This window comes from Marinobacter sp. S0848L, from assembly GCF_023016065.1.
Taxonomy (GTDB): Bacteria; Pseudomonadota; Gammaproteobacteria; order Pseudomonadales; family Oleiphilaceae; genus Marinobacter.
In genome coordinates this window covers 1-102,595 of record NZ_JALKAQ010000013.1, presented here as the reverse complement: position 1 = coordinate 102,595, position 102,595 = coordinate 1, and the positions used below count along the sequence as shown (strand labels likewise).

Genomic DNA, 102,595 nt, shown 5'->3' with positions numbered 1-102,595 from the left:
TTCTTTTATATGGTAGCGGGGGCTGGATTCGAACCAACGACCTTCGGGTTATGAGCCCGACGAGCTACCAGACTGCTCCACCCCGCATCAAACTGTTTGTCTTATTTCGGGGCTGACCCCAATCAACGTGGCGCGAATATTACAGAGGATATCTTGTCACGTCAACCCATATCTTCAAACAAATCGCTCGGATAGCTTAGATCTTCGTTTTCTACCTCTTCTGATGAATACAGGCCGACCGTTTCGATGGCATGTTGCACCGGGCGGAAAGAACGACGGTGTTCAGGGGTCGCGCCCAAACGCATCAACGCTTCCACGTGAACAGGAGTCGGATAACCTTTATGCTTGGCAAACCCGAAGCCCGGATATTTTTCCTCAAGCTCATCCATCTCGCGATCCCGGGTCACCTTCGCGATGATGGATGCAGCGCTGATAGCCTCAACCCGACCATCCCCTTTGACGACAGGCTCGGATGGCCACTTCCATTTAGGACACCGGTTCCCATCCACCAGAACGTATTCTGGCGCGATAGCCAAATCATCGACCGCACGCTGCATCGCTAGCATGGTGGCTTGATAGATATTCAGGCGATCAATCTCTTCGGGCTCGCAACGGCCAAGACTCCACGCCGCCGACTTTTCGATAATTTCGTCAAACAGCTTTGCCCGTTTCTTCTCGGTCAGTTTCTTCGAATCGGCTAGCCCGGCGATCGGCCGCTCCGGGTCGAGAATAACCGCGGCTGTCACGACTGCACCTACCAGCGGGCCTCGCCCTACTTCGTCTACACCAGCTAACAGCCTTCCCTGATAACGGCACTCGAACGGAGGCAATTCTTTCGCAGCCATCAGCGCTTGCTCTCGATTAGCTGAGAAACTGCTGCAGCAGCGCGCTCATCGGCATTTTGCTTCAACGCAATGTGCAGCTCGGTAAAAGCTTCTTTCAAGCGTGCCCGCCCTGCTTCATCTTCAAGACGCTCTAATACTGCCGCACCAAGCGCCTCAGGGGTGGCATCATCCTGCAACAACTCAGGCACCAACTCTTTCTTGGCGAGAAGGTTTGGCAGAGCGACCCAGGGCACCTTCACCAGACGCGACAGCAACGCGAAACTGAAATTACTCAGCCGATATCCCACCACCATTGGCTTTTTCAGCAGCATGGCTTCCAACGTGGCCGTTCCGGACGCCAGCATCACTACGTCACTGGCTGCCATTACCTCACGAGAACGACCGCGAACCAAGGTCACTGACAGCTTAACCTCGAGCGACTCCACCAATTCCTGAATCTGACGCTCGCGGTCACGGTTTACGCATGGAATAACCAACTGGAGATCCGGCCTACGGCCTTGCAGCCAACGAGATGCTTCCAGAAACAAGGTGCCCAACCGTTCGACTTCGCCACCGCGGCTACCGGGCAAGACAGCCAATACCGGCCGGTCTGCATCAAGGCCTAACGATTCACGGGCGGCCAAGGTATCGGGCTCCAACGGCACGCGATCAGCGAGCGGATGACCTACAAACGCCACGGGTACGTTGTGCTCTTCGTAGAATCGGGCCTCGAACGGTAGCAGCGTAAGCATCAAGTCAATCGATTTGGCTATCTTGAAGATGCGCTTTTGGCGCCAAGCCCACACCGACGGACTGACATAATGCACGGAAGGAATCCCGGCCTCGCGACAACGGCGCTCGATGGTAATCGTGAAATCCGGCGAATCGATACCGATCACAACATCCGGAGGGGTTGTAAAGAAATAATCGAGAAGACGGGCACGGATGCTGAACAGCTCCCGGATACGGCCCAGAACCTCCACAAGCCCCATCACCGAAAGCCTTTCCATAGGGACCAACGAATGGAAGCCTTCGGCAATCATCTCGTCGCCACCAATACCCACAAAGCGAGCGTTAGGGTATCGCAACCTCAGCGACCGAACGAGGCCGGCACCGAGAATATCCCCCGATGCCTCGCCGGCGATAATCGCTATGGTTACTTTGCGAAAGCTGACTGGCTCAATCTGAACATCTGCCACCGGCAGTCTCCTGCCGACCTAGCGTATGATGCCGCGATCCGATTCCCGGAGCGAGGCAATCAGAGGCTTCATCACCGGGCTGTCCGCGTAATTTTTCTCGAGTTCGGCCAACGCCTGTTCACTGGTTAAACCCTGGCGGTAGATAACCTTGTAAGCACGCCGTAACGCCAGCAAATCTTCTTTGCTGAATCCACGGCGCTTTAAACCCTCGACATTCATACCGTGCGGCTGAGCAGATTGCCCACTGGCCATCACATACGCAGGGATATCTTTCAGAACGATACTGCCACCAGCCGCCATGCTGTGAGCCCCAATGTGACAGAACTGGTGCACCATGGTGCCACCGCCAAGAATCGCAAAGTCACCAACGGTGACATGGCCGGCCAAGGTCGCACAGTTCGCCAGAATCGTGCCGTTGCCAACCACACAGTCGTGAGCAACGTGCACATACGCCATTAAGAGATTGTCGCTACCAATACGTGTTTCGCCGCGATCTTGAGTGGTGCCGCGATGGATGGTGCAGTTCTCACGAATGGTATTGTTGTCGCCGATGACAAGTGTTGTAGGCTCGCCCGCGTATTTCTTGTCCTGACATTCTTCTCCGACACTGGAAAACTGAAAAATGCGGTTATTTTTACCAATAACCGTTGGACCTTTTATCACAACGTGGGAAAGAATCTCGGTGTTATCGCCGATTTCCACATTCGGGCCAATATAACTCCAAGGGCCTACCGTTACGTTAGCCCCCAGCTTGGCTGATGGGTCCACAATCGCTTGAGGATGGACACCCGACCAGTCATTTGTCGCCATCAAACTTCTCTCTCAGCGGTTAATATTTCTGCCACACACACAACGTCGCCATCGACCAACGCGCGGCAATTAAACTTCCATAGACCGCGCTTGGCAGAAACAAGCTCGGACTCCATCTCCAGACGATCTCCGGGGCGCACTGGACGCTTAAATCGGGCCTTATCAGAGCCAGCCAAATATTGTATCACGCCATCTGACGGTTTCCGCCCTACCGTCACAAACCCCAAAATGCCAGACAGCTGGGCCATGGCTTCGATGATCAGCACCCCCGGCATAATCGGGTTATCCGGAAAATGACCAGTGAAGAACGGCTCGTTAAACGACACATTCTTATAGCCTTTAATTGATACACTTTTCTCGACTTCGGTTACCCGATCAACCAGCATAAACGGGTATCTATGGGGCAAATATTCCAAAATTTCTTCGATGTTCATCGTCATGACCGGCCTCAGCCCTTAAATTTCTTTTCCAGTTCTTTAATTCGTCGCGCCAAGCCGTCTAACTGCCTGAAACGAACTGCATTTTTTCGCCACTGCCGGTTTTTGTCTGCTGGCAGACCGGACGAATACACACCCGGTTCTAAGATATCGTTAGTGACCATGCTCATCCCTGTCAGGTGAACCTGATCAGCCACTTCCAAATGCCCTGCTATCGCAGAGGCACCACCAATTACACAGTATTTACCAATACTTGTACTGCCTGCGATAGCGGTCAACGCCGCCATCGCGGTATGGTCACCAATCTGGACGTTATGCGCTACCTGGATGAGGTTATCGAGCTTTACCCCGTTACCAATAACCGTCGGCCCCAACGCCCCCCGATCAATCGTCGTATTGGCACCCACTTCAACATCATCGCCCAGAACCACGCCACCCAATTGGGCAATTCGATGCCACTGACCTTTCTCATTGGCAAACCCGAAACCTGGGCTACCGATCACCGCGCCACTCAGAACATTGCATCGCTGACCAAGCTGAACATCGTGAGCCAAGGTCACCCGTGGGCTCAGTACTGTGCCCTCACCAATGCGCGATCGGGCTCCAACAACAGAACCTGCCCCCACAATCACGTGTTCTCCAATATCCACCTCAGCCTCAATCACGGCATTGGGCCCGATACTGGCGGTCGTGGAAACGGTCGCACTGGGGTCAACGACTGCGCTGGGATGGACGCCCGCCGGAGCAGCAGGCGAGCGGTCAAACCAATGGCTCAACCGAGCATAGCCCATGTAAGGGTTATCTAATACAAGGACATTGGTCTGAGCTTGATCCGCCGTGGCCGCAGATACGATAACCGCCCCGGCCTGAGACGTTTTCAGGTACCTAGCGTAAGACGGGTTCGCCAAAAAGCTGATCTGGCTGGGGCCTGCCGCCTGCAGGGTTGCCATGCCAGAAACCCTTGCATCCGGATCCCCCCGAAGGCTGGCCCCCAACGCATCAGCAATTTCCTGAAGACGATAGGATGTTACTGCCATTGTTTTCTCCAAATATCCGGACCGGGGAGGCCCTGTTTTTTAACGGTTCAGCTTTTCAAGCAATTGCGGGGTCAGATTCATTTCAGGCTTCACATACACAACCGCTTCACTCGGCAAAATCAGATCCAGATCGTGTTCATCCAGAAGCTCTTTAACGGCCGCATCCACCTCGGGGCGCGCGCCTTCCAGGAACTGCTGTTTGCGCTGTGCCACCGTTGAATCAAGACGCTGTTTTAGGAAATTAAACTCCTGAACTTTTTCCTGAAACTCGGTCGCCAATTTGGTGCGCTCGCTTTCGTTCATCATCGCGCCATCTTTTTCCACACGATCCTTCAGTTTACGAGCAGCTTCCTGAGCTTCGCGCACTTTGTTTTCATCGGCGGCGAAATCTTTCTGAAGCTTTTCACTGAATGCCTGAGCATCGTTTGACGAAAACAACGCCTGACGCAAATCCACCACGCCCACACGGGTCTCTGCCGCAGCGTGAAAAGAAAAGGCCAACAATAGCGAACCAAGAACCGCTGAAATACGTTTCATCAAAACTCTCCTTTGTTTCATATTTTCGTTTTTATCTTACGCGTCAGAACGTCTGCCCCAGAGAGAACTGGAACACCTGAGTATCGTCACCACTCTTGTCATTCAGTGGCTTGGCGAGACTGAATGCCAAAGGACCAACGGCCGTGATCCATTGGAAACTCACACCCGCCGAAGTACGGACTTCGGTCAACTCCGGATCGAAGTCACGGTCGGTATCAAAGACCTGACCCGCATCCAGGAAGAGCGACGTACGCATGCTTCGGGTATCACCGGCAAACGGTGTCGGGAAAATCAGCTCAAGACCTGCCTCCGTCAGCAAGTTACCGCCGAACGGATCAGGATCGGAGAAATCCCCTGTCTGATTGGTCGCTTTGTTCCCCAGAGAATTCGCTCGATACCCTCGTACAGACCCGTAACCACCCGAATAGAAGTGTTCGAAGAAAGGCATTTGGGAACGGTCACCATAACCGTCCCCAAACCCTACCTCGGTCCGCGCCCGAACAACCCAACGCTGACTGTCTACCAATGGGAAATAAAAGTCCGTGCGGTGGCTCGCTTTGTAGAACGTCAGATCGCTAACCGGTACCGCCACATCCAACGACAGGGAATGACTATAGCCCTTGGTCGGAAGCACGCCGCGGTTCAATGTACTCCGGCGCCAGCTACCAAACAGGAAGTAATTGGTAAAGGAATCCCCTTCGTCTTCAATAAAGGTTCTGACCTCTTCCGCGGAAAAAACGCCTTTTTTGATATCAGAACGGGTAACCCCCACACCAAAGTTCAGCCGGGTGATGGAATCCGTCGGATATCCAAACGTCATCCGGGCGCCGTATTCGTCCAGCAAGTAGGATGAAATATCTTCTTCCTGATAATCGGTTTCCCGTGCGAACAGGCTAAAGCCTCGGCTTACCCCGTCAACCGTGTAATACGGGTCCATGTAGGAAATATTGGCGCTCTTTACGGAATCGCTGAAGTTCACCCCGAACGATACCCGCTTGCCGCTACCAAAGAAGTTGTTCTCGGAAACAGATGCTCCGAGAATCACGCCGGAGTTCTGTGAAAAACCTACCGAGGCAGACAGGCTTCCTGTCGGCTGCTCCACTACGCTGTAATTAACGTCTAGCAGATCGTCTGACCCGGGAACCGGCACCGTTTCGACGTCAACGGTTTTGAAAAAGCCCATGCGCTCGAGTCGGGTTTTGGAGAACTCGATCCGATCAGAAGACGCAACACCACCTTCCATCTGCGTCATTTCCTGACGCAGCACTTCATCTTTGGTAGAAACGTTGCCATTGAAGTTAACGCGACGAACATAGGCACGCTTACCCGGCTCAATATAAAAAGTCACCTTCGCAGTGTGATCGTCGTTGGGCTCGGGAACCGCATTAACACTGGCAAAGGCATAGCCTTCCCGACCAAGACGGAAAGACAAGGCTTCGGAAATCGCCGTCATCTGCGCGCGCGAGAACACGTCACCCTCTTCCACCGGAATAAACTTGCGAAGCTCTTCCTCCTCAAGAATCAGGTTCCCGCGCAGCTGTATGTCGGAGATGGTGTATTGAGGGCCTTCGTTGAGAGCCATCGCGATGAAGACTTGCTGCTTGTCCGGCGAGATTGACACCTGGCTGGACTCCACATTGAAATCCAGATAACCGCGGTCAAGGTAGAACGAGCGCAAGGTTTCGAGGTCGCCACTGAGTTTTTCACGGGCATACTTGTCGCTGTTGGTGAGAGAGTTCCACCAACTGCTGCTGCGCAACTCGAACAGATCCGTCAGCGTCTCATCGTCGAACTCGCGGTTACCGACGATATTGATGTGCTGAATAGCAGCAACCGAGCCTTCGTTGATATCCAACCGGATGGCGACACGATTACGTGGCAGTTCCTCAGCTGAGGCCTTCACCCGCGCGTTGTAGCGTCCCTGCGCGATGTAAGATCGCAGGATTTCAAGCTCAAGACGCTCAAGCGTCGCCCGGCGAAAGACCTGCCCTTCATCAAGGCCCGCACCAGCCAAGGCGTCTTTCAGCATGTCGGTTTCAATGTTTTTGTTGCCCTCGATTTCGATCGACGAAATGGAGGGGCGCTCACGGACCGTCAGTATCAAGACGCCAGCGTCTCTGCTGACCTCTATGTCGGTAAACAAGCCCGTGCGAAACAGGTCTTTAATGGCGGCCGCCAAACGAGCTTCATCAATTTGCTCGCCCATATTGATCGGAAACGCGGAAAATACCGAACCCGCGGATACCCGCTGCAGGCCTTCCACCTCAATGTCCGCAACCGTGAATTCGTCCGCCAACGCTGGCTTCATACCGGTTGCGGTAATCGCGAGGCCAACAGCTACAGCTAGAAGAGAACGTCTCATTCAGTTATATCGCCTGGTTAATGTGCGGTAAGGAGCCCGCAATTCTCACAACCGCATCAGGTCGTTGTAAAGAGCAAACACCATTAAAGTCAGGATCAAAGCCATACCAATTCGTAACCCTAGCTCTTGAGCCCTTTCCGATAAGGGTTTCCGGCGAATAGCTTCAATCGTGTAATACACGATGTGACCGCCGTCCAGCACCGGCACTGGCAGCAAATTCAGTACACCCAGACTTACGCTGAGATACGCCAGAAATCGAACAAAATCCTCAAACCCCGAACTGACACTGGCTTCAGCCACCCGAGCAATGGTAATCGGCCCACTCAGATTCGTCGGTGAGAGAAGCCCTGTCACCATTTTCTTGATGGCGACCAGCGTTAAACGAGTGTCTGCCCACGTCTCGTGAAACGCATTCGGTATCGCCGCCAAAGGCCCGAACTGCACGTTTCGAAGCACTTCGTCAGGCCATGAGATCGCTTCAACACCCGCACCGACAAAACCAATCACCTGGCCATCATCCAGGGTACGCGCGCCCGGCGTAACGGCTACCTCTAACTGAGCGTCATTGCGCTCTATCGACAGCACGATCGGCTGTTCAGGCGCATTACGAATGTGTTCAACCAAGGCAAACCAATTATCAACGGGTTCACCGTTTACGGCTAATACGCGGTCACCGGCCTGAAGTCCGGCCGCCTCGGCGCGACCGCCCTCGACCACCTGCCCCAAGACTGCGGGCACTTCCGGGCGCCAGGGCGTGACTCCAAACTCCGCCAGAGGGTTGGGCGCATCGTCACTCAATGCCCAGCCATTCAACGGCCCGGACACAACGCCCCGAGAACCCTGCTCGGAAATTTCCAAAGACACCTGCCCGTGTTCTCCCGCACGCTCCAGCAGGCGCATATTCACGTCGCGCCAGGACGTAACCCGATGACCGTCCACCGAGTGTATTTCCATGCCCTCTTGCAAGCCCACACGCTCAGCGGTGCTGTCTTCCGCGACACTACCGACGATGGGAGCGACGGTCGTGACACCCACAACGCTGATCAGCCAATAAGCGAGAATCGCAAAAATAAAGTTGGCTATCGGGCCGGCAGCCGCGATGGCAATGCGCTGAGAAGGCGGCTTAGAGGTAAACGCTTGGTCCCGCAACTCTTCAGGAACCGGGCCCTCACGCTCATCCAGCATTTTAACGTAGCCACCCAACGGAATGGCGGCAATGGCGTATTCGGTACCCTGACGGTCATACCAGGAGAACAGCGGTTTACCGAAACCAACCGAGAATCGAAGGACTTTTACGCCGAAGCGGCGGGCCACCCAGAAATGCCCGTACTCGTGCAGGGTAACCAGGATTCCCAGAGTCAGCGCTAATGCCAGTACGCTTTGAATAATCTGCATAGGTCTTCCGGTGTTGGTTCTGGGCTACAGCTTAACGAAACGCCAGTACGATATCAGGCCGGCAATAAGCCAATCTGCTCGTTGGCTTGCGCGCGTGCTTCAGCATCTTTAGCGAATATGGTTTCGAAGCTGTCGGCTTCCACCACCTCGGTGGCTGCCAGCGTTCGCTCTATGATAACGGGGATATCGGTAAAGGACAGCTTACCGTCAAGAAATGCCGCAACTGCGATTTCATTTGCCGCATTGAGAACCGCAGGTGCCGTGCCGCCAGTGGCAAATGCCTCAGCCGCCAGGCGCAAACACGGAAAACGCGTTATGTCCGGACGTTCAAAGTGGAACGTACCGATGGCGAATAAATCCAGCGGCGCAACGCCCGCCGCGATACGCTCCGGCCAAGCCATCCCGTTCGCAATCGGTGTGCGCATGTCAGGGCTTCCCATCTGGGCCAGCACCGAGCCGTCTGCATACTCCACCATCGAATGAATAATGCTCTCCGGGTGCACATGCACCTCGACATGATCCGGGGTGGTATTGAACAGCCAGCAGGCTTCAATAAGCTCCAGACCTTTATTCATCAAGGTAGCCGAATCAACCGAAATCTTTTGGCCCATAGACCAGTTCGGATGTGCGCAGGCTTGCACCGGTGTCACCGATTTCAACGACTCTGCTGACAAAGTGCGGAAAGGCCCACCAGAGGCGGTCAACAAGATACGTGTAATGCCGGCGGCAACGGGGTTACGCACTTTATCGGCAGGCATGCACTGGAAGATGGCGTTGTGTTCGGAATCAATCGGCAATAGCTCCGCACCCGATTCCGCCACGGCGTCCATAAACAGTCTACCGGACATCACCAACGCTTCTTTGTTGGCCAACAACACTCGCTTGCCAGCACGGACCGCTGCCAGTGTCGGCGCAAGCCCTGCCGCACCCACGATGGCAGCCATCACGGTATCGGCTTCTTCGGCTGCAGCAACCTGACACAAGCCTTGCTCGCCACCGAGCACAGTCGTTTCGGGCTGATCTGCGAGCAAACTTTCAAGCTCACGAGCGGCACCAACATCGGCCATGACTGCAAAAGCGGGTTTGAATTCCCGACACAAAGCGGCTAATTCCTGCGCTTTGGTACCGGCCGTCAACGCCCACACCGAAAACCGTGCGGGATGCCGACGAACCACGTCGAGAGTACTCAGGCCTATGGAGCCGGTCGCACCTAAAACGGTAACGCTGCGATGGGTCATACAGACACGCTGGCCACGCTCAGCCAACCAAGCAATGTAACGATCAATGCGAAAATCGGAATCGCGGCGGTCAGGCTATCAATCCGATCCATGATGCCACCGTGCCCCGGTAGCAACTGACTGCTGTCTTTGATGCCCCGAAAACGCTTCAGCATACTTTCAAGCAAGTCGCCCAATACGGACACAAACCCCGTAAACAAGCTGGCAATGAGTAACAAAAGGGTTTCTTGCAGACTGGCGCTGGCAATATAGCTGGCAACCAAGGCCAAAACACCCACAGCGACCAAACCTCCCCAAACACCGGCCCAGGACTTTCCGGGGCTCACACGAGGTGCCAGCTTGGCTTTGCCAAACGCCCGGCCTGCGAAATACGCGCCGATGTCGGCCACCCACACCATGAGGAAGATATAGAGAATGACGAGCAGACTGTTGGTCAAAGCGCCAAACTCGAAAACGCCAGTGCGCAGATGATTCAAACCGACCCATGCGGGCAAAAGTACAAACAATCCCATTAGTGCCCTGACAGCAACCGAACCCCACGTGTCTGAGCCTCGTGGATACCGGCTCACCAGCCCAAAGCAGACGAGCCACCAAACGAACGCCAGTGACAAAACCATCACAGCGGAGACGTTCAGCTGTGATATCAGAGCCATCAACACCGCCACGGCTACCGCGTACGCAACACGACCACCCTGCCCTTCGATACCCGACATGTTTGCCCACTCCCAGGCACCGAGGGCAATAATTGCACCAGTGAAGAGTGAGAAGCCAAACGCCGGTAGGAAGAAAATGCCGCCGATTGCAATCGGGGCCAGGATAAGCGCGGTAATAATTCGAGTTTTAAGCACGGTAATAATCGCTATGTCGTTATTGTTGTGTGGCTTGGGAATCAAGCTGATCGTCGGTTTGCCCAAAACGGCGCTTGCGCTGCCCGTACGCATGCAACGCCTTCAGCATTTCTTCAGCTTTGAAATCAGGCCAGAAAACATTGGAGAAATAAAACTCCGTATAGGCCAAGTGCCACAACAAAAAATTGCTGATGCGCTGCTCACCGGCGGTGCGAATCATCAAATCCGGCATTGGCAGATCACCAATGCTCAAATGCTGCTGAATCAAATCGTCGGTAATATCGGAAGGGGCCAGTTCACCCGCTCGAACTTTCCCTGCAACTGCCTGGGTGGCCTGAGTGATGTCCCAGTGCCCACCATAATTAGCGGCGATCACCAACGTCATCGCCGTATTATTGCGAGTAAGGGCCTCGGCTTTGTCCATATGCTCTTGCAACAAAGGATTGAAGGCCGAGCGGTCGCCGATAATCCGTAACCGGATATTGTTACGGTGAAGCTTTCGAACTTCCCGCTCAAGGGCGATCACAAACAGGCGCATTAATGCCGACACTTCGTCTTTGGGGCGTCGCCAGTTTTCGCTGGAGAAAGCGAACAGTGTCAACACCTCCACGCCCTGCCGCGCGCAGGTTTCAACAACGGCTTTGACCGCATCTACTCCTGCCTTGTGGCCCGCAACTCCTTTCAACCGCCGTGCTTTCGCCCAGCGATTATTGCCATCCATGATAATGGCCACATGCCGGGGACGACTGCTGGCCGTCACCGGAATTTCTGCGGTTATTTGATCCGTCATGAAACCCTCTGCGCAGTAGCATCTTCAACCACTGCTGACTCTGTTTCTGAACAATCTGACGGTTAAACCGCCATCAGATCCTCTTCTTTCGCCTTGAGCATCTTTTCGATCTCGGCGATGTACTTGTCGGTCAGCTTCTGGATCTCGTCTTCGCCACGGCGCAGATCGTCCTCGCTGATTTCCTTCTCTTTCAGAAGGTCTTTGAGCATACCGTTTGCGTCACGGCGCGCATTACGAACAGACACACGGCCCTGCTCTGCATCACCACGGGCCTGCTTGACCATCTCTTTACGGGTCTGCTCGGTCAACATGGGCATAGGAACGCGAATGGCGTCACCGTTGCTGGACGGGTTCAGGCCAAGATCCGACATCATGATGGCTTTTTCAATGGCCGAAATGATGCTCTTTTCCCATGGCGCGACCAACAACGTACGGTTGTCTTCCACGTTTACGCTAGCCACCTGCTTCAGCGGGGTGTCTTGACCGTAGTAGTTCACCACCACGCTATCAAGAATCGCAGGGTGAGCACGACCGGTACGGATTTTGTTGAAAGCCGAGGTAAGCGCCTCAAGGCTTTTCTTCATTTTCGATTCAGCTTCTGTCTTAATATCGTCAATCACGTCGAAACCCTCAATTCGTTACTCAATCAATGTGCCTTCTTTCTCTCCCGTCACGATGCGGGTGAGAACGCCTGGCTGGTTCATATCGAACACCCGCAAAGGCATGCCGTGATCACGAGCCAGACAAATGGCGGTAAGATCCATCACACCAAGCTTGCGATCTAACACTTCATCGTAGGTCAGGCGGTCATATTTTACTGCGGTGGGGTCCAGATTGGGATCCGCGTTATACACACCATCCACTTTGGTGGCCTTCAGAACGGCATCAGCCTCAATCTCAATACCACGAAGGCAAGCGGCTGAATCGGTGGTGAAGAAAGGATTGCCGGTACCCGCACTGAAAATCACTACGTCGCCTTCTTTCAAATCGCGCACTGCGCGACGGCGGTCATAGTGCTCAACAATGCCACTCATGGGGATCGCGGACATAACCCGAGTACGGATATTGGAACGTTCAAGCGCGTCGCGCATTCCCAAGCCATTCATCACAGTTGCCAGCATCCCCATGTGGTCACCAGTCACCCGATCCAGCCCAGCTTCACTCAATGCTGCACCACGGAACAGGTTGCCACCACCAATAACCAGAGCAACCTGCACACCGATACCCACAAGGGCACCGATTTCCAACGCCATGCGGTCAAGTACCTTAGGATCAATACCGAACTCGTGCTCCCCCATCAGGGCCTCACCACTGAGCTTCAGCAGAACACGCTTATATCTGGGTTGATTGGTTGAAGATGTCGGTGTCGGCATGGTGATCCCCTTTTCGTCTTTTGGCTGTGCGGCTTCAAACCTTTGGCAGGCTTGTATCTGACATACCCCTCTGAGGCTGGCGCTTAAAAAGGGGTATCTCAGATACAAGCCCGCCACGAAAGCCGGGCGAACCCGGCTGACGTGGCAGACTTAGGTAGCACGACTGTCTCTGACAGACGTACTCAAAAAATGGATCAGGCCTTGCCTGTGCCAGCGGCCGCAGCCACTTCAGCAGCAAAATCCACTTCTTCTTTTTCGATGCCTTCACCCACTTCCAGGCGAGTAAAGCCAACCAGTTCGCCGCCTGCGGCTTTGATCAGCTCACCCACTTTCTGCTCTGGGTTTTTAACGAAAGGCTGTTCGATCAGGCTGTTTTCAGCCAGGAACTTCTTGATACGGCCGCCCATCATCTTTTCAACGATTTCGGCAGGCTTGCCTTCCATATCAGGCTGAGACTTGATGATGGCTTCTTCTTTAGCCAGCTCGTCTGCAGGCATGTCTTCCGGCTTGCCTACGCGCGGGTTAACCGCAGCTACGTGCATAGCGATGTCGCGAGCCAGCTCTTCAGTACCAGCACTCAGAGCGACAACGGAAGCGATCTTGCTGTTGCTGTGAACGTATCCACCAACAACCGGACCTTCAACTTTAACCAGACGACGAACCGTGATGTTCTCACCGATCTTCTGAACCAGCGCTTCACGCTTGCTTTCCAGATCGCCTTCCATCAGCTTCGCAACGTCAGTTTCGCCTTTTTCAAACGCAACGTTCAGAACGTCGTTCGCGAAGTTCATGAAGTTGTCGTCACGGGCAACGAAGTCAGTCTCAGAGTTAACTTCCAAAATGAAAGCAACGGTCTTGTCGTCAGAAACCTTAACCAGAGAAACACCTTCAGCAGCGGTACGACCGGCTTTCTTGGCAGCTTTCAGGCCAGATGACTTACGAAGCTCTTCGATTGCAGCTTCAACACTGCCTTCAGCTTCAACCAGTGCTTTTTTGCACTCCATCATGCCAAGACCAGTGCGCTCACGCAGCTCTTTGACCATTGCAGCGGTAATTGCAGCCATGTTCAGTCCTCTCAATCAGTTACAAATTCGGTGGGAAGGCATGCCCGATAAAAAGGGACATGCCTTATAACTCAGACCTGACGGTCAAGCATTACTCGGCAGCTGGAGCAGCGCCTTGGGCATCTTCGCTAACTTCTACGAACTCGTCAGCGCCGCCGGCAGTCTGGGAAGACTCCAGGCAAGTATCAGCAACCGCTTTTACGTAGATCTGGATAGCGCGGATTGCGTCGTCGTTACCCGGGATCACGTAGTCAACGCCGTCAGGATCGCTGTTGGTATCAACAACACCAATAACAGGGATGCCCAGCTTGTTCGCTTCTTTAATTGCGATACGCTCGTGGTCTACGTCAACAACGAACAGCGCGTCAGGCAGGCCGCCCATGTCTTTGATACCACCGATAGAACGCTCAAGCTTATCCATTTCGCGGGTACGCTCAAGTGCTTCTTTCTTGGTCAGCTTGTCGAAAGTACCGTCTTTGCTCTGGGCTTCCAGATCGCGGTAGCGACGGATAGACTGACGAATGGTCTTGTAGTTGGTAAGCATGCCACCCAACCAGCGATGGTTAACGTACGGCTGGTTAGAACGCAGTGCTTCTTCCTTGATGATCTTGGCTGCGGCACGCTTGGTACCCACAAACAGGATCTTGTTCTTGCTTTCAGTCAGTTGCTGAATGAAATCCAGCGCCTGGTTCATCGCAGGAACCGTCTGCTCAAGGTTGATGATATGAATCTTGTTACGAGCACCAAAGATGTACTTACCCATCTTCGGGTTCCAGTAACGGGTTTGGTGTCCAAAGTGAGCACCTGCTTTCAGCAGGTCACGCATATTTACCTGAGCCATGATAGTTACCTTTTAGCTTCGGGTTAGGCCTCCACGCATCCAATTGCCCCAACCTGTCTCCTTAAAGCAGGAGCCGGCACCCTGGGACAACGTGCTGACACGTGTGTGAATTTACCGAGTTTTGTTTCGGCGGGCGCGTTTATACCATATTCCGCTCCCGCAACGCCATTACTTTTGGCAAATACCTTCCTTGTACCTATTGCTTCAGCCCCTTAAAATGCTGGCTTGATGCACATAAACAGGAAGACCGATGCAAGTATCTATTAAGACCCCCGAAGAAATTGAAAAGATGCGGGTAGCCGGCCGCCTGGCAGCCGAAGTTCTGGAAATGATCGGCGAGCACGTCAAACCTGGCGTAACCACCGAAGAGCTTGACCGAATCTGCCACGACTACATTGTGAATAAACAGCAGGCCATTCCAGCGCCGCTGAATTACAAAGGTTTCCCGAAGTCTATCTGCACCTCGGTGAACCATGTTGTATGCCACGGCATTCCAACCGACAAAAAAGTTCTGAAAGACGGCGATGTCATCAACATCGACGTAACCGTCATTAAAGATGGCTATCACGGCGATACCAGTAAGATGTGGATTGTCGGCAAGCCTAAGCCCGGCTCAGAGCGTCTGATCCAGATCACCCAGGAATGCCTGTATAAAGGTATTGAACTGGTCAAGCCCGGCGCGCGTCTTGGCGACATTGGTCACGTAATCCAGAAACACGCGGAGAAGCACCGCTATTCCGTGGTCCGGGATTATTGCGGTCATGGCATCGGCGCAGTATTCCATGAAGAACCTCAAGTCATGCATTACGGCACGCCGGGAACGGGCCTTGAGCTGCAAGAAGGCATGACGTTCACCATCGAACCCATGCTGAACCAAGGCAAATACCACACCAAACTTTTGGCTGACGGATGGACTGCCGTCACCAAAGACCACAAATTGTCGGCCCAGTGGGAGCACACCATTCTGGTAACGGCAGACGGCCACGAAGTTCTGACCAAACGATCAGAAGAGTCCTTCTAAGTGGACCGAAGCGAGCTGGAACACCGCATCAGTCACGACCCGTCGCCGGTTGTTGCGGCAAAGGAATTTTTACAGCATCACTATGAAGCCGATGCCGAAGCCTTCCGACAAGGCGCTGACGTAAGAGCACTGGTCCACGCCAGGGCTGCGACAGTAGACACCGTGCTTCGTTTGATCTGGAATCGCTATCCCTTTTCCAGCTCGCCCGATATTACCTTGGTTGCCGTAGGTGGCTACGGCAGGGGTGAGCTCCATCCCCATTCAGACATCGACCTGCTCATCCTGACCCGAAAAGGAACGGAAAGCGCCTGGCAAGACGACCTGAGCGCTTTCATCACCTTGTTATGGGATTTAAAGCTGGATATCGGCCACAGCGTTCGCAGCGTTGACGAGTGCATTAACGCCGCGAAACACGACATTACTATTCTCACCAATCTTCTCGAAACCCGCACGATAGCAGGGCCTGATAGTCTTCGTGAAGACCTGACCGAGCAGGTGTATCTGGACGACGTAATGTCCGACAAAGATTACTTTGTCGCCAAGTGGGAAGAGCAGCAGAACCGCCACACAAAGTACGGTGACACTGAATACAACCTCGAACCTAACGTCAAAGGGTCTCCCGGTGCGCTGCGAGATATCCAAACCATTGGCTGGATCACCAAACGGCATTTCCGGCTCGAAAACACCGCTGAATTAGCCCGGTTCAGCATCATTACCGATGAAGAGCACCGGGTATTGCTGGAAGGCGAAACCTTTCTGTGGCGTTTACGCTTTGGTCTTCAGCTCATCGCGGATCGCAATGAAAACCGAATGCTGTTTGATCACCAGCGGACCCTCGCCTCGATGCTGGGCTATAAGGACGAAGGCAAGCGTCTCGGCGTCGAATTGATGATGCAGTCCTACTACCGCACCGTGCTGGCGCTGACTGAGCTCACTGATGTTATTCTCCAATACTACGACGAAGCGATTCTGGGCAGCGGTAGCGAAGACGAAATCCGGCCACTGAACAAGCGCTTTCAAATGCGCAACTTCTACATCGAAGCCATCAACAATCAGGTGTTTGCTTACGCCCCCTATGCCATCATGGAAATCTTCGTATTGATGGCGCAGCACCCAGAAATCAAGGGCATTCGAGCAACCACCATCCGTTCACTACGAGCGCACCGTCATCTGATTGATGACGTGTTCCGGTCGGATCTGGCGGTAACCAGCCTGTTCATGGAACTCCTGCGCACGCCCCACGCGCTCCACGAAACCCTGTCTGCGATGAAAAAGTACAACGTGCTTGGGCGCTATTTACCCGAGTTTGGCGACATCATTGGGCAGATGCAGCACGACCTGTTCCATATTTATACGGTGGATGCGCACACCATGCGCGTCATCCGCAACATGGTCCGATTAACCACCGAGGAAGCCCGAACCGAATATCCTCTGGCATCGCGCTTGATTCACCGGTTACCGAAGATGGACACCCTGTTTATTGCCGGCCTGTACCATGATGTGGCCAAAGGCCGAGGCGGTGACCACTCGGAACTCGGCGCTATAGATGCCGAAGCCTTCTGTGAGCGGCACCATTTAAGTGAGCGGGACACCCGGCTGATCGCCTGGCTGGTAGAAAACCACTTGCTTATGTCGATGACCGCCCAGCGCAAAGACATTTCAGACCCGGGCATTATCCAGGCCTTTGCGCGGGCCATTCCCAGCCAGGCGCATCTGGACTACCTGTACACGCTAACTGTGTGCGACATCAGCGCCACCAACCCCAAGCTATGGAACACCTGGCGAGCCTCTTTGTTGCGCCAGCTCTACATCGAAGCCAAACGGGCACTGCGCCGTGGCATCGACACACCGGTTAACCGGCAGGCGTGGATTGACGCGACTCGCGAAGAAGCTCGGGAAATCCTCAACGCCCAGAACATGACCAACGAACAAATCGACCAGATTTGGGATACGGTCGATGAAGATTACTTTTTACAGGACTCCACCGTCGACATCGCCTGGCAGACCGCAGCGATCATCCGCCATGGCGACAACCCGGACCCACTGGTGCTGATTCGCGACACCCGCGGTGGGCCGACCGACGGCTATTCACAGATCATTATCTACATGCGGGACCGGGTCGCCCTGTTTGCAGCCACCACCGCCGTGCTGGAACAGCTCAACCTGAACATCGTCGATGCTCGCATTAACTCCAGCGAGGGCCCCCATTCCATCAGCTCCTACATTGTGCTGGACGAGAAAGGACAGCCGCTGGGCATCGACCCGGCCCGAAAAGAGCGCGTGCGCAAACGACTGATCGAAGAACTGGATGACCCGGAAGACTACCCGGACATCATTCATCGGCGCACGCCACGGCAGCTTAAACACTTTGCGTTCCCCACCGAAGTGACTTTTTCCAACGACACCATCAACCAGCGAACGTTGATGGAGGTCATCACACCCGACCGCCCCGGCCTGCTGGCCCGGATTGGTCAGGTGCTACTCGAGCACAGGGTGCGGCTGACCAACGCCAAAATCGCCACCCTGGGCGAGCGGGTAGAAGACGTTTTCTTTATTACCGACGAACACGGCCGGCCACTGAGCGACCCCGCTGAGTGCGAAGCCCTGCAACAGCACCTCTGCAAAATGCTGGACGAGATTCAATGAATTCCAACCTCGAAAGACTGCACCCTTACCCGTTTGAGAAACTGGCGAAGCTGAAAGCCGGCATCACCGTGCCTGAACACCTGGCGCCGATTTCACTGGGCATTGGCGAACCCAAGCACCCGGCCCCGGCTTTCGTTAAGCAGGTGGTGGCCGACAACCTGGACAAGCTGGCCAACTACCCCACCACCAAGGGCATCGACGAACTGCGCGAAACCATTGCTAACTGGGCTATCCGCCGCTTTAGCCTGCGCGAAGGCTCACTCGACCCGGCGCGCAATATCGTTCCAGTCAACGGCACCCGCGAAGCCATTTTTTCGCTGGTACAGGCCGTTGTGGATGCAAGCAAACCCGCAACCGTGGTCAGCCCGAATCCGTTTTATCAGGTGTACGAAGGGGCCGCGTTTCTCGCCGGAGCCGACCCCGTCTACCTGCCTTGCGATGCCAGCAACGGCTTCATTCCGGATTTCGACAAGGTGCCTGAATCCGTCTGGGCCAGCTGCCAGGTCCTGTTTCTATGCTCGCCCGGCAACCCCAGTGGCGCCGTATTTAGCCGTGAAACACTGACCAAAGTGATTGAGCTGGCCGACCGTCACGATTTTATTGTGGCGTCTGACGAGTGCTACTCCGAACTCTACCCGGACGAAGCCAATCCACCCGAAGGCCTGCTGCAAACCTGTGCCGCTCTTGGCCGCCACGATTTTAAACGCTGCGTGGTGTTTCACAGCCTATCGAAGCGCAGCAACCTGCCTGGCCTGCGTTCCGGCTTTGTCGCCGGCGATGCTAACGTGTTGTCGGGCTACCTGAAGTACCGGACCTACCACGGCTGCGCCATGCCCATTCACAATCAATTGGCGAGCATTGCAGCGTGGAACGATGAAGAACACGTTAAAGAAAACCGGTCGGCGTATCGCGCCAAGTTCGAAGCGGTAGTGCCTATCCTGCGCGAAGTGATGAACGTCGACTTCCCGGATGCCGGCTTCTACCTCTGGCCGGAAACACCCTTCGATGACGAAACCTTCGCCCGGGAATTGTCGGCACAGCAAAACGTCCATGTACTGCCTGGCCGCTACCTTTCCCGCACCGTGGACGGCCACAACCCCGGCGAAAACCGGGTTCGCATGGCCTTGGTGGCACCTGTAGAAGAGTGCGTTGAAGCGGCTCACCGCATTGTCGAGTTTGTAAAAGGGTTTAAAGCATGAAGCTCTACGGCATCAAGAACTGCGACACCGTCAAAAAAGCCCGTAAATGGCTGGATGAAAACGGTATCGCTTATGAATTCCACGATTTCAAAAAAGACGGCCTCACCAGCGAAAAGCTGGCCGAGTGGGAGCAGTCGTTGAATTGGGAAACACTGATCAACAAGCGCGGCACCACCTGGCGAAAACTTCCGGATGAGGTTCGTGATACCATGACGGCCCAAACTGCCCACCAAGTTATGCTGGAGAATACCTCCATCATCAAACGCCCGGTTGTTGAACGTGGCGAGACGGTTACCGTGGGCTTTAACGCAGACGAATGGGCTGCGTGGACTAACTAACAGATTAACCGCGGCCCCAGCCTTCCTAATCAAGAAGAGGAAGCTAATGGCAGCGGAAAAGAACTCAGTTTTTCAACTTCAGAAATAGGAGCAACCACCAGATGAGTTTTGCATTCGGCATCGGCATCGGCACCCAGAACAACCAGGGCGAATGGCTGGAAGTGTTCTACCAGCAACCGGTTATGACCCCAGGCAAAGATCTGATCGACGTGGTTGAAACCGCGCTGAACTACAAAGGCGGTAATCAGGCCATCGAAGCGAGCGCCGAGCAACTGGCCCAGTTCGCCACCTCCCTCCGCCAGCTGGGCGAAACCGCTCAGGCAAAACTGGCTGAGCAAGCCGCTGAAAGCAAAAGCCCGGTCGTTGTAACCGTACTGGCGACCGACGACACGGCCTCCAGCACCCCCGAGGTATACCTGAAACTGCACCTGATTTCTCACCGTCTGGCCAAGCCCCACAGCCTGAAGCTGGATGGCATCTTCGGCCTGCTGCCAAACCTGGCCTGGACCAACGAAGGCGCCATTGACCTGAACGAATTGCCAGCTCGGCAGCTGCAGGCTCGCGTTGAAGGCCGCACTCTGGAAGTAAAATCTGTCGATAAGTTCCCGCAGATGACCGATTACGTAGTACCGAAAGGCGTGCGTATTGCCGACACCTCTCGTGTTCGCCTGGGCGCTTACGTGGGCGAAGGCACCACCGTCATGCACGAAGGCTTCATCAATTTCAACGCAGGCACCGAAGGCACCAGCATGATCGAAGGCCGCATTTCTGCAGGCGTGATGATCGGCAAAGGTTCGGATCTGGGCGGCGGCTGCTCCACCATGGGCACCTTGTCTGGCGGCGGCAACATCATCATTTCCGTGGGCGAAAACTGCCTGCTGGGCGCGAACGCGGGCATCGGTATCCCTCTGGGCGACCGTTGCACTGTAGAAGCTGGCTTGTACATCACCGCAGGCACCAAAGTGGCTCTGCTGGATGACAACAACGAGCTGGTTGAAGTGGTTAAGGCTCGCGATCTGGCCAGCAAGAACGACCTGCTGTTCCGCCGCAACAGCCAGACCGGCGCCGTTGAGTGCAAGACCAACAAGTCAGCTATCGAGCTGAACGAAGAACTGCACGCCAACAACTAAGACCCGCACAAGCCCCTCTTCCGCCGCGAAGAGGGGCCATTCCAGAACAAGCAAGAGCCTTCCTATGACCTTATCGCCTACTCTCCAACTCGCCATGGACCTCATTCGCCGCCAGTCGGTCACACCCGACGACGCCGGTTGTCAGGAACTGATGATGTCCCGCCTCGCCCCACTCGGCTTTGCCGGCGAGAACCTGCGATTTGGCGAAACCGACAATCTTTGGGCACGAAAAGGCGCCGACGGCCCAGTACTGGCCTTTGCCGGCCATACCGACGTTGTGCCAACCGGTCCCGCGCGAAACTGGACTCATGCCCCCTTTGAGCCGGTGATTGAGGAAGGCTTCTTGTACGGTCGCGGTGCGGCTGATATGAAGGGCAGCCTTGCGGCGTTTGTCACGGCCTGTGAACGCTTTGTGGCCAAGAACCCGAATCATCGCGGTTCCATCGCCCTGCTCATCACCAGTGATGAAGAAGGCCCGGCCCACGATGGCACGGTTAAAGTGATTGAAACGCTGGAAGCCCGAAACGAGAAAATCGACTGGTGCTTGATTGGCGAGCCGTCCAGCACCCACGAGGTAGGCGACGTGATCAAAAACGGCCGCCGCGGGTCACTGCACGGCTACCTGACCGTACACGGTACTCAGGGCCATGTGGCCTACCCGCATCTGGCCGAAAACCCGGTACACACCGTTGCACCCGCTCTGGATGCCTTAGCGAAAGAATTCTGGGACAACGGCAACGATTTCTTCCCGCCGACCACCTTTCAGATCACCAAAATTGAATCCGGTGTGGGCAGCAACATCATTCCCGGCGAATGTGTGGTGCATTTCAACTTCCGCTACTGCACCGAGAACACCGCCGAGAGTCTGGAAGAACGCGTGGTAGCGATTCTGGATCGCCACGACTTCAAATACGACCTTCAATGGCACCTCAGCGGCCGCCCGTTCCTGACCGACCGGGGCGCGCTGGTATCAGCCAGCCAGGAAGCCATTCGTACCGTCACCGGTCGGGAAACCGAGTTGTCTACCTCGGGTGGCACGTCAGATGGCCGCTTTATCGCCCCCACCGGCGCACAAGTGGTCGAACTCGGCCCCATCAACGCTACCATCCACAAAGTGGATGAGTGTGTAAAAGCGGAAGATCTGAATATTCTGTCCGACATTTACGAACAGATTCTGGTCGAACTACTAGGATAATTAGAAGGAGTTAAAGCCCAACTCCGAAATCAATAATGCGGCGGCGGGGTTTCCTCATCCTCCCGCCGTATGTGGGAGGGCGACACATCCTTAAGCTGCTGATGCATCAGCCGCTTCGCCTCCCACAGCTCCCGAATGTCCATTTCCTGCTTGGTTACTTGTTCGCTCAGGGTGTTAATCACGTCATCCTGGAACGCAAGTCGCATTTCCAGATCTGCAATCCGGTCTTCGAGAGTCTTTTTACTCATGAGATTTGGTCAGCCCTTTCTTTAATCTGGTATCATGGCGCCTTTTACCGCCAACGCCAGATATTCTAAACACAGAATTCAGCGGCGGTGTTCACTGCCGGACATGCCATTTTACCCGATGTACGGCTTTTTATCGTTAGCGTTTAATTATGGAGAATAACCAACCAATGCGTAATCCAGCCAAAGCGATCCTTGTTGCTATCCTGATCGCAATTCCGGCACCGTTTGTACTAGGCCTGCTACTGTCTGCCACCCCGGCACCGCTGAAACTGCTCGCTATGGGCGAAGGCGTTGAAGCTCTGGGTAGTCAAGGTGGTATTGCCGCGTATTTGATGGCGTTTGCTGTTTTCGCCATTGTGGGTTTTATCGCTGTTTTGGTTGCCGGTAAGCAAGCCGCGCCTGCTGCCCCCGCTCGCGCCCAGAACCGCCCGGCTCGTACCAGTCAGCCACAGAACGATTACGACGACGAAGACGACTTTGACGACAGCACTCCGGAAGGAGACGAAGACGGTACCGTTAAGTGGTTCAACGTCAAAAAAGGCTTCGGCTTTATCGTGCGTGAAAGCGGCGACGAAATCTTCGTTCACTTCCGCGCCATTCGTGGCCGTGGTCGCCGCGTTCTGCGGCAGGGCCAACTGGTTCGCTTCAACGTGGTTGATGCCGACAAAGGCCTGCAGGCTGACAACGTATCAATCCTGAGCGATTGATCGTTCCCTGCTAAAACAAAAAGGCAGCCTTGATCGGCTGCCTTTTTACGTTCAGGGCGCTGTTAATTCCAAACGACCTGCTGTTCTCCGCGGTGATCCAATCGCCACCACTTTTCATCATCCAGTGAATCACCTTCCTGCCACTCGCCTAAGCTGCAGCGGATCTCCCCTTCCATCATTCTCCAGGCGCTTCGAGCGCACTCAAGATCGTTGTTCCACGGCAACTCGTCGCCCTCAATCACCAGCGATGTGAACCGTTTCCCGAACGCGCCAGGGTACAAGGTAATACGCAGCGCACTTCCGTTGAACTGCGCACTGCCTTTAGCAACCGAGGTCACATCGGCATCGTCCAGCCGGACATCATCAAGCTGCCCTTCAAGCCACCGGGATACGGCACCCGGTTCAAGGTCACGAATGTATATTTCCAGATCCTGCACCCAAGGTATCTCCATGCTGTTGCTCATACTGCCGCACATAGTGAACCGGCTCTGGCGCGGCTGCAAGCCATCGCTCTAATTCCTGCCGAAGATCGTCCACCGTTAATCGCCGCAACGTGCCCGAACGTTGGCGTTCATGCCAAAGCACTTCGGACGCAGCCCTGGACAATTCCAAGTCTTGCATGTCAGGGTCGTCGTTGCGAAACGACTCTCCCCTTGCTGCAGATACCAACGACTGCCTCCGAGCGACGTCTTGCCTGCCTGCGAGCGCGACGGACTCCAATGGCCCGCGGCTGGCAAACATCTGCAGGCGAGCAGCGGCTCGTCGTACCCATTCAAGCATTCCACCCGGCGAGGCCACACACCGGCTCTGCCGGGTAGCAGCATATTCCACCGCGGCAAGCGCGATTTCCACATTAAATCGTTTCTCAATCAACGGTTGATGAGCCGTGAGAATCGCACGTCGTTGCCCGGTGCTCACCGGCGGCATGGTGACCACTTCCAGCGTTCTACCCAGTAAATGGCTTAACCGCTGCTCACCATCTGTGTCGCTCTCCGCGCAGGGCGCGAGCAACAAAATGGGCCCACACCAGCCAGACACGAGCTCTCGGGCGACGCCGTTTGGCTGCGCCATCAACTCCAGCAATTCAAGCGGCGATACATTATCTAATACCAAAACCGGCCAGCCATAAGCCTCCTCACCTTGAGAGGGCACTGCAGGTTGTTCCTGCGCCATCACTTCGGCCTGTCGGCGCAGGTCAATCTGCACCCAAAAGAGCCCAGGCGTGTCCAAGAGTGACTGCAACCACGCGGTTTTGCCGCTGCCTCGTTCGCCCTGAACCCAAATCAGCCCGGTTTTATTTGAGGAAAGAGAAACGGCCACATCCTCAGCCAAGGCCAGCCAGCCCGGCTCCACGATTGTGAGTGGGGTGTGCCCAAGCGTGTTTGTATTTTGCTCGCGAGAAGCACTTCCGCCTTCATCCGGCCAGGTCGTCACCAATTCCAGCACCGCCACATAAGCTTTATCTTGCAGGCGTTCAGCGCAACTCACCAGACCCCGTAAAAGCTGTGACCAATTCAACCAAGGGCTTTCAATAACCTCGCGTGTGGCTGAGATCCAATAGATAAGCTGGGACGACAAATCGCCGTCCCCGTGGACTTCGGCAACAATCGGCTGTTCGCCCTGAATCGTCCGAACTAGTTCATCAAAATCCACACCCTGCCGCTTTAGAAACGGAGCCACCGCATCAACCTCATCCAGCATCGCCAACAGAAAGTCTTCTGCAGTAATCACAGCCCCACCCCGCTTCACGACCTCGTCTCGGGCCACCAGCAATGCTTGCTGGCATTGCGGCTCCAGGCATCCTTGCCAATCTTCCATGTAGACATTCTCCATTGGGGATAAAACAGCTCAGCACTTTAGCAAACTCTGCCTTTTTTGATGTCGGTGGAGGTCACACGGCGCTTACGCCCGTGAATTAAACTTTTGAAAGCTATCGACAGTAAGGAACCGTTTTTCGACCTCTCACCCGCTTTAGGTTTCAGGTATCCTGACCGTATGAATACAGATTCAGAACTGCTTTTCCTACATCGCTTCAAAACTCCAGCCGTCCGCCATTTGGCCTGGCTGTGTGAAGCGCCTCAATTGGTGGCATCTCCCATCAGTTTTAGGCCCTGCGAGTTTCTTCCCTCGGATTACCTAACCACGCTGAGCCATTGGGACGATCACCCAAAGGAAGCGCCCGTTCGTTTGTCAGCCCCTACAGAAAAACGGCTTGGGCACTACTTCGAGCGGCTTTATGAGGTGATGTTGAACGATCTCATGGGCTGGGAAATTGTTTTGAAAAACCAACAAATACGAACCGAGACCAAGACACTGGGCGAGCTGGACTTCGTACTGAGAAACGCGGTTACCGGCGACCTGGAACACCATGAAATCGCCATCAAATACTATCTGGGCGTACCCGCTGCCGACGGACCAACCTTGTGGTACGGCCCCAATGCCCGGGACCGGCTGGATCTTAAAACCAACCACATGCTGTCTCACCAAAGCCAAATGACCCAGCGGCCTGAAACCCAACGCGTGTTAGCTGAGCTAGGCATTCACGACCCCGTCAAACCACGGATATTCATGCCCGGATATCTGTTCTACCCTAACGGGGATACCGCTAAGCTCCCGGACACGGTTCCCGACGACCACCTGACCGGGAAATGGCGCTATGCTGCGGACTTGGCGACAGAGGACAGCAGCCGCTGGGTTCGCCTCAACAAACCGCACTGGATTGGCCCTTGGAGCCAAATAGATACGCCAGATGCCAAAGCGGCACGCACAACCATTCAATGGGTTGAAGCCGAAGGCATTCCGGCCTTGTTTGCTGAAATGGTTTGGCGACCCGAGCTATCCTGCTGGGTAGAGAAAGAGCGCTGGTTTGTGGTCCCACGCGATTGGCCCCAAAGCAAACGCTAACCCAACATCAACACAGGAGAACACGATGAAATACCTACATACCATGATTCGGGTCAGCAACCTGGACGAGACCCTTCACTTCTTTTGCGACCTGCTTGGAATGGTGGAAATCAGCCGTAAAGACAGCGAAAAGGGCCGCTTTACTCTGGTATTTCTGGCCGCCCCTGAAGACGAAGAACGCGCCCGGCAAGACAAAGCTCCCACCATAGAACTGACCTACAATTGGGACCCCGAGGAATACACCGGCGGCCGCAACTTCGGGCACCTCGCATTTCGGGTAGACGACATCTACGCCTTGTGTGAGAAGCTACAGGCCAACGGTATTACCATCAACCGCCCTCCGAGAGACGGTCACATGGCGTTTATTCGCTCCCCGGACGGGATTTCTATTGAGTTGTTGCAGAAGGGTGAGGCTCTACCGGCTCAGGAGCCATGGGCGAGCATGGAGAATGTGGGGAGTTGGTGAGGGAAGGGCCGATATTAAATCGGCCATGCTGTTTCAGGGCGCAGCTTGCGGTACTCATCCATCGAGATCTTTCCGAGCTGCGGCGTGAGTTTGCACTTACGTTCGCCCCACGGGTATTCCACCTGCCGCTTCAACCACTGAGCGCCCTCCCCTTGCTTCCAAGCTTCCAAATCCAAATCGCGCCAGAAGCGAGGGTTGCGGCCGGTCCGTTCGTCATGCTCCGCGGTGACAGGGTCCAGATGGCGGAAGGGTTCTAGCCTTGGTACGTCAGGCAGCGGTTGCGACACATCCATGTATGTCTGGAGTACGTCCCAGAGCGCCAGAACCTCCGGTTTGCTGGATTCAATAGTACTGAAAGCGGTTTTGTGGAACGATTTTTGAGTGTAGCGGTGCACGAAAATGAGACGGTAGAACACACCGCTCTGCTGAATCACCCGATCCACATACGCATCGAATTCTACAAACGGGGCTTCGAAATAACGCTTGCGACCCAAAGCCATGCGAACCTGCCCGGTGACACGATTAAACTCGCTGCAGCCGTCTTCCAGTGTGTCGTCCAGCGGTGTTTTTCAAGATAGTTGACACTGTTTCTGTGTTTAGGCCGCGTCTTTTTCTACGGTGCATTTTTCCGGTTTCCAAATCGTAGTACTGGCCCTGGAAGCGCAGTGGGTTGTCAATTTCTGCAACCTGCCGCTGAACAACATTTCCATAGGCCCGGTAGGTGACTGACCAGACAAGCTGGCCCTGTTGGTTGGTCAGTTCCTGGGGTGTGCCCAAATGGTCCAGGTGGTAGTAATAGACTTCGGCTTTTTCCGGGCCGTGGCCATCTACCAGCGCCAGGGGTTTGAAGCCGTCTGGCTCATACAGATAGGTGCGGTACTGAACCCCGGTTTCTTCGGCAATGAGTCGGTCGCCCTGCCACAGGAATTCGGTTCGGGTCAGACCGTTGGTTTTGGCGATACGTCGGCCGAAGGCGTCGTATTCGTAGTGGCAGTCGCCGTGCATGGTGAGGCAGTTGCCACGTACATTGGCGGAGTTTCCACTGGCCACGCTCTGGTTTTGTTCCAGCAGGTTGCCGGGGCGTGGTTCGCTATAAGTTAAGCTCTTTTCACCACTTTATTTCCAGACAACCTGACTACATATTCGACCTCACCATTGTCATTAACAGAGTTTACAGTAATCTGCCCCTTTCTCCGCTCTATCACAGTTCCTGTACCAGTTGATACAGAAACCAAATTAAGCTCAGACACCAATTCTTGGCCACTACTTCTTATGACCACCAAGCAGAGGTACTTTTCGTTGGGGCTCCACAGAATCTCCTCAGTAACCGGCGATAAATTCGGATCCAAGGAAAAGCCTTTAGCCACAATAGAAAAATAGGGGGGACCAAAATGAACCTCTCCAGCATAAACCAACTCCAACTGATAGTTTCCAGAAGGAGAAATTAATTTAATATCAGACATTTATCTACTCCGTTGGCAGCTGATTTGTTGACCTAACCTCTTGCTTCAAGATGTCCTCAAAGTTAAGCACTTGGATTTGATGGCCGCCCCCATCCCCTCCCGGAAAATCTTGGGGCCCGGCTATCCCAGCTTGATATCGGGTACCCGGGGCGAGCAAGATCTCGGAGTAGTGGGTTGCATCATTCCAATCAGGGTGCACCGCGAGCTCTTTTCTGACATAACCTTGATGTGGTGGCGGTTCGAGAGTAACCCAACCGCCCGTTGCCCTGCCTTCACCATGAGCTCGGTATACTGTCATTCCCTCGTCGCCAACGACGTCACTCACCAACTGAGTCCCTGGCATCCAAGGATTCTCGCCCTTTGGCGGCGGTAGTAAGCGAGCAGGGTCAGTTATCGGAACACCCGGTTCGACACCACCACTTAGAGTAACTTGATTAGGGGAGTCTTTTCCTACTGACACCAACCCCAACGGATCCACCCACCCCGTCGGATTAGGCACATACTGATAATTATTCAACCCACCCGCAAGCCCGATCGGGTCCGGGGTCATGAATCGCCCGGTGTTGGGGTTGTAGTATCGATGCCGGTTGTAGTGCAGCCCCGTTTCAGGGTCATGGTATTGCCCCTGAAAGCGAATCGGATTATCGATTTCCGCCACCATCTGGCGCACTACATTACCGTAAGCCCGGTAAGTTACAGACCAAACCAGATCACCACGGGTGTTCGTAAGTTCCTGGGGCGTGCCCAAGTGATCCAGATGGTAGTAATAAACGCTGGACTGTTCAGGGCCATAACCTTCCACCAGAGCCAGCGGTTTGAAGGTGTCTGGTTCATAAACATAGGTACGGTATTGGTCGCCAGTTTCTTCAGCAATGAGTCGGTCGCCCTGCCACAAAAACTCGGTGCGAATCAGGCCGTTGGTTTTGGCGATGCGGCGGCCAAAGGCATCGTATTCGTAATTCCAGGTGCTACCATCCGGCGTTGTGACGCTCGTGAGCCGGTGCTCGCAGTCGTAGTTATACCGTGTAACCAGTTTCTGGCCTTTGCCGCGCCGCTCCTCGATCAGGTTGCCGAATTCGTCGTATTCATAATGGCAGTCACCGTGCATGGTGAGCCTATTGCCGCGCACATTGGCGTTTTGACCACTCGGATCGCCCAGACTCTGTTCCAACAGGTTGCCGGCCGGGTCGTGTATGAGTTGTTCGTAGAGGTCCCCACGTACGCCAACCAAACGATCCATGGGATCGTAAACGTATTGCCGGAGGCCTTTTCGGCTGTCCTGAATACTGTTGAGATTTCCATTCGGATTGTACTGGTAGTCGCGCTGGGCGCTGATATCCTTGAGGCGGCCCTGATGAATCCGGTGCTGGGTCAGGCGGCCTTCGTCGTCGTAGACATAGGCGCTCAGAAGATCACCCTGTTGCCGTTCGATTTCCTCGCCGGTGGACGCCATTCGGTGGCGAGTCAGCGATTGGCCATTCAGGTCGATACCTGACAACAACCCCGCTGCGTCCCGATGGTAAGCCAACGCCTGGCCGTCCGGCAGCACCAATTCGTTGAGGCGATCAAATTCATCATAACGGTAACGGAGGCTGGCCCAGCCCTGATGTTCGGTTTTCAACAAACCGAATTCGTCGTACTCGAAAGCCAACGGCCAGTGGCCATCATCAACCCCGATCAGTTTGCCGTCCGCGTTATAGCCGTACTGAATCACGCGGCCATCGGGTAGCGTCTTCTTCAGCAACTGGCCGAGTTCATCCCGCTCATAGGTAGTGGTTTGCAGGACCTCACTGGAAGTGCCGTACTCAGCCTTCTCCGTCAGATGGCCATTCAGGTCATACTGGTAAGCGGTGCGACGGCCATCAAAAGCGGTCTCCTGTTTGACCAACCCGTTCGGGTAATAGTCGATGCGGTAGGCTTCATCCCGCTCATTTTCGATGTGAGTCAGCAGGAACCGGTGGTGATCATAACGGTAACGAAGCTCGCTGCCGTCCGGGTTGATGCGACGGGTGAGCAGGTGAAGGTTGTTGTCATACTCGTAGCGGGTTTCCCGCCCTTGTTCGTCAACGAAACGGGTGACCTTGTTGTACGCATTGTACTGATAATGACGAGACCGGTTGCCTGAGAGGATTTCCTCTGTAACTCGTCCAAGACCATCGTACCGGTATCGGGTAATGGCACCCCGGGCGTCCTTCTTGGCCAGAAGCTGGCCAAACTCATCGTAGCGATATTGGTAGAACGCCCCGGTGGGAGTGGTTTCCTCAATGAGCTGGCCCTGGCTGTTCCAGCCCCACTTGTGAGCGCGACCGTCCGGCAGATCAACCTGCGTGAGCTGGCCCTGAGCGTTGTATGTGTACCGGGTAATTCGTCCTTTTGGATCGGCTTCGCAGGCCAGGTCACCATGCCGGGTGTAATCAAACTTCCAGGTCTGGCCATTGCGATGGATTTCAGCAATGCGCCCCTTTCGATAGGTAAACAAAATGGGCTGGCCGTCCGGGCCGGTTTTGCTCTGGAGCCGCCCACTCTTGTCGTACTGGTATTCTGTCCGGGCCCCCATGGGGTCGATGGTGACTTTTAACCGCCCCTGTTCGTCGTACTCGCTCAGGTGTTTGGCGCCATCCGGGTCAATTTTCTCCTGCAACTGCGCCGCGCCGTCGTAACGCCAGATTTCACGGCTACCGTCCACATAGCTAACCGTGCAGGTATGATTTTCGTCATCCCACTCGAACCGGGTATCAACCTGGGTGCTGTCACCCCATTGATGAACACACCGGCCTTTGGGCGACGCCTCGTCCCAGGCCAGATAGAAGTTATAACCACCGGCAAGCTGACGATGGGTCAACATATGGTTTTCGTAGCCATAGTGCTCAATGCCGCCCACTGCGTCCTCAGCACTGATCAGGTCATGGCTGTCGTCGTAGCTGTAACGACGCTCGGTTCGCAGCGAATGCCACTGGTAGCCAGTGTCTGTCAGCTCTCGGCGCAACAACCGAACAGATACAAGACGCTCATCGTCAAAATCGAAAGCGAGTGCATTACCGGAATCATTGGTAAGGAATTGGAGACGGCCCTGCAGGTCATAATCGATTCGAAGCCTATTGCCGTAACCATCAGAAATCCGCACGAGCTGTCCGGAGCTGCCCTGCTGGACAAAGTGATAACGAAGCGCTTTTTCGCCGGCACAGACAACAACTTCCTCACCCTCTCGCCAGGCGGCCATGCCCGCCTGGGAGTTCATCCCGAAAGGTGTACTGTCGAGCTCAGGCAAACGAGTGTTTTTACCCTCGTGGTCATGCCAGGTAATGCCGCTGTCATCGAACGTGAGGGAATGGTTCAGGCTATGGCGCCAGCCATAACCCATATCCAGACGACGGTCGCTGCTGCCAGAGCGATAAACCCGCTTGAACTCGAACGGCAATAGCCCTACCAAACGGGCATCCGTTAGCTCCAGCACTTCCTCGCCAGTAACCGTGCTGACGGGATCAGCCACACTTTCAGTTGATTCGTTATCCTTTGTGGCGCGGCCCTGATCTGTCTTGGAAGGAGAGGCTTCATCGCGCGGTGGAGCTTCGAGCTGACTGCTAGCCGCATGATCTCGTCCGGAGGCTTGCAGGTTAGCGACCTCATCGCCGTCCGCTATTTCCTGGTAGGCATTATGGCGATTACGGACACCTTGGCCAGGTTGGGTACTGGAAGAATCAAGACGACCAATCCCCGCAAGCTGGATATCTCGGTGATTGGTCCCGATGGTTTCCATGAACTCCTGAAACTCCTTGGCAAATTGACCAAGAAACTCACCGAGAGTGTTTTTACCTTTGCGGGCGCTGTCTGACAGGTTCATGGCGCCGGCAGCCGCCTTGCTACCGATTCGAGCGCCATATTTAGCCGCCAGCCCGACACCGCCCGTAATGATCAGGCCGACCACCACATCGAACAATATCTGGCCAACCAGCTCTCCCGACATCTCGGCCACCTGTGTTGGTGCCAACAAGCGGAAGTACTGTCGTACCGTGTACATCACCAGAAAAAGGAAAATCTCGTCATTGGCCACAAGGCACGCTTTCAGGTAGGCGTCATCAACCTTTTTCAGATTTTCCATTTGCTCACGAAGATCATCGGGAAGGTTGCTGAAATCATGATCCAGCAATCCACAAATCACATCGTATACCCGGCGAATGTCATCCAGCACAGCTGTAAACCCATCCGCTATGCCCTCTTGAAAGCGAGCATACACAGCCAGGGCTTGAGCTCCGGACCCCATGTTCAGGTACCTTTCCCACTCCTGTCTGGCGCTGTTATTCCATGTGTTTTCGAGCAACGAACAACATCGTTCGATGAAGCTTACGTAGGTTTCGTAGAGCGCAGCCATGTCAGCTCGAGAAACATCTGGAGCCAAAACCACCCGATATTCCTTACCAGGTGTCACAGGAACTTCTGCGACACCATTATCATCGGTAGTGCCGCTGTGAACGGTATCCCAGTCATCAAAAATCCATCCAACGATTTTCTCCTGAACCTCAAATCGAGTAGAAGGGATAGGTGTTTTGCTCACGTTCTCATGAAAGTGGGCGATCTTGATTGTCCGTTTTTCCTCGCAAGGGGCTACGGTTGCCGAGACGACCTCATCATCACTTACGCTCTCGCGGCTGGCTTCCCCATTTACTTCAAGAACTTGTTCGTGCCCCATGAAGATCGATGAAAACCAACCGTCCTGCCAATCATCGTAGGTGCTGGAAAGCGATTCCCGCAGTTCGCGAGTGATAGCGTTGATATCAGGCAATCCGTCAGATGCCTGCCGAGACTCCCGAAGAGCCGTCCTTGACTCGGTCATTAATTCATCCTTTATCTGCGAAAGCCCGACGACGCCTCTTGCATCAGGGACTGGTGTATCGATTGAAATTGTAACGGGGCTAGCTCGGTGACCACATCACCGTTGCACAAACGTTTTACATAGCGCTCAACTTTCCTGCGGGCGACGGGTTCCGGGTACTGGGTTAACGGTGATGGCTTTGTCTTCCCCAGGGCTGCAATCGTGTTATCTATCAACACTTCCCAACAAAGGGCCGCAATCTTATTCTGAGCTTCAGCGGATAGTGTGAACCAAGGGAATTCAGGTTCCGGGTTAACCACACTAGGTTTACCGGGGTGACGGATCGTTTCTCCAGATGGCAGAACGATGGCCTCAATAGGGCCCATTAAGCTCGCGCGCTGGGCTTCATCAACGTTGAGAAGCATCTGTCCCAAGAATCGAGCAACCCAATAGCGAAAGAACACCTCCTGACCGCTGGCCAGCTTTATCTTGGTGAGACTCCGAATGTGTCCGAAAACAACATCAAATGGTTCACTACTGACAAAACCCCAGCCCCAATCCTCGCTGCCTGCTATTTCAACCCAATCAAGAAAAGCACTGGACGGGGTAATCTGTACAAGAAATGGCATCACCTCATGCCATCCGGCATAGGGAGTTCCCATATACAACGGCAGCGCGGTAAGCCCATCGGTACGAAAAAAGTTCTGAACGGGCTTAGAGTCACTGGTGCCGCTCAGAACAGCGTACGCTCTCGCGTTTTCGCCGCAGTGTTCCTCCAGTGATTTCAATGCTGAGCGAAAGTTAAGAGGTTCAGACATTGCAAACACCATCTTGGCACGCAACACACTCCTCGCAGAACGGAGCATCAGTGACCATGTTCTGATATTGGATTCTGGTAAGAGGCACTTCGGCTAACTCGACAGGGTCAACGACCTGAGCCGGCTCAGCCCCAAAGGTTTTAGGCGAACCCGGCATCACAGCTCCCTGACCTGAACCATTCCCCGGCGCCCCACCCGAATTAATCTTGATTCCCGGCCCGCTCAGCGTGACCCCGCTGGGGTCCAGTTTGATAAAACTCCCGCCACCGGAAATGGTGAGTTCAGCTCCGGCATCCAGCACTACCTTGGCACCGGCTTTGTGGTGCACTTCGGTGCCGGCTTCCGAGGCCATGGTTCGAGCAGTCTTCTGATGAAACGTACCGCCAACGGTTTGGCTGCAATCAGTGCCAACGGACAACCGGGTTTCGCCATCGGTAGTGCAGTTGTCAGCCGCTTTTACGTGGTTGAATTGGTCGTTCTCCACCGTTAGATGGCTGTCATTTTTGATCACTTCCGTGCGGTTGTTTTCCGTAAGCAGGTCCAGATCTTTCTGGGCGTGCACGTAGATCTGTTCTTCGCCGGCTTCGTCTTCAAAACGCAGTTCGTTGCTGCCGTCGCCCTTATGGGATTTGGTTTTTAATGTGGTGCGGGTTTTGTGTTCCGGCAGCGGGTACGGTGGTGTGTTGGTGGCGTGGTAGGTACGGCCGGTGATGATCGGCTGGTCCGGATCGCCATCGAGGAAGCTGACAATCACTTCATTGCCAATTCGGGGCAAGGCCATAAAGCCATACTGGCCGCCAGCCCAGCCTTGAGATACGCGTAGCCAAGCGCTACTGTGCTCGTCGTTTTTGGAGTAACGATCCCACGGGAATCGCACTTTCACTCGGCCGTATTGGTCGCAGTGGATTTCCTCACCTTCTGGCCCAGTCACGATGGCCATTTGCGGGCCGTCCATCATCGGTTTGTGCTCACAGAGGGCACGCCAGGTTTTATCGGCGGGAATGGCGGTGAATTCGTTGGTGTAGCTGGTCGGTTCGCTACCGCCTTCTTCTTCCAGCGCTTGCGGTTGTTTGCCGGTGTGGGTGATGGCGGTCAGCAGCCATTCCCGGTTCAGGATCTGGCTGTCATGGTCTTGCAGGTCTACTTTGGCACCGGCGGCAAAATCCGGGCGGTTGCTTTTGCCTTTGGCGACGGAGGCGTCGTTTCTCAGTGCGTCTAATCGGGTCTGAGTAAACGGCTGGCCGCTTGCGTCGGCTTTGTAGCGGCCGGGGTATTCGTAGTGCTGGTAGTCATCGCGATGATTCACGCCACCGGCACTCTGTTCGTGCATCAGAGCGTAAGCAGGGTTCTTGAAGGTGTAGTCTTTCATCGCCACCGATGACGCTCGTACCCGCTCTTCGTAGGCGAAGCTAAAGATACAGGCCTGTTGGGTGTTGCCGCCGGCTTTGGTGTTGCACTCTACCGGCTCTAGTTTAGGCGCATCACCGTGATGATCGGCGATGACCAGCGCCGGCTGTTCTTCACCGTCCACGCTGCCATGTTGGTAGCGGTAGTGCCAGCCTTCTTCTGCAGCCAGTCGTTCAACAAATTTCAGGTCGCTTTCCCGGTGCTGGACGCAGTATTCCCGCTCTTCGGGCGCGCGTTTCAGGTCGAACACCGTATCCACAATGCCCCGCTCTTCGAGCAGCGTGCGCACAATGGCATCGGTGGTCTGGGCCTGGAAAATCCGGCTGTTGTGCATTAAGCCCAATCGCCACACGGGAGGCTGAATCACCACTTCGTAATGGGTGCGGCGGTGGCCGGTATTGCCGCGGACGAATTCGTTCACCACACCGGTGAATCGGCGCAGGGGCTGGCCGTCTTGCCACACCACCAGATCCACCGGCTGCTCCAGTACATCTGCTGCCTGCACGTCCGGGTCGGTGCTGGCCAGTTTCAAGCGGCCATGGGAGAGCGTGGACAGACCTTCGGTGAGCACAAAGCTGGCAACCACGAAGTGGTCTGAGGGGAATTCGCCAACACGGGCGGTGAATTGCAATCCGCTTGCCTGGGGCATGACTTCGATCCCTGAAGTTTAAAAGTGAAAACCGACTCATCCTGAGCCTGCGACGATTATAACGGCCCTGTTTTCGAATACAAACCACCGCTACCTGCACCACCTCTCAAACTCCAAACTTTTAATGCCGGTTGCATTTATCCAACCCGCTCTGCACTCTGTGGGGTCAGACCCCCGATACATTTCACCCCATCAAATGCGCGGGGGTCTGACCCCATTGTTTAAGAGTCGAGTTATGAGCACGAATGCTTTTAAGGTGGAACATCGTTATCTGGAGTTGCCAGACAGTTTCTATTCCCGGGTGATGCCCACGCCGCTTTCCGATGCGAAGATGGTGTGTTTTAACCACGCTCTTGCCGAGCAGATGGGTTTTCATGCCCGCGATGAAGATGACTGGACCAACATAGGCGCAGGGGCGGAACTACTGGAAGGTATGGACCCGGTCGCGATGAAGTACACCGGCCATCAGTTCGGCGCCTACAACCCCGAACTAGGTGACGGCCGTGGCGTACTGCTCTGGGAAACAGTTGCCCCCAATGGCACACGCTGGGACTGGCATTTGAAAGGCGCGGGCACCACACCTTACTCCCGCTTTGGGGATGGCCGTGCGGTATTGCGCTCAACCATTCGGGAATACCTATGTTCGGAAGCGATGCACGGCCTGGGCATTCCAACCACCCGCGCGCTGTTTATGGTAAGCGCGAAAGACCCGGTACGTCGGGAATCCATAGAAACCGCCGCCTCCCTTATGCGCGCCGCCCAAAGCCACATTCGCTTCGGCCACTTTGAGTTCGCCGCACACCACGAAGGCCCGGACACGGTGAAAACGCTGTTGGAACACGTCATCAGTCTGCATTTCCCGCACCTAGTTAACCTGCCAGAAGAGCAGCGTTACGCACGCTGGCTGGAAGAAGTCGTGGAACGCACGGCCCGGCTCATCGCCGACTGGCAAGCGGTCGGTTTCTGCCACGGCGTGATGAACAGCGACAACATGTCGATCATCGGCGACACCTTCGATTACGGCCCCTACGCCTTCCTGGACGATTTCGACGCCGGCTACATCTGCAATCACACCGACCAAGGTGGCCGATACGCCTACAACCGCCAGCCGCAAATGGGTTTCACCAACTGTCAGTACCTGGCCAGTGCACTCTTGCCGGTGATGGAAGAAGACACCATTCGCCAATGCCTGGGCCATTACGAAAGCGCCTACAACGAACGCTTCAAACACAACATGTGCAGCAAGCTCGGGTTATCAGAAACCGATGAAGGCGATCTCAGCCTGATCATGGAAACCTTCAGCATGCTGCACGAACACAAAGTGGACTACACCCACTTCTTCCGCGGCCTGTCTAATCTGAATCGCCACGGCCATGGGCCAGTTCGGGACCTGTTTGCAGACCGCAGCATCGCAGACGAATGGCTGGAGCGCTACCAAGAACGCCTGCAAAAGGAAACCCACCCCCACGACGAGCGGGAATACGCCATGCGCCAGGTAAATCCGAAATACATCCTGCGCAACTACCTGGCCCAGCAAGTGATTCTGGAAGCCCAAAACGGCGACTACGCCCCGATGAAAGAACTACTGAAGGTGCTGGAAACCCCGTTCGACGAACACCCCGGTTACGAACACTTTGCCGCCGCACCACCAGATTGGGGCAAACACATGAACATCAGCTGCTCATCCTGAGAATGGGGGCAAACCCCCAATAGTTTTGGACAGCCGAAATGCTCGGGGATCTGACCCCGGTTTAGGATTTGGAGGGGGCCAGGGCATCCAGGCGGGCGGCGTGTTTGAAGAGATAGAGCACCAGAAGAATGGCAGGAACGCCCATGGCAGCGGCCACGGCGAAAAACTCGGCGTAGCCGAAGTTGGCCACTACGATGCCGGAGAAGCCCCCGAGGAATTTGCCCGGCAAGGTCATGAGCGAGCTGAACAGCGCGTATTGAGTTGCGGTGAAGGAAGCGCTGGTCATGCTGGAGAGCCAGGCAATCAGCGCCACGTTGGCAATGCCGCCGCTGAGGTTGTCGGCACTGACCACCACGGCCAAGGTCACAAGATCAGGCGGATTCTGGGCCAGCCACACAAACAGCAAATTGGTCGCGGCCGTCAGCACCGCACCGGCCAGCAATATCCGCCGAACGCCGTAACGCATCACCAACACACCGCCTACTAACGAACCGACAATGGTCATCAGGAAGCCAAACACCTTAGTCACATCGGCCACTTCGGTTTTGCTGAAGCCCATAAAGTTCAGGTAGAACGGATTGGCCATTACGCCCATGGCGATGTCGGAAATCCGGTAAACCGCCACCAGTACCAAAATAGCAATCGCCAATTCCTTGTAGCGGCGGAAGAAGTCCACAAACGGCCCGGCAATGGCGGCATAAAACCAACCCACGAAACGAGCCACCCGCGGTGGCAAATGGGTCCGTTTACTCGCTTCTTCTTCAATCTTGTGGGCAATATCCTGCGCCGCAGCGTAGTGATTTACTTCAGGCTCTCGCGCTAACAGCACCGTTAACGCACCCACACCCACCAGCGCTGCCATCACCAGATACGACACTTCCCAAGACCAGAACGCCGCCAGGTACAGCGCCCCGGCACCAGCGACCAGCAGCGCCAGCCGATAACCAAATATGTACGTCCCCGCCAAAGCAGCCTGCAGCCGTTCTTCCGCGATCTCAATGCGGTAGGCATCAATCGCCACATCCTGCGTAGCCGAGGAAAACGCCACCAGCAAACCGCACAGGGCCATCACTTCCGGTGCTTTAACCGGGTCTACGGTGGCCATCAGGAATAAGCCCAGCGCAATACCCGCCTGCGCCAATAAAATCCAACTTCGCCGTTTGCCAAACAACCTGTCCAGCAGCGGCAATTTCAACCGATCCACCACCGGCGCCCAGATCACTTTGATGGAATAGGTAATGCCCAGCCAGCTGAAAAACCCGATGGTGGCCGTTTCCACCCCCACATCGGCAAGCCGAGCATTCAACGTCGAAAACACCAACAGAAAAGGCAGCCCGGCGGAAAACCCGAGAAACAGCATGACAATCGACTGCCAGCGGGTATAGGTGTAGACAGATTCCCGGAGCAGGGTCAGAAGGGAGCTGAGTTGGATAGGTTAATCTCCTGAGTCACAAATCAAAGGCCGGGAATCACAGACCCGGCCCTGGCACTCATCAATCGCGAAAGTTATTAAACTGCAGCGGAATATCCAGCTCTGCCTCACGCAGCATGGCAATGGCTTCCTGCAAGTCGTCACGTTTCTTGCCGGTTACCCGAACCTTGTCACCCTGGATGCTGGCCTGCACCTTCATTTTCTTATCCTTGATCATCTTCACGATCTTCTTGGCCATATCCGTTTCGATGCCCTGCTTCAGCGCGAAGTGCTGTTTCACCAGCTTGCCGGCTTTGCTTTCGCCGTCTTCCGCCAGCGCACGGCTGTCGATGTTGCGCTTGGCGAACGCCATCCGCATCATTTCCACCAGTTGCTCCAGCTGGAACTCCTGCTCGGCGCTCAGTGTCAGGCGCTTGTCTTCCAGCTCAATCCCGGCTTCCACGTTTTTGAAGTCCCATCGGTTGCCCAAATCGCGCTTGGCTTGGTCCACTGCGTTGGTCACTTCGTGCATTTCAATTTCTGAAACAATATCAAAAGATGGCATAGTCGTTATTCTCCAAAGGCCGCCGAGGGTATACTAGGGCGACATTTTAAATTCCGGATGATAGAAACCGCCAAAGCATACCAAGAGCGGCGACTAATCGCATCTGACAATGGCCTGGTAACAAGTAGATACACAATGCCCAATCTCGACCTACCCATTCTCGTAGTAGATGACGCCAAATTCAGCAGTATGGTGGTCGGCCGCACCTTGCGAAATGCCGGTTACCGCGACATACGCGTAGCCAACAACGCGCCCGCGGCTCTGAAGCTTATGGAAGAACGCCCAGTCAGCGTGCTCATTGCCGACTGGCTAATGCCGGAAATGGACGGCCTGGAACTGGCCGACCGCGTACGCCAGCAAGACGAGCACGACAACCACTACACCTACATTATGCTGCTGACCGCCAAAGAAAGCGTGGAAGCGCTATCAGAAGCTTTTGACCGGGGCGTAGACGACTTCATCTATAAATCGGACATGACCAAGCAGCTGATCCCCCGAATCTTTGCGGCAGACCGCATGGCTGATCGCCAGAACACCCTGCTGCGCGCCAACGCTCTCTTGGTCGAGAACAATCAGGAACTGGAAAGCAACAACATCATTGATCTGGAAACCGGCCTGTGTAACGCGAAATATGCTCGCCAGCGTCTGGAGAAAACCCTGCGCCACGCGGAATCCCGGGGTGGCGCTACTGCTTACGTGATGTGTGGCATTCGTAATTGGCAGGAACTGAAGCGCAAGCACCCGCCCAGCATCATGAGCGAACTTTGCATAGGCATCGCCCGCCGGCTGAACACGCTGATTCGCCCAATCGACGCCCTGTGCCGTGTGGGTGACAATCAGTTTGCCACCGTGTCTTATTTTCACAACAGCGATCACTGCACCACCACTGCCTTCCGCCGGATTTTCGACGGCATCAATCACAAGGCGCTGAAAACCTCGGCCGGGTATATTTCGGTGGAAGCCGGTATGGTGCTGTGCCGCGCGAGCGCAGAAGACGGCACACCGACGGTCCAAGATGTCGAACGGGCTGCGGTACAAGGCTTGGTGGACGCCTACGAAACCCGGCGCTTTACCGAAACCACACCGGAATTACGGGAAAGTGTGTAGCAAATACATTCAGTAACACTGCGACACACATCACAAACAGACCGAAAGCTCGAAAAGCCCTATTCTAAATTTGTGGGATCAAGCAGTACCCACCCATGGCGGAGGAGCCGTGTAGTACCTCCGCCGCCGTATGGGTGCTCTCCCTCAGGATAAACGAATTTTTCAGGCACTTTCGTTCTTTCCGAATATTTTAGCCGGCTCCGATGAGCTGGCTTTCTTTTTATGGGGTCACACCTTTTCGATACTCCCCCGGTGTTTGCCCTGCCGCAGCCTTGAACTTACGATGAAACGACGTGGTTTCGTTATAGCCAAGCCGCAACGCAATGTCCGGTATGCTCATCTCAGTATCGCGCAGGTAATCTTCTGCCATCTGCTGGCGCACCTCGTCCAACAACTTCTGATACGAAGCGCCTTCCTGGCTTAGCTTGCGCTGCAAGGTTCGGCTGGTCATCCCCAAATCTTCAGCAATCAGGTCCTGCCGAGTGATGCCTCGCGCCAGCTGCCGCTGAATACCCTGTTTCACCTTGGTGGTCAGGTCGGTATCGGTGTCCAGTTCGGCCAACTGCGATAGAGCATGGGCTTCCAACGTTTTACGAAGCAACGGGTCTGGCTGCCGCAACCGTTCGGAAAGAAGTGCTTTACTGAGCGACAAGGTATTTTCTTTTGCCCCGAATTCTACCGGGCACCCCCAGCGCTTATGGTATTCGCCTTCCAGCTCCGGCCCCGGCGACTGTCGTTGCAAGGTCACACTATGCGGTGACGCCTCGTTCGTGTCCGCCAGCCAACGGGCGTAATTCACCCAAGACGCAAACACGTTATCCACCACATGGGGCTGAACGATGGGATCGGTGTAATTGCAGCGCCACACCAACGTAACCGTACCCCCCACCATGTGCATACGCGTGGTGCCCATGTCACCCACCAATTTTTCATAGGGGGCAATGCGGGTAACGGCCTCGCCCAAGGTGGCACAACTCATGGTGATATAACCCAGCACACTGTAAGAACCGGGCTGCACGAAATCGCCCGTTTCCAAGCCGAGAATGGGATTATCCGAACGCTCGGCCAGCAAATGCAGGAAAGTTTGAAACTGCTCACCATCGATACGCCCGTCATCACTTTCCAAAACATCCTCTGACAGCCCGGACTGGCGCAGCAAATCGGCCACGGTCATCGAGTTGGCATCGGCGAAACGAACGTATTGACGAAGTGCGGCTACAGAAGCGGTTCCCAACGGAGTCATGGCGCAGGCTTTGGTTGTTAGCGTTTTCAGCAGAGTATAACCAAAAACGCCCGGCAATGTGCCGGGCGTTTTGGATTCAGTAAGGCTGCTCTCAGAGCTTGCGGCCTTTACCGGCTGCAATACGCAACCGGAGCGCGTTCAGCTTGATGAAGCCTTCTGCGTCTTTCTGATCGTAAGCACCGTGATCTTCTTCGAAGGTCGCGATGGTTTCGTCGAACAGAGAGTCGTCAGACTTACGGCCAACAACGTCTACGTTGCCTTTGTACAGCTTCAGGCGAACGGTACCGTTCACGTATTCCTGAGTCTGGTCGATCAGCGCCTGCAGGGCTTCACGCTCAGGCGACCACCAGTAACCGTTGTAGATCACTTCGGCGTAACGCGGCATCAGGCTGTCTTTCAGGTGCGCCACTTCGCGATCCAGAGTGATGGACTCAATCGCACGGTGCGCACGCAGCATGATCGTGCCGCCCGGTGTTTCGTAGCAGCCACGGGACTTCATGCCCACGTAACGGTTCTCAACGATGTCCAAACGACCAATGCCGTTGGCACCCGCCATCTTGTTCAGCGTTTCCAGAACTTCATGCGCCTTCATTTCCTGACCGTCGATGGCAACAATGTCGCCCTTACGGTAAGTCAGCTCAACGTAAGTCGGCTCGTTCGGAGCCGATTCCGGAGACACACTCCAACGCCACATATCTTCCTCGGCTTCCGCCCAAGGATCTTCCAGATTCATGCCTTCGTAAGAGATGTGCAGCAGGTTGGCATCCATGGAGTACGGGCTCTTGCCCTTCTTCATCTCAACCGGAATGTTGCGCTCTTCACAGTACTTCAGCAGCTTCTCGCGGGAGTTCAGATCCCACTCACGCCACGGTGCAATCACCTTCACACCCGGCTTCAGTGCGTAAGCACCCAGCTCGAAACGCACCTGGTCGTTACCCTTACCGGTCGCGCCGTGAGAAATGGCATCGGCGCCGGTTTCGTTGGCGATCTCAATCAAACGACGTGAGATCAGAGGGCGCGCAATAGAAGTACCCAGCAGGTACTCGCCTTCATAGATGGTGTTTGCGCGGAACATCGGGAACACGTAATCGCGCACAAACTCTTCGCGCAGGTCCTCGATGTAAATTTCCTTAACGCCCAAGGCTTCTGCCTTCGCACGCGCCGGCTCTACTTCCTCGCCTTGGCCGATGTCGGCGGTAAAGGTAACCACCTCACAGTTGTAAGTATCCTGCAACCACCGAACAATAACGGACGTATCCAGGCCGCCGGAATAGGCCAGAACCACCTTTTTAATATCAGACATGTCTGTGCTCCAGACTGAACAGAATGGATGTAACAAAAAGAAGGGGCATATTGTACGGGATGGCGGGGGAGTTGGCTATTGGGAGGTGCACTCACCCTCTCCCACAAAGGGAGAGGGTGACGTGAAATTCAGATATCAGCCAACGTGCGCGGTTTGGATAACGGCTTCTTCACGGATGCCGTCCCAGCCTTCTTTGATTGAGCGGAGAAGGCTGATCACTTCGTCCAGTTTGGCCATGTCGTTCTTGGCGCTGGCTTCCAGGAGCGTGCGTTCCATGTAGTCGTACAGCGCTTCAAGACGGGTTGCTAACTCACCACCCTTTTCAAAGTCTAGGAAGCTTTTTAGGCCACCAATGATTTCGATGGCTTTACCGATTAGCTGGCCCTTACCGGCGTAATCTTTGGCCTGCATCCGGGCCTTGGCCATGTTGATTCGCTCGATGGCACCGTTGTACAGCAGGTGAATCAGCTTATGGGGGTCAGCATCGGTGATACTGGTTTGGGTGTTAACACGTTGGTACGCTTGTAGACCGTTCATAAAAACCTCGTTTAACCGTTAACCGGTTGGCCCTGAATCATAGGGCCCTTTTCTGAATATCGTATAATTACTCGGATTGATTGGGCGCCAAAGCGGCCAACTGCTGCGAGACGTAATCTCGGGTGTTGTTAAGCTGTGCGATCAATGAGTCGGCAGCGCTGAACTGGGCCACAAGCCTTGCTTGATAGCTTTCAATCTTCAAGTCCAGCTTTACGCGGTCTTCCTGAATACGCTCCAAATCCCGGTTTAGCGATTCCGTACGGGAGCTTAGCGCGCCCTCGGCACTCAGGATGTTGGTGATGGCATCCACCGCCCGCTCACTCACACCTTCAATAAAATTAACCGCCCCACGGCTACCCACTTCGCCGCCGGTAATACGTACCTGCAAGCCGGCTGCCTTATTACTGGCATCGTTCGCAAGATACAGCACCTGGCCATCGCCTTGGGCCGCCTGGCCATTGATCGTGCCTTCAACATCTTGCCCGGCAACACCGGTACTGGTGCTTAACCCTGTTACGTTAGAAAGCGCCGTCAGGCTAACATTGGAATCACTACCAAAGCGGTTCGACGTGAACGTAAGCCCTTCCGCAGAGTCGTACGCTACCTGAACAGAACGGTCAGCCGCGCTCAGCGCCTGATTGTCTGCCAGCGCAGTCTGAATGGCCGCAGCAAAATCAGCACCGGAGTAGTCACCCGCAGCGATGGAAACCGTTGCACTTGTTTCACCATCCACTTGGAACGTGAAACTGTTATCCGCCTGAACCTGGATAGCATTCGTAGTATTCGGAACGCTGTAATTCAAGCTACCTCGGGTCGCCATCTGGGTCACATCAATATCGTAACCGCCCGGCACAGTGTTCGAGCCACTTCGGATGAACTCCACCTGGGAGTCTGTGGTTCTGCCCTGCTCGGCAAACAACGCTGTGACATCATCCGGGTTTTCTAACAATTTCTGCTGGAACTTCTGGCTATCAAACTGCAGCTCACCGGTGCGGAAATCAGAACCGATACCCACATCTGCCAAGCTGCGCACACTGGCGTTTTCCAGCCCCGGGATAATATTCGTTAAAACGCTTTTCAGCTGGTTTTGGATATTACGAACGGTCGAGTCGCCGGTTAGGATACTGCCTTGACCAGTTTCACTGTTGAACGTTGAAAGCTCCCGAATCGTGCCCTGCAGTTCGTTGAACTTATCCACGAACGCCTGAACACGCTCGGCAACCTTACCGGTGTCCTGCTCAACCTTAACGGTGGATTTACCCACATCCGTCAGATTGAACGTCAGCCCATCCACCACGTTTTCAACGGTATTGGTGGAACGGGTAATCAGCACACCGTTTATCTTCATCTGCGCATCGGCGGCGGCAATGGTTTGTTCCATCTTTGGGTTGCCCGCGGCATCTGCTGGATCAAACGCAAAACCCGCCAGCCCTTCCGCGCCGGCTTCCTCAGTAGCGGTAATTTTGACCGCATTGGCTGTACCGGTTTCATCCGCCGATAACGTCAGGCGAAAGCCGCTGCCGGTATCAATCACACCTGCAGAAACGCCACCGTCTGCATCATTAATCGCGTTCGCCAAGCCTTGCAGGGTATCGTTACTGGAATCGATGGTGATTTCGGTGGTTTTATCACCCACCTGCAACGTAATGGTGCCACGGCCAACACTGGTGGCATCTCGGTCAGCGTAGCTCTCGGTACTCGCCAGCGCTTGGGCTTCCGCAAGAGCAACCACATCAAGGCTGTAAGAGCCACGGGCCGCCTTTCCGGCATCTACCGACACGTCGATATTGCTACCCGACGATGTCGCAGAAAATGACTTCATCGCGTCCGCAGAGCCAAGCTGTCGCATCGGCAACCGAAGCTCCGTTACCGCACTGCGAAGTTTCCCATAGGCAGAAATCAGAGCCTCAGTACGTGCCGTTTTCTGATCCAGCCGAACCTCGGTGGGCTTACGTTCCGCCGCCACCAACTGATCAACAAGATCGGATGTAAGAACACCAGACCCAACGCCTAACGATGATATACCTGCCATAACCCTGCATCCTCATGGGAGCGAATGTCTCTACTGTATAATTTATCGGCTACGAGCGGCAAAACTTTACCGCTAATTTTGGTAACCCATAAACCAGAACACCGCCAGCCCCTTTCGGAGTGGCGGTGCTGAAATACCGTGTTCAACACGTCCGCGAAAGCGGCAAGTTTTTACACTTTGATGTTAAACAACGTCAGCGGTTCATCCTGCTGCAATTTCTCTGCCAACCTCAAAGCCACTTCATCCGGCATCTGGCGAATCACTTCCTGGGTAGACTGATCAACCACCTTCACAATGGTCTGACCGGATTCGTTATCCACCTCAAACTGAAGATCCCGCTGCACGTTCTGAACAAAATCGTTCAGCTGGCTAACCGCCTGGCCCAACTCTTCCCGTTGCGTTTCGCTACGCTCTTTCAGCTTTTCAGCTTTGGAGGCTTCGTTTGCAACCTGGGTATTCTGAATCTGGCGGGTACCGGCAATTGAAGCAGCAAGGTCAGGGGCTTTACTGCCCTCGGCCTGAGATGACGACAGTGCCTTGGCCGGAGCCTGGGCACCAAGGCGCACCAGCTTCAAATCCGGACTGTTCAGGTTAACGTCATTCATAGCTTTACCTCGCTATACTCAAACGGCGTAAAACCGGAACCCGAAGGTTCCGGCTGTTACCGCTAGCCCCTTACTGCAGGAGGGACAGAACCTGCTGCGGACGGGCGTTCGCCTGAGCCAGGACGGAGATACCCGCCTGCTGCAGTACCTGTGCCTTGGAAAGCTTTGCAGTTTCTGCGGCGAAGTCTGCGTCCAAGATACGACTGTTCGAGGCGCTCAGGTTCTCCACTGACGTCGCCAGGTTTGCGATAGTGGACTCAAAACGATTCTGGATCGCACCGAGATTCCCCCTGAGATCGTTCACGCTTTTCAACGCACTATCCACTCGGAGAATTGCATCATTCGCAGCCGCAACAGTGTCGACTTTCAGTTCAGCAAGTGACTGATTGTTGGCGGCTTGGGTATTACCCGGATCGGCAGTTGCCGTTCCATCATTATTCAAGTCATAGTTAAATGCTTCAGCAGACTTGAAGGTTACAGTGTCCCCTCCCGTACCGACTTCCGCATACAAACCAGGCACACCTTCGTTGTTGATCGCATCAACCAAGTTTTGGGCAGTTTCTGCGTCGGTACCCGTTCTGTCGACATCCGAGAGATCGATGTCGATGCGCTCACCAGACCCCACTTGAAATGATGCAAAATCTTCCGTAGCAGCGATGGCAGCAATCGCTTGATCTGCTAACACAGCAATCTCGCCGATATCACCCTTTCTGGTCGACTTGTCAGTGCCCAGATCAATAGCGATCGTCTCGCCAGCATTTGCACCGACCTGAAAATTCTCTTTACCAAACGTACCGTCCAGAACTTTCAAGCCGTTGAACGCGGTCTGGGAGGAGATCCGGTCGATTTCATTAATCCGCTGCTCCACTTCATCGTTCAACGCCGCGCGGTCCGAGGCACTGTTAGTGGCGTTGGCGGCCTGAACGGCCAGTTCACGAATCCGCTGCAGGTTGTTGGTAATCTCATCCAGCGCGCCTTCGGCGGTCTGCGCCAGGGAGATACCATCGTTGGCGTTTCGAGTCGCCACATTCAGACCGGAAATCTGCGAGCTGAAGCGGGTGGAAATCGCCAGGCCAGCGGCATCATCTTTTGCAGAATTGATCCGCAGGCCTGAGGACAGCCGCTGCAGCGCCTGGTCAGAAAGATTCTGAGACTTGCCCAACTGGTTTTGGGCGTTCAGGGATGCAACGTTGGTGTTAATACCGAGAGCCATAATGCTTCTCCTCAATGCGAGTCAGACCGAGCGACTGGTTCTCCAGCCTTGCCGTTATTTCGTTTAACGGCCTCCCGGCCCATTACTTGAGTGCAAAACCGCGCTCAAGTGTTAAATTTTGTTGCTAAATTACTGGAGCAGTGACAGCACCTGCTGTGGCCGAGCATTAGCCTGCGCCAACACGGAAATACCGGCCTGCTGCAATACCTGGGACTTGGAGAGCTTCGCGGTTTCGGCGGCGAAGTCGGCATCCAAAATACGGCTATTGGAAGCACTCAGGTTTTCCACGGAAGTGGCGAGGTTGGCAATGGTGGACTCGAAGCGGTTTTGAATCGCACCTAATTCTCCGCGTAAGCTATTCACGCTATCTAGAGCGGAATCAACTCGCAGGATTGCTTCATTGGCACCAGCAACATCTTCTACACTTACGGAACTCAAAAACGAGTCATCCCCGTTTGTTTCCAAAGTGCGCTCAATTTCTGTGGTTCCACCGTCGAGAGAATATGTAAAGTCTGACGAAGAGATCAGTGTTATTTGATCGATACCACCACCCGGGGTACTTTCAGAGCCTACCGCATAAACTCCAGTGACTCCCGCCCCATTGATCTTTCCAATAACGTCCTCTGTGGTATCTCCGGCTTCCCGATCAACTGTCACGTATTCGCCATCACCAACTTTTATTTGAATGCCATCTGCATCAGTGATGGCCGAATCACCAATCACTGCGGAAGAAGCCAACTCACCAATACTGTCTTTTTTGGTCGACTTATCAGAGCCCAGATCAATAGCGATCGTCTCGCCAGCATTGGCGCCGACCTGGAAGCTCTCCTTGCCAAACGTACCATCCAGAACTTTCAGGCCGTTGAATGCGGTTTGAGAGGAGATCCGGTCGATTTCATTAATCCGCTGCTCCACTTCATCGTTCAACGCCGCGCGGTCCGAGGCGCTGTTAGTAGCGTTAGCAGCCTGAACCGCCAGCTCCCGGATCCTTTGCAAGTTGTTAGTGATCTCATCCAGCGCGCCTTCGGCGGTTTGGGCGAGGGAGATACCATCGTTGGCGTTACGAGTCGCCACATTCAGACCGGAAATCTGGGAGCTGAAGCGAGTAGAAATCGCCAAGCCGGCCGCATCGTCTTTGGCAGAGTTGATCCTCAGACCGGAGGACAAGCGCTGCAAGGCCTGATCTGACAAGTTTTGAGACTTACCCAACTGATTCTGGGCGTTCAACGATGCAACGTTGGTGTTAATGCCGAGAGCCATAATGCTTCTCCTTCGACAGTGTGTCGTTATTTCATGGTTAAGGTCTGGCGTTCTCTTTTTTGGTTTGGAGCGCCGCCCTGTTACTTCACTTAACGGCACCCAATCGGGTTGCTTTAGGAAAAATAGAATTTTCTTTGTAAAAGAATGCAAAAGCGGCAAGCAACTTCCGTTTTTGCTGACGGTAAGTTGGCAACGAGCTTCTCTACGAAAGAACGAATTCGAATTTATTTACTTAAATAACAACAAGATAAAATCATAAATCAGATCTTGGCACACCCTTCGCTTAACTCCCATCAACACGGCAAATAAACAACTTTTCTGCCGGCGCAGCGCCCTGACTTTCCGGCTCTGAGCTTCCGGCATCTCTGAGTAGGGAGAACGATATGCCTCAGGTTATTAACACCAACATGGCGTCACTGAACGCACAACGGAACCTCAACGCCTCACAAAGCCAGGCCAATACTGCGCTGGAACGCTTATCTTCGGGCTTGCGCATCAACTCCGCCAAAGACGATGCCGCGGGGCTTGCGATTTCCGAACGGTTCCAGTCTCAAATCTCGGGCTTGAATGTCGCCCAACGGAATGCCAACGATGGCATTTCTCTGGCCCAGACCGCGGAAGGCGCGATGGACGAGATTACCAACAACTTGCAGCGGATCCGGGAACTGGCCGTTCAGTCGGCTAACGCCACAAACAGTGTTTCAGACCGCCAAGCTCTGAATCAGGAAGTGCAGCAACGAATTGAAGAAATCAACCGGATTGCTAGCCAGACTTCCTTTAACGGCTTGAAAGTTCTAGATGGCACGTTTGACACCCAAACGTTTCAGGTTGGGGCAAATACGGGTGAGACTATTTCTGTTAGTGGTTTGGACTCGCGGGGTAGTCAAATTGGAGGAGTCGTTGAACAAACCAGTGTTTTCGGGAACCGGGCGCTTGAGCCGGGCGTATTTAGCGTAAATACATCGACGCTAGACTTTGATTCTAGCTCGGGTGTATCCACTAACGGGACAGGGCTAACCATTTCGAGCGCTACCAACCCTAGCCTTGCAACCTTAGAAATTAAAGGCGCAAAAAATATAGACGAAGCAGTTGCCCAGCTTCAAACCCAAATTAGCCAAAACCAAGAACTCGAAGGCCTGTCCGTTGAGCAGGATGCCACTGGCTTCCGGTTCGTTAACAATACATCAGTCGACCTAAACATCGCAGGAAGCTTGACCGACGGAACCGGGAGTACTGGCGCAAACACTGCCGCGCCATTCTCGGCCAATGTTGCAACAACCGTTCATGAACACTTTAAAGACGGCAAAACCATCGACTTCGAAGTGGACATCAATGGATCCAAAATCCCGGTAGAGGGCGCAACCTCCCTCAACGACATTGTTGCAAAAGTAAACGCTCGCACAAATGAAACCGGGATTAAAGCCAACCTCGATTCAACCAACGACAACATCGTGTTCTCGTCACAGTTTGGCGAACCGTTCACCATCGGAATTACCGCGGATACAAACGGTGACACTACCAACAACATTGACTTTAAAGTTTTCGGGACAGCCGACAGCGATACCGTTTCGATGAACGAGATCGATATCTCTACTCGGGAAGGGGCCGACCTTGCCATGATCGCCGTCGACTACGCCATCGACACCATCAACGGCTTCCGCGCCGAACTCGGCGCAGTCCAAAACCGCTTCGAGTCCACCATCGCGAACCTGAGCACCACCTCGGAAAACCTCTCGGCTTCAAACAGTCGAATCCGCGACGCGGACTTTGCGGCGGAAACCGCAGAGTTGGCTCGTACTCAGGTGCTTCAGTCTGCTGGCTTGTCTGTTCTTGCTCAGGCTAACGCAAGGCCACAGCAGGTATTGCAGTTGCTGCAAGGTTAATCGTCTGCGTAAAAAAACGGCCGGGCTAATTACCCGGCCGTTTTTTGTTTAAGGACGACTCCCTTTAACGACAAACCTCTCAACAGCCAGCTGAACAGCTTCGTTTAACCCCAACCCCTCATCAGCGGCCTTCATTGCCAGCTTGCGGTGCAATTCTCTTCCGATTCGGATATTGAACGATCCTTTGAATGGTTTGTTTGGCTCAATCCCCATTGAGGCACAGTCCGCCAGGTACTCGTCTACCGACACTCGAAACTCTTGCTCTAAGGACCGGAGGTTTTCAGCCTCATAGGTCACAAGATCATTGATAAAGAGGAGCTTGCCGTAAAGAACGCCTCTATCAAGATCATGTTCGATGGAACCTATCTGGCCTTTATATTTGATTGTATTCGAGCTCATATCAGCCCCCTCTCAACAAAACCCACGGAGTTCAGACCACGTTATGTCTTTGGGTGTTGGCTTTCGAAGCAACTTCGCCCTTAACTTTTCCCTGTTCACCATACGATCATCCCGACCAACCTTTTGCAACCATTTTATAGTTGCACGGTAGTGCTAGCAAGCGATAAATCGGCACCCAAAAATCACCACCTCAAAACTGGCACACCTTTCGCAACACCTCCCTCAAAGCACGGCAATCCGCAAAAAACTGCAGACCTTTGCCGCATCGGATTATGGCTGGTAATGAGGTGTTCCATGCACGTACAAGAAAACAATGCTCATCTTTCCCGTTCGGTTCAGGCGCAGGCCGCTCGCTTGGTTTTGCAGGCGAATCTGGCGTATGGCGAGTCCAACACCAACGGGCTTTCTTACACCCAACGGCTGAAGGCGCGTATGGAGTGCCGCGAGTACCTGGCAGACGCCTTGGCGATTGAGGCCGACAACGCCGCAGCACTTGGTTTGCTGGGTCGGGTGGAGATGGACGATGGCGAGCTGGAAAAAGCCCAAGCCCTGTTCAATGCCAGCCTGAACAGCCAGCCGGGGCAGGCGCAGCAGTATTGCAACCTGGGCTATTGGGCCCTGCAGACCGAGCGGCCAGCTCTGGCGGAAGAATATTTCCTAGAGGCACTGGAATGCGACCGGCAATCTGCCGCCGCTTTCTGCGGGGTTGCCCATGCCAAACGCCTGCAAGGCCAGTTCGATGTGGCCTACCTGCATTACCGCAAACTGCTGCAAACCGGTTCCGAGTGGGATTCCGTCTATTCCGGCATGCTGACCTGCGCGCAAAACCTGGAAGTTCACCATGCAGACGCAGAGCTGGCACAAGATGCCATTGCCCTACTCCGCCAAGACAACCTGCCCCATCAAGAGATCGGCCGGTTTGTGGGTGCTATCGTTCAGCAGCAGTACGATTTAAACAATCCCAACGCCGAGATTTTTCTGGATGCAGCCGCGGAAGACGAGCTGCTGATTCTCGCGCTCAAGAAAACCCTGATGCCCAGTGCTGAAGTTGAAGATCTGGTTACCATACTGCGCCGCAGCATCCTCGCCGAAGTGGCGCAAACCGTCAGCCTGCGGGACGAACTTCAGCCACTGTGCCTGGCCATTGCCGAATACGCCGACCGCACCGGCTACGCCTTGGCGGTGGAAGATGACGAAGAACGCCTGATCGCCACCATTAACGACAGCATCGTCGGCCAGTTTGCGATGGGTGAGCCGCAAGAAGCGCTAATCGGAAGCTTGATGATCAGCGCTCTGTACGGCGCCCTATTCCATCAAAGTTTTGCCATGAATCTCGGCCAGTGGAACCTGGTGGACTGGCCCTTGGCTATGCAACCTATGATGGCCGCCAGCTACTACGACCGGGCGGAAGAAGAAGCCATCAAACAAAACTTTGATGAGAAAGCCGACGAACTCTGCCTGGCGAAAACGGATGTACCGCAAGCCTGGCCCGCGTGGAGCCAACTGGCCTACCGCACCGAAACCAGCCTGAAGTCGGTGATAGCGCAGGAACTGGGTCTAAACACCGACCACCTTCCCGCCATCCTGCGCATCATGGTATGCGGCGCACAGTCTGGTCAGCGGGCGATGGAGTTGGCGCAGTATCTGGATGATGTGGAAGTTATCGCGGTTGACGAATCCCTCGCCAACATCGCCAAAGCCACGCGCATGGCCAGCACTCTAAACATCGAGAACATCGTGTTCTGGCCCTGGTCCATCGCTCAGCGATTCGTGGCGGATGGCCATCAAGTGCACTGGGTGGAAGTCGGCCGCTTGCCTTCACCGGCCATGACAGAGCTTTCTGTTGCGGCACTGGTCAATAACGCCGCCATCAGTGGTGCTGTGGTTCACATGCACACCAACATGGCCGAGCAAACCGCCGGCGACAAGCACATCCGCCGCTTGATTGACGAGCACAACCTGCAACCCACGCGCACCGCCTTGCGGCAACTGCGGCGTATGGTACTTGCGAACAAGCAGGACTCCACCTGGGCCGATCTGCTGAAAGACGAAGCCTTCTACAGCCTAGGTGGCTGCCGCGACCGCTGGTTCCGCCCGCAGGATGCCAACCAACTAAAAGATCTGCTGGCGCTGGCCAGCAACGAAGTGGAATGGAAACTCGTCAAAGCCCGCGATGAAGATGGCCACAGTTTGGCGACTGCGCCTGTGCAAAAGCAGATTCAGGCGGAGGCTCTGGGGAGTGAAGTGCAGAGCTTGATGGGGCAGAGTTTGAGTGTTTATTTTCAGCGGCGGAGATAAACGCAACGGGGGCCAAAACTGGCCCCCGTTTTTTACATATAAGGAATCAAAGATTCCCCATACAAATGCAAATCCTCCAGGATCTGCTGATTCCTCGGCGTCAGCTCCGGGTCACTCGCCAGCTGCTGCAACTCCAGCCCGTAGGCTTCCAGCGAGCGCCAGCCCTTTTTCGGGTTCATCAGGCGTTCGGTTCTGAAGGCTTCCCAACGTTCCATTTCTTCGCCGCTCAGGGTGTTCGGATAATTCCGGGCGCGGTAGCGGAAGAGCATCTCGTTTAAACGCTCGTCATCAAACCTTACCTCTTGCTCGCCTAATGTCTCTACCGGTTGGGCGATCAGGTCTTTCAGCCGCTCCCGGTCGGCGTTGCTGATGAAACCGCCGGCATAGATTTGCTCGTCGGGATCGGTCAGGTCACTGCCGTCAAAGCTGCGATCGAAGGCTTGGGCAATTCGTGCTGGCAAGTCCGGGGCATTTCGCAGCTTGGCCAGATTCGCGCGCAGCACGTCGCCATCCAATTCCAGTTCCGCCAAGCGTTCTTTGGAAAGCGTAGACAACATGTTTGCCGGGGCCAGAACCGGGCATTTGTTCACCTGAATGCCTTTCAGGGGGAAGCGCGCTATCCCCTCACCCAGCTCGGCTTGTGAGGTAAACACCCGCTCCTGAATCTGCTCCGGCGTGGCGTTGATGAGTTCCGTTGGGTCTTCCCGCAAGTCGTAGACGATAACCTGGTTTTTATTGGTGGGGTGTTCCGCCAAGGGCGCTACCAACGCACAACAGCCGCGGCTGGCCGGGAATTTGGCGGAGATGTGGAACACTGGCTTCATGTTGGCAGTGTCCAGCATTTGGCGCGCCGCGTGTTTGTCTTTGTTCTTCAGCACAAAATCAAACAGCTTAGGCTGCTTCTCTTTAATCAGTTTGGCCACGGCAATGGTCGCCCAAACATCCGACATGGCATCGTGGGCCGCTTCGTGGGCAATGCCGTTGGCGGCCGTGAGCTCCTCCAATCGGAAACTGGGGCTGCCGTCTTCTTTACGAGGCCAGTTGATGCCTTCCGGACGCAAGGCGTAGGTCAGCCGCACCATGTCGATGATGTCCCACCGGGAATTACCGTTCTGCCATTCCCGGGCGTAGGGGTCGCGCAGGTTTCGATAAAGCGTATTGCGTGTCACTTCGTCATCAAATCGCAGGCTGTTGTAGCCCACTACGCAGGTGCCGGGTTGGCTGAAGGCTTCGTTGATCTGCGCGATGAATTCCGCTTCGGGGAAGCCATCTTCCAAAGCTTTTTGCGGGGTGATGCCGGTAATCAAGCAAGCTTCAGGGGAAGGCAGGTAGTCGTCCGTTGGTTTGCAGTAAATCACCAACGGGTCTTCGATCACATTCAAATCCGCATCGGTGCGAACCCCGGCAAACTGGGAGGGCCGGTCATGCAGCGGGTCTACACCAAAGGTTTCGTAATCGTGCCAGTAAAAAGAGCGGATCAAAGGAAGACTCCTGCGGTTCCAATCAAATTAGAAACCCGGAGTTTAGCAAATTCATGCGGCGCTTTGCCGGGCATCACCGGATAACATTGCCTCGATACTCAGATGATAATCCAGGCACTCCCATTCGATACCCGTTCCATCACAGATAAAACGGTACTTTCTCAGCTCCGAGATCGAAGCCTGCTCAAGTACAGCGTACCAATGGATCGGCGTAGAGATGACTCGTCCGTCCTTTAACTCTACATGCAAATGACGATCGTCAACGTGAACGGATTTACCTTCGAAACCAGGCATTCCACTTCTCCAGAAATTCTGACTGATGGCTACCAACAATTTTCAGGCACTCTCGCAGCTCCTGATTTTTAAGAGTGCTGTAACTAATCGATAGCGTGGCCAGCTCAATCTTAGCCCATCGCTCACCTTTAAGCACATGAACGTGCGGAGGGAAATGGTCGTTCGCGTAAAAGAAAAATTTGAATCCGTTCAAATAAAGCAGCGTTGGCACGCACGACTCCTTGTGCTTTGCGCCGGAAGGTTGGGCCTCCATCAAATCTCACTGGAGAATCAAAACAAATTTTTCCCCATATCCACCTGATGAGTGCGGCGGCGTTCGAGGCCGGCACCGGTCAATTGATCCAATTGCACGGTCATATTGGTAGGGAGGTTGATGTAAACACCCTTTCCTGCCGATATCGAACTGGTTCCATCCAGCGTTTTCCAGGCCACACCATCTTGATCTCGCTGAAAGCCAATAAAGAAACCATCGGTGAAACCAGCCACACCGGCCTGCCCGGAATCTTCACCGATATCCAAAGAACGGAGCTGTGTGAGCGGTGCACAGTTTGCAGCCGTTTGCCCCACGTTACAGCCTGCAGCCTGATTCGGGTTATTCGGCTTTAAGCCAATGTGCGTGGCGCGATAATCGGTAGCCGCGCCACCCGGCCCCTGGAACAACTGAGCGTCATACACTTGGCCGAATGATTCAATCTTCATTCCAATGTTGCCACTAAAACTGGTGGTACTGGACGAAACCGACCCGCGAGCCTCGTGAAACCCCATGCGGAAGCCGGCCAGGCCAGCAGCATCTTCTGCCAATTCGATATACGGGCGGCGAGCTTCGAAGGGAACGATGTCGCCTTCGTTATAGGTCACACCGTTATAGACTTCGCCGTTAACGCGAGCAATGTGGCCAAGAGCGAGATGGCTAGCCGCGAAATCCGTACCAGCATTTAATTCGCCAACCTTTACGTCATCCACGTTTAACCGGGTTTCCACGTCGATGCCTAGCGACATCCGGGTAAAATCGTGGTTCTGGCCAGCGATGTTTTCAATCTGCATAAACGCCTGCCCGGTCACCTCACCCATCGCATCATCAGAAATGGGTGCTAACTCCGCTTGGGCAACGGGCATAATACCCAAGCAAAACAGGGTAAGGGCAGCGTATCCGTACGCTCGCTTTATCATCGATCGTGTCTCTATTTGTTTTTTTAGCACGCAACCACTATAGCCGAGAGCGGACCGGCAATAGAGTGAGTTACCTCACAAACCAGAACCATCGAAACGTAGCATATGTCGACACATTAAAGTAAGTTACTCTTGCCACCCCCCGACTCGGCCAGCACACTACGTACCATGAGCACCAAAATCCTGATATGCGATGACTCCGCGCTAGCCCGCAAGCAAATGGCCCGCGCACTGCCGGCTGGTTTGACAGACAACGTGCTGTTTGCCCAAGATGGCGAAGAAGCCCTTGCCATTCTTCGCAAAGGCGAAGCGGAGCTTTTGTTTCTTGACCTGAACATGCCAAGGCTAGACGGCTATCAGGTGTTAGAGCGAATCCGTAAAGACGATCTGCCGGTGCTCACCATTGTCGTTTCCGGTGACATCCAGCCCGAAGCGCGGGAGCGGGTGCGCAAACTGGGTGCCATAGATTTCATCAAAAAGCCCACAAGCACAGAGCTTGTGGCAGATTTGCTGCAGGAATACGGCTTTTTCCGGCCAGAAGAACTTGCTGCGTTGGCCGCCAAGAATAGCGCCTTCTCAGAGCCCAGCCGTACGCCGGAAATCTCGGTCAGCCTCACGGAATACTTGCAGGAAACCGCCAACGTCGCCATGGGCCGCTCATCGGACCTACTGGCCCGGCTACTGCGTGTATTCGTCAAACAACCCATCCCGAAAGTCGCCTTCATTGCCAGCTCCGAACTCCACATGGCGATTTCCTCCGCCGGTGCCGGCAACACCTTTTCGGCGGTATGCCAAGGCTTCACGGGCTCCGGTGTCGCTGGCGAAGCACTGCTGCTATTCGACGATGCCAGCTTTGAAGAAATGGCAGAGCTGCTTCATTACGAAGGCGTGGAAGGCGAGGCCATCAACGTTGAAGTATTGATGGACATGTCCAGCATACTGTTCGGCGCCTTCCTGAACGGCGTGAGTGATCAGCTCGACATAAAACTAGGGCTTAGGCACCCAACCGTACTGGGTCAGCACCGCCCTATTAACGAATTATTGGAACACCACAGCAGTCGCGAAGAGCAGCTACTGTGCCTTGAAATCTGCTACACCATCGAAAACCGGGACATTCGCTGTGACATGCTCGTACTGTTTACCGAAGACTCCGTGCCCTTCCTGGAAAAACGTCTCGAATATCTGGTGGATTGATCATGGCTTTAGACTCAGACAACACAGACGCCTTCCACTGGCTGGCCGACATGATCGAAACCGTCGAGGTCGGCCTGGTGGTACTGGACCTCGATTTCCGCGTGCAGGCGTGGAATGGTTTTATGGAAAACCACAGCGGCATCACCGCCACCCAAATTCGGGGTCAGCAGATCTTTACCGCCTTTCCCGACATCCCCAAAGCCTGGCTCACTCGCAAAGTGGATGCCGTTACCACACTGAACACCCGCGCCTTCACCTCGTGGGAACAACGCCCGTACCTGTTCCGCTTTCGCAATGCCCGCCCCATCACGGGCACCGAAGAATTCATGTTTCAAAACCTGACCATCAGCCCGCTCAGTAATTCGGCAGGCAAGGTCGACAAGGTCTGCTTGCTCATTTACGACGTCACCGAATTCGCCAGCAGCAAACGGGCGCTGGAACGGGCGAACGAGCAATTGGCCAAATTAAGCATGACCGACCGATTAACCGGCTTGCTTAACCGAGGCACTTGGGAAAACCTGGTGGATGCAGAATTCGAACGCTACGGGCGCTACGGCCAAACCACCACCCTGGTGATGTTCGACATCGACCACTTCAAATCAGTGAACGACACTTACGGGCACCTCGCCGGAGATGACGTAATTCGCCACACCGCACAGGTAACACGCGACAGCATTCGCCAATCCGATTCTGCAGGGCGTTACGGCGGGGAAGAATTCGGCCTGATTCTGCCGGAAACCGATGCAGAGAACGCGCGCATATTGTGCGAACGCATACGAGAAACCATCGCGCTAAGTACCGTTGATACCACGGCGGGCGACATTCAATACACCATCAGCATGGGTATCGCGCAATTAACGGGCGAGCCGGAGAATTACATGCAGTGGATGCAGGAGGCGGATAAGGCGTTGTACAGAGCGAAAGAGGGAGGGCGAAATAAGGTGATGATTTATTCATAACCCCTTCCCCATATCGGGAAAGGGGCTAAGCAAAGCGATTTAGTCCTGCTGCTGCCAGCTCTGAACCGCTTCTTTACCGTGCTTCTCACGCCACTCGTTCAGAGTCTTGTGATTACCGCCACGGGTTTTAACCACTTCACCCGTATGTGGGTTTTTATAAGTCTTCATCGGGCGCTTGGCACGAGTACCTGTGGCTGTTTCCGCTTTCGCACCGGCAATAGAAGGATCAATCGCTGCCAGAATCTGCAATACATGCTTTGGTGACTTGTCGTATTCAGTCATCAATTCACGAACTTTATTTTCAAATTCCAACTCACGCTTAAGCGCCTGATCATTTTCGAGCTGCTCCAGCTCTGCCGCAAGCTTTTCCATAAGCTGTTTTTTCTGATAGTAATCGTTGATCTTCGCCATGAAAGTAAGGCCTTATATCGGATGATTTAAACAAAAAAAACATGACCGGAAAGTCAGACTGCATAATAATAAATAAATCGGGTATTCGTAAAGCAGATTAATTAATACTCATAAAAAAGCCGACACATTTGCCGGCTTTTTTTATAACAAGGCATCGTTGATTATTACAATCGAATATCCGCATCACCCAACGGCAACACGCCTTTCAGGTCAAAAAGAATGCCATTGTCTTTTGCGAACGATCGCAATTGCTCAGCACTCATTGCTGCATACTCGTTGTGAGGCACCGCTAGAAATACTGCGTCGTAGTATCCGTTTTCAGGCTTATCCACCAACGAAATACCGTATTCCTCTTCCGCTTCGGCATTGTCTGCCCAGCAGTCGGTTACGTGCACTTCGCAGTTATAATCCTTCAGTTCTTCAATCACATCAACCACGCGGGTATTGCGCAAATCAGGGCAGTTTTCTTTAAACGTCAGCCCCATCACCAACACTTTCGCGCCGGAAACCGCCTGGCCATTTTTGATCATGGCTTTAACCAACTCAGAAGCGGCATACGGCCCCATATTGTCGTTAACACGACGCCCCGCCAAAATAATTTCCGGGTGATAACCAATAGCCTGGGCTTTATGAGTCAAATAGTACGGGTCCACACCAATACAATGGCCACCCACCAAACCTGGCTTAAATGGCAAGAAGTTCCACTTAGTTCCCGCTGCCGCCAATACTTCATGGGTATCAATACCCAGCTTGGCGAAAATCATAGACAACTCATTCATCAACGCAATATTCAAATCGCGCTGAGTGTTTTCAATTACCTTTGCGGCTTCAGCCACTTTAATGGAGCTGGCTTTATGAGTGCCGGCGGTAATAATGTCCGCATACAACGCATCCACTTCTTCGGCAATTTCCGGCGTGGAACCAGAAGTCACTTTCATAATGGTGGTAACACGGTGCGCTTTGTCACCGGGGTTAATTCGCTCAGGGCTATAACCGGCGAAGAAGTCTTTATTGAACTGAAGGCCTGATATTTTTTCCAAAACCGGCACACAGACTTCTTCCGTGGCGCCCGGGTATACGGTGGATTCGTAAATAACGATATCGCCCTGCTTCAGCACCTTGCCTACGGTTTCGCTGGCTTTTACGAGTGGGGTTAAGTCGGGTTTTTTAAACTCATCAATGGGAGTCGGCACCGTAACAATGTAGATTTGGCAATCAGCAATTCCATGCACGGAATCCGTAAAGGACAAATGCTTTGCCGCTGCCAGCTCTTCGTGAGATAACTCTAAGGTGAAGTCGATACCATCTTTGAGCTCTCCAATACGCTTAGAGTTAATATCGAAGCCAACCACTTCCCGCTGCTCTCCAATCGCGGCAGCCAATGGTAACCCCACATAACCCAAACCAATCACCGCAATCTTCTTCATAAACCAGTTCCTTTTGGAATGCAGATCTTACTGTTAGGCAACCTTGCCTTCAGTATAGTGTCGAACTCTTGTTTAGCGTGGCTATCGCCGTGCACAATTCGAATCTCTTTCGGCGGTAAAGGAATACCTTCGATAAAGCGCAATAAATCTTCCTGCCCGGCGTGGGCGGAATAACCGCTTACCTGATGCACTTTTGCGCGGATGTCGTAACGCTCGTCATCCAGCTCAACCCAGCCATCCTTCGGGCCATAGGTGAGAATATCCCGCCCGGGTGTGCCGGCAGCCTGATAGCCCACGAACAACACATCGTTGCGCTCATCACCCAGCATAGCTTTCAAATAATTTACCACCCGGCCGCCCGCGCACATGCCGGAACCGGCCAAGACCACACAAGGGCGGTGAGATTTGCCTAAATATTCTACGGCATTCAAATGGTCATCGTGAGAATTGATCACCGTTAACTGCTCGAACGACAGTGGGTGGCGGCCGGATTTTACGAGGGTTTGTGCTTCCTCATCCCAATAGGGCTTTAGTTCTCGGTAGATGTTGGTGAACTCCGCGGCCAGCGGAGAATCGACCACAATCTCTAGATTATCCCAGATAAGCGCCACGTCACTCTCTGCCTGTACGACTTCCGAATCACCAAACTCCGCGATCAGCCCCTCAATTTCATAAAGCAGCTCCTGAGTTCGCCCAATGCTAAATGCCGGAATCAACACGGTACCGCCATCCTGCAGCGCGTGCTCCAAAACCGCCTTCAAACGATACCGGCGTGTTTCACGGTCTTCGTGATTCTTGTCACCATAGGTGCTTTCAATCACCAGTCGATCTGCTCGCTCAGGGGAAGCGGGTTCCGGCAACAACGGCGAATGCGGCGCTCCCAGATCGCCACTGAACACAACACGCTCTTCAAGCTCGCCACTCCGAACATCGCACTCCACATAAGCGGAACCCAAAATATGCCCCGCCCGTTGCAAGCGCACCGAAAGCGAACAGCCGGATTCATCGAATACCGAATGCCACTGGTTATAAGCCACCGGCACCAGGCGCTCTCGGATCACGCCCAATACACGTTCAATTAATCGGCGGTCTCGGGTGAAACCAATCTTTAGAGCATCTTCCAGAATCTCGGGAAGCGTAACAGCGGAAGGTTCGGAGCAAATAATCGGGCCATCAAACCCAGCAGCTAACAGGTAGGGAATTCGGCCAACGTGGTCGATGTGAACGTGAGTGACCACCAAGGCGCGAATGTGATCGATGGGAAAATCTATGGCGAGGTCTTCGGCGGTGGAACGGCCTTTGGATTCGTTGCCTTGGAATAGGCCGCAATCTATGAGGATTCCAGCTTGGGTGAACTGGTCATCCGAGGGTATAGAGAGTTCGTGGCAGGAGCCGGTGACGCCATTCACCGCGCCGTGGTGCTTTATATAAACCATACTACATCCTTGTTATGAAGTGCTTCCCTGCACTGAAACTAAATCTTATACGGCGCGAACACTACAATGGCAAACGCCTTATATTGTCAGCAGTTGCGGCAATTTCATCATTACCCAGATTGCACCATACCAAATCGGCCGTATCGCCATTTGGTGCGTACCCTGTTGGAGCGTCTTTCAGCAACTGAATTATTCGCGAACAATCGAAAACACGGCTGGCGGAATCAAGCTCTCGCAGCAGACTTTCAACTTCAGCCCAAGGCAACGAAACCTCCCGAGCCATCATAATCCGTGGATGAGACGTGCCTTGCGGGTCATCGCCAATCAACAATTCTTCAAACAGCTTTTCACCAGGCCGCAGCCCGCTATATACAATTTCGATATCACCATCGGGCCGCTCGAGGGTTTTCTCGGTCAACCCCATAAGATGAATCATCTTTCGGGCAAGATCCGCTATTTTGACCGGCTCACCCATATCCAAAACAAACACTTCACCCTCTTTCCCCATACTACCCGCTTGCAAAACTAACTGACTAGCCTCGGGAATGGTCATGAAGTAACGAATAATGTCTTGGTGGGTTACGGTAATCGGTCCACCATCACGAATCTGATCTCGGAATAGCGGCACCACAGAACCCGATGAACCCAGCACGTTACCGAATCGAACCATAGAGAAAGCTGTGGCCGTCTGCCGCTGGGCCAAGCCCTGCAATACAAGTTCGGCTACGCGCTTACTGGCTCCCATTACGTTAGTAGGACGAACAGCTTTGTCGGTCGATATCAATACAAAACGCTCGACACCAGCCGCGATTGCAGCCTCAGCCGTGTGCCAAGTACCAAACACGTTGTTCTGGACACCTTCAATCACATTGTGCTCAACCAAGGGCACATGCTTGTATGCAGCAGCGTGATAAACAGTTTGCACCTTAAAGGCGCGCATCACCGTTTCACAGCGACGGCGATGAGACGCAGATCCAAGCAAAGGATGAATCGGCACATCCAAACCTTCAATTTGATTAATGGCCGCCAATTCTTTCTCAATCGCGTACAGTGCAAACTCAGAACGCTCGAACAGCACCAATGTTTTTGGTTTATGGCGAATAATCTGGCGGCAAAGTTCAGAACCAATGGAGCCACCTGCCCCCGTAATCAAGACCGATTTCTGATATAGGCTTTCAGCAACGACCTTAGAATCTGGCCGCACCGGATCTCGCCCTAACAAGTCTTCCAACTCGAGATCTCGAATATCATTGATCCGCGCCTGCCCAGCTATGAGCTCATCCATAGAGGGTACCGTTTGAACAGGCACACCTACCCTCTCTAGCTTTTGGAGCAGTTGCCGCCGATCAACACTGGCGTCAGCATCCAGTGCCAACAACAACCGTTTTACCTGGTGGCGTTCAACTACCTCTTCTAAATGGTCAAGATCAAAAGCCGGCAAGCCGGCAATTAAAGCTCGATGATTGGCGCGGCTTAGCGAAATAAACACTGCAGGGTGAAGCTGAGACCCTTGCTGCAGCGCTTGAGCCAGCTGTATACCCGTCTCGCCAGCACCCACGATGGCAACATACTCTTTATTTCGCCCTGACGTGCGGTTCACCAACATGCGCACGCTCATGCGGGTGCCACCAACAAAAATGAACGCAAGAGCTACGTAAATAAGGGGGACTGAGCGAGGAATAGGGACATGCAGGCTATAGCCAAGCACAATCAACAGTAAGGCGGAAATACCCACGCCCGTGCTAATGGTGATAAACGCGCGGTCACTCATGTACCGCACCACTGCGCGATACAAACCAAGTCGCACAAAAACACCGAGAGTAAATACTACGGTGAGTGTCGATATCAGCAATTCACCTTTGTCGGGAACCCATGCACTCTGTTCTAAACGCAGAGCAAATGAGGCCCAGAGAGCAAAAAACAAGGCTACGGTATCAACACAAAGCGATAGAATGCGCTTGCTAAAGCGGGATAGCCTTAGAAAGGTCTCAAACATACTTTAATCCTTCAACAATCCGCGGGTGATCCCTTCGCAGGAAGGTCTACCGAGCACTTCACACATAACTTTCCGCTACACAGAAGGGGAGTAAGGGGGCAGGGTTACCCTGTAAATCTTACTGGTTCACTCCTTCCCAGGAACCCTATCACCGGTTCCCCGGCCGGATACGGTCATCAAGATATACTTGAAGTAAGCGCTCAGCGTAAGACTACGCAGCATTTTTTGATCCGTTTCTGCCAACAACTGAGGGGTCGACATATCAATATCATTCACCTGAGCTAGCCCCGTGATACCGGGCCTAGCCTTCAAAACACCTCGTTGCTCACGCTCGGATATCAGCTCTATCTGATTAAACAGACAAGGGCGAGGCCCCACTAGGCTCATCTCTCCTTTTAGCACGTTCCATAATTGAGGCAACTCATCTAATTTGGTGCGGCGCAAAAAATGCCCAAACTTGGTGATGGATGAGTTGCTTGCCAAGTGGCTCGCAACCGATACCGTATCCACCGACATGGTACGAAACTTCACCAAAGTGAATGGCTTTTTATTTCGCCCTACCCTCTCCTGGCGAAATACCGGGGACCCAGTGTCAAACAAACCGATGATGTACAACACCAGCAACACCGGCAAACCAAACAACAACCCAAACAACGAAAACAAAAGATCTAATGTGCGAATCACAATTTCATCCCTGATAATCTGGAAAACATCGCTGTAGCCCTTCCTTCACGGTTAAAGGAGGGTTCCAGCCCAGTTGCTCCCGGGTGTGACGGACATCCACCTGCAACGAACCCAACAACCGCTGAGCCATCGCTTTCTTGCCAAGCAGCGAGGCACCGAACTGCAACAAACCGGCAGGTACCGGTACCAGTCGTGACGGCTTACCGATAGCCTCTGCCACGCCTTGCAACAATTCGGTTGTTGAGAGATCTTCGCCATCACTTACAAGAAAGGTCTGGTTGGCGGCATCAGGGTGATCAATGCAGGTAATGATCAAGTCAACAAGATTGTCCAGGGCGACCAGAGAACGCTTGTTGTGAATGGCGCCCAACGGGAGCGGCAGGCCTTTTTCAACGAGCTTAATCATGCTGGCAAAATTGCCCTTCACCTCTGGTCCGTAAACCAACGGCGGGCGGATAATAACGACATCAATACCTGTTTCAGCTGCCAATGCTCGCAAGCCCTTCTCGGCCTCCATTTTGGAAATACCGTAGGCGTCTTCGGGTGAAGGCTTATCTTTGGCGGTAAACGGTTGGCTAGCCGGCGTTTGCTCGCCATTTACCTTGATCGAACTGATAAAAATAAACCGGCGAACGCCGGCGTCAGCCGCTTGCTTGGCCAAATTGAGTGTACCGTCCACATTTACCCTGCGGTATTCAACGAGTGGATCCAGCACTTCGTCTTTCATGATATGAGCACGGGCTGCAGCATGAATCACAACGTCCTGGCCCGCCAAAGCACTTGACCAATCGGTATCACTATCTAAATCGTCGATCAAAACTGTGTGATGACACTTTTGCCTTGCCGTGCGCCGAACCGCACAAGTCAACTCATACGGAGTATTCGTATTCAAGTATTCGGCAAGCGAGCCACCCATGAAGCCCGTGGCTCCGGTCAACAGCACTTTCATTAAGGCTGCTCCCATGGCTGCGAACGTGCCTCTGCGGTACCACTATTTACCAGAGCGACCAAATCTTCAGCCATTTCATCCATAATTGCCATCCGGGAAAAGCGATGAACAAATTCCGAACGTGACCGATCTTCAATACATAGCGTTTCAAAAGCCTCAACGCCGCCGACGGAGTCACAAGGAGAAAATACCGCTGAATTATTCAGATTCTCCTCGATAAAAGTGGCTGCATAGCCGCCAACGCCAGCCCAAATCGGCTTTCCGAGCGCCCCGTATTCAAACAATTTTGAAGGCAGCACCTTATGGAAGGCATCATAATCATTTAGGTGCAGAAACAGCACGTCCGCTTTCTGATAGATCTCGATTAATTCTTTTCTCGCCACCGGCGACTCTAGTACAACGTTCGTGCAATCCGCTTCAGTAATGGCATCTTCGAGCTCCTTTAAACGCCCCCCACCACCAATCAGACGAAACACCACCCGACCTTCCAGCTTTTTGGCAAGGCCGGGGACAATACGATGAAGCCCTTGGCCTTCCCCCATATTTCCGGCATAAACCACTTCCACAACACCAGCCTTAGAACCTTTGGCATTTTCCACCCCATTAGTTGAAGTCGAAGGGGCTACCCGCAAAAACTCGTCATCAATGCCATTGGTAAAAGCGACTTTAGGAACATTCGGGTAACGCGCTTCGAAATAGGGCAAAAAGCCGGCCGAAACCACATTCAAACGGTTTGCGCGAGTAATAGTCCATCGCTCTATTGCGGAAAACAAAGGTTTCATAAGCCAAGCGAGCTTGCGCGGTAAAACGTCTTTGATAGTATCAACGAAAATATCGCGAATATCCAGATACAGCGGCACTCTCAATTTCCGAGCAACGAGCGCACCTAGTACAGCAGTCATTAATCGAGAGGAGCTGGCATAGATCACATCGTACTCCCTGCCTCTTACAAAACGCGTTACTGCTTGGGCATAGGAGAGAAAGGCGCGAGACTGATCCACCATTCCGCTTTTGTGAGCAGGGAGTTCCACTCGCTTTATCGTTACACCTTGCCTGATTTCCTCTTCCGGCGCCTCTGCACTAAAACCCGAATACCGGTTCGGCAGTGTTGTCACAACATCAATCTCACTGCCGTGCGGCAGCACCTGCAATAAAGATTCAACAAAAGCCGTATTTCGAAAGGAGCCAGCGGACAAATCAGGTTGGAAATAAAAACTTAGTAATAAGACCTTCAAACGGAACTCCAGGAAATTCGGGTAATGAGTTTGGGGCCGGAAAACGCCACTTTCAGCTTGAAGGATGGCTTTGATACACCAAAACCGGAATGCCAATCGCTTTTGACAATTTCAGCACTGCCGCCATCCATCTCAAGCCTGACAGCCTGCTGGCCCGGCAGGTGCAAGCAGAAAGAATAGTCATCAACCGCATGCACGTTAACATCAGGATGGAGATGCCAGTGCGCTACCGCTTCTTTAAACGAGCCGTCCAACATATCAGTAATTTCCAACAGCCCATCGGAAGCTTTCCAACGTCGACTGTGAGTGACTTTCCCCGCGAGTCGCCTGTAACCATCATGGCTACCCGACAGAGCAACAGAATCGTCACTTTCAGAAAGCTCCACGCCGAATGGTTTCGCCCGGCGAGCAACTCGAAAACCCGCCCAAACCTCAGAAGAATCTTCGCCATCTACTTCAACGGTATTGTGTGCAGCTGTCGAACGTTGCCGTTGCCTTTCCGGACCTTCACCATATTGAGAGATACCAGAATTCACCAGCACCCGCTGGCCAAACAAGCTAAGTTCGCAGCTAAGGGTATCCGCATGAGCATGACCAGGCTGATAATCCGGTCCTACGGGTGCCAAATCTACTAACAAGCGGTGACTTTCGGGCCACTCCACTACGCCATAACCACTCGGCTGCATAAGCTTACCTGTAACCGCTGAGGTCTTATCAGTCGGTGGAACGGACACACCCAAAACAGCCATATAGCGTTCAAGGTCTTCAACAGTAGGGGCAATACCCAACGTGGCATCATTAAAAAACGATATACTACCGTCCGGGTGATTTACGGCCTTTAGCCACTTCAGCCCTCTTTGCAGCCGCTTCTCCCAATCACCCAACCGCTGTTTAAGCTCAGGCAAACCCGTTGACTGACCAAGAGCGATGAGATCGGCCAAGTCCCAAAGCAAAGTCCCCTGGTACATCGGGGAACGCTCATAATGAGCTCCATCACTCAGAAACTGCTCATGTATCTCTCTGTCTAACAGTGCCATTCCCTTTCGAAGCCAGCGATCTCCGTCAGTCCCACCTAAATAGGTACCAACAAATACTAGCGCCTTAGCATTGGCAAACAGATGGTTCGCCAGAATATGAAACTCGAGCTGTTGCTCCAGCGCGTCCGCTTGCTGGACCAGCGAACGGACCCAAAGGCTCTTGACCTCATTAGGTTGCAAACGACCAAAAAACTTAACCCAGTTTACAGTACGAAGAGATAAACAGTATGGCTCCCAACCATTTCCCTGTAGCGGAGGATTACCCTCAATCCAAGAGTTCACCATACGCACGCAAAGTTCGAAGCGTGACTCTGCGCCTCTAGCGTTCAAGTCGTCCTGGTAATGAAGGTTGTACAGCCAGAGCTTGGGGAAAGCGGGATTATTCCAGCTTCCATCAAAACGAGCGCACTCCCCAAGAAAGACAAAGGTTTCGCCATCACCTGTTGCTGGGTTCTGAAAGGCAGAACCGGGCCAATTTTTAAGCCGCTTACGCAATACTGGTTCCCGCAAACCCTTCAACCTAGGCTTTCGCACTCGGTAATAAACTTGATACGCGAGCTGGCTGACTTTTAGGTAGCGAATGGTGTTAAACAACAGGGTCAAGCGCTTCATACGGGTTGCTCAGGAAGGGGCCCCGTGACTCTTCAAAAACTCCACAATGCGACCGCATGCATTGCCATCACCATAAGGGTTATGCGCTCTGGCCATGCTTTCATAAACGTCATTATCGTCCAGCAATTGCTGCACAGCGTCACGGATGATGGCGCTCTCGGTGCCCACCAAGCGAACGGTTCCAGCGTCGATTGCTTCTGGCCGCTCGGTTGTATCGCGCATAACCAGTACCGGCTTACCCAAGCCTGGTGCCTCTTCCTGAACCCCGCCACTATCAGTGAGCACAAGGTAGGCGTTTTGCATCAAGTACACAAATGGCTCGTAACCTAAAGGCTCAATCAGGTGAACGTTAGCCAATCCATCCAGCAATCGATTAACAGGGCCCTGTACGTTAGGGTTCAGATGCACGGGATAGATAAAATGCGTATCGGGATTGGCTTCGGCTAACCCGCGTAGCGCCTGGCAAATGTTTTCAAAGCCGCTACCAAAGTTCTCGCGACGGTGCCCCGTAATCAGCACATAACGACGCTCCCGCACAGACAATTGCAGGCCGGCAGAACTCAGCGCAGCCGCTATCTTCTGTTGCAGCGCTGGTGTGCTTTCAATTTTTTCAACAACCCACTGTAAGGCGTCGATGACCGTGTTACCAGTTACCAAAATACCCTCGTCACCCACACCCTCGGCCAACAAAGCATTTTCGTTCCGCTCAGTAGGCGCAAAATGCCACCGGGCAATCCGCCCGGTTAACTGCCTATTGGCCTCTTCTGGCCAGGGTGAGTACAAATCACCGGTTCGCAACCCCGCTTCCACATGGCCCACCGGAATCTTTTGATAGAAAGCGGCCAGCGCGCCTGCAAACGTCGTTGCAGTATCGCCGTGAACGAGAACAAGATCAGGCTGAAACTCGCTAAGAACATCTCGAAGACCCAGCAAAACCTTACTGGTGATATCGTAAAGGTCCTGCCCTGGTTTCATCAGGTTGAGGTCATAATCCGGGACAAGTGAAAACAGGTCCAAAACCTGATCGAGCATTTCACGATGCTGGGCGGTTACAGCGACTCTCGCATCAAAAAAACTTTCTTCTTCTAACGCCTTCGCCAAGGGTGCCATTTTTATCGCTTCGGGACGAGTACCAAATACAGACAAAACTCTCACTGCGTTACTCCACAGAAATCCAGAACTACCTTAGAATCATCCAGATCAACAGATTTAAATGCATCATGCGCCACAAGAAAAACGACAATATCAGCACCAGCAAGGGCCTCTTCCGCTCCAGTCAATTTATAGACAGAATGTTCTTCGATATTTGGCTCTACAATAAAATACTCTTCATCATTAGCCTCTTGAAGGATGCGTTGCGCTATATAAACAGCTGGAGACTGCCTTAAGTCGTCGATATTCGGCTTAAATGCTAACCCCATCAAAGCAACTACCGGAGCTCGGCCTTCATGAATATGGAACCTTTGGATCGCCTCTCTTACTTGTTCCGCGCACCAGAAAGACTTGTAGTTATTTATTTCACGAGCCTTCCCGATAATTTGCGATTCCATGGGGTAATCGGCAGTAATAAAGTACGGATCCACAGCAATACAGTGCCCTCCAACACCACTTCCCGGCTGTAGAATATTTACTCTAGGGTGTTTGTTTGCAAGTTTGATCAGCTCCCATACGTTGATAGCTGCTTTATCAGAAATGATCGAAAGCTCATTGGCAAAAGCAATTTGAACATCACGAGAGGCATTCTCAACAAGTTTACACATTTCTGCCGTACGGGCGTTGGTATGATGCAACTGCCCTTTTACAAATAGCTTATAGAACTCCGCTGCTTTTCGAGTAGAAGCTTCATCAACGCCTCCAATAACTCGGTCGTTATACACCAACTCATACATTACGTTGCCCGGCAGCACACGCTCGGGGCAATAAGCAACATGGATCTTGCCTTTGAGCTCTGGGCGCTTACTGTAGATAAAATCTTCCATACGCTCAGTGGTTCCCACCGGCGAAGTCGACTCGATAACATAGAGATCGCCTTCTTTCAATAGTGGCAAAATGCCTTCGGTAGCTGCTTGAATATAAGAGGTATCGGGTTCGTGGTTACCTCCTTTGAAGGGTGTGGGTACGACTATCAAATAAACATCAGCAGCTTGCGGCAGCGTGCTCGCTTTTAGAAAGCCAGCTTGTACCGCTCTAGCTACCGCGTTATCCAGCTCTGGCTCCACAATATGAATTTTGCCGGCGTTGATAGTATCGACTACATGCTGTGAGACATCTACGCCACGAACTGCGATATTGTGTGAAGCGATCAAGGCTGAGGTGGGGAGACCTATATAGCCAAGACCTATAGTACTAACTCTAAGCTTCATAAATTAAAACGCCTTGATAAAATCATTGATCGCGAAGTATTTCTGCAGCCTCAATCGACACCCGAGCCACCTCAAAAATTTCCTCGGGAGGAATCGGGCAATACTCACCATTCTCAATCGCACCAAGGAATGCAGCTGCACAGGCACTTTGACCTTTGTCTTGCTTCCATAGGTTCATCCGCTTGAATCCGGGCCAACCAAAGCCTTTCAATCTACGGAAGTTATCCAACTGCAGAACACGGCCAGCGGTAAATACTTCAACCCTCTCCTTCGGAAAGCTAGCAGCGCCATTGGCAAGGTAATGCACGGTACCAAAAGAACCATCAGCGAAGCCGAGTGTTATTGCTGCTTTATCTTCAGTCACCGCAACGCCCGGCGCATCGCCCATACGGTGCGCTTGCATGGAAACGATCTTGGAACCGGCCAAATAGCGCATCAGGTCAACAAAATGACAGGCCTCACCAATAATGCGGCCACCACCTACTTCAACGTCTTGAGTCCAGTGATCCTCGGGAATGGCGCCGGCATTCATGGTCATAATGAAAGACTTCGGCTCATTAACAGAATCTAGCAACTGCTTCATCTTCTGGACTTGGGGCGAGAACCGGCGATTGAAGCCAACCATTAAATGCCCACGTTTAACTTTTCCCTGGTTGGATTCAAACTGATCACGGACTTTTGCCAAGCCCTCAAAAGTTACCGCCAACGGTTTCTCAACAAACACGTGCTTACCCGCGCTCAAAGCTGATACAACCAACGAAGCGTGGGAATTATGGCGAGTAACAATCGCAATGGTATTGATATCCGGGTTATCGATCATCGCTTGCGTATCTGTAGTAGCTACGCCAAACCCGGACTTTTCCCCGTGTACAACACTATTAAGGCCATTAGCCGTGGAAATACTGTGAAATTGGGCACCTGCAACTTTGAATGCCGGAATAAGAACTCTGGATGCGTAGTTTCCCGCCCCAACAAAGCCAACCACTGCTTTTTGGGGGTTGAAGGAGAGGCCGTTAATAAGTGTGACTGATTTAATCTTCCGGATATCTGCCGAACTATGATATTCCAGCAAAATTCCTAAAGCCGACTTATCTGTTGTCAACGTGTCGTATGCTTCGGGAGCCTTTTCAAAATCAAACCGATGAGTGATCAACGGCGTTACATCCAGCTGGCCGCTGGCCATCATATCAAGAACGGCCTCAAAGTTACGCTTCTCTGTCCAGCGCACAAATGGTAGGGGATAATCCCGTCCATTGTCTTCGTACTCAGTATCGTACCGACCTGGGCCATATGAGCAGGACACTTGAAACACCAACTCTTTCTCATAAAAATCGGACCTATCCAACTCCAGACCAGTCACACCAACGAGAATAATGCGGCCGCGCTTGCGACTCATCCGTGCGGCCTGTGTAACCGGGTCATTCGACTTGGTTGAGGCAGTGATTATAACGCCATCGACGCCTTGCCCCCTGCTGAATGCCTTGCCAGCCGAAACCGGGTCTTCGCCCTTACCAGGATTACAGGTTTCGGCACCGAACTGACGCGCAATTTCCAGTTTAGCCTCATCGAAATCGATGGCTAAAACTCGACATCCATGCGCGCGCAGCAACTGAACTGTAAGCAAGCCAATAAGTCCCACACCCGTAACTACAAAAGCCTCGCCAAGAGTCGGCTTGGCAAGCCGGATACCCTGTAGACCAATACTCGCGATCACAACAAAAGAGGCAGACTCGTCATCAACGCTATCTGGAATACGAGCACATAAGTTCTTAGGGACTTTCACAATATCTGCATGCGGCCCATTGGAAACCACACGATCACCTGGCTTAAAACCAGCAACTCCCGAACCGGCCTCAGCGACCACGCCCACATTGCAATAACCCAATGGCAAAGGTTGTGCAAGTTTCGATTGAACTGAATCAATAGTGGTCATTAACCCGTCAGTTGCAACTTTTTCAAGCACCATTTTGACTTTATCAGGCTGTTGACGAGCCTTTTGCAAATAGGAGGCCTTACCGAAACCGACTAGCATGCGCTCTGTGCCAGCAGAAATAAGAGAAACACGGGTGTTAACGATCAGGTTTTGGCTAGAGACCTGCGGAGCGGGCGCTTCAGTTACCGTAGTGCCACCCTTTGCCATGTCTTGCAGTATCTGTTTCATATAGTCTTATCAACAAATGTGTAGTGAGTATAGTAAAAAATATCGCGTCGAGAGCCTTGGCACGCACTCAAGCTTTAACACCTAGCGACAAAAAACTGCGGTGCAAACGCTGCTCTTCTTGACCGAAACGGTACTTTATCAATTTAGCTGGATTACCACCGACAATTTCAAATTCTTTCACATTTTTCGTCACGACACTACCCGCAGCAACTATCGCACCATCGCCAATTGTAACGCCATGCATAATAATGGACCCATGCCCCACCCAAACGTCGTCGCCAATATAAATAGTTTTCAGTTTATCACGACCAGAAGAAAACATATATTCACCCGGCCGATCCCATTTATGATCGCCACCGACAAACGAAACATTGGAACCCACCAAGACATTGGAACCAACCGTTAGATCAGCAGCTATATGACAATTACGCCCAAAATAAATACTCCTACCCGACAAACAAACTTTATTTTTCCTGCTAATAAATGGCTTGCTACCAAAATAAATATTTTTAAAAAAAACATTTTTTTTCAAATAAAAACACGAAAAGGCAAGCCGAATAAATTTAATCAAAAAGCGATGGTCGGGAAAGGTCATTTAAAAACTCCTCGAGTTTACCGATATGTACAACTCTTGCAAAGTCGCCAAAAATAAGCGAAGGATCACACACCTCATCTTGAATTAAAAAGGTAGGCCCAAACTTTTCAAACGTCATATAAGCAGTTGAAAAAAATGTAAAGAAGATAGGTGCATCACAACACTCTACATCAAACTCCATTAGATTCTCGGAATAATCGCCATAATTGACACTGGAGTTTGGGTGCGACTTTATGTAAAAAGTGTATCCATTTAATTCAGAGGCAAACTTCAGTTTTTTAAACACTTCCAGCCTTGAATACTCCAAAAAACTACCATCATTTTTTAATAGTTGATCAACAAAAACAATAGTCTTGACAGCTTTGGATTTATAGGACTCTACATCGCGCTGAATAACAGAATAGTCAATACCTTTTGACAACACCTCATAATAACGAATTTGGGAATCATTAAAAACATTAAACTTACTATAAACAACAAACGGAGAGTACATACCAACACCGTGCGCAGTATTCTCGACATAAACACCAAGCTCAATTAACCTTTCATTAAGAGCAAAAGATGCCGGCTCAAACTCATCAGTAGTAAATATTTTTTGAGGGCTATAAGTCTTAAATAAAACCTCAGCATGATTCTTAAATGCGGAAATCTCTAAATCTGCAAGATCCACATCTTTTCCAGTAACGACCCATTTCAGTAGCTTTACTGACGAATACCTGTACGCAGAAAACTGAAAAGGAATATTTTTTTTTCGAAGCTCTTTAATAAAATTAAATTGTCGAACAAGCTTTATACCAAACGGATATAAGAGATAATTTTTACCATCACCACCGTATATCTCAAGCGACACATCTACCCAACTTCTCACATAATCTTTACCATCTACTTTTTTATTAAAAATAAAACCTAAAAAACAAAAAAGCCAATGAGCAAGCACTTTAGACACCACTCTCGATCGGGTATTACAAAGAATTCTTTCATCACCAATACTCGCCTTATGTTCGATTGCCAATTTAAAAAGCTCAACATCATACTCTTTGCCCTTCTGCTTCAAATAGTCGTTTGCGGCAAAATAATAAACATTTGACCTGGCCCTTTGATATGCATTTACCAGATACTTTTCTTTATCATCAAAAGGGTCATCAGCATTCTTATCGAACAAATACCTCAAAACAAAATCAACAAAATAAATAGTCTCGTTAAAAAAAGACGGGACACTCCTACTAACCAGCCCTATTGCTGACCCACTTATTTTATCAAAGCTTTTTTTCATTTCTACCAACAACTCCTTTTACACCCGAATGACAGAGTGCGGAAAATATAAATATAACATGCGGATGTTTTAGATAATTTTGAAAAAAACTAGCAGCGATGACAAACATTAAACATGCCAGGAAATAGAGCTCTTGCTTATGGAACAGTGGCCTCCCTTTAAAATACGGGCTCAACGCCAAATACAATATCAGAGCAACATAGATCCCAAACCCAACGACACCAGACTTAACAAGCACCTCCAGATAGCTATTATGGTAAGAGTCATAATAAGTCTCAGGAAACACATCGGATACCTTAACGCCACCCCAGCCTAACAACGGATTTACTAACCAACCTTCAACTAGCCCAGAATATAAGTGAGACCGATCATTAAACTTTGTAAGTCGGTCAAAAAACGGCTCAAGATCTAAATAGAAAATAGCTAAAAAACAACTCACGACAACAAAAAAAAGCAAACTCTTCTTTTCAAACAAAACATACAACATTAAAACCAGAAAAACACCAAACATAAGAACCCTAGAAGTAGTTAATAGAATAGCTGACACTATCATTACATCTATCATCCCAAACTTTATAAGCCTTATACGCCTCAAAAATAGACTTATAACTAACGGAAAACCAATGTAGTTTGGCCAATCGGAAAAATATTCATCTCCCCACATTCTAAACTCTGGAATATAAAAGACACCAAACCCGAAACTAGTTGAGCCCGAAAAAAAGTAAAAAAACAATATTAAAAATGACAACACCAATGATGATACTGAAAACCCCCTCCAGAAATATTCATTGAATGTTAAAAATGCACCAGAAAGAAACAAAAAATAACCCAGCACAACCCCAACGACAGGAACCAGCCCCTGATGAACTCCAGACGAATTAACAATGACAGACAAAATTGATACTGATACCAAAATAAATATCAAAAACAAAAGAACTACATCCACTTTTATTTTTGACAAATTTACTAAAAAACACAATGAAATAACAAAGAAAACAAAAAGGTAGAAGGGAGGAGCAGGATGCGCATAGAATATAGCAATTAAAGCCCCCGACAATAGAAAAAAAAGTCTTACACTAAAAAAAGTTCCTATCCTCACATTACTCTCACTTCCTAATAATAAATTCCTAAATTAGTCTGATTAATCGCCAATTCAGCAGTGCGATAAGTAGTGTAGGGATATTCAGACAACCCCTTCTTGGAGATAGCATTGAAAGAGGAACACTGACAATGCTATACCAGCCCGCATATTTCAACGACCAACAATATAGGATAGCGACAAGTCGATACAGCTGCGTGACATTTTGATAAAGCCACGCTAGAGAACTTCCCCCTAGTCAAAACTTATTCGACTTAGAAAAACATTCATCCTTGACTCTCATCTCGCTGCCCCCTTTGGGCTACCTAAATCCAACGTCTTTCAAATACAGCAACCTTTGCACTAGATGTTTAGCAAGCTGTAGGGAGCCCCGCAACCAGTTCTATACATCGAAAGACGAGCAAATTCCCTATTCCTTTCAGCTGCTACCAAGAAACTTGGCCGATGTACTATTGGGGAAAGATCTCTCCGCTTTGTCTCGCTTTTACCTTTCTTCTGCTCATCGTCAGGGAATGGAACCTGCTCCACAGTAAAGACGAATATCACACGATTGACGAAAGTAATGCCATCGCTAGTTTTGTGGGCCTAATCAAGATTACTCTGGTATGCCGATACATTCTTACGGCAAAGAACTAGACCAACAAAACTTTCTACATAGACAAAGCAATAGAACCAAGAAAATTATATTACTGAAAAGTGTGCTATACCCTAGAAACTCATACCCAAAAGTTAGATTTATAACATAGCTAAAAATCGGGTGAAGAAGTGATGAAACAATCAAGCAGACTGTAAGTATATACGTCTTTTCTTTATAGATAACTCTCGAAGCCCAGAATTGCGCGGCACAATAAAAGACGGTACCCACCATCATTGGCCCATAAAACTTTAGCGCCAAGGTATATTCACTGAGCCAAAAGTGAATGATCAAGTAAAACAAACCATATGAAATTATACCTAAAACTGCAACCAAAAAGCTCATTTTCGTTACAGCTTTATACCAACCGTCATTATCTTCATTTTTTATAAATGAGTATAATTTGACAGATGCTGCTCGATTAAGTGATGCGCCTGCAATAGATACTACCGCCAGAATTTGAAAAGCTAAACCCATATTTCCTGCAACGCCATATCCTCCATATGACTTTAGAAACTGCAGATCTCCTCCTAGTTTTAACCAAGAAAATAACGCAATCGAGACCAAGGGTAGACCGTATTTATATACGCTCACTCTTACTTCCGAAGTTACTAAAACATCTCTTTTTCTGACAATTTTTCTATTCATTTTCACGAAACAAAATAAGGATACAAATGATAGAGATAAAACGAACGCGAGCGCCCTAGAGTCGAATGTAGGAGTCAGCAACACAGCGACGAAAGGAATAGAAACGGTGGATAAAAACATGAAAAACTGTAACAAAGCGTAAAAATTAATATCATTCTCTAACCGCGCATTTGAAACGGCAAACTCAATGAAAAAGAATGAAAAAGCAGCCAAAATTATTGCAAAAACGTAAAACAATTGTCCATTTAAAAACAAACCGAAAATGCAAGAAGCGACAACAATCAGAAAAGACCATTCTAGAAACACCTTAAACAAATGCGCTTCAATTTCAGCACCTTTACCCTTCTTTATAGAGACAACCAAATAATAAGATGGAATACCCAAACAAATTAGAGCAGAAACAACACTATAAACGGCAAACCATTCGACATACAAGCCTAAATCTTCGGGTCCCATGAATTTAGCGAACAGCGGGATAAATAATGCAGCCAATCCTTTCAACGACACATCAACCATAAAGTACGGCGCAATGCTACCGTTGAAAATCCTATTTACTTTATGCAGCACTAGATTCTCAATGTGTAGTTAGAAATTTATGAATATTAGGCATTCTGAAATTGGACAACTAATTGTTTTTAAACGTTTATGGAGGATGCGCGAAAAGCACATGCCACCAACTTATGATGCTATCTGTTTTACGCCAATGATCACGGCAATCCCACCACAGCCACGCCCCCAAATCTACTTGTAGAGTTCGATCGGACTTTGCGGTCGCGTATGATACGATGACGAGCAGCTTGAATCGTCCTGCCCCTTCTTTCATTCTAAAAAGAGAATCGGTCTCCTAACGGACTTCGTATTGGGCCTGAGGTGGGGCTCGCCCACCTCAGTTTTATAATTCACTTCTCAGTAGCCCGACTGCATAGCGTTAATACCAACATTAAGCTAAGAAAAGCTTAGGAAATTTTTAAAGTAATATCGAAAAATGTACCTCGATTTTCTTCCTTTTCTCCTAATAAACATTTTCTACTTTAGGTCAATTCATATTTTAACACCCATTCACAACCCGTGTTCTTGAATATCTCGCGGTTGTAATGCCGATCTATGACTTCCCAGAATTCCTTTTCAGTATATCCAGAAAACTCACAAAACTCTCTTACTGACCTTGGGTCGAGGTCGTGGTCATGTTTTTTCACCAAATTTATTGACTCTTCCCTACTAATCATTCCGTATCGAATCATTCTAGAGCAATAATCGGTCGCAGAGGCATGACCAAACTTTGGATATTTCAACCATGAATGCACTAGATACGCTGGAGAATCAATTTGATCCATTTGTTCTACATGGTGTGTTCTATTCCATTCATGTGTAAGATCATGAAATCCATATTTTTTCGCTATATTATAATTTTTAAAGCTATTCCACTCTACAAAATAACTTAGATATATTGGCTCCAATTTTTCTATGACCACCTCATCAGGTGCTTGGAAAAAATTCAGATCCTTTCTGTTAGCACCGTTAACAATTAGTTCATCGATATCTATACCACTCGCTACACCATTCTTAATCTGATCTTTTGCTGAATAGGTATCAGTAGCCCCAAATCCTCCGTATTCATAACCTACATTTTCCCCATAAACCAAAAGGGGTGTATTGAACTTCTCAGCCATGTGCAAGGGGTAAGTGTAGATATATCTATCAATGAAGTAGGTGGGTTTACCATGTTGCTCAAACGTATATTTCATTACAGCTTTCTGAGCACGCAGGTTTGGTTTCATAGAAATCAAATCACAACCAAAAGCTTCGGATATATTCCTTAAATTATGAGCTCCTGCATTTGTCATTTTAAAATTATCCTCTACAGAAACAAGCAAAGGATTCATCTTTAATTTATCTTTCATTATGTGAACTTGATAATGGCTATCTTTACCGCCACTAACAGCTATCATACAATCATAGCCGTCAGGACCGTTCATTCCACGATATTTGTTGCAAAGGGCCTCAAGTTCCTCCCACCGCTTATTGTAATCTACCAACGATCGGTTTGTATAGGCAACACACGCCGAACAAACTCCATTCGCATCAAAGGAGATTCCAGGCCTCGTTGAAGGCATTACGCATTCTGTACAAAAAATCATAATATTACCTATAATTTACAGTCGTGTTTGTTTTTTCGCTGCTTAAAATTTCTGGCGCTCTACAAGGACATCTCACATAATTGGAAATCAAATTCTTCATCAATATCAATAGATCTTTTTATAGGCATAATAGAAGCGCGTATAGTGTTCGTGAAAATTTTTTTTCTGGAAAGCAAGCATCCCACAGGAATTATATATATTGCACCATTCAATCTATATTCTTTTCTGTAGTCTTGAGATCTTTTCCCTGATACGTCAAGCCCCCTTATAACATTGCCATTTTCCAAAACGCCTACCCAAGCATTTGGATGCTCTAACTCACACACGCTCACAACGGTATCCTGACATTTATTCTCTGAATATACGATCAGTGCTTCGTTGATGTCAGATGCTAACCGTAAGGGTGACGTTGGCTGGAGCAAGATAACAGTTCTCGGTGTGTAGCCAGCGTCAACTTCGGCATTAACTGCATCGATGAGAGTATCAACAGTTGTTGCTGTGTCTGTAGCTAGAGCATCAGGACGCTTATGTGCAATCACTCCTTTCGACTCATAATTTTTTACGATATTGAGCGTTTCTTGGTCATCACTGGTCACCATAACCCTGGAATTAGTTCCAGCGGCAAGTGCAGCTTCTATAGTCCAGCAAATAAGAGGCTTCCCGGAAAGAGGGAGTATGTTCTTTCTCGGTAGTCGTTTACTTCCACCCCTAGCTGGGATGACTATTAGGATATCAGCTAGCTGGATCATTTAGATGGCCATAAACTCAGTCTGTGCTCGCTTGAAATCATCTATACGTCCGACATCCAGCCAAGATTCATGAATAGGGAACATAGTTACAGGGTTATTATTTTCAATTTGTTTTTCGAGCAAAGTCGGCATATCAATATGCGTCCCGGGCATAACACTTTTTACCAGTTGCGGTTCAAGCAGATAAACCCCCGCATTTACGAAGAAGCGTTGGGTTGGTTTTTCAACCATTGACTTTATTTGGATACCCTCATTCGTAATCACACCGTATGGCACCTGATGCTCGTATTCCCTTACGCACATCGTTGCAACACCACCATGTGACCCGTGAAATTCAAGAAAACTATGCAAATTTAGTGATGTGAGTAGGTCACCATTCATCATAAACATTGGCTGATCGATCTCGTCGTGGGGGAGTAATCCCAGCGCGCCACCGGTACCCAGAGGTTCATCCTCATGCACGTATTTTATATTCACCCCCCACTTTTCGCCGTTGCCAAAATATTCTCGGATTACTTCTGGCATGTAGTGCGTTGATATATAAAACCGATAAAAACCCGCTTCAACAAAGTTAAGGAGAATGTTCTCTAATATCGGTTTGTCACCAACTTTTAGCATTGGTTTAGGACAGTTATTGGTGAGTGGGCGCAACCGTTTTCCGAAACCGCCGGCCATCAAAAAAACCGGGTTTTCGTGTTTATGTTTATTCAACAGGCCGTGAAGATCCGCCAAACCAACAAGCCTCTTTTCTTTATCGACTAGGGGGAGATGCAAAACATCATGCTGTTCCATCAAGGAGAGGATACGGCTATCCGTCCAATCCTGCGCTGCGGTTTTCGGGCTTGGGTTCATCACCTGTCGGACCGGCGTATCTATAGGGATTTGTTTGAGCAGCGCCCGCCGCACGTCGCCATCAGTCAAAGTGCCATGCAGCTTGCCTTCGTTATCCACAATTAATGCGATACGAAGTGAGGCTTTGTCCAGAACTTCAATGGCCTGTGCCAAAGTCGCATCTGTTTTTACGAGGGCATTACGCCATAGTTTCATGAATGACTCCAAATCTTATGGCTGGGCTTTAGCAGGCAGGTTATAAAACTGCTTTTTCAGAATGTTGTCTAGCGGATAGTCGGCCAGTACTTTGACGATAGCCTCGCTGGCACCACCATTGCCGTAAGGATTTGCAACGGACGTCAGTGATTGCTGAAACTCTGGAGAATACAAATGTTCCAGAGCTTTGAGGATGTCTTGCCTAGTAGGGTGACAATTAATCACGCTGTCAGCCTGGAGTCGCCCTTTCTGGCGGTCTCCGATATTGATCGTGCCAACGTTAAAGGCTGGCGCTTCTAATAGACCACTGGAGGAGTTGCCGACCACTCCATCGATCAGTGCCAAGCATGAGAAATAACGCAGCTGACCCAACGACCTAAACACACAGGCATTAGGCCGACTATCAACAAACTCATGCACCATGGCACTCAGCTCCCGCCCACCGGTATCCGCGTTTGGCATGGTAAATATGAGCTGTGTATCGTCAAGCTCACCCAGTGCTGCAAGCAATTCAGCCATCTGAGCCGATGAGCTGGTTCCACCCTCCAGGGTAACGGGGTGGAACGTAATTAGAAGATTCTTCTTCCCTAGGCAAAAATCGAGGGATTTCTCAAGCTCTTCTGGATTCAGCAGCTTGAGGCGTTTGATTGCGTCGATGCCCATTCCCCCCACATTGAACACCCGTTCTGGCTGTTCGCCCAACTGGATGACCCGCTGCCGATATTCGTCGGCCGCCACAAAATGCAGGTGAGACATCTTGGTGATGGAGTGGCGAAGGGCTTCGTCGAAGGCCCCTTCTGTGGTTTCACCGCCGTGAAGATGAGCTATCGGTATGCGCGCAATCAAGGCCGCAGATGCCGCAGCAAAAATTTCGAACCGATCTCCGAGAAGGACGATCACATCGGGCTTCAAGCGCTCGTAGGCCTCGGCAAAGCCTATTACTGCCAGGCCCATGGATTTGGTTACCGCTGTATTTGAGTCTGCACTCAGCAGCATTTCTACCCGAGCATCAATAGCAAAACCGGCACCTTCAATTTCCTGCCAAGTCGAGCCAAACTCTGGCGACAGGTGCATGCCGGTGGCCACCACTTGCAGCTCTAAGTCACGCTGTTTCTGAATTTCCTGCATCAGCCAGCGAAGCAAGCCAAATTCCGCCCGCGTGCCAGTGACTACGCAAACGTTCCGACTCATAACCTGATCATCTCATCTTCACCAAAATCGCAAGGGGCTACCCGGCCGATCACTTCGTCCCACTTCATCGGTGAAATACCCGTCCCAGGACGTTTCGCCGTCAGATTTTCCGCGGTGAACGGTTCACCCGCCTTGATATTGGTTGCTGCCACCAAAGATTTTCTTGCGATGGGCTTGTTCCTCAGTTCACTCGCGCTTGGGCGCTTGATACCATCGCCCATAGCCTGCTCAATATTACGAATGCCCGTCACCATTGCTTTTAACTCATCCGGCTCCAAGCTTGCCCGATGATCTGGCCCGGGGAGATTACGGTCTAGAGTAAAATGCTTTTCAATAACCGTCGCACCCAATGCTACCGCGGCGATCGGTATTTCAATGCCGGGTGTATGGTCTGAATAACCCACCGCTACCCTCAGAGCGCTTCCAATGTTAGCCATCGCACTAAGGTTTACATCTTCCATTGGGGTAGGGTATTCAGTGGTGCAGTGCAGTACGGTAATTTTCTCTCTCGGCGTTCCCGCGAGTTCAATAGCTTCTATAGCTGCCTCGATCTCCCCAAGGTTCGCCATGCCAGTTGACAGGAACACCGGCTTGCCATGGCGGGTGAGGTGCCGCAGGTAAGGTAGATTGGTCAGCTCGCCGGACGGTACTTTCACATAGTCAAATCCAAACGCTTCCAGCAAATCGATACTATCCAGATCGAACGCTGTTGAGAAGAAACCGATACCTTTACACTTGCACTCTTCAATCAGTTCAAAATGCTGCTTTCGTGTCAGTTCGAGCTTGCGCACCATGTCCTGCTGAGATTCGTTTGGATCTGTCGCCCCTTTTTGATACTCGGCCTTCGGGGCAGTTTTAGAAATAATCTTACTAGCCACAAATGTCTGAAACTTGACCAAATCTGCACCGGCCTCAGCCGCCGCCGCAATCAGTTTCTTTGCCAGCGTCATATCACCGTTGTGATTAACGCCTGCCTCGGCAATGATAAGCGTCTTCATTTAATCCTCTTCGCCGGCACACCGGCATAAACTACATTTGGCTCGCAGTCCCGAACGACCACGGCTCCGGAACCAACCAGCGCCCAGTTATTCACTGTGAGCTTCTTGTCGCTGCCCCCCTGATTGATCACCGCACCAGCACCAACCCAGCATCCTTCTCTTAAGCGCACATTACCGGATACATTAGCCCCAGGTGCGATGTGGACATAGTCCTCAACCACGCAATCGTGGGCGACAGTCACGTTCTGATTGAGTATGGCGAAATTTCCTACTTCTATACTGCTGGTGAGACGTACACCTGCCGCGATGATAAGCCCTTGGCACCGTTCAAGTCGTTCTCTCTGATCCCGCCCAAATGTGGCACTGGGATGAATTAGATTGGTAAATTGTAAATGCGAAGAAAAACGCTCCGCGACTTTCCGCCGAATCGAATTTTCACCAATACCAATCACGAACGGAAGGGTTGAAAACTGCTCAACATTTTCTTCTAGGATAACCGTGCCTGGGTAAGACCAAGCGCGCTGCTCAGCTTTGTTACCGGCAATATATAATGGTTCAAAACCCAAAGCCCAAGCTATGTCCCCAGCTTCGCGTGCCATACCAGAGGCACCAAAAATACCAATTTTGCGCATCAATCCGCCTTCAGCACGACGCTACTGGGCAAATTCACAACCCGCTGTTCTAGCCACTGCGAATTGATCAAGTCCCCTTTACGACAGCTCTGATACATTGCCAAGTGATTCATCAGTGCCCAAATCGGTCGCGTCATCACACCTTGGCCATTGGTAGTTTTCAGCAAGGCATCACGGTGCGATTTATTTTCGCAAATCACCGCATTCAGCCAATAGTTAGAGCGGCATTCCTTCGGCTCAGTGACAAACTGGTACTCGGTGCCCGAGAAAAACGCCTCATATTGCGAAGCTAAGGCTCGTTTGGCGTCAACAAATTGCTCAATTTGTTCCAGTTGGGCGCAGCCAAGGGACGCATTCAGGTTCGGCATGCGGTAGTTGTAGCCCACTTCATTGTGTATGTACTCATAGGGGTGCGGTTGCTTAGCCGTCGTGGTTAAGTGTTTAGCGCGGTCGGCCAATGCCTCTCCGGCCAGCACCATGCCCCCACCCCCGGTGGTCATGATCTTGTTGCCATTAAAGCTTAAGATTCCCAAGGCACCGAAAGCGCCGGTATGCTTGCCCTTGTAAAAGCTGCCCAGCGATTCAGCGGCATCTTCGACCAGAGCTATCTGCCAACGACGCGCCACAGCCATCAAGCCATCTAGGTCTGCGGGATGACCGAAGGTGTGCATGGGCACGCAGGCACGAATCACTTTGTTATCAATCTTTGTTCGGCAAACGCCGTCGTCGTCCACCCGGGCCTGTTCGTCCAGCCAGGCTTCCAGCGCGGAAGGGGATAACCCCAATGTGTGACGGTCTACGTCAATAAAAACGGGTTCCGCGCCACAGTAGGCTATCGCGTTACAAGTCGCGACGAAGGTCAGCGGCTGAGTGATCACCAAATCGCCCGGACCAACGTCTGCCAACTTCAACGCAACGTGAAGTGCGGCAGTGCCGTTAACGGTAGCAACAGCTCTCGGTGAACCAGTGTAGTTCACCATATCCTGCTCGAAGCGATCCACATAGGCACCCACGCTAGAGACGAACGTGGAGTCGATTGTATCAGCTACATAGGTCTTTTCGTTTCCGGTGAACACCGGGGCATGCAAAGGGATAAATTCGTCCGTGCGAAAGTAATCCCGAACAAAACTGATCAGTTGCTTCCTCACCTTGGCCTCACATCTTGCTGTCTAGGTATTTGCCGGTTTCTTTGTGGCCGAAATCCGGAATCATGTTAAAAAACAGCTGCACCAAGTCTTCCTTAGTCCAGGCCAGGCCGTGCTTCAAAGCGGCAATACGGGACTCAAACTCACCTAACAGCCGCTCATCAAACTCCGCATCGTTTTTGATGATGCCGAGATTGACGTAGCGCTCCATGTCCAGCGTTTCCCGATCAGTATAGAATTCCTCAAAATCCTTCTCGCCTGTGGTGTCACTCCCGGTGAACAGGCACGGCCACTTACCCTGCTCAGGCAAGGTTTTCACCAGCTCCCGCACCTCACCCTCACTGCCGCACAACACAGGCTCCAACCCTTTTTCTTCCAGATACTTAACGGCAATATCGGCAAATGAAATGAGGTGAAGGTTTTCGCTAAGCTTGGGGAAGAAAATGTCGCGGTTATCGCCAAAGATGCAAGACATCAGGCAAAGCTCCCCCGACTCCTTTGGGGTGACGAAATACCGCCTGACATCGTTTGGCGCGACGATTGGCTGGCGTTTTTCAAGCCGCTGATTGAACCCGTGCAGCAGAGAACCATCAGAGAAAGCGACGTTGGCGAAGCGCGCGGTAGAGATATCAATCTCAAGACTGCGGCGCATCAGGAACATTTCCATGATGCGCTTTGACGCGCCCATCATGTTGACGGGATTCGCTGCTTTGTCCGTGGACACACAAAAGTACTTTTTAACGCCCGAATCAATGGCCTGCTGTAGGGTTTTATCGGTATTGAAGACGTTGACATCCACCATCCGCATCAACGTGTAAGGATCTTTCTCGCTGCGGACGTGCTTGAGCGCGGACAGGTTCAGGATGTAGTCGTACTGGCCGTCGGCCTGAAAAAAGGCATCGTACTCCAAGGAGCCGATATCTAGCGCAAAGGTACGGAATTCGCCGTCAATGTAGCCGAAGCTGCTACGTATATCTCGAACCAACTCGACTAAATTGTTTTCACTGATATCGACGACGTGAAGTTTTGCAGGGTTGCGCTTGAAGATTTCTTTGGTTACCGCTTGACCGATGGAGCCTGCACCTCCAAGGACCAAAAAGCGAGAACAGTTAACAATCTTAGACAGATTTTTTTCATTAGCTGCAATATCAGCTCCGAACAGTTCTTTATCTCTGCCGATCAAACCTAGTATGGAGGACATTAGTTATTCCATGAAAATTGTGTAGCAAGAACTTTCTAGTAACGCATAGAGTGACGACCGGCCTTCGATCACACGAGTTTGGAGGCTCTCAATTGCGCTTTAACAGAACAATAAAACTCTGACATAAACGCCAATAAGACACCAAGCGTCACTCCCATTAAAACCGATAGCACCACAATGAGACCGCGCTTAGGGCTAACTCGATCCACGCTTTGGCGGCTGACGACCAAGACTTCGACACTTTTTAGACTTTCTCTTTGGCTTTCTAGCTGTGAACGTTTTTCAATAGTCGAGGCTATAGCCTCACCAGCGTTTTGTTGCCCTTGAAGGGAATCAATAAGTTTGTCGAGCGAGTCCGTTTGCCGGACAAGACTTTCCCTCGCACTTTGGACCAACGCGTTTTGATAATGTTTTACGTGTTCAATTAGGCTTTCATGGATTGCCTCTACGGCCTTCGCGTTAGCGCCTGTCGCTTCGCTCCGAAAGCGGATCAACCCTGTGCTTTCAGGGTTGTTGATCGACACATTAAAAGGCAGTTTCTCATCATTCTTTGCTTGATAGGCAGCTTCTACTTCCGGTAGCCAGCGGTTTTCGAACGTAGCAATGGTGGCTTGCGCCGGCTGAATGGGGTCGCCTTTTTCCTTTTTTGCAATCTGGATCAGACTAACGTATTCGTACTTTTCGGGAGTAAGAAACGCGTATGCAACACCTAGAAGCGTTACTGTAACAAACACCGCATAGAATATGCGACGGTGGCGGATGAAAGTGGTTGCTAGGTCAACCAAGCTGATTTCATCGGGGGCTTCGGGGCGCTGCGAGAGCGATTCATTCATAATTTTGGGCCTTGCTGTATTTTATAGATATTCACAGATTAGGTTAGAGGCCGGAGTCCCCACAACATACTATTTTTTTTGAATAAACACTCGTAAAAACGCGATGAAAACCCCAAGACATCCCCCGAGCATCACAGCCAACACTATAATGAGCAAACGCTTCGGCTCACTGTTCTCCTGCGGCTCTACCGCGGGATCTATGGTCTTGAACACATACTCTTGCTGTGCGTTTGCGAGCATCACAGTGCGCGTTTCGCTTTCGATAAGCTGGTAAAACACCTGCTGCATTCCTGCGATATTGGTCTCTTGTAACTTACTCTCTAAATACGCGATGCGAGCCTCTGATTTACTAACATCTTCACGGCGCATATGCTCATTAATGTCCGCAACCAACATCATGGCCCAATTTTTTGCGACTGTAGGTGAAAGGTGTTTAATGCTGACGGTCAGCATGCCGGTGTCTTTGTTTTCACTTATGCTCAAGTGATCACCTTTGAATGCCTTGACCAGATCCCAATCGGTAGGTTTCAAACTTTTACCTGCTAGGTCGGTCAGCCATTCGCCTGTATCAGGATTATAAATCTCGCGATCATATAGCCATTTCTGCACCTCCAAATCCCATTCTTTTACCGCTTTCAGCTGCACACTCAAATCATGGCGATGGATAAAACTCGTCAAAAAAGCTCTAGATTGCAATACCTCTTTCGCGATAAGGGTCGGACTACCCCCTCCACCACCAAGACTGATACCCGCCAAGCTGGCTAAACCACCCAATTGCCCCCTTAAACCACCCGCACCACCTTCATCTTGTGCTGGAGCAAGCAATACACTTGCTTGGTATATGTTAGGCTTGCTAAGGGCGTAGCCCACGCCGACGGCGGCGCAGACAACGGTGCACAACAGAATAATCCACTTGCCACGCCACAGGGTTCCAAAGAGTTCTCGGAGGCTGATTTCGTCTTCCGAATAATACGACTGTTCGGCCACTTGATTCACGATAGATTGATTCATTATAGATTCCCCACCGCAGCTGCACCAAGGGCCATTTGATAAACGATTTGGCTGACATTAGTCCAGAGCTCAAGCTGGTTCAGGCGGTCTACATTGATCGGCATAATGATGGTATCTCCCGGTTCCAGTTGGCTGGCACCGCCACCAAACCAATTGCTTCGCTGAGGCATCATCACCGAGCCATCGGCTCTGACCACATACACCCGACTTTCGTCTGCCTGGCGAGTGGGGCCACCGGAGCGTTTCAGGTAATCCTCTAAGGTCAGGCCTTCTTGGTGCATGTGGCTGGTTGGGAACTGCACTTCACCGAATACGGTCACGGCTTGCGGGATTTCAGGTACAGTCAGGCGGTCGCCGTCTTGCAAGCGAACGGGCTGGTGATGTTCGCCTGCGGCAATAGCCGCCAAGTTGATCACCATGCGGCCCACGGGCCGGCTGCTCTGTACGTCTTTCAGTAGGTCTTGTACTTGCCCAACGCGGTCAGAAGCATTGCCGCCGGCGTCGTTGCCTTCAAGCTGAACACCCAACAAGTCGCCCTGCAAGCGCTCTTCGGCCTCCTGCAGGCGCTGAGCTTCCAGCTGACGCAGTTTGGCGCGGGTGAACACTGCGCCTTTCGGGTAGGCGTTGCTGGTTAGGCCGCCGGCGCGCTGGAGCACGTCGCTCAGGGTTTCACCGGTTTGAAAGGTGTACTCCCCCGGATAAAGCACTTCACCGGCAAGGGTAATGGTGTTGGTTTTAGCGAAATCCGGTACGCCTTTTATCAGGATTCGGTCGCGGCCTTGTAGAGAGACGCTTTCACTACCTTCCAACACTGCAGACGGGGTGAACTGAATAACACTGGTTTCACCGGTACCTTTTTCGCTGGTGGTATAACGGGTGATTTCGCCTTCCAGCAGCAAGGCGTTTTCTTTCAAACCGCCTGCGGCGTCCAGCAACTCTTTCAAGGTGCCGTTTTCCGGCATGGGGTAGGTGCCCGGGAATCGCACGGCACCTGCAACCTGCACTACTGGCGCCCATGAATTCGGGCCGGTTTGTGATTGAAGGCGGCGGTTAATGTCGGCCAATGCCTGCTGCCGCTGCTCTGGATTGGTTTCTGAGAGCAGCAGGATTCTGTCTCGGGATTGCAGCAACAGATCGTGCTCTGGATTACCATCTACCACGGCTTTGCGCAGGTTAAAGGATTTCACTTCAATGATGTTGCGCTCAACCTGTTCACGCACACGCAAGGCGTAACGGTAATCAGCGCTACGGGTTACGTCAAAAGTGAGGCTGTCAATCAAATCACTCACACGTAGGCCGGGCTTCCAGGCATAACGGCCCGAGCGAACGGCCTCGCCTTCCAGCGACACGAACCCTTCGGTAAGTTCGGTAACCGAGGAGACAGTTAGTACATCGCCAGTTTGTAGACGAGTGTTTTTCGCACCATTGTTGGTGAGATCAAGATCTTCAATCCTGAGGTTAAAGTTATCGTCTACGCGCTGTAGCTGTGCACGTTTTGGGTAGGCGTCGGCTGTAAAGCCACCGGATAACCGAATGACGTCACCCACGGTTTGCCCGATTTCCAGCTCGTACAGAGCCGGGCGGTGCACTTCGCCTTTGATGCCGGCCAGCTTGCCTACCGGCGGAATGAAGATAACGTCGCCGGGTTGCAGGCGCTCGTCTTCACTGGTGTCACCTTTTAACAATAGGTCGTAAAGGTCCAGCGTGCCGACCAACTTGCCGTTGCGCTTGTGCTGAATAGTGCGCAACGAGCCGGTGCGTTTTACCCCGCCAGACACGAACAATGCGTTAGTGATGGTGGACAGTGAGCTTACGGTATAGGCACCCGGTGTTCTTGCTTCACCCAACACGAACACACGCATACTGCGCAGCTCGCCTAGGCTAACGCTGGCTTTCATGCCAATATAGTGTTCGTTGACGAGTGCGTTGATACGCTCTTTCAGATCGGCAAACGACATGCCCGCCACGGGCTCAGGGCCGATTTCCGGGAGGCTGATCACGCCGTTACGGTCTACGGTGAGAGTTAGGTCCCGGCTTTCTTTACCCCACATCTGGATGCGAATTTCATCACCCGGGCCGATGGTGTATTTACCGGGTACGGGAATGGAGGTAACCGGCGCAAACGTGCTCGGGCTGCCGGCGAAAAGGTCGTAACCAAAGGGTTCCAGGCGGTGAGTTTTCTTTTCGTTTTCCGCGCTACTGCCTTGGGTTGCTTCGTCACTTTCTTCCAGCTTGCCATCTTTTTGGCTGGAAATTGGCTGAACCACCGGCGCGGGGTTACGGATTTGCGCTCCGTTGATGCTTGGCGAACTGCCGCCGCCAAGCGAACTTAGGTCTACCCCATACTGATTGGCGAGGGCTTCTTGCTGAGCCTTGGGCAGGCTTTTGAAGCGTTCGATTTGTGCTTGGCTTATGGCTTGGGCCTGAGCCGCGAGTGGAAGCGCTAGCGCCAGGGGGAGCAGAAAGTTTTTTAAGTTCACGGGTTGTGTTCCGGTTTTTACTAAAATTTAAAAACGGTAGGTCCAGCTGGCAGAGGCTGAGAATTGGTCTTTCTCACCGCCGATGTAATCAATCTTTTTGTCGCTTGCTTGAAGGTTCAACTCCAGCCAGCCACTTATTACCTGGGTGCCATAGCCAAGGCTTGCGATCGCCACTTTCTGATCTGTGGCTGGCACGTTATAGAAAACATCTTTGCTTGCCACTGCTCGACTTACGCCGTCTTTGTTCAGTTCGGCGTAGCTTATTTTCGCGCTCAGGTTACTGCCGCTGCTAAAGAAGTGATACCCACCCATCGTGAGAGCATCTGCATCGCCGTCAAAGCTGGTGGCGATGTTACGGCCGTAATAACGGTTGCCGCTTTTGTAACGACCATGCTCGTAGCTGATATTGGGCATGGAATCGCCCAGAAAGTCGTCTGCGGTGGTGTTGGTGTATTCCACAAACCACTGCTGATCGGCACCGAAAATCTGGCTGGTCCAGTCAGCACCTAGTAACCAAGATTTACGAGCAGGAAAAGCACCGGCTTCGTCTTCGCCCATCATCTGGGCATATAAACCCACGGCTTGCTCGCCTATGGGGAAGCCGTAACGAACATCTATGCTGCCAAGTTGGTCGCCGGGTTCGTTAGCGCCACCTTGGCCATTGTCTTTGCCGATCAGGCCGTTCCAGATGGTTTTACCGTTTTCTGAGTACCCTTCACCGCCGAACATCAGAATGCGCGAAAGACCGACTTCCAATCCCGTGACCGGCTTAAAGGTAAAACGCATGCCTAATAACTTGGCATCTGGCACTTTTCGATCGCTTTCCATTTGGCCAGCCAGAATGGTGAAATCCCATGGCCCAACCCAGGTCAGCCAATTGGTTTCCGGGGCGGTTGTGGCATTTCGGCTAATCCATGCGCTGGGCACAGGCCGGGCGTTATTCGAGAGTATCAAGCTGGACTGCCATCCCGGGCCCCACCAACGGTTGATGGCGCCAGCACCCAACACCCAGTTACCCGGGTTTACGGCAAGGTAGGAACCGTCTAGCCGGAGCTCTTTGTCATCGTCTGGCTTATGGGTGTAGGTAGGCTTGAGGCCAAACGCCCACGCACTGCCCTGCCATTGCAAGTTAACGCTGGTTTCGGCTTTGCCAGTGCCGGTTTGTTCAAAGCCAGTAACTCCAGGCACTTCGTTTTGCCCGCGGAGGTCAAATTCACCGCGAAAGCCATCACTGGCTTGCTGGTCCCGTTCGAAATTCAGATAAGCGGAAGCCATGCCCACGGCCTTCTGATCACGAGCAGCACTTTGCTTACCCGAGATGGCATCTACCCAGCTGATAGGCCAAGTGGTGGTGGAAGCTTCGATATGGCCACGGTCGGCCAGCTTTTGGATAGCAAAGCGAGCGCGTGGATCACCCGGCTCTACCCAGGGGGCTGCCATCACAGAATATACGTTCAAGCACGCTACCGCCCCACCGACCAGGGCCCAGTGTTTTAAGGTCATAGAATTAACTTTTGATGAACAGGGAGGAACCAAAAAAGGAAGGCCCCAACGTGATCCCTGTCAGGTTTCTGGAAAAAATACTATTCCGAAGCGGTGGGAGATTCTACTAGAAGCTGTGTGACAAACAAGTGACAATTACTTTTGTTTATCAACTATCAATGAGTTACCAACGTTAACTTTTGTAAAAGGCCCAAGATGGGGTCAGACCCCGGATACATTTGAGAGCTCTAAATGCACCCAGACCTACGTTTAGCTTAAGACCGAATTGCCGACACCGGCACACTCACCCGCTGTTGCTTCTGCATAAAGCTGATCAGCACAATAGCGCGCTCTTCGCCATCGTAGGCTTGAAATATAGCGCCCAGCCCTTTGAACGGCCCATCATCCAACTCTATTGCCTGCCCCGCCTTAATACCGCCCTGCTCCGCCACTTTGCCCATGCTGGCTTTGATGTGAGCAATCACCTCGTCTTGAACCCCCGCAGGCTTGTTGGCAAAACTGACAATGCGCAGCACTCCCCTCGTGGACCGCAGCTTCGCCCACATCGGGTCGGTTTGCTCCAGCTTTACGAAGATATAACCTGGAAACAGCGGCTCTAATCTCTTGCTCCGCTTACCCGCCTTAATCTTCTCCACCTCGATTTTCGGGTAGAAGCAAGCAATCTCCTGATTCTGCAAATGCTGAACCGCTCGATCACCCTGTGCCGGCTTATGCTGAAGCGCGTACCAAGTCATAAAAACCCCAATTTTTAAAAGTACCAGTTACCCGCGGCGATGAAGTGCGGGTTGAGGGTGTCTTCTTTGCCGTACTGTAGTGGAGTGTTATGCAGCGTTTGTACTTTGCCGCCGGCAGCCAACAGCACGGCGTGTGCAGCGGCGGTATCCCACTCGCAGGTTAGGCCCATACGGGGATAGATGTCGGCGTGACCTTCGGCAATTCGGCAGAATTTCAGGGAGCTGCCGGCTTGAAGGGTTTCGTGTTCGCCAAGGGTTTCGATGAAGGCGCGGGTGTCGTCATTTAGATGGTTCTTGCTGGCGACTACGCGTTTGATGCCTTTGGGCTCGGCCACGCGAATCCGATGGGTGCGGCCGGTTCGGTCACGCTTGTATGCGCCTTCGCCTTTTAGCCCCCAAAACGCTTCTTTCAATGCTGGGGCTGTGACCACACCCATGACCGGCTCGCCGTCTTCAATTAACGCGATGTTTACGGTGAATTCGCCGGTGCGCTGGGTGAAGTCTTTGGTGCCGTCGATCGGGTCAATGAGCCAGAACCGACGCCAGTGTTTGCGTTCTTCCCAGGGCACCTGCTCGCCTTCTTCCGAAAGAATCGGGATGTCGCGACTGATGCTTCGCAGCCCTTTCACGATCGTTTCATGGCTGGCCATGTCTGCCGCCGTGATGGGCGAATGATCTTCTTTATACTGCACTTTGAAATCGGATTGATAGATGTGCAGAACCCGCTCACTGGCTTCATCTGCGATTTTGATGACATCCGGTAGTATTGAACTGTAGTGCATGATCACTCGCTCCCTGCTTAGCATTCGCCCATGTTACCAAACTTTGCTAAGCCAGACCCCAGCGCATTTTCTGTGACGAGATGCTCAGGGCGTTTGGCCCCTGTCCTAGATTCCGTTTTTATTGACCTTTCTCAAGACCTCACTCTTATGTCGACGCTAACCTGCATCGTTTTCCGGACTACAGTCCGAGCTAAAGGGTGCAGTATGATTTTTGGTCTTCGGGTAAGACACTTCTTGGTTGTGGCGGGCATGAGCTTCTCGGCGATGGTTCAGGCGGAAAGCACCGATGTCATGTCGGAGTTACGAGCCATTATGGCCGATGATCAAGGGCGGCAAGCCGCCTACGAAGCTGGCCAGGAGCGGATCCGGTTTTGCGGTTACTGCCACGGGAAAGACGGTAATAGCAAACGCGATTACATCCCGAATCTAGCGGCGCAACACCCGCAGTACCTCTTCGATCAATTTGAAAAATTCGGGAACGGCACGCGCGAAGACTATGTCATGTCTAAGCTCGCGAAAACTCTGTCGGTAGACGAGCAAATCAATATCGCGGTTTATTTCAGCCAGCAAAAAGCAAAAGCTCGCCCAAGCCCGAATCCAGCACTCGTCGACGCCGGTGAATCCTTATTTAAAACACGTTGTGCGGGGTGTCATGGGCAGAAGGCTCAGGGTTTTCAGAATATGCCAAGGTTGGCGGGGCAGCCTGCGGAGTATCTGGGCATTGCACTTAACCGTTTCAAACAGATGGACCCGACGCAGCACAGTACTCCGATGATTGGGATTGCTACGGTGTTGTCTGATGAAGATATTGAGTCGCTTGCCGCCTATTTGACGACACAGTAGAGCGCGCAATGATTGAAACACACGCCACAATCATTGCACAGCTCATCCAAATGAGCGCCTAGCCTTCCCTAGGGCTCATCTTAGTCTGCCTCACCTTCCCAACGACTAATCTTCTCTCGGTCTGCGTCAACCGGCATCTCAGACTCTATCGCCCGCTGCTGCGGAGACGTCAAACCCTGAGCCGCCAAATCCCCGGTGCGGCGTGCCTCTTGTTCCTGACGAATATAATCAAGCCGTTGCGCTTTATCCGCCTGCTTATCGCTCTGGATTTCGTCATCTCTGCGGCGGAATTCATCCTCCAAGTCGCCCATAATGCTGTTCATAAAACCATCGCAGGGGCTCATCGACAAAACGTAGCGCGGCTGCTCCAGGTTATATTGCCCCGAAACCGCAAAGGTGGAACTTACAAAGTCGGCAGCCAGGGCAAAATAGGTCGCATCAAAGGTGAAAACGTCCTGCTCACTGGATGAACTGTGGCGATCCGCACCGCGGTAATGAGTCGCGCGCATAACGGTGCCTTCACAGTGGAAATCAAACACTTTGGAGCGGAAGAAAATTTCAGCCCAGAACATATGGCAGATTCTGTCCAACGTGCGGCCAAAGCCCATCAGCAGAAGCGAGGCAAGCAGCATAGCAACGGTACCGCCTGCAGGAATCAACAGTTGATTGAGCAACAGTTCAATGCTTGCGCGCTGAGCGATCAGCTGGTCCCACGCGTTCATGTGGAACAACACATTCTCGGCACCTTGCCAAAAAAGCACAGCACCGATCAACATGAGAATCTGTGCCGTCACCGTACCTGCAATCCGCGCGTACCGCATGGCCGCAGACTCAGAAACCTCTTCAACCACAGGCTGAATTTCAGTAATCAAATCACCGTTAAACTGTTCGTTATCACGGTTTGCCTGCCCTGTATCGTTGGTATCCTGATACATGCGATTCGGCAATTCCTGTTCTCGGCGCTGCATCAGCACCAGATCTCTCAGGGTTGTGAAAATTTGCCGTGGATGCAAGTCGAAACGCCAGCTGCTGTTCTTCTCGGAACTGCTGGTTTTGATCTCCACCATCCGAATGCGAGCACGGATTAAGACCACAGCCACTGCCGCAACCACGGCTGCACAGACAACGGTCAACGTAAGCAGGGTTCCCGTTCGGAAGATGGGTTCAAGAGCCGGCAACAATTCAACAAAAGCCGCCCGATCCCGGGAGCCCACATTCGCCCATATCGCGAGCCAGCCCTGTGCCATCAACACCGGAACCACTATGGCACCCACAACCACGAGGGCCAACCCCCCACTGGAATAACTGTGCAGTTTAGTCATGTTCTCACGCGCCAGCGGGTTGCCCAGCTTCACCCAGACAAGGCCGAGATACACCAGCAACACAACCTGAAACGCCAGCGTAATCACCGCACCTCCGGCTTCACCACCCTCTGAACCCGCAAATACCATCATGATAACCAGAGACGCCACTAGAAAAGCGCCTAATGCTATGAGGCTTCTTGTTATTTTCATGACCAGCGTTTGCGCCGCATTCCGAATAGGCCACGGGGTAACGATCAAGCCCGGAAAAAGTGAATGCACGGCACGCGCAAACCAGCCCTGAGGTTCTGTGAACGTACGGTTGCTTTTACTCATCAGCATATTGTGGATAGTTTGAGCCGTGTATAGCGCAGGCTCTTTTTCCTGGACGGCTTCCCTTGCGACATTCTTCGTAAGAGAGGCTGGCGCCGCCCGACCAACGAAAAAGCGCATGACCTGAAAGAGCCCGATACCCAGCGCTTTGAAACCACCAATGACAAACACACTGCCAATGGCCAAGCTGAGCCACGCATGAGTTTTATCGATAGAGAGCAACGGTTGAATCTGCAACAAGAGGTACACGCCGATTGCCGTTAACACTAAGCCCCGGATAGACCGCACTAACCCCTCAAACCGGAACGGGTTCCGGATATTGAGTTTCTGGGTACCGTATTCGAACGCCATGCATCAGTTCCTTAACGAATTTTTCTGGTTTTTAAAACCGTGAAAGTTTATCGCAAAGTCAGGAAGATGGGGGAGCGAATCATGCAGTGTGGTACGGTAATACGCAAAAATAGCCGAATTCATTATTTCCTGATTCTGAAGAGGTAAAAGCTTGAGACGTTCCGTTGCCTTATTTGGGCTGTTTTTACTGTTTTTTTGCGCTTCGGCCCAGGCAAATCCTTTTTCTCTGCCCGGCATTCCGGGGTTTTCGGGGCAGGAAGAGAAGGAAGAGGCCTCGCCAAAAGAGCTTGAAGCCTCTTTGGATGTGACCATTGAAGCTCTGGAGAACGACGAACAACGTGCGGAGCTGGTGCAGCAACTCAAAACCATTCAGGAAGGGCTGAAAGCCAAATCGGCGGCGGACAGAAGCGAGATCTCCGCAAACGAAGGTTTGCTGGGCGCGCTTGCTGTCTTGTTCGATGAGGAACATAGCGCAGAGGATACCCCACCAAGCTACCTTTCCATTTGGAAAACGCATTTTCAGAATGCGTACATCGCGGCCCGCACCTTGCTGAACAGCGCATCCGCTCGCGTGCTGGCAGAAACCGCTGCGGGACTGGCTGCTTGGCTCGCAGTATTGTGGGGACTGACCCGTCTTTTCAGAGTGTTTTTTATCTGGCGAGACTGGCCCCTGCAAATGCCACGCAACCCAAAGCCTTGGCTTCTGGCGGTGCATTTTATCCGGCGTATTCTGCCTTGGCTGCTAACCTTTATCGCGCTATTAGCCGGGCTACCAACATTCGGCATGTCTGAAGCGGCACAAACCACCGTGCGAATACTGGCGTACACGGGCCTCAGCGCCCGCATACTAACCTCGTTATTCGACGTGATGATTTCCGTGTTCTCCAACGGCCACCGGCTACCTGCCGTGATGATACTTCGCAGACGCATGTTGTTGCCGCTGTTTATCATCGGTGCGCTTTTCGCCCTTGAAGATGCCTTAAGCACCTCCGAACTGACGGCACAACTTGGCTCCGAACTGGCCAGTGCACTGGCGCTCGTTTTCAGTGTGGTTGCGGCACTAATGAGTTTCTACCTGATTGTTCGCAACCGGCGCCCTGTGACCCACCTCATTCGTAACCGCCCCTACAACCAGCGCAAAAACGAAGGCGTGTCGCGGGAAGTGATTGCGCTCTTGGCACGGCTTTGGCACATCCCCTTACTGGTCGCGATCAGCGCCTCAGTGATAGCGGTGTTCATTAATGGCGGCGAAGCCGATGCCGCTCTGGGTAAAGCCATGATTTGCGCCCTACTTCTGGCGCTTACACTTGCCCTGCAAGGGCTGCTCGGCATTCAACAGAATCGCCCCAAACACCGCTCTTTGAGCACGTTCAGCCGCAGGCTGGTGCGCTTCGGGTATAACCTGATTCAAGCGGCAGCCTGGTTCGTATTTTTCGAACTGACCCTGCAAATCTGGGGATTGTCGCTGTTCGGCCTGGCGGGCAAAGCGCCGATCAGCAAAAACATTACCGGCAGCCTACTAGGCGTCGCCATTGTTCTATTGATCGCGAAATTGACGTGGATTTTTATCGACGAACTGCTGGAACGCGCCTTGGGCGCAGGCGACCGCAAAAAACGCATCAACGCCGCCCGGGCACAGACCATTCTGCCCATTGCCCGCAATACTTTGCTGATCACCATCCTGATCATCGCAACATTGGTGAGCCTGTCTACCCTCGGTGTAGACGTGACACCCCTTCTTGCTGGTGCCGGTATTATCGGCCTCGCCGTGGGCTTTGGTGCCCAAACTCTGGTTCAGGATTTAATCACCGGCCTGTTCATTGTGGTGGAAGACTCCATGTCGGTGGGGGATTTCGTGCAGATCAACGGCTTTATGGGCACCGTGGAAGGCTTCAACCTGCGCACCGTGCGCCTGCGGGATCTTGAAGGCGTGGTTCACCACATTACCTTCAGTAAAATCAGCTCCATTCACAACATGTCGCGCCAGTTCGGGATCGCCCTGCTCAAAATCCGCATCCCACGGGAACTGCCCATCGACGACGCCATACTGCTGATGAACGAAACCGCCGACGACCTGCGCCTGCAACCCGACATGCGCTGGCTGATCTGGTCGCCCCTGGAAATGCAGGGTATTCACTCGTTCGAAGAAGGCTGCCCGGTATTGCGAATGCGCATGCGCACCAAGCCTGAGTACCAGTGGGATGTATCCCGCGCGTTCAACTTGCTGCTGAAGCGGAAGATGGAAGAGCGGTATATTGACGTGGCCGCGCCGAGGATCAGCGTGCACATGGAAGGTGGAGGGGGAACTGGCTCGGCTTATTTAGAGAAGAATGGGCCGGATGAGGTTTAACCTGAATGGGGGCTGACCCCAATTTATTTCCCGGCCATGTTATCCTTGCCGCCCTATTATCCTTGGCCACACCCATTTCGAAACAGTTTAGGTTTTATTATGCGCATGATTATCCGGGCTTTTTTTCGCCTGCTCCGCTTGGTTTTGACGCCGTTCATGCTGCTTTCAGAGAAGCTCAGCACGCCCAAGGCCATTGAACGCTCTCCCGAGGAGCAAGCTAAGGTTGATGAAGCCACCGAGAATCTGGCGCTCTACCAATTTCGGGCTTGCCCGTTTTGCATTAAGGTTCGTAAAGAGATCGCGCGGCTGGGGCTGAATATTGAACGGCGGGATGCGCAGCATGACCCGAAACACCGTGAGGCACTGTTGCAAGGTGGCGGGGCGGTTAAGGTACCTTGTTTGTTGATTGTGGATGAGCGGGGTAAAGAGCGGTGGCTGTATGAGTCTGGGGATATTAATGATTGGTTGGGGAGGGAGTTTGGGTGAGTGAGCTTGGGCCCACTCACGCTAGGCTCAAATAAAACCAGTTACAGCCAACATCCAGCTGGCATGTAAGAGGCTTTCCAACCAGCCGCTGCGCTCGGATCAATAACACACTCCCATGTTCCCGAAGGACTACGCTCAAGGCTTAAAATCACACCTGACAAATTTGGGTGGGCTTTGCCCCCCCCATGGTCACTTGAAGCTGGCCTGAACCGTCGGCATTGAAAGCAGCTACATCAACCGCCTGACTGCCTGTAGTCAGATTGGAAGGAGTGTATCCAATCTGACTATTTGTCACGCTTCCGCTTGAGCCGAGACGCTCTTCAAACGGTGATTTGTAGACTGACAACTCACCAACCACTCGATTTATTTGGGTTTTCAAAACGTAACGCTGATAGCTTGGGATCGCTATTGCGGTAAGAATTCCCATGATCGCAACAATAAACATCAATTCAATGAAAGTAAAACCGGTACTTTTCATTATATTTCTGCCAGGTTCTGGTAATAAACGTAAAGTGATCGGAAAAGCAATTTCAACGCCAACCTTCTCCTGAGCGGCGATCACGGGCAAACTAAATTCCTCTCCCTTTTTTCTACAATCCTTTTGTCGGTGATCCCATTGAGTTGCTTTCTCGAATGAAATCTGCAAATCTCCGCGAACTGCTATTATGCCTTTCTATGTCGCCAATAAACGGATAGCCAGAAACAGCTTGAGATGGGGGCAACTCCAGCTAAACCTTGTCCATCGATGGTCAATTTACTGGAGTCAAACCCACCATGCATTGGCCAATTTGATTAAACCAAGCGGTATCTTTCTTGACAGCGCATCTGAATCACCGAGGCATTAGCTCCGAGCGCCTAGGAAAGTTACCATGAAACCAAAAGCGCGGTAGCCTACCCTCTGGCACATTGTCAAAATAAAACTGCTGATCGGAGTCCATGGCCTTATGATAGTTGGCCACTTCACTCAGCCAAACGTAGCAGATTAAACCTAGCAACAGACCTACTGAACCAGCCGACAACGCTCTCCCTAAAGGCATCTCCGACTTATGAGGCAAAGCATCTGCCGCAATGATCGCCCAAAACGTACTTAACACCACAAAGCCTACCATCATTGACCCTGGCGCAATAAAGACTGCGGAAACTCCAGCATGCAACAACGCAGATGAAACCGAAGCCGTGAACCCAGCGAGAGGTAGAGCCAATTGACTACCCCCATGAGAGCGCGCCTCCCTTCGTCGCCGCCAAAACAAACGGGACGCTTGAGCAACCAATACTAAAAGAGCACTAATCAATAACCATCCATACTCTGCAGCCCACATTAAATACATATTATGCGGATGTGCGAATTTAGGTGAGCGCTCGTACTCATCAGTGAGCACTGCATGAGTCAACCAAGATTGCGGCCCCATGCCGAATGGAAAATTCTCAAAACTCATGCTCAAAGCTTCGATAAAGAGAGGCATCCTGCCAGACGAGTCTGTTTTGAGTGCCCGGATATTTACTTCATCAAGTAATAGCCAAGGAACAATTCCCGAAAGAAGTGCCCAGACAAGCCCTCCATATATCAAATGCTGTATAACTATTTTCAGCCATGGCAGTGCGGATCGACCAAGGAGAACTATTACCAAAAGCACCCCAAAAGCAAGGCCCAACATAGTTCCACGGGAGGTAGAAAGGAATACAACCCACCACCATAACGCCGTCCCCAGAGCAACAAAAAACCGCCAAAGTCTCTCATCTTTAAATGGCCCAACGAGGACTGCCAAGGGCATTAACGGGATCAGCCAAGTCGCAATATGGCTCCAGTAACGAATGCTGACAAACCCCCAAGGAATATAATCTGAAAGGTTTGTTACACCGTCAGAGAGCGCGAACAAGTAAACTGTGATAGTCGAACCGCCATATAGCGCCACAGCGGCCGCCCCGACATAGACTATAGCTACCACCCAACTAGAGGTTTGACCACCTCGACCAGACAAGCTCCCTGCCAAGACAAAACCAAGAAAAAAAACAGCATACATGCCCGGTTCTACCCACACATGCTGGGCTCCCGAAAATGGCCAAGATAAAATTATGAACGCTGAAGCAACGAAAAATGCCGGCCCACAATCCTTAAAAGCGCGTAAGCCGTACCGCTTCACTAAAACTGCCGCGCAAACGGTCACCACCGCTGCAGAAAGCCCTACTAAGGTAAACCGCTGCGATGCATAATCGCCAAAAGGCAAAGGCAAAAAGTCTGCAAATAAAACGCAGGCAAATACTGCTGCGACGAATAACCATAGAAGCGCAGTTCGAGCTAATAACACAGGTCAACCTCAACCATAAAAACAATTTGCATTGCTACGAAAAAAGCAAAGAAACACTTAACACATAATCCGCCGCGAACTACGAGGTTCGGTTGTTACTTGCAGTCAGAAGACAAGCAAGAAATCTTTGAACTGACCACCCTTTCCAAAGACTGCAGTCACATGAGCCTGCGCCCCAAGAGTCCTGAGTTATGCAGCTAAACTCCGATAGGCTTTTTCAGATATAGGCGCATGTAGTTGAACAAAACCGGCAGCGTACAGCGCTCCAATTCGAGCGTCTTGCCCACCGGTGGTGACGTTGGACCCCCTAGTGGCCAAATCAACCTCTTTCCCGCTGGTGCTCGAACGCTCTGAGATCGCCCGCCTTCTAGCCCGGATTTCTCATAGGTCCCCGGCAAGTCTCGCAGACCGTGCAGGTTACCGCCATTACCGCTCATTTGCAGCCGAGAATGATTAATAACTGATCAATCTCTGTTGTCCGGACACACGACCCCCTTTCCCCCATTGCGTCGGGTCGGGGGAGCCCGGGCTTCTATCCCGGAACCAGTTGACGTACCAGGTCAGAGAGTTCGTCTTTGTAAGGATAGGCATCGCTCATCAACATCCGTATGCGCCGAGTGTTGCGAATGATGACCGCGCCCACCTTGATCAGTTTCAGCCGCAGGTTACTGGCGCTCATTCTCTCGAAGGGCGTCTTCTTCAAGTGGGCCCGTAATCGCTCGAACAACGTGTAGGCAAAGCCCGATAGGAGCAACCGCCACTGATTGGTCCACCACCGCGTGCTGGAGGTGCGATCTGCGAACAGACACAACTGCTGATCCTTGATCCGGTTTTCCATGTCACCCCGGGCACAGTATTGCTCGTAGTAGAGTTTAACGCCGTCGTCGTAACGGGAGCTGATAATGAACCTGGGGTTGGCACCCAGTTCGCCCTCCTCCAGACGCGCGATCACCCAGCGGGGGTATTTCCAGGTGTGGGCCTGGTACTGGAACCGGTAGGTGGCAGAGACTTTTTCTCCCAACTCCCCGTGAGCCCTGCGAACCAGCATCGAGGGCACGTCCACCTCCTTGAGCAGCCGGCTGTTTTTGCTGATGCCCACAAGGTAATCCACGTTATTCCGGTCGCACTGTAAACATCCCTGTTTTAGTTGCACCGCTGATTAGAGTTTTCCGCCCGTTGGTGTTTCGCCAGGTATTCCCATGGCGTCAGGTCTTCCAGTGA

At 52.2% G+C, this 102,595-nt stretch carries 89 protein-coding genes, 1 tRNA gene and 1 pseudogene; 18 read left to right on the top strand and 73 right to left on the bottom strand.

Annotated elements, in window-relative coordinates; translation table 11 throughout:
* Window positions 1–10 precede the first annotated feature (10 nt).
* The 16 genes from MWU64_RS13870 to rpsB form a co-directional block, all read right to left on the bottom strand.
* Window positions 11–87: transfer RNA gene (locus MWU64_RS13870), tRNA-Met, on the bottom strand.
* 74 nt (window positions 88–161) lie between these two features.
* On the bottom strand, window positions 162–845 hold the full coding sequence (gene rnhB, locus MWU64_RS13865) for a ribonuclease HII (protein WP_247064971.1): 684 nt from the start codon (window positions 843–845) through the stop codon (window positions 162–164).
* Window positions 845–2,023 carry a lipid-A-disaccharide synthase gene (lpxB, locus tag MWU64_RS13860; protein WP_247064970.1) on the bottom strand — a complete coding sequence of 393 codons (1,179 nt, stop codon included), beginning with the start codon at window positions 2,021–2,023 and terminating at the stop codon, window positions 845–847. The genes rnhB and lpxB overlap by 1 nt, the downstream gene beginning before the upstream one ends.
* 18 nt (window positions 2,024–2,041) lie before the next feature.
* Complete coding sequence (gene lpxA / locus MWU64_RS13855; RefSeq protein WP_247064969.1) at window positions 2,042–2,833, bottom strand: acyl-ACP--UDP-N-acetylglucosamine O-acyltransferase; 792 nt, start codon at window positions 2,831–2,833, stop codon at window positions 2,042–2,044.
* On the bottom strand, window positions 2,833–3,267 hold the full coding sequence (fabZ, locus tag MWU64_RS13850) for a 3-hydroxyacyl-ACP dehydratase FabZ (RefSeq protein ID WP_247064976.1): 435 nt from the start codon (window positions 3,265–3,267) through the stop codon (window positions 2,833–2,835). Before fabZ ends, lpxA begins: the two co-directional genes overlap by 1 nt.
* Before the next feature lie 14 nt (window positions 3,268–3,281).
* Window positions 3,282–4,307 carry a UDP-3-O-(3-hydroxymyristoyl)glucosamine N-acyltransferase gene (gene lpxD / locus MWU64_RS13845; RefSeq protein WP_247064968.1) on the bottom strand — a complete coding sequence of 342 codons (1,026 nt, stop codon included), beginning with the start codon at window positions 4,305–4,307 and terminating at the stop codon, window positions 3,282–3,284.
* Between the two features lie 39 nt (window positions 4,308–4,346).
* Window positions 4,347–4,844 carry an OmpH family outer membrane protein gene (locus MWU64_RS13840; RefSeq protein WP_247064967.1) on the bottom strand — a complete coding sequence of 166 codons (498 nt, stop codon included), beginning with the start codon at window positions 4,842–4,844 and terminating at the stop codon, window positions 4,347–4,349.
* Between the two features lie 43 nt (window positions 4,845–4,887).
* Window positions 4,888–7,206, bottom strand: a complete 2,319-nt coding sequence (gene bamA, locus MWU64_RS13835) for an outer membrane protein assembly factor BamA (RefSeq protein WP_247064966.1) — start codon at window positions 7,204–7,206, stop codon at window positions 4,888–4,890.
* Window positions 7,207–7,251: 45 nt separating this feature from the next.
* The gene (gene rseP / locus MWU64_RS13830; RefSeq protein ID WP_247064965.1) at window positions 7,252–8,601 is read right to left on the bottom strand and encodes an RIP metalloprotease RseP; all 1,350 of its coding nucleotides are present in this window, start codon (window positions 8,599–8,601) and stop codon (window positions 7,252–7,254) included.
* 53 nt (window positions 8,602–8,654) lie between these two features.
* Window positions 8,655–9,839 carry a 1-deoxy-D-xylulose-5-phosphate reductoisomerase gene (gene ispC, locus MWU64_RS13825; protein ID WP_247064964.1) on the bottom strand — a complete coding sequence of 395 codons (1,185 nt, stop codon included), beginning with the start codon at window positions 9,837–9,839 and terminating at the stop codon, window positions 8,655–8,657.
* Window positions 9,836–10,687 (bottom strand): phosphatidate cytidylyltransferase, encoded by an 852-nt coding sequence (locus tag MWU64_RS13820; protein WP_247064975.1) that lies wholly within the window; start codon window positions 10,685–10,687, stop codon window positions 9,836–9,838. The genes ispC and MWU64_RS13820 overlap by 4 nt, the downstream gene beginning before the upstream one ends.
* A gap of 19 nt (window positions 10,688–10,706) precedes the next feature.
* Window positions 10,707–11,477, bottom strand: a complete 771-nt coding sequence (locus MWU64_RS13815; RefSeq protein ID WP_247064963.1) for an isoprenyl transferase — start codon at window positions 11,475–11,477, stop codon at window positions 10,707–10,709.
* 62 nt (window positions 11,478–11,539) lie between these two features.
* Window positions 11,540–12,097: a ribosome recycling factor gene (gene frr, locus MWU64_RS13810; protein WP_247064962.1), complete on the bottom strand. Its 558-nt coding sequence runs from the start codon at window positions 12,095–12,097 to the stop codon at window positions 11,540–11,542.
* An 18-nt stretch (window positions 12,098–12,115) separates the two neighbouring features.
* Window positions 12,116–12,850 carry a UMP kinase gene (pyrH, locus tag MWU64_RS13805; RefSeq protein WP_133005034.1) on the bottom strand — a complete coding sequence of 245 codons (735 nt, stop codon included), beginning with the start codon at window positions 12,848–12,850 and terminating at the stop codon, window positions 12,116–12,118.
* 194 nt (window positions 12,851–13,044) lie between these two features.
* Complete coding sequence (tsf, locus tag MWU64_RS13800; protein ID WP_199008031.1) at window positions 13,045–13,914, bottom strand: translation elongation factor Ts; 870 nt, start codon at window positions 13,912–13,914, stop codon at window positions 13,045–13,047.
* A 91-nt stretch (window positions 13,915–14,005) separates the two neighbouring features.
* Window positions 14,006–14,755 carry a 30S ribosomal protein S2 gene (gene rpsB / locus MWU64_RS13795; protein ID WP_199008030.1) on the bottom strand — a complete coding sequence of 250 codons (750 nt, stop codon included), beginning with the start codon at window positions 14,753–14,755 and terminating at the stop codon, window positions 14,006–14,008.
* A gap of 250 nt (window positions 14,756–15,005) precedes the next feature.
* Here rpsB and map point away from each other — a divergent pair, with 250 nt between their 5' ends.
* From map to dapE, 6 genes are all read left to right on the top strand, one after another.
* Complete coding sequence (map, locus tag MWU64_RS13790) at window positions 15,006–15,776, top strand: type I methionyl aminopeptidase (protein ID WP_247064961.1); 771 nt, start codon at window positions 15,006–15,008, stop codon at window positions 15,774–15,776.
* Complete coding sequence (locus MWU64_RS13785; protein WP_247064960.1) at window positions 15,777–18,422, top strand: [protein-PII] uridylyltransferase; 2,646 nt, start codon at window positions 15,777–15,779, stop codon at window positions 18,420–18,422. It begins immediately after the preceding gene.
* Window positions 18,419–19,621, top strand: coding sequence for a succinyldiaminopimelate transaminase (gene dapC, locus MWU64_RS13780; RefSeq protein WP_247064959.1), 1,203 nt, complete (start codon window positions 18,419–18,421; stop codon window positions 19,619–19,621). Before MWU64_RS13785 ends, dapC begins: the two co-directional genes overlap by 4 nt.
* Window positions 19,618–19,959, top strand: coding sequence for an ArsC family reductase (locus MWU64_RS13775; RefSeq protein ID WP_114334010.1), 342 nt, complete (start codon window positions 19,618–19,620; stop codon window positions 19,957–19,959). Before dapC ends, MWU64_RS13775 begins: the two co-directional genes overlap by 4 nt.
* A gap of 101 nt (window positions 19,960–20,060) precedes the next feature.
* Complete coding sequence (dapD, locus tag MWU64_RS13770) at window positions 20,061–21,089, top strand: 2,3,4,5-tetrahydropyridine-2,6-dicarboxylate N-succinyltransferase (protein ID WP_247064958.1); 1,029 nt, start codon at window positions 20,061–20,063, stop codon at window positions 21,087–21,089.
* Between the two features lie 64 nt (window positions 21,090–21,153).
* On the top strand, window positions 21,154–22,284 hold the full coding sequence (gene dapE / locus MWU64_RS13765; protein WP_247064957.1) for a succinyl-diaminopimelate desuccinylase: 1,131 nt from the start codon (window positions 21,154–21,156) through the stop codon (window positions 22,282–22,284).
* A gap of 29 nt (window positions 22,285–22,313) precedes the next feature.
* Here the strand turns inward: dapE and MWU64_RS13760 are convergent, their stop codons facing one another.
* Complete coding sequence (locus tag MWU64_RS13760; protein ID WP_247064956.1) at window positions 22,314–22,532, bottom strand: SlyX family protein; 219 nt, start codon at window positions 22,530–22,532, stop codon at window positions 22,314–22,316.
* Between the two features lie 167 nt (window positions 22,533–22,699).
* On the opposite strand from MWU64_RS13760, the gene MWU64_RS15460 reads away from it, so the two are divergent.
* Complete coding sequence (locus tag MWU64_RS15460) at window positions 22,700–23,239, top strand: cold shock domain-containing protein (RefSeq protein WP_281496382.1); 540 nt, start codon at window positions 22,700–22,702, stop codon at window positions 23,237–23,239.
* A 62-nt stretch (window positions 23,240–23,301) separates the two neighbouring features.
* Here the strand turns inward: MWU64_RS15460 and MWU64_RS13750 are convergent, their stop codons facing one another.
* A complete protein-coding gene (locus MWU64_RS13750; RefSeq protein ID WP_247064974.1) occupies window positions 23,302–23,676 on the bottom strand; it encodes a hypothetical protein in 375 nt (124 codons plus the stop codon).
* Entirely contained in the window at window positions 23,648–25,057 is a 1,410-nt protein-coding gene (locus MWU64_RS13745; RefSeq protein WP_247064955.1) for a hypothetical protein, read from the bottom strand. Before MWU64_RS13745 ends, MWU64_RS13750 begins: the two co-directional genes overlap by 29 nt.
* Window positions 25,058–25,234: 177 nt before the next feature.
* On the opposite strand from MWU64_RS13745, the gene MWU64_RS13740 reads away from it, so the two are divergent.
* A complete protein-coding gene (locus tag MWU64_RS13740; protein WP_247064954.1) occupies window positions 25,235–26,143 on the top strand; it encodes a DUF1853 family protein in 909 nt (302 codons plus the stop codon).
* 25 nt (window positions 26,144–26,168) lie between these two features.
* Window positions 26,169–26,609: a lactoylglutathione lyase gene (gene gloA, locus MWU64_RS13735; protein WP_247064953.1), complete on the top strand. Its 441-nt coding sequence runs from the start codon at window positions 26,169–26,171 to the stop codon at window positions 26,607–26,609.
* Between the two features lie 14 nt (window positions 26,610–26,623).
* Here the strand turns inward: gloA and MWU64_RS13730 are convergent, their stop codons facing one another.
* Genes MWU64_RS13730 through tssI form a run of 6 tightly spaced genes read right to left on the bottom strand, consistent with a single transcriptional unit; the run spans window position 26,624 to window position 35,756 of the window.
* Window positions 26,624–27,109 carry a hypothetical protein gene (locus tag MWU64_RS13730; RefSeq protein WP_247064952.1) on the bottom strand — a complete coding sequence of 162 codons (486 nt, stop codon included), beginning with the start codon at window positions 27,107–27,109 and terminating at the stop codon, window positions 26,624–26,626.
* Window positions 27,110–27,131: 22 nt separating this feature from the next.
* Complete coding sequence (locus tag MWU64_RS13725; RefSeq protein WP_348645563.1) at window positions 27,132–27,659, bottom strand: RHS domain-containing protein; 528 nt, start codon at window positions 27,657–27,659, stop codon at window positions 27,132–27,134.
* A 47-nt stretch (window positions 27,660–27,706) separates the two neighbouring features.
* Window positions 27,707–28,072 carry a hypothetical protein gene (locus tag MWU64_RS13720; protein WP_247064951.1) on the bottom strand — a complete coding sequence of 122 codons (366 nt, stop codon included), beginning with the start codon at window positions 28,070–28,072 and terminating at the stop codon, window positions 27,707–27,709.
* 4 nt (window positions 28,073–28,076) lie between these two features.
* The gene (locus tag MWU64_RS13715) at window positions 28,077–32,903 is read right to left on the bottom strand and encodes an RHS repeat-associated core domain-containing protein (protein WP_247064950.1); all 4,827 of its coding nucleotides are present in this window, start codon (window positions 32,901–32,903) and stop codon (window positions 28,077–28,079) included.
* An 11-nt stretch (window positions 32,904–32,914) separates the two neighbouring features.
* Window positions 32,915–33,700 (bottom strand): DUF4123 domain-containing protein, encoded by a 786-nt coding sequence (locus MWU64_RS13710; RefSeq protein ID WP_247064949.1) that lies wholly within the window; start codon window positions 33,698–33,700, stop codon window positions 32,915–32,917.
* Window positions 33,693–35,756 carry a type VI secretion system tip protein TssI/VgrG gene (gene tssI / locus MWU64_RS13705; protein ID WP_247064948.1) on the bottom strand — a complete coding sequence of 688 codons (2,064 nt, stop codon included), beginning with the start codon at window positions 35,754–35,756 and terminating at the stop codon, window positions 33,693–33,695. Before tssI ends, MWU64_RS13710 begins: the two co-directional genes overlap by 8 nt.
* Window positions 35,757–35,991: 235 nt before the next feature.
* Here tssI and MWU64_RS13700 point away from each other — a divergent pair, with 235 nt between their 5' ends.
* Window positions 35,992–37,446, top strand: a complete 1,455-nt coding sequence (locus MWU64_RS13700) for a protein adenylyltransferase SelO (RefSeq protein WP_247064947.1) — start codon at window positions 35,992–35,994, stop codon at window positions 37,444–37,446.
* A gap of 61 nt (window positions 37,447–37,507) precedes the next feature.
* On the opposite strand, the gene MWU64_RS13695 is transcribed toward MWU64_RS13700, so the two are convergent.
* Window positions 37,508–38,806, bottom strand: a complete 1,299-nt coding sequence (locus MWU64_RS13695) for an MFS transporter (protein ID WP_247064946.1) — start codon at window positions 38,804–38,806, stop codon at window positions 37,508–37,510.
* Window positions 38,807–38,939: 133 nt separating this feature from the next.
* Window positions 38,940–39,422, bottom strand: coding sequence for a YajQ family cyclic di-GMP-binding protein (locus MWU64_RS13690; RefSeq protein ID WP_247064945.1), 483 nt, complete (start codon window positions 39,420–39,422; stop codon window positions 38,940–38,942).
* Between the two features lie 135 nt (window positions 39,423–39,557).
* Between MWU64_RS13690 and MWU64_RS13685 the strand changes: the two genes are divergently transcribed.
* The gene (locus MWU64_RS13685; protein ID WP_247064944.1) at window positions 39,558–40,529 is read left to right on the top strand and encodes a response regulator; all 972 of its coding nucleotides are present in this window, start codon (window positions 39,558–39,560) and stop codon (window positions 40,527–40,529) included.
* A 220-nt stretch (window positions 40,530–40,749) separates the two neighbouring features.
* Here MWU64_RS13685 and MWU64_RS13680 read toward each other — a convergent pair whose 3' ends face one another.
* The 7 genes from MWU64_RS13680 to MWU64_RS13650 all read right to left on the bottom strand — a co-directional run bounded on the left by MWU64_RS13680 (window position 40,750) and on the right by MWU64_RS13650 (window position 48,722).
* Entirely contained in the window at window positions 40,750–41,772 is a 1,023-nt protein-coding gene (locus MWU64_RS13680; protein ID WP_247064943.1) for an AraC family transcriptional regulator, read from the bottom strand.
* A 91-nt stretch (window positions 41,773–41,863) separates the two neighbouring features.
* The gene (locus tag MWU64_RS13675; RefSeq protein ID WP_247064942.1) at window positions 41,864–43,075 is read right to left on the bottom strand and encodes an argininosuccinate synthase; all 1,212 of its coding nucleotides are present in this window, start codon (window positions 43,073–43,075) and stop codon (window positions 41,864–41,866) included.
* A 135-nt stretch (window positions 43,076–43,210) separates the two neighbouring features.
* Complete coding sequence (gene fliS / locus MWU64_RS13670) at window positions 43,211–43,612, bottom strand: flagellar export chaperone FliS (RefSeq protein ID WP_247064941.1); 402 nt, start codon at window positions 43,610–43,612, stop codon at window positions 43,211–43,213.
* Window positions 43,613–43,679: 67 nt separating this feature from the next.
* Window positions 43,680–45,644, bottom strand: a complete 1,965-nt coding sequence (gene fliD, locus MWU64_RS13665) for a flagellar filament capping protein FliD (protein ID WP_247064940.1) — start codon at window positions 45,642–45,644, stop codon at window positions 43,680–43,682.
* A 170-nt stretch (window positions 45,645–45,814) separates the two neighbouring features.
* Entirely contained in the window at window positions 45,815–46,249 is a 435-nt protein-coding gene (locus tag MWU64_RS13660; RefSeq protein ID WP_247064939.1) for a flagellar protein FlaG, read from the bottom strand.
* A 70-nt stretch (window positions 46,250–46,319) separates the two neighbouring features.
* The gene (locus MWU64_RS13655) at window positions 46,320–47,462 is read right to left on the bottom strand and encodes a flagellin (RefSeq protein ID WP_247064938.1); all 1,143 of its coding nucleotides are present in this window, start codon (window positions 47,460–47,462) and stop codon (window positions 46,320–46,322) included.
* 129 nt (window positions 47,463–47,591) lie between these two features.
* Window positions 47,592–48,722, bottom strand: a complete 1,131-nt coding sequence (locus MWU64_RS13650) for a flagellin (protein WP_247064937.1) — start codon at window positions 48,720–48,722, stop codon at window positions 47,592–47,594.
* A gap of 383 nt (window positions 48,723–49,105) precedes the next feature.
* Between MWU64_RS13650 and MWU64_RS13645 the strand changes: the two genes are divergently transcribed.
* Entirely contained in the window at window positions 49,106–50,605 is a 1,500-nt protein-coding gene (locus MWU64_RS13645; protein ID WP_247064936.1) for a flagellin, read from the top strand.
* 48 nt (window positions 50,606–50,653) lie between these two features.
* Here the strand turns inward: MWU64_RS13645 and MWU64_RS13640 are convergent, their stop codons facing one another.
* Entirely contained in the window at window positions 50,654–51,004 is a 351-nt protein-coding gene (locus MWU64_RS13640) for a type II toxin-antitoxin system HicB family antitoxin (RefSeq protein ID WP_247064935.1), read from the bottom strand.
* Between the two features lie 294 nt (window positions 51,005–51,298).
* Between MWU64_RS13640 and MWU64_RS13635 the strand changes: the two genes are divergently transcribed.
* Entirely contained in the window at window positions 51,299–53,302 is a 2,004-nt protein-coding gene (locus MWU64_RS13635) for a hypothetical protein (protein ID WP_247064934.1), read from the top strand.
* A 32-nt stretch (window positions 53,303–53,334) separates the two neighbouring features.
* Here MWU64_RS13635 and sbcB read toward each other — a convergent pair whose 3' ends face one another.
* The 4 genes from sbcB to MWU64_RS13615 are packed head-to-tail and all read right to left on the bottom strand — an operon-like array spanning window position 53,335 to window position 56,247.
* Window positions 53,335–54,783 carry an exodeoxyribonuclease I gene (gene sbcB / locus MWU64_RS13630; protein ID WP_247064933.1) on the bottom strand — a complete coding sequence of 483 codons (1,449 nt, stop codon included), beginning with the start codon at window positions 54,781–54,783 and terminating at the stop codon, window positions 53,335–53,337.
* Window positions 54,784–54,834: 51 nt separating this feature from the next.
* A complete protein-coding gene (locus MWU64_RS13625; protein WP_247064932.1) occupies window positions 54,835–55,077 on the bottom strand; it encodes a DUF2442 domain-containing protein in 243 nt (80 codons plus the stop codon).
* Complete coding sequence (locus tag MWU64_RS13620; protein WP_247064931.1) at window positions 55,058–55,330, bottom strand: DUF4160 domain-containing protein; 273 nt, start codon at window positions 55,328–55,330, stop codon at window positions 55,058–55,060. The genes MWU64_RS13625 and MWU64_RS13620 overlap by 20 nt, the downstream gene beginning before the upstream one ends.
* Before the next feature lie 17 nt (window positions 55,331–55,347).
* Window positions 55,348–56,247 carry a hypothetical protein gene (locus tag MWU64_RS13615; RefSeq protein ID WP_247064930.1) on the bottom strand — a complete coding sequence of 300 codons (900 nt, stop codon included), beginning with the start codon at window positions 56,245–56,247 and terminating at the stop codon, window positions 55,348–55,350.
* Between the two features lie 168 nt (window positions 56,248–56,415).
* Between MWU64_RS13615 and MWU64_RS13610 the strand changes: the two genes are divergently transcribed.
* Both MWU64_RS13610 and MWU64_RS13605 read left to right on the top strand, forming a co-directional pair.
* Window positions 56,416–57,441 carry a response regulator gene (locus MWU64_RS13610; protein ID WP_247064929.1) on the top strand — a complete coding sequence of 342 codons (1,026 nt, stop codon included), beginning with the start codon at window positions 56,416–56,418 and terminating at the stop codon, window positions 57,439–57,441.
* 2 nt (window positions 57,442–57,443) lie between these two features.
* Complete coding sequence (locus tag MWU64_RS13605) at window positions 57,444–58,400, top strand: sensor domain-containing diguanylate cyclase (protein ID WP_247064928.1); 957 nt, start codon at window positions 57,444–57,446, stop codon at window positions 58,398–58,400.
* Window positions 58,401–58,439: 39 nt separating this feature from the next.
* Here the strand turns inward: MWU64_RS13605 and MWU64_RS13600 are convergent, their stop codons facing one another.
* From MWU64_RS13600 to cysQ, 29 genes are all read right to left on the bottom strand, one after another.
* Window positions 58,440–58,811, bottom strand: a complete 372-nt coding sequence (locus tag MWU64_RS13600; protein WP_247064927.1) for a histone-like nucleoid-structuring protein, MvaT/MvaU family — start codon at window positions 58,809–58,811, stop codon at window positions 58,440–58,442.
* 164 nt (window positions 58,812–58,975) lie between these two features.
* Window positions 58,976–60,238, bottom strand: a complete 1,263-nt coding sequence (gene tviB / locus MWU64_RS13595; RefSeq protein WP_247064926.1) for a Vi polysaccharide biosynthesis UDP-N-acetylglucosamine C-6 dehydrogenase TviB — start codon at window positions 60,236–60,238, stop codon at window positions 58,976–58,978.
* Complete coding sequence (locus MWU64_RS13590; protein WP_247064925.1) at window positions 60,235–61,674, bottom strand: MBL fold metallo-hydrolase; 1,440 nt, start codon at window positions 61,672–61,674, stop codon at window positions 60,235–60,237. Before MWU64_RS13590 ends, tviB begins: the two co-directional genes overlap by 4 nt.
* 61 nt (window positions 61,675–61,735) lie before the next feature.
* Window positions 61,736–63,670 (bottom strand): nucleoside-diphosphate sugar epimerase/dehydratase, encoded by a 1,935-nt coding sequence (locus tag MWU64_RS13585; protein ID WP_247064924.1) that lies wholly within the window; start codon window positions 63,668–63,670, stop codon window positions 61,736–61,738.
* Window positions 63,671–63,796: 126 nt separating this feature from the next.
* Window positions 63,797–64,354, bottom strand: coding sequence for a sugar transferase (locus MWU64_RS13580; protein ID WP_247064923.1), 558 nt, complete (start codon window positions 64,352–64,354; stop codon window positions 63,797–63,799).
* 4 nt (window positions 64,355–64,358) lie between these two features.
* Window positions 64,359–65,303 (bottom strand): SDR family oxidoreductase, encoded by a 945-nt coding sequence (locus MWU64_RS13575; RefSeq protein ID WP_247064922.1) that lies wholly within the window; start codon window positions 65,301–65,303, stop codon window positions 64,359–64,361.
* Window positions 65,303–66,538, bottom strand: coding sequence for a glycosyltransferase family 4 protein (locus tag MWU64_RS13570; RefSeq protein WP_247064921.1), 1,236 nt, complete (start codon window positions 66,536–66,538; stop codon window positions 65,303–65,305). The genes MWU64_RS13575 and MWU64_RS13570 overlap by 1 nt, the downstream gene beginning before the upstream one ends.
* Window positions 66,535–68,187 carry a heparinase II/III family protein gene (locus MWU64_RS13565; RefSeq protein WP_247064920.1) on the bottom strand — a complete coding sequence of 551 codons (1,653 nt, stop codon included), beginning with the start codon at window positions 68,185–68,187 and terminating at the stop codon, window positions 66,535–66,537. Before MWU64_RS13565 ends, MWU64_RS13570 begins: the two co-directional genes overlap by 4 nt.
* A 9-nt stretch (window positions 68,188–68,196) precedes the next feature.
* A complete protein-coding gene (wecB, locus tag MWU64_RS13560) occupies window positions 68,197–69,342 on the bottom strand; it encodes a UDP-N-acetylglucosamine 2-epimerase (non-hydrolyzing) (RefSeq protein ID WP_348645562.1) in 1,146 nt (381 codons plus the stop codon).
* On the bottom strand, window positions 69,339–70,550 hold the full coding sequence (wecC, locus tag MWU64_RS13555; RefSeq protein WP_247064919.1) for a UDP-N-acetyl-D-mannosamine dehydrogenase: 1,212 nt from the start codon (window positions 70,548–70,550) through the stop codon (window positions 69,339–69,341). Before wecC ends, wecB begins: the two co-directional genes overlap by 4 nt.
* A 22-nt stretch (window positions 70,551–70,572) precedes the next feature.
* Complete coding sequence (locus MWU64_RS13550) at window positions 70,573–72,711, bottom strand: bi-domain-containing oxidoreductase (protein ID WP_247064918.1); 2,139 nt, start codon at window positions 72,709–72,711, stop codon at window positions 70,573–70,575.
* Between the two features lie 67 nt (window positions 72,712–72,778).
* Window positions 72,779–73,306 carry a DapH/DapD/GlmU-related protein gene (locus MWU64_RS13545; RefSeq protein WP_247064917.1) on the bottom strand — a complete coding sequence of 176 codons (528 nt, stop codon included), beginning with the start codon at window positions 73,304–73,306 and terminating at the stop codon, window positions 72,779–72,781.
* Window positions 73,275–74,579 carry a hypothetical protein gene (locus tag MWU64_RS13540; protein ID WP_247064916.1) on the bottom strand — a complete coding sequence of 435 codons (1,305 nt, stop codon included), beginning with the start codon at window positions 74,577–74,579 and terminating at the stop codon, window positions 73,275–73,277. Before MWU64_RS13540 ends, MWU64_RS13545 begins: the two co-directional genes overlap by 32 nt.
* Window positions 74,563–75,678, bottom strand: coding sequence for an O-antigen ligase family protein (locus MWU64_RS13535; protein ID WP_247064915.1), 1,116 nt, complete (start codon window positions 75,676–75,678; stop codon window positions 74,563–74,565). Before MWU64_RS13535 ends, MWU64_RS13540 begins: the two co-directional genes overlap by 17 nt.
* A 619-nt stretch (window positions 75,679–76,297) precedes the next feature.
* Window positions 76,298–77,527: a hypothetical protein gene (locus tag MWU64_RS13530; RefSeq protein ID WP_247064914.1), complete on the bottom strand. Its 1,230-nt coding sequence runs from the start codon at window positions 77,525–77,527 to the stop codon at window positions 76,298–76,300.
* Between the two features lie 464 nt (window positions 77,528–77,991).
* Window positions 77,992–79,098 carry an N-acetyl sugar amidotransferase gene (locus MWU64_RS13525; RefSeq protein ID WP_281496380.1) on the bottom strand — a complete coding sequence of 369 codons (1,107 nt, stop codon included), beginning with the start codon at window positions 79,096–79,098 and terminating at the stop codon, window positions 77,992–77,994.
* Window positions 79,099–79,157: 59 nt separating this feature from the next.
* Window positions 79,158–79,847: an acylneuraminate cytidylyltransferase family protein gene (locus tag MWU64_RS13520; protein WP_247064912.1), complete on the bottom strand. Its 690-nt coding sequence runs from the start codon at window positions 79,845–79,847 to the stop codon at window positions 79,158–79,160.
* Window positions 79,848–80,894: a nucleotidyltransferase family protein gene (locus MWU64_RS13515; RefSeq protein ID WP_247064911.1), complete on the bottom strand. Its 1,047-nt coding sequence runs from the start codon at window positions 80,892–80,894 to the stop codon at window positions 79,848–79,850.
* A 15-nt stretch (window positions 80,895–80,909) separates the two neighbouring features.
* Window positions 80,910–82,085, bottom strand: a complete 1,176-nt coding sequence (neuC, locus tag MWU64_RS13510; RefSeq protein ID WP_247064910.1) for a UDP-N-acetylglucosamine 2-epimerase — start codon at window positions 82,083–82,085, stop codon at window positions 80,910–80,912.
* Window positions 82,082–83,083, bottom strand: a complete 1,002-nt coding sequence (gene neuB / locus MWU64_RS13505; protein WP_247064909.1) for an N-acetylneuraminate synthase — start codon at window positions 83,081–83,083, stop codon at window positions 82,082–82,084. The genes neuC and neuB overlap by 4 nt, the downstream gene beginning before the upstream one ends.
* Window positions 83,080–83,715, bottom strand: coding sequence for a NeuD/PglB/VioB family sugar acetyltransferase (locus tag MWU64_RS13500; RefSeq protein ID WP_247064908.1), 636 nt, complete (start codon window positions 83,713–83,715; stop codon window positions 83,080–83,082). The genes neuB and MWU64_RS13500 overlap by 4 nt, the downstream gene beginning before the upstream one ends.
* Complete coding sequence (locus MWU64_RS13495; RefSeq protein WP_247064907.1) at window positions 83,715–84,863, bottom strand: LegC family aminotransferase; 1,149 nt, start codon at window positions 84,861–84,863, stop codon at window positions 83,715–83,717. The genes MWU64_RS13500 and MWU64_RS13495 overlap by 1 nt, the downstream gene beginning before the upstream one ends.
* Before the next feature lie 7 nt (window positions 84,864–84,870).
* A complete protein-coding gene (locus MWU64_RS13490; protein ID WP_247064906.1) occupies window positions 84,871–86,061 on the bottom strand; it encodes a UDP-N-acetylglucosamine 4,6-dehydratase in 1,191 nt (396 codons plus the stop codon).
* A gap of 68 nt (window positions 86,062–86,129) precedes the next feature.
* Entirely contained in the window at window positions 86,130–86,894 is a 765-nt protein-coding gene (locus tag MWU64_RS13485; protein ID WP_247064905.1) for a Wzz/FepE/Etk N-terminal domain-containing protein, read from the bottom strand.
* 69 nt (window positions 86,895–86,963) lie between these two features.
* Entirely contained in the window at window positions 86,964–87,905 is a 942-nt protein-coding gene (locus MWU64_RS13480; protein ID WP_247064904.1) for a Wzz/FepE/Etk N-terminal domain-containing protein, read from the bottom strand.
* Window positions 87,905–90,385: an SLBB domain-containing protein gene (locus MWU64_RS13475; protein WP_247064903.1), complete on the bottom strand. Its 2,481-nt coding sequence runs from the start codon at window positions 90,383–90,385 to the stop codon at window positions 87,905–87,907. The genes MWU64_RS13480 and MWU64_RS13475 overlap by 1 nt, the downstream gene beginning before the upstream one ends.
* 27 nt (window positions 90,386–90,412) lie before the next feature.
* The gene (locus MWU64_RS13470; protein WP_348645561.1) at window positions 90,413–91,843 is read right to left on the bottom strand and encodes a capsule assembly Wzi family protein; all 1,431 of its coding nucleotides are present in this window, start codon (window positions 91,841–91,843) and stop codon (window positions 90,413–90,415) included.
* 299 nt (window positions 91,844–92,142) lie between these two features.
* A complete protein-coding gene (rfaH, locus tag MWU64_RS13465) occupies window positions 92,143–92,622 on the bottom strand; it encodes a transcription/translation regulatory transformer protein RfaH (protein WP_247064901.1) in 480 nt (159 codons plus the stop codon).
* 14 nt (window positions 92,623–92,636) lie between these two features.
* Window positions 92,637–93,404 (bottom strand): 3'(2'),5'-bisphosphate nucleotidase CysQ, encoded by a 768-nt coding sequence (cysQ, locus tag MWU64_RS13460; RefSeq protein ID WP_247064900.1) that lies wholly within the window; start codon window positions 93,402–93,404, stop codon window positions 92,637–92,639.
* Window positions 93,405–93,608: 204 nt separating this feature from the next.
* On the opposite strand from cysQ, the gene MWU64_RS13455 reads away from it, so the two are divergent.
* Window positions 93,609–94,247, top strand: a complete 639-nt coding sequence (locus MWU64_RS13455) for a c-type cytochrome (RefSeq protein WP_247064899.1) — start codon at window positions 93,609–93,611, stop codon at window positions 94,245–94,247.
* An 80-nt stretch (window positions 94,248–94,327) separates the two neighbouring features.
* Here MWU64_RS13455 and MWU64_RS13450 read toward each other — a convergent pair whose 3' ends face one another.
* A complete protein-coding gene (locus MWU64_RS13450; RefSeq protein ID WP_247064898.1) occupies window positions 94,328–96,232 on the bottom strand; it encodes a hypothetical protein in 1,905 nt (634 codons plus the stop codon).
* A 151-nt stretch (window positions 96,233–96,383) separates the two neighbouring features.
* Here MWU64_RS13450 and MWU64_RS13445 point away from each other — a divergent pair, with 151 nt between their 5' ends.
* Both MWU64_RS13445 and MWU64_RS13440 read left to right on the top strand, forming a co-directional pair.
* A complete protein-coding gene (locus tag MWU64_RS13445; protein ID WP_247064897.1) occupies window positions 96,384–98,582 on the top strand; it encodes a mechanosensitive ion channel family protein in 2,199 nt (732 codons plus the stop codon).
* Between the two features lie 99 nt (window positions 98,583–98,681).
* Window positions 98,682–99,068 (top strand): glutaredoxin, encoded by a 387-nt coding sequence (locus MWU64_RS13440; protein ID WP_247064896.1) that lies wholly within the window; start codon window positions 98,682–98,684, stop codon window positions 99,066–99,068.
* A gap of 41 nt (window positions 99,069–99,109) precedes the next feature.
* Here the strand turns inward: MWU64_RS13440 and MWU64_RS13435 are convergent, their stop codons facing one another.
* The 4 genes and pseudogenes from MWU64_RS13435 to MWU64_RS13420 form a co-directional block, all read right to left on the bottom strand.
* Complete coding sequence (locus tag MWU64_RS13435; RefSeq protein WP_247064972.1) at window positions 99,110–99,220, bottom strand: hypothetical protein; 111 nt, start codon at window positions 99,218–99,220, stop codon at window positions 99,110–99,112.
* The gene (locus MWU64_RS15455; RefSeq protein ID WP_281496378.1) at window positions 99,217–99,714 is read right to left on the bottom strand and encodes a pilin; all 498 of its coding nucleotides are present in this window, start codon (window positions 99,712–99,714) and stop codon (window positions 99,217–99,219) included. The genes MWU64_RS13435 and MWU64_RS15455 overlap by 4 nt, the downstream gene beginning before the upstream one ends.
* A 184-nt stretch (window positions 99,715–99,898) precedes the next feature.
* Window positions 99,899–101,374, bottom strand: coding sequence for an O-antigen ligase family protein (locus MWU64_RS15490; protein ID WP_247064895.1), 1,476 nt, complete (start codon window positions 101,372–101,374; stop codon window positions 99,899–99,901).
* Between the two features lie 532 nt (window positions 101,375–101,906).
* A pseudogene (locus MWU64_RS13420) lies at window positions 101,907–102,500 on the bottom strand (transposase); the annotation flags it as partial.
* Between the last annotated feature and the right edge of the window lie 95 nt (window positions 102,501–102,595).

Excerpts from the sequence above, each read along its gene's own strand:
- MWU64_RS13525 (WP_281496380.1), bottom strand. The coding sequence starts at position 79,098 with ATGATTTTTTGTACAGAATGCGTAATGCCTTCAACGAGGCCTGGAATC.
- MWU64_RS13620 (WP_247064931.1), bottom strand. The coding sequence starts at position 55,330 with ATGGAGGCCCAACCTTCCGGCGCAAAGCACAAGGAGTCGTGCGTGCCA.
- tssI (WP_247064948.1), bottom strand. The coding sequence starts at position 35,756 with ATGCCCCAGGCAAGCGGATTGCAATTCACCGCCCGTGTTGGCGAATTC.
- MWU64_RS13655 (WP_247064938.1), bottom strand. The coding sequence starts at position 47,462 with ATGGCTCTCGGTATTAACACCAACGTTGCATCCCTGAACGCCCAAAAC.
- MWU64_RS13840 (WP_247064967.1), bottom strand. The coding sequence starts at position 4,844 with ATGAAACGTATTTCAGCGGTTCTTGGTTCGCTATTGTTGGCCTTTTCT.
- fabZ (WP_247064976.1), bottom strand. The coding sequence starts at position 3,267 with ATGAACATCGAAGAAATTTTGGAATATTTGCCCCATAGATACCCGTTT.
- lpxD (WP_247064968.1), bottom strand. The coding sequence starts at position 4,307 with ATGGCAGTAACATCCTATCGTCTTCAGGAAATTGCTGATGCGTTGGGG.
- MWU64_RS13710 (WP_247064949.1), bottom strand. The coding sequence starts at position 33,700 with ATGTCTGAACCTCTTAACTTTCGCTCAGCATTGAAATCACTGGAGGAA.
- dapE (WP_247064957.1), top strand. The coding sequence starts at position 21,154 with ATGACCTTATCGCCTACTCTCCAACTCGCCATGGACCTCATTCGCCGC.
- MWU64_RS13715 (WP_247064950.1), bottom strand. The coding sequence starts at position 32,903 with ATGACCGAGTCAAGGACGGCTCTTCGGGAGTCTCGGCAGGCATCTGAC.
- MWU64_RS13500 (WP_247064908.1), bottom strand. The coding sequence starts at position 83,715 with ATGCGCAAAATTGGTATTTTTGGTGCCTCTGGTATGGCACGCGAAGCT.
- MWU64_RS13610 (WP_247064929.1), top strand. The coding sequence starts at position 56,416 with ATGAGCACCAAAATCCTGATATGCGATGACTCCGCGCTAGCCCGCAAG.
- map (WP_247064961.1), top strand. The coding sequence starts at position 15,006 with ATGCAAGTATCTATTAAGACCCCCGAAGAAATTGAAAAGATGCGGGTA.
- MWU64_RS13625 (WP_247064932.1), bottom strand. The coding sequence starts at position 55,077 with ATGCCTGGTTTCGAAGGTAAATCCGTTCACGTTGACGATCGTCATTTG.
- MWU64_RS13550 (WP_247064918.1), bottom strand. The coding sequence starts at position 72,711 with ATGAAACAGATACTGCAAGACATGGCAAAGGGTGGCACTACGGTAACT.
- cysQ (WP_247064900.1), bottom strand. The coding sequence starts at position 93,404 with ATGCACTACAGTTCAATACTACCGGATGTCATCAAAATCGCAGATGAA.
- neuB (WP_247064909.1), bottom strand. The coding sequence starts at position 83,083 with ATGAAGACGCTTATCATTGCCGAGGCAGGCGTTAATCACAACGGTGAT.
- MWU64_RS13640 (WP_247064935.1), bottom strand. The coding sequence starts at position 51,004 with ATGAGCTCGAATACAATCAAATATAAAGGCCAGATAGGTTCCATCGAA.
- MWU64_RS13515 (WP_247064911.1), bottom strand. The coding sequence starts at position 80,894 with ATGAAACTATGGCGTAATGCCCTCGTAAAAACAGATGCGACTTTGGCA.
- rfaH (WP_247064901.1), bottom strand. The coding sequence starts at position 92,622 with ATGACTTGGTACGCGCTTCAGCATAAGCCGGCACAGGGTGATCGAGCG.
- MWU64_RS13485 (WP_247064905.1), bottom strand. The coding sequence starts at position 86,894 with ATGAATGAATCGCTCTCGCAGCGCCCCGAAGCCCCCGATGAAATCAGC.
- MWU64_RS13600 (WP_247064927.1), bottom strand. The coding sequence starts at position 58,811 with ATGGCGAAGATCAACGATTACTATCAGAAAAAACAGCTTATGGAAAAG.
- MWU64_RS13540 (WP_247064916.1), bottom strand. The coding sequence starts at position 74,579 with ATGAAAAAAAGCTTTGATAAAATAAGTGGGTCAGCAATAGGGCTGGTT.
- MWU64_RS13695 (WP_247064946.1), bottom strand. The coding sequence starts at position 38,806 with ATGCTGTTTCTCGGGTTTTCCGCCGGGCTGCCTTTTCTGTTGGTGTTT.
- MWU64_RS13575 (WP_247064922.1), bottom strand. The coding sequence starts at position 65,303 with ATGAAAGTGCTGTTGACCGGAGCCACGGGCTTCATGGGTGGCTCGCTT.
- MWU64_RS13660 (WP_247064939.1), bottom strand. The coding sequence starts at position 46,249 with ATGAATGACGTTAACCTGAACAGTCCGGATTTGAAGCTGGTGCGCCTT.
- rseP (WP_247064965.1), bottom strand. The coding sequence starts at position 8,601 with ATGCAGATTATTCAAAGCGTACTGGCATTAGCGCTGACTCTGGGAATC.
- MWU64_RS13685 (WP_247064944.1), top strand. The coding sequence starts at position 39,558 with ATGCCCAATCTCGACCTACCCATTCTCGTAGTAGATGACGCCAAATTC.
- MWU64_RS13480 (WP_247064904.1), bottom strand. The coding sequence starts at position 87,905 with ATGAATCAATCTATCGTGAATCAAGTGGCCGAACAGTCGTATTATTCG.
- MWU64_RS13545 (WP_247064917.1), bottom strand. The coding sequence starts at position 73,306 with ATGACCTTTCCCGACCATCGCTTTTTGATTAAATTTATTCGGCTTGCC.
- MWU64_RS15460 (WP_281496382.1), top strand. The coding sequence starts at position 22,700 with ATGCGTAATCCAGCCAAAGCGATCCTTGTTGCTATCCTGATCGCAATT.
- MWU64_RS13675 (WP_247064942.1), bottom strand. The coding sequence starts at position 43,075 with ATGTCTGATATTAAAAAGGTGGTTCTGGCCTATTCCGGCGGCCTGGAT.
- MWU64_RS13645 (WP_247064936.1), top strand. The coding sequence starts at position 49,106 with ATGCCTCAGGTTATTAACACCAACATGGCGTCACTGAACGCACAACGG.
- MWU64_RS13700 (WP_247064947.1), top strand. The coding sequence starts at position 35,992 with ATGAGCACGAATGCTTTTAAGGTGGAACATCGTTATCTGGAGTTGCCA.
- fliS (WP_247064941.1), bottom strand. The coding sequence starts at position 43,612 with ATGAACGGTCTACAAGCGTACCAACGTGTTAACACCCAAACCAGTATC.
- rpsB (WP_199008030.1), bottom strand. The coding sequence starts at position 14,755 with ATGGCTCAGGTAAATATGCGTGACCTGCTGAAAGCAGGTGCTCACTTT.
- wecC (WP_247064919.1), bottom strand. The coding sequence starts at position 70,550 with ATGAAGCTTAGAGTTAGTACTATAGGTCTTGGCTATATAGGTCTCCCC.
- MWU64_RS13520 (WP_247064912.1), bottom strand. The coding sequence starts at position 79,847 with ATGATCCAGCTAGCTGATATCCTAATAGTCATCCCAGCTAGGGGTGGA.
- MWU64_RS13760 (WP_247064956.1), bottom strand. The coding sequence starts at position 22,532 with ATGAGTAAAAAGACTCTCGAAGACCGGATTGCAGATCTGGAAATGCGA.
- MWU64_RS13745 (WP_247064955.1), bottom strand. The coding sequence starts at position 25,057 with ATGGAAGATTGGCAAGGATGCCTGGAGCCGCAATGCCAGCAAGCATTG.
- MWU64_RS13450 (WP_247064898.1), bottom strand. The coding sequence starts at position 96,232 with ATGGCGTTCGAATACGGTACCCAGAAACTCAATATCCGGAACCCGTTC.
- dapD (WP_247064958.1), top strand. The coding sequence starts at position 20,061 with ATGAGTTTTGCATTCGGCATCGGCATCGGCACCCAGAACAACCAGGGC.
- MWU64_RS13740 (WP_247064954.1), top strand. The coding sequence starts at position 25,235 with ATGAATACAGATTCAGAACTGCTTTTCCTACATCGCTTCAAAACTCCA.
- MWU64_RS13775 (WP_114334010.1), top strand. The coding sequence starts at position 19,618 with ATGAAGCTCTACGGCATCAAGAACTGCGACACCGTCAAAAAAGCCCGT.
- tviB (WP_247064926.1), bottom strand. The coding sequence starts at position 60,238 with ATGAAGAAGATTGCGGTGATTGGTTTGGGTTATGTGGGGTTACCATTG.
- neuC (WP_247064910.1), bottom strand. The coding sequence starts at position 82,085 with ATGAGTCGGAACGTTTGCGTAGTCACTGGCACGCGGGCGGAATTTGGC.
- MWU64_RS13730 (WP_247064952.1), bottom strand. The coding sequence starts at position 27,109 with ATGGCTTTGGGTCGCAAGCGTTATTTCGAAGCCCCGTTTGTAGAATTC.
- lpxA (WP_247064969.1), bottom strand. The coding sequence starts at position 2,833 with ATGGCGACAAATGACTGGTCGGGTGTCCATCCTCAAGCGATTGTGGAC.
- MWU64_RS13650 (WP_247064937.1), bottom strand. The coding sequence starts at position 48,722 with ATGGCTCTCGGCATTAACACCAACGTTGCATCGTTGAACGCCCAGAAT.
- ispC (WP_247064964.1), bottom strand. The coding sequence starts at position 9,839 with ATGACCCATCGCAGCGTTACCGTTTTAGGTGCGACCGGCTCCATAGGC.
- MWU64_RS13615 (WP_247064930.1), bottom strand. The coding sequence starts at position 56,247 with ATGATAAAGCGAGCGTACGGATACGCTGCCCTTACCCTGTTTTGCTTG.
- gloA (WP_247064953.1), top strand. The coding sequence starts at position 26,169 with ATGAAATACCTACATACCATGATTCGGGTCAGCAACCTGGACGAGACC.
- rnhB (WP_247064971.1), bottom strand. The coding sequence starts at position 845 with ATGGCTGCGAAAGAATTGCCTCCGTTCGAGTGCCGTTATCAGGGAAGG.
- MWU64_RS13635 (WP_247064934.1), top strand. The coding sequence starts at position 51,299 with ATGCACGTACAAGAAAACAATGCTCATCTTTCCCGTTCGGTTCAGGCG.
- MWU64_RS13565 (WP_247064920.1), bottom strand. The coding sequence starts at position 68,187 with ATGAAGCGCTTGACCCTGTTGTTTAACACCATTCGCTACCTAAAAGTC.
- MWU64_RS13455 (WP_247064899.1), top strand. The coding sequence starts at position 93,609 with ATGATTTTTGGTCTTCGGGTAAGACACTTCTTGGTTGTGGCGGGCATG.
- dapC (WP_247064959.1), top strand. The coding sequence starts at position 18,419 with ATGAATTCCAACCTCGAAAGACTGCACCCTTACCCGTTTGAGAAACTG.
- MWU64_RS13590 (WP_247064925.1), bottom strand. The coding sequence starts at position 61,674 with ATGGTTTATATAAAGCACCACGGCGCGGTGAATGGCGTCACCGGCTCC.
- MWU64_RS13440 (WP_247064896.1), top strand. The coding sequence starts at position 98,682 with ATGCGCATGATTATCCGGGCTTTTTTTCGCCTGCTCCGCTTGGTTTTG.
- MWU64_RS13720 (WP_247064951.1), bottom strand. The coding sequence starts at position 28,072 with ATGTCTGATATTAAATTAATTTCTCCTTCTGGAAACTATCAGTTGGAG.
- MWU64_RS13585 (WP_247064924.1), bottom strand. The coding sequence starts at position 63,670 with ATGTTTGAGACCTTTCTAAGGCTATCCCGCTTTAGCAAGCGCATTCTA.
- MWU64_RS13680 (WP_247064943.1), bottom strand. The coding sequence starts at position 41,772 with ATGACTCCGTTGGGAACCGCTTCTGTAGCCGCACTTCGTCAATACGTT.
- MWU64_RS13605 (WP_247064928.1), top strand. The coding sequence starts at position 57,444 with ATGGCTTTAGACTCAGACAACACAGACGCCTTCCACTGGCTGGCCGAC.
- tsf (WP_199008031.1), bottom strand. The coding sequence starts at position 13,914 with ATGGCTGCAATTACCGCTGCAATGGTCAAAGAGCTGCGTGAGCGCACT.
- pyrH (WP_133005034.1), bottom strand. The coding sequence starts at position 12,850 with ATGCCGACACCGACATCTTCAACCAATCAACCCAGATATAAGCGTGTT.
- MWU64_RS13490 (WP_247064906.1), bottom strand. The coding sequence starts at position 86,061 with ATGTCCTCCATACTAGGTTTGATCGGCAGAGATAAAGAACTGTTCGGA.
- MWU64_RS13815 (WP_247064963.1), bottom strand. The coding sequence starts at position 11,477 with ATGACGGATCAAATAACCGCAGAAATTCCGGTGACGGCCAGCAGTCGT.
- bamA (WP_247064966.1), bottom strand. The coding sequence starts at position 7,206 with ATGAGACGTTCTCTTCTAGCTGTAGCTGTTGGCCTCGCGATTACCGCA.
- MWU64_RS13690 (WP_247064945.1), bottom strand. The coding sequence starts at position 39,422 with ATGCCATCTTTTGATATTGTTTCAGAAATTGAAATGCACGAAGTGACC.
- fliD (WP_247064940.1), bottom strand. The coding sequence starts at position 45,644 with ATGGCAGGTATATCATCGTTAGGCGTTGGGTCTGGTGTTCTTACATCC.